Source organism: Streptomyces sp. GbtcB7 (assembly GCF_019091445.1).
GTDB classification, from domain to species: Bacteria; Actinomycetota; Actinomycetes; order Streptomycetales; family Streptomycetaceae; genus Streptomyces; species Streptomyces mirabilis.
On the sequence record NZ_JAGXJM010000042.1, the window covers coordinates 1 to 92,633 of the forward strand.

74 protein-coding genes, 1 tRNA gene and 1 pseudogene are annotated in these 92,633 nt (G+C 70.0%); 43 read left to right on the forward strand and 33 right to left on the reverse strand.

Annotation, left to right across the window (positions count from 1 at the left end):
• Positions 1–1,732, reverse strand: a 1,732-nt coding sequence (locus KVT44_RS45235) for a dolichyl-phosphate-mannose--protein mannosyltransferase (RefSeq protein WP_217573921.1), incomplete at its 3' end; no start/stop codon positions are given.
• 94 nt (positions 1,733–1,826) lie between these two features.
• On the opposite strand from KVT44_RS45235, the gene rsmI reads away from it, so the two are divergent.
• The 11 genes from rsmI (at position 1,827) to KVT44_RS45290 (ending at position 16,371) form a co-directional block, all read left to right on the forward strand.
• The gene (gene rsmI, locus KVT44_RS45240) at positions 1,827–2,684 is read left to right on the forward strand and encodes a 16S rRNA (cytidine(1402)-2'-O)-methyltransferase (RefSeq protein ID WP_067376264.1); all 858 of its coding nucleotides are present in this window, start codon (positions 1,827–1,829) and stop codon (positions 2,682–2,684) included.
• 200 nt (positions 2,685–2,884) lie between these two features.
• Complete coding sequence (locus tag KVT44_RS45245; RefSeq protein WP_217573923.1) at positions 2,885–3,304, forward strand: hypothetical protein; 420 nt, start codon at positions 2,885–2,887, stop codon at positions 3,302–3,304.
• A gap of 68 nt (positions 3,305–3,372) precedes the next feature.
• The gene (locus KVT44_RS45250; RefSeq protein ID WP_190171876.1) at positions 3,373–4,245 is read left to right on the forward strand and encodes a TatD family hydrolase; all 873 of its coding nucleotides are present in this window, start codon (positions 3,373–3,375) and stop codon (positions 4,243–4,245) included.
• Between the two features lie 331 nt (positions 4,246–4,576).
• A complete protein-coding gene (locus KVT44_RS45255) occupies positions 4,577–5,839 on the forward strand; it encodes a resuscitation-promoting factor (RefSeq protein ID WP_254650779.1) in 1,263 nt (420 codons plus the stop codon).
• A 125-nt stretch (positions 5,840–5,964) separates the two neighbouring features.
• On the forward strand, positions 5,965–6,894 hold the full coding sequence (gene rsmA / locus KVT44_RS45260; RefSeq protein WP_099925613.1) for a 16S rRNA (adenine(1518)-N(6)/adenine(1519)-N(6))-dimethyltransferase RsmA: 930 nt from the start codon (positions 5,965–5,967) through the stop codon (positions 6,892–6,894).
• A gap of 62 nt (positions 6,895–6,956) precedes the next feature.
• Entirely contained in the window at positions 6,957–7,844 is an 888-nt protein-coding gene (locus KVT44_RS45265; protein ID WP_217574005.1) for a 4-(cytidine 5'-diphospho)-2-C-methyl-D-erythritol kinase, read from the forward strand.
• A 121-nt stretch (positions 7,845–7,965) separates the two neighbouring features.
• Entirely contained in the window at positions 7,966–9,345 is a 1,380-nt protein-coding gene (locus KVT44_RS45270) for an acyltransferase (protein WP_217573925.1), read from the forward strand.
• Between the two features lie 232 nt (positions 9,346–9,577).
• Complete coding sequence (locus tag KVT44_RS45275) at positions 9,578–11,386, forward strand: ABC-F family ATP-binding cassette domain-containing protein (RefSeq protein ID WP_099922221.1); 1,809 nt, start codon at positions 9,578–9,580, stop codon at positions 11,384–11,386.
• Positions 11,387–11,624: 238 nt separating this feature from the next.
• Positions 11,625–13,520 (forward strand): PQQ-binding-like beta-propeller repeat protein, encoded by a 1,896-nt coding sequence (locus KVT44_RS45280; protein WP_217573927.1) that lies wholly within the window; start codon positions 11,625–11,627, stop codon positions 13,518–13,520.
• 91 nt (positions 13,521–13,611) lie between these two features.
• Positions 13,612–15,441, forward strand: a complete 1,830-nt coding sequence (locus KVT44_RS45285) for a PQQ-binding-like beta-propeller repeat protein (RefSeq protein WP_217573929.1) — start codon at positions 13,612–13,614, stop codon at positions 15,439–15,441.
• A gap of 225 nt (positions 15,442–15,666) precedes the next feature.
• On the forward strand, positions 15,667–16,371 hold the full coding sequence (locus tag KVT44_RS45290; RefSeq protein WP_217573931.1) for a response regulator transcription factor: 705 nt from the start codon (positions 15,667–15,669) through the stop codon (positions 16,369–16,371).
• Positions 16,372–16,420: 49 nt separating this feature from the next.
• Here the strand turns inward: KVT44_RS45290 and KVT44_RS45295 are convergent, their stop codons facing one another.
• The 5 genes from KVT44_RS45295 to KVT44_RS45315 form a co-directional block, all read right to left on the reverse strand.
• Positions 16,421–17,701 (reverse strand): ATP-binding protein, encoded by a 1,281-nt coding sequence (locus KVT44_RS45295; RefSeq protein WP_217573932.1) that lies wholly within the window; start codon positions 17,699–17,701, stop codon positions 16,421–16,423.
• A gap of 73 nt (positions 17,702–17,774) precedes the next feature.
• Positions 17,775–18,656 carry a helix-turn-helix transcriptional regulator gene (locus tag KVT44_RS45300; protein WP_217573934.1) on the reverse strand — a complete coding sequence of 294 codons (882 nt, stop codon included), beginning with the start codon at positions 18,654–18,656 and terminating at the stop codon, positions 17,775–17,777.
• Positions 18,657–18,732: 76 nt separating this feature from the next.
• Positions 18,733–19,494, reverse strand: coding sequence for an SDR family oxidoreductase (locus KVT44_RS45305; protein WP_217573936.1), 762 nt, complete (start codon positions 19,492–19,494; stop codon positions 18,733–18,735).
• 273 nt (positions 19,495–19,767) lie between these two features.
• Positions 19,768–20,079 carry a hypothetical protein gene (locus KVT44_RS45310; RefSeq protein ID WP_168492476.1) on the reverse strand — a complete coding sequence of 104 codons (312 nt, stop codon included), beginning with the start codon at positions 20,077–20,079 and terminating at the stop codon, positions 19,768–19,770.
• 20 nt (positions 20,080–20,099) lie between these two features.
• The gene (locus KVT44_RS45315; protein ID WP_180292973.1) at positions 20,100–21,779 is read right to left on the reverse strand and encodes a sodium:solute symporter family protein; all 1,680 of its coding nucleotides are present in this window, start codon (positions 21,777–21,779) and stop codon (positions 20,100–20,102) included.
• 153 nt (positions 21,780–21,932) lie between these two features.
• Here KVT44_RS45315 and galT point away from each other — a divergent pair, with 153 nt between their 5' ends.
• From galT to galK, 3 genes are read left to right on the forward strand one after another with little or no spacing between them, the layout of a single operon-like run.
• Positions 21,933–22,997 (forward strand): galactose-1-phosphate uridylyltransferase, encoded by a 1,065-nt coding sequence (gene galT, locus KVT44_RS45320; protein WP_217573938.1) that lies wholly within the window; start codon positions 21,933–21,935, stop codon positions 22,995–22,997.
• Positions 22,994–23,956, forward strand: a complete 963-nt coding sequence (galE, locus tag KVT44_RS45325; RefSeq protein WP_217573940.1) for a UDP-glucose 4-epimerase GalE — start codon at positions 22,994–22,996, stop codon at positions 23,954–23,956. The genes galT and galE overlap by 4 nt, the downstream gene beginning before the upstream one ends.
• A gap of 8 nt (positions 23,957–23,964) precedes the next feature.
• A complete protein-coding gene (gene galK / locus KVT44_RS45330; RefSeq protein WP_217573942.1) occupies positions 23,965–25,107 on the forward strand; it encodes a galactokinase in 1,143 nt (380 codons plus the stop codon).
• A gap of 67 nt (positions 25,108–25,174) precedes the next feature.
• Here galK and KVT44_RS45335 read toward each other — a convergent pair whose 3' ends face one another.
• Positions 25,175–25,630 carry an N-acetyltransferase gene (locus KVT44_RS45335; RefSeq protein WP_190171884.1) on the reverse strand — a complete coding sequence of 152 codons (456 nt, stop codon included), beginning with the start codon at positions 25,628–25,630 and terminating at the stop codon, positions 25,175–25,177.
• Positions 25,631–25,886: 256 nt separating this feature from the next.
• Here KVT44_RS45335 and KVT44_RS45340 point away from each other — a divergent pair, with 256 nt between their 5' ends.
• Positions 25,887–26,654 carry a response regulator transcription factor gene (locus KVT44_RS45340; RefSeq protein WP_054233027.1) on the forward strand — a complete coding sequence of 256 codons (768 nt, stop codon included), beginning with the start codon at positions 25,887–25,889 and terminating at the stop codon, positions 26,652–26,654.
• Here the strand turns inward: KVT44_RS45340 and tamR are convergent.
• A complete protein-coding gene (gene tamR, locus KVT44_RS45345) occupies positions 26,613–27,110 on the reverse strand; it encodes a MarR family transcriptional regulator TamR (RefSeq protein ID WP_054233026.1) in 498 nt (165 codons plus the stop codon). The genes KVT44_RS45340 and tamR overlap by 42 nt on opposite strands.
• An 89-nt stretch (positions 27,111–27,199) precedes the next feature.
• Here tamR and KVT44_RS45350 point away from each other — a divergent pair, with 89 nt between their 5' ends.
• Complete coding sequence (locus tag KVT44_RS45350; RefSeq protein WP_217573944.1) at positions 27,200–28,009, forward strand: trans-aconitate 2-methyltransferase; 810 nt, start codon at positions 27,200–27,202, stop codon at positions 28,007–28,009.
• A 4-nt stretch (positions 28,010–28,013) separates the two neighbouring features.
• On the forward strand, positions 28,014–28,421 hold the full coding sequence (locus KVT44_RS45355; protein WP_217573946.1) for a glyoxalase: 408 nt from the start codon (positions 28,014–28,016) through the stop codon (positions 28,419–28,421).
• Between the two features lie 173 nt (positions 28,422–28,594).
• Here KVT44_RS45355 and KVT44_RS45360 read toward each other — a convergent pair whose 3' ends face one another.
• The gene (locus KVT44_RS45360) at positions 28,595–29,275 is read right to left on the reverse strand and encodes a TetR/AcrR family transcriptional regulator (RefSeq protein ID WP_054233024.1); all 681 of its coding nucleotides are present in this window, start codon (positions 29,273–29,275) and stop codon (positions 28,595–28,597) included.
• The gene (locus tag KVT44_RS45365) at positions 29,272–30,282 is read right to left on the reverse strand and encodes a fatty acid desaturase (RefSeq protein ID WP_217573948.1); all 1,011 of its coding nucleotides are present in this window, start codon (positions 30,280–30,282) and stop codon (positions 29,272–29,274) included. The genes KVT44_RS45360 and KVT44_RS45365 overlap by 4 nt, the downstream gene beginning before the upstream one ends.
• A gap of 340 nt (positions 30,283–30,622) precedes the next feature.
• Here KVT44_RS45365 and ppc point away from each other — a divergent pair, with 340 nt between their 5' ends.
• Entirely contained in the window at positions 30,623–33,367 is a 2,745-nt protein-coding gene (ppc, locus tag KVT44_RS45370; RefSeq protein ID WP_060901804.1) for a phosphoenolpyruvate carboxylase, read from the forward strand.
• Between the two features lie 122 nt (positions 33,368–33,489).
• On the opposite strand, the gene KVT44_RS45375 is transcribed toward ppc, so the two are convergent.
• The 7 genes from KVT44_RS45375 to KVT44_RS45405 all read right to left on the reverse strand — a co-directional run bounded on the left by KVT44_RS45375 (position 33,490) and on the right by KVT44_RS45405 (position 39,207).
• Positions 33,490–33,999: a hypothetical protein gene (locus KVT44_RS45375; RefSeq protein WP_099922235.1), complete on the reverse strand. Its 510-nt coding sequence runs from the start codon at positions 33,997–33,999 to the stop codon at positions 33,490–33,492.
• A gap of 116 nt (positions 34,000–34,115) precedes the next feature.
• Positions 34,116–34,727 (reverse strand): aminoacyl-tRNA hydrolase, encoded by a 612-nt coding sequence (pth, locus tag KVT44_RS45380; protein WP_054233021.1) that lies wholly within the window; start codon positions 34,725–34,727, stop codon positions 34,116–34,118.
• Positions 34,728–34,808: 81 nt separating this feature from the next.
• On the reverse strand, positions 34,809–35,399 hold the full coding sequence (locus tag KVT44_RS45385) for a 50S ribosomal protein L25/general stress protein Ctc (RefSeq protein ID WP_217573950.1): 591 nt from the start codon (positions 35,397–35,399) through the stop codon (positions 34,809–34,811).
• Positions 35,400–35,562: 163 nt separating this feature from the next.
• Positions 35,563–36,537: a ribose-phosphate diphosphokinase gene (locus KVT44_RS45390; RefSeq protein WP_054233019.1), complete on the reverse strand. Its 975-nt coding sequence runs from the start codon at positions 36,535–36,537 to the stop codon at positions 35,563–35,565.
• A 149-nt stretch (positions 36,538–36,686) separates the two neighbouring features.
• Positions 36,687–38,135: a bifunctional UDP-N-acetylglucosamine diphosphorylase/glucosamine-1-phosphate N-acetyltransferase GlmU gene (gene glmU / locus KVT44_RS45395; protein ID WP_217573951.1), complete on the reverse strand. Its 1,449-nt coding sequence runs from the start codon at positions 38,133–38,135 to the stop codon at positions 36,687–36,689.
• A gap of 117 nt (positions 38,136–38,252) precedes the next feature.
• Positions 38,253–38,323 (reverse strand) — tRNA-Gln (locus tag KVT44_RS45400).
• Between the two features lie 11 nt (positions 38,324–38,334).
• Positions 38,335–39,207: a hypothetical protein gene (locus KVT44_RS45405; RefSeq protein WP_217573953.1), complete on the reverse strand. Its 873-nt coding sequence runs from the start codon at positions 39,205–39,207 to the stop codon at positions 38,335–38,337.
• Between the two features lie 167 nt (positions 39,208–39,374).
• Here KVT44_RS45405 and KVT44_RS45410 point away from each other — a divergent pair, with 167 nt between their 5' ends.
• Complete coding sequence (locus tag KVT44_RS45410; protein ID WP_099922239.1) at positions 39,375–40,682, forward strand: sensor histidine kinase; 1,308 nt, start codon at positions 39,375–39,377, stop codon at positions 40,680–40,682.
• Positions 40,683–40,896: 214 nt separating this feature from the next.
• Here the strand turns inward: KVT44_RS45410 and KVT44_RS45415 are convergent, their stop codons facing one another.
• On the reverse strand, positions 40,897–41,388 hold the full coding sequence (locus tag KVT44_RS45415) for an SUKH-3 domain-containing protein (protein WP_217573955.1): 492 nt from the start codon (positions 41,386–41,388) through the stop codon (positions 40,897–40,899).
• A gap of 82 nt (positions 41,389–41,470) precedes the next feature.
• Positions 41,471–41,980, reverse strand: coding sequence for a YwqJ-related putative deaminase (locus KVT44_RS45420; protein ID WP_099922241.1), 510 nt, complete (start codon positions 41,978–41,980; stop codon positions 41,471–41,473).
• A 228-nt stretch (positions 41,981–42,208) separates the two neighbouring features.
• Between KVT44_RS45420 and KVT44_RS45425 the strand changes: the two genes are divergently transcribed.
• The 3 genes from KVT44_RS45425 (at position 42,209) to KVT44_RS45435 (ending at position 47,067) form a co-directional block, all read left to right on the forward strand.
• Complete coding sequence (locus KVT44_RS45425) at positions 42,209–43,195, forward strand: SMI1/KNR4 family protein (RefSeq protein WP_075027292.1); 987 nt, start codon at positions 42,209–42,211, stop codon at positions 43,193–43,195.
• Positions 43,196–43,202: 7 nt separating this feature from the next.
• Complete coding sequence (locus KVT44_RS45430) at positions 43,203–45,992, forward strand: SUKH-4 family immunity protein (RefSeq protein ID WP_217573957.1); 2,790 nt, start codon at positions 43,203–43,205, stop codon at positions 45,990–45,992.
• Positions 45,993–46,179: 187 nt separating this feature from the next.
• Positions 46,180–47,067, forward strand: a complete 888-nt coding sequence (locus KVT44_RS45435; protein ID WP_217573959.1) for a DivIVA domain-containing protein — start codon at positions 46,180–46,182, stop codon at positions 47,065–47,067.
• Between the two features lie 9 nt (positions 47,068–47,076).
• Here KVT44_RS45435 and KVT44_RS45440 read toward each other — a convergent pair whose 3' ends face one another.
• The 3 genes from KVT44_RS45440 to KVT44_RS45450 form a co-directional block, all read right to left on the reverse strand.
• On the reverse strand, positions 47,077–48,687 hold the full coding sequence (locus KVT44_RS45440) for a cation acetate symporter (protein ID WP_099925616.1): 1,611 nt from the start codon (positions 48,685–48,687) through the stop codon (positions 47,077–47,079).
• A 32-nt stretch (positions 48,688–48,719) separates the two neighbouring features.
• Positions 48,720–49,229, reverse strand: coding sequence for a DUF485 domain-containing protein (locus KVT44_RS45445; protein ID WP_217573961.1), 510 nt, complete (start codon positions 49,227–49,229; stop codon positions 48,720–48,722).
• Between the two features lie 224 nt (positions 49,230–49,453).
• Complete coding sequence (locus KVT44_RS45450; RefSeq protein WP_308314292.1) at positions 49,454–50,947, reverse strand: MFS transporter; 1,494 nt, start codon at positions 50,945–50,947, stop codon at positions 49,454–49,456.
• A 409-nt stretch (positions 50,948–51,356) separates the two neighbouring features.
• Between KVT44_RS45450 and KVT44_RS45455 the strand changes: the two genes are divergently transcribed.
• Both KVT44_RS45455 and KVT44_RS45460 read left to right on the forward strand, forming a co-directional pair.
• Entirely contained in the window at positions 51,357–52,145 is a 789-nt protein-coding gene (locus KVT44_RS45455; RefSeq protein ID WP_099922246.1) for an ABC transporter ATP-binding protein, read from the forward strand.
• Positions 52,142–54,709, forward strand: a complete 2,568-nt coding sequence (locus tag KVT44_RS45460; protein WP_217573965.1) for an ABC transporter permease — start codon at positions 52,142–52,144, stop codon at positions 54,707–54,709. Before KVT44_RS45455 ends, KVT44_RS45460 begins: the two co-directional genes overlap by 4 nt.
• Before the next feature lie 109 nt (positions 54,710–54,818).
• On the opposite strand, the gene KVT44_RS45465 is transcribed toward KVT44_RS45460, so the two are convergent.
• Positions 54,819–56,267 carry a DUF2079 domain-containing protein gene (locus tag KVT44_RS45465; RefSeq protein WP_217573966.1) on the reverse strand — a complete coding sequence of 483 codons (1,449 nt, stop codon included), beginning with the start codon at positions 56,265–56,267 and terminating at the stop codon, positions 54,819–54,821.
• 355 nt (positions 56,268–56,622) lie between these two features.
• On the opposite strand from KVT44_RS45465, the gene mfd reads away from it, so the two are divergent.
• Positions 56,623–60,153 (forward strand): transcription-repair coupling factor, encoded by a 3,531-nt coding sequence (gene mfd, locus KVT44_RS45470; RefSeq protein ID WP_217573967.1) that lies wholly within the window; start codon positions 56,623–56,625, stop codon positions 60,151–60,153.
• Between the two features lie 10 nt (positions 60,154–60,163).
• Here the strand turns inward: mfd and KVT44_RS45475 are convergent, their stop codons facing one another.
• On the reverse strand, positions 60,164–60,760 hold the full coding sequence (locus KVT44_RS45475; RefSeq protein WP_217573968.1) for a TetR/AcrR family transcriptional regulator: 597 nt from the start codon (positions 60,758–60,760) through the stop codon (positions 60,164–60,166).
• A gap of 158 nt (positions 60,761–60,918) precedes the next feature.
• Between KVT44_RS45475 and KVT44_RS45480 the strand changes: the two genes are divergently transcribed.
• Positions 60,919–61,833, forward strand: a complete 915-nt coding sequence (locus KVT44_RS45480) for a hypothetical protein (RefSeq protein ID WP_217574007.1) — start codon at positions 60,919–60,921, stop codon at positions 61,831–61,833.
• Positions 61,834–62,013: 180 nt separating this feature from the next.
• On the opposite strand, the gene KVT44_RS45485 is transcribed toward KVT44_RS45480, so the two are convergent.
• Complete coding sequence (locus KVT44_RS45485) at positions 62,014–62,202, reverse strand: Rv0909 family putative TA system antitoxin (protein ID WP_075027300.1); 189 nt, start codon at positions 62,200–62,202, stop codon at positions 62,014–62,016.
• A gap of 163 nt (positions 62,203–62,365) precedes the next feature.
• Here KVT44_RS45485 and KVT44_RS45490 point away from each other — a divergent pair, with 163 nt between their 5' ends.
• The 4 genes from KVT44_RS45490 (at position 62,366) to KVT44_RS45505 (ending at position 76,037) form a co-directional block, all read left to right on the forward strand.
• Complete coding sequence (locus tag KVT44_RS45490) at positions 62,366–63,091, forward strand: HNH endonuclease family protein (RefSeq protein ID WP_217573969.1); 726 nt, start codon at positions 62,366–62,368, stop codon at positions 63,089–63,091.
• A gap of 315 nt (positions 63,092–63,406) precedes the next feature.
• Positions 63,407–74,359 carry a LamG-like jellyroll fold domain-containing protein gene (locus KVT44_RS45495; RefSeq protein WP_217573970.1) on the forward strand — a complete coding sequence of 3,651 codons (10,953 nt, stop codon included), beginning with the start codon at positions 63,407–63,409 and terminating at the stop codon, positions 74,357–74,359.
• 44 nt (positions 74,360–74,403) lie between these two features.
• On the forward strand, positions 74,404–74,916 hold the full coding sequence (locus KVT44_RS45500) for an SUKH-4 family immunity protein (protein WP_217573971.1): 513 nt from the start codon (positions 74,404–74,406) through the stop codon (positions 74,914–74,916).
• 872 nt (positions 74,917–75,788) lie between these two features.
• A complete protein-coding gene (locus KVT44_RS45505) occupies positions 75,789–76,037 on the forward strand; it encodes a hypothetical protein (protein WP_217573972.1) in 249 nt (82 codons plus the stop codon).
• A gap of 89 nt (positions 76,038–76,126) precedes the next feature.
• On the opposite strand, the pseudogene KVT44_RS59020 reads toward KVT44_RS45505, so the two are convergent.
• The 3 genes and pseudogenes from KVT44_RS59020 to KVT44_RS45515 all read right to left on the reverse strand — a co-directional run.
• A pseudogene (locus KVT44_RS59020) lies at positions 76,127–76,228 on the reverse strand (integrase); the annotation flags it as partial.
• 241 nt (positions 76,229–76,469) lie between these two features.
• Entirely contained in the window at positions 76,470–76,652 is a 183-nt protein-coding gene (locus tag KVT44_RS45510; protein ID WP_217573973.1) for a DUF397 domain-containing protein, read from the reverse strand.
• Positions 76,653–76,663: 11 nt separating this feature from the next.
• On the reverse strand, positions 76,664–77,518 hold the full coding sequence (locus tag KVT44_RS45515; RefSeq protein ID WP_217573975.1) for a helix-turn-helix transcriptional regulator: 855 nt from the start codon (positions 77,516–77,518) through the stop codon (positions 76,664–76,666).
• 260 nt (positions 77,519–77,778) lie between these two features.
• Between KVT44_RS45515 and KVT44_RS45520 the strand changes: the two genes are divergently transcribed.
• From KVT44_RS45520 to KVT44_RS45535, 4 genes are all read left to right on the forward strand, one after another.
• Entirely contained in the window at positions 77,779–78,261 is a 483-nt protein-coding gene (locus KVT44_RS45520; protein ID WP_217573977.1) for an ATP-binding protein, read from the forward strand.
• Positions 78,262–78,355: 94 nt separating this feature from the next.
• A complete protein-coding gene (locus KVT44_RS45525) occupies positions 78,356–79,075 on the forward strand; it encodes a hypothetical protein (RefSeq protein ID WP_217573978.1) in 720 nt (239 codons plus the stop codon).
• A gap of 268 nt (positions 79,076–79,343) precedes the next feature.
• The gene (locus tag KVT44_RS45530) at positions 79,344–79,892 is read left to right on the forward strand and encodes a hypothetical protein (protein WP_217573981.1); all 549 of its coding nucleotides are present in this window, start codon (positions 79,344–79,346) and stop codon (positions 79,890–79,892) included.
• 52 nt (positions 79,893–79,944) lie between these two features.
• The gene (locus KVT44_RS45535; RefSeq protein ID WP_217573983.1) at positions 79,945–80,319 is read left to right on the forward strand and encodes a hypothetical protein; all 375 of its coding nucleotides are present in this window, start codon (positions 79,945–79,947) and stop codon (positions 80,317–80,319) included.
• A gap of 96 nt (positions 80,320–80,415) precedes the next feature.
• On the opposite strand, the gene KVT44_RS45540 is transcribed toward KVT44_RS45535, so the two are convergent.
• Entirely contained in the window at positions 80,416–80,793 is a 378-nt protein-coding gene (locus KVT44_RS45540) for an SUKH-4 family immunity protein (protein WP_308314291.1), read from the reverse strand.
• Positions 80,794–80,973: 180 nt separating this feature from the next.
• On the opposite strand from KVT44_RS45540, the gene KVT44_RS45545 reads away from it, so the two are divergent.
• The gene (locus tag KVT44_RS45545; protein ID WP_217573985.1) at positions 80,974–81,543 is read left to right on the forward strand and encodes a DUF4240 domain-containing protein; all 570 of its coding nucleotides are present in this window, start codon (positions 80,974–80,976) and stop codon (positions 81,541–81,543) included.
• A 35-nt stretch (positions 81,544–81,578) separates the two neighbouring features.
• On the opposite strand, the gene KVT44_RS45550 is transcribed toward KVT44_RS45545, so the two are convergent.
• Positions 81,579–82,106, reverse strand: a complete 528-nt coding sequence (locus KVT44_RS45550; RefSeq protein WP_217573987.1) for a hypothetical protein — start codon at positions 82,104–82,106, stop codon at positions 81,579–81,581.
• A 479-nt stretch (positions 82,107–82,585) separates the two neighbouring features.
• Between KVT44_RS45550 and KVT44_RS45555 the strand changes: the two genes are divergently transcribed.
• Complete coding sequence (locus KVT44_RS45555; protein ID WP_217573989.1) at positions 82,586–83,095, forward strand: GNAT family N-acetyltransferase; 510 nt, start codon at positions 82,586–82,588, stop codon at positions 83,093–83,095.
• Positions 83,096–83,338: 243 nt separating this feature from the next.
• Here the strand turns inward: KVT44_RS45555 and KVT44_RS45560 are convergent, their stop codons facing one another.
• Entirely contained in the window at positions 83,339–83,782 is a 444-nt protein-coding gene (locus KVT44_RS45560; protein ID WP_190171913.1) for a hypothetical protein, read from the reverse strand.
• A gap of 271 nt (positions 83,783–84,053) precedes the next feature.
• On the opposite strand from KVT44_RS45560, the gene KVT44_RS45565 reads away from it, so the two are divergent.
• Positions 84,054–85,007: a hypothetical protein gene (locus KVT44_RS45565; RefSeq protein WP_217573991.1), complete on the forward strand. Its 954-nt coding sequence runs from the start codon at positions 84,054–84,056 to the stop codon at positions 85,005–85,007.
• 33 nt (positions 85,008–85,040) lie between these two features.
• A complete protein-coding gene (locus tag KVT44_RS45570) occupies positions 85,041–86,774 on the forward strand; it encodes an insulinase family protein (RefSeq protein WP_217573993.1) in 1,734 nt (577 codons plus the stop codon).
• Between the two features lie 81 nt (positions 86,775–86,855).
• Here KVT44_RS45570 and KVT44_RS45575 read toward each other — a convergent pair whose 3' ends face one another.
• Positions 86,856–87,230 (reverse strand): hypothetical protein, encoded by a 375-nt coding sequence (locus KVT44_RS45575; RefSeq protein ID WP_229889249.1) that lies wholly within the window; start codon positions 87,228–87,230, stop codon positions 86,856–86,858.
• Positions 87,231–87,343: 113 nt separating this feature from the next.
• Positions 87,344–88,060 (reverse strand): hypothetical protein, encoded by a 717-nt coding sequence (locus tag KVT44_RS45580; protein WP_217573995.1) that lies wholly within the window; start codon positions 88,058–88,060, stop codon positions 87,344–87,346.
• A 388-nt stretch (positions 88,061–88,448) separates the two neighbouring features.
• On the opposite strand from KVT44_RS45580, the gene KVT44_RS45585 reads away from it, so the two are divergent.
• From KVT44_RS45585 to KVT44_RS45605, 5 genes are all read left to right on the forward strand, one after another.
• Positions 88,449–89,276 (forward strand): glycoside hydrolase domain-containing protein, encoded by an 828-nt coding sequence (locus KVT44_RS45585; protein ID WP_217573997.1) that lies wholly within the window; start codon positions 88,449–88,451, stop codon positions 89,274–89,276.
• A 60-nt stretch (positions 89,277–89,336) separates the two neighbouring features.
• Positions 89,337–89,654: a hypothetical protein gene (locus tag KVT44_RS45590; RefSeq protein WP_060898765.1), complete on the forward strand. Its 318-nt coding sequence runs from the start codon at positions 89,337–89,339 to the stop codon at positions 89,652–89,654.
• Positions 89,655–89,764: 110 nt separating this feature from the next.
• Positions 89,765–90,406: a hypothetical protein gene (locus KVT44_RS45595; RefSeq protein ID WP_190171915.1), complete on the forward strand. Its 642-nt coding sequence runs from the start codon at positions 89,765–89,767 to the stop codon at positions 90,404–90,406.
• A gap of 260 nt (positions 90,407–90,666) precedes the next feature.
• Complete coding sequence (locus tag KVT44_RS45600) at positions 90,667–91,326, forward strand: SurA N-terminal domain-containing protein (protein ID WP_217573999.1); 660 nt, start codon at positions 90,667–90,669, stop codon at positions 91,324–91,326.
• Between the two features lie 169 nt (positions 91,327–91,495).
• Entirely contained in the window at positions 91,496–92,500 is a 1,005-nt protein-coding gene (locus tag KVT44_RS45605; protein WP_217574001.1) for a nucleoside triphosphate pyrophosphohydrolase, read from the forward strand.
• Positions 92,501–92,633 lie beyond the last annotated feature (133 nt).

Consider the following 92,633-nt stretch of genomic DNA (forward strand, 5'->3'; position numbering starts at 1 on the left):
AGGTGTCCAGCCACATCCGGGAGCGCCACTGGTCTATGGGGATCGCGGTGCCCGTGTACAGGGGCCAGAAGTAGATGAAGTTCCAGGCGATCAGGAGGACCAGGACGCCCGCGCTCGCCGCGCCGATGACGCGGCGGCGTTCCGTGGAGCCGGGTGGGCCGAGGATCGCGCCGATCATCATGGCGACCGCCAGGCACAGGAACGGGACGAAGATGATGGCGTAGAAGAAGAAGATCGTGCGCTCCTGGTACATGAACCAGGGGAGGTAGCCGGCCGCGATGCCGCAGGCGATCGCGCCCGCCCGCCAGTCGCGGCGGAACGCCCAGCGCCACAGGACGTAGACGATCGCGAAGCAGGCGGCCCACCACAGGAGGGGCGTGCCCAGGGCCAGGACCTCGCGGGCGCACTTGTCGCCCGCGTCCGCCGGGCAGCCGTCCTTGCCGGGCAGCGGGGACTCGTAGAAGTACGAGACCGGGCGGCCCAGGACGATCCAGCTCCACGGGTTCGACTGGTAGGTGTGCGGGGACGAGAGGCCGACGTGGAACTCGTACACCTCGTGCTCGTAGTGCCACAGGCTGCGCAGCCAGTCGGGCAGGAAGGTCCAGCTGCCGCCCTTGCCGTCGGTCGCGGCCCAGTTGCGGAAGTAGCCGCCCTTGCCGTTGGTGGGGGAGAGGATCCAGCCGGTCCAGGAGATGAAGTACGTGGCGATCGCCACGGGGACCGTCGCGAGGAACGTGATGCCCGTGTCGTGCTTGAGGGCCGCCGCATACGGGTGACGGGCGCCCGCGACCCGGCGTGCGCCGACGTCCCACAGGACCGCCATCAGGCAGAACGCGAAGAGGACGTACAGGCCGCTCCACTTCGTGCCGAGGGCCAGGCCCAGCATCAGACCGGCCGTCCAGCGCCAGGGGCGCCAGCCGAGGCGGGTGGACTCGGCGATGTGCGCGTCGGGGCGTACGAGGCCGTCCGGGTCCGTGGGCAGGGCGGCCGCCAGTCGGGCGCGCGACCGGTCGCGGTCCACGATCAGGCAGCCGAAGGCCGCCAGTACGAAGAACATCAGCACACCGTCGAGCAGCGAGGTGCGGCTCATCACGAAGTGCAGCCCGTCCACCGCCATCAGCGCGCCCGCGAGACAGCCCAGGAACGTCGAGCGGAACATCCGGCGCCCGATCCGGCACAGCAGCAACACCGACAGCGTGCCGAGCAGCGCCGTCATGAAACGCCAGCCGAACGGGTTGAAGCCGAACATCCATTCGCCGAGCCCGATGACGTACTTGCCGACCGGGGGATGCACCACATAGGCGGCGTCCGAGGGGATGCCGACGTGCCCGTTGTTCTGCAGGATCAGGTCATTGGCGTTCTTGTCCCAGTTGACCTCGTACCCGCGGTGGATCAGCGCCCAGGCGTCCTTGGCGTAGTACGTCTCGTCGAATATCACCGCCTTCGGGCTGCCCAGGTTCCAGAACCGCATCAGCCCCGCCATCAGGGTCACGAGCAGCGGGCCGCCCCAGCCCGACCAGCGCGTGATGCGCTCCGCGACCTCGTGGCGCAGCCCGAACGCAGCCCAGATCCGGGGACTGGGCTCGGCGTACGGCGGCACGAGCCGATCACGCACATCGCTTCTGGGTGGCGCGTTGTATCCGAAGCGGCGCAGCCGCTGCTGCCACGACGGCCGCCGTTCTTCGGCTGCCTGGCCCTGCCGGGTGTCCGTGGAGGACGCGGTACTGGTCACCGCGCCATCGTAGGGAACAGGTCTGTGGGAGTCCCGTGCACGGGCCTAATGGGTGGATGCGGCTGCCGCCGAATGCCCCTGCGAGGATGGAACCGTGACAGGAACCCTTGTTTTGGCCGGCACCCCCATCGGCGACGTGGCCGACGCCCCGCCCCGGCTCGCCCAGGAGCTGGCGGGCGCGGACGTCGTCGCCGCCGAGGACACCCGCAGGCTGCGCCGGCTGACCCAGGCGCTGGGCGTGCAGACCACCGGGCGCGTGGTGTCGTACTTCGAGGGGAACGAGGCCGCCCGCACGCCCGAACTCGTCGAGGCGCTGGTCGGCGGGGCGCGTGTGCTGCTGGTGACCGACGCCGGAATGCCGTCCGTCTCCGACCCCGGGTACCGGCTGGTCGCCGCGGCCGTCGAGAAGGACATCAAGGTCACCGCCGTACCCGGCCCGTCCGCCGTGCTCACCGCGCTCGCGCTGTCCGGGCTGCCCGTCGACCGGTTCTGCTTCGAGGGGTTCCTGCCGAGGAAGGCGGGCGAGCGGCTGTCCCGGCTGCGGGAGGTCGAGGGCGAGCGCCGCACGATGGTCTACTTCGAGGCCCCGCACCGCCTCGACGACACCCTCGCCGCGATGGCCGAGGTCTTCGGGGACGGACGGCGGGCCGCCGTCTGCCGCGAGCTGACCAAGACGTACGAGGAGGTCAAGCGCGGACCGCTGGGCGAGTTGGCGGCCTGGGCCGCCGAGGGCGTACGCGGGGAGATCACGGTGGTGGTCGAGGGCGCGCCGGAGAAGGGCGCCGAGGAACTGGACGCGGGCGAACTGGTGCGCAGGGTGCGGGTGCGGGAGGAGGCGGGAGAGCGCCGCAAGGAGGCCATCGCGGCGGTCGCGGCCGAGGCCGGAATTCCCAAGCGCGACGTCTTCGACGCGGTGGTCGCGGCAAAGAACGCGGCGCACAGCGCCCCATAGAAGAGCAAAGGGCCCGCACGGAAAGCAAAGCTCAGGCCGTGTCTCCGAGGCATTCCGACAAGGAAAGGCCAAAACGACTCCAATAGTCGACAGGCCTGATGCGTTCCCGCCCGGAGAAGCGTCCACTGGTTGAAGGGACGTACCCGTCCCTCGCCCCCGCCGACCGGGGGCGCTTGTCCAGCGGAACAGCAGGAGCTGGCATGAGTGAGATCGCAGGGCAGACCGGCAACCGCAGCGCGGCGACCGCCGTCGTCAACGAGTCGTATTCCTTCGCATGCATGCGATGCGGGCACGGCTGGGAGCAGTCGTTCGAGATAGAGCACCACCGCGACGCCGAGGGTGGCGAGTTCGTGATGTACGTGGCGGACGGCCATGTCGTGCCGTCGCCGCTGAGCCGGCCCTCCTGCCAGAACTGCGACGGACACGTGGTGCGCATCATGCGCGCCGGACAGGTGTCCTCCGTCCAGAACTCCATGCACCAGCACACGCACGGACCGGTGCCGGTCCACCCCGAGCAGGCCCACGACGAGGCCGTCGACCAGCCGGCCGTGCCCGGGGAACCCCACCACTGGCACCTCTCCGACCTGCTGCACCCCTTCCACCACCGCAAGGCGGGCTGATCGCGGGAGCGCGGTGACCTCGCCCGGGTGAGGTCCGGTCCGGCATGCCCCTTTCGTAGGATCGGGGCATGCCCTCCGACAAGACCGAAGCGCCACCGCTCCCCGAGCCGCTGCGCGTCCCCGTCGCCGACTCGCACACCCACCTCGACATGCAGTCCGGCACCGTCGAGGAAGGCCTCGCCAAGGCCGCCTCGGTCGGCGTGACCACGGTCGTCCAGGTCGGCTGCGACCTGAAGGGCTCCCGCTGGGCGGCCGAGACCGCCGCCGCGTACGAGGCCGTCCACGCCACCGTCGCCCTGCACCCCAACGAGGCGCCCCGTATCGTGCACGGCGACCCCGACGGCTGGTCCCGCCAGGGCGCACGGCAGCCCGGCGGCGACGGCGCCCTGGACGAGGCCCTCGCCGAGATCGACCGCCTCGCCGCCCTGCCCCAGGTCAAGGGCGTCGGCGAGACCGGGCTCGACTACTTCCGTACGGGCCCCGAAGGCAAGGCCGCCCAGGAGCGCTCCTTCCGCGCCCACATAGAGATCGCCAAGCGGCACGGAAAAGCCCTGGTCATTCACGACCGGGACGCGCACGCCGACGTGCTGCGCGTCCTGAAGGAGGAGGGCGCGCCCGAGCGGACCGTCTTCCACTGCTACTCCGGCGACGCGGTGATGGCCGAAATCTGCGCCCAGGCCGGGTACTACATGTCCTTCGCCGGAAACATGACCTTCAAGAACGCCCAGCCACTGCGCGACGCGCTGGCCGTGGCCCCTCTGGAGCTCGTCCTCGTCGAGACCGACGCGCCCTTCCTGACCCCCGCCCCGTACCGCGGACGGCCTAACGCGCCCTATCTCATTCCGGTCACGGTGCGCGCCATGGCGGCCGTGCGGGGCATCGACGAGGACACGCTGGCGACGGCGCTCTCGGCGAACACGGCGCGGGCCTTCGGCTACTGAGGGATAACGCTTCCGGCCATTTTTCGGGGTCACACCTCAGGGCAGTGTCGCGACACAGCGTAGCCGCGTTGCTTGGGAGAGTGACGGCCGCTCCGCTAGGTTCTGGTCGCCCGCCCGTCTCCCACCACCACCCTGAACGAGCCCTCCGGGCGCCCTCTTTACTCCACCGGACCCCCTGGAGCGTGTCGTCGTGAGCAACTCGCAGTACGAGACGTTTGGCCTGACTGGAACGTCGTTCGAGGACCGAGGAACTGGTGGGCAGCCGCCGTACGGTGCCGGAGGCCCGGGCGGCTACGTGGACACCTACCGGCCCGCCTACGAGGCACTGGCGATGTCCGAGGCGCCGACCGAGCCGATACTGCCCCGGCAGACGCAGACGTTGGTGCAGACGCAGACGCAGACGCAGACCAAGACGCAGGCGCTCGGGGATTCGGCGGAGGGGCCCCGGTCCGGCGGGCGGGCCGCTGCCCGGCGCGCGGCCCGGCGTCGGCGCACCGCCGAGCGTCCCGACCCGCTGCGGCTGCTGCCCCAGGCGCTGGTCGTCGCCTTCCTCGCCGGCGGCGCCTCCGCCTTCGTCGCCAGCGACAAGGCCATCGAGCTCAGTGTCGACGGGAAGGCGCGCACGCTGCACACCTTCGCCGACGACGTGACCGAACTGCTCGCCGAGGAGGGCGTGCGCGTCGGCGAGCACGACGTCGTCGCGCCCGCCCCCGGCACCGAGCTGACCAGTGGTGACGAGATCGCGGTCCACTACGGGCGGCCCGTGCGGCTCACCCTCGACGGGCAGCCGCACGAGGTGTGGACGACGGCGCACACGGTGGACGGGGCGCTCCAGCAGCTCGGGGTGCGCGCCGAGGGGGCGTACCTGTCGACCTCGCGCTCCCAGCGCATCGGCCGTCAGGGCCTCGCGCTCGACGTCCGCACCGAGCGGACGGTGACGATCATGGCGGACGGGCGGGCACGGACGATCCGGACGAACGCGGCGACCGTCGGCGAGGCCGTCGAGGAGGCCGGGATCACCCTCCACGGCGAGGACACGACGTCCGTCCCGTCAGGGAGCTTCCCCCGTGACGGACAGACGGTCAGCGTGATGCGGATCACCGGCACCCGGGAGGTCCGCGAGGAGGCGATCCCCTTCCGGACGACACGGACGAACGACCCCTCGCTGTTCCACGGCACCGAGGTCGTCGACCGGGCCGGGGAGCCCGGGACCCGGCGGGTCACCTACCTGCTGCGGACCGTCAACGGGGTCAGGCAGAAGCCGCGGAGGGTCGGGGACGAGGTGGTCCGGGAGCCGCGCGGACAGGTGGTGCGGGTCGGTACGAAGCCGCGGCCCGATTCCACGCAGGATGCGGACCATCTGAACTGGTCCGGGCTCGCGGCGTGCGAGTCCGGCGGCCACCCCGGCGCCGTGGACCCCTCGGGCACCTACGGCGGCCTGTACCAGTTCGACACCCACACCTGGCACACGCTCGGGGGGTCCGGGCGGCCCCAGGACGCGCCGGCCGCGGAGCAGACCCGCCGGGCGAAGAAGCTGTACGTCCGCCGGGGCACGAGCCCGTGGCCCCACTGCGGAGCCCACCTCCACGACTGACGGGCGCGCAGCGCCCCTTCAGGGGCGCGGGGAACTGCGCGATCAGCCCCCACTCACCCGCAGTCGAACAACGCACCCGGGGTCTGGGAAAACGGCTCGTGCCGTCGCACCCGTACGCTTGGGGCGTGAACAGCCCCACCCCCGACGCCCTCCTGGGCCCCGCCGACGTCCGCGAGCTCGCGGGTGCCCTCGGTGTGCGGCCCACCAAGCAGCGCGGCCAGAACTTCGTGATCGACGCCAACACCGTGCGCCGCATCGTGCGCACCGCCGGCGTGCGGGCCGACGACGTGGTCGTCGAGGTCGGCCCCGGCCTCGGCTCGCTGACCCTCGCGCTGCTGGACGCGGCCGACCGGGTCGTCGCCGTGGAGATCGACGACGTACTCGCGGGGGCGCTCCCGGCGACCATCGCCGCCCGTACGCCGGCCCGCGCCGACCGCTTCGCACTCGTGCACTCCGACGCCATGCACGTGAACGAGCTCCCCGGCCCCGCCCCCACCGCCCTCGTCGCGAACCTCCCGTACAACGTCGCCGTCCCCGTGCTGCTGCACATGCTCGACACCTTCCCGACCATCGAGCGCACGCTGGTGATGGTGCAGGCCGAGGTCGCCGACCGGCTCGCCGCCGACCCCGGCTCGAAGGTGTACGGCGTGCCGAGCGTCAAGGCCAACTGGTACGCCGACGTGAAGCGGGCCGGCTCCATCGGACGGAACGTCTTCTGGCCCGCGCCGAACGTCGACAGCGGCCTCGTGTCGCTCGTCAGGCGCGCCGAGCCCATCAGGACCACGGCTTCCAAGCGCGAGGTCTTCGCGGTCGTCGACGCCGCCTTCGCCCAGCGGCGCAAGACGCTGCGCGCCGCCCTCGCCGGGTGGGCCGGTTCCGCGGCCGCCGCCGAGGTCGCGCTCGTCGCCGCCGGGGTCTCACCGCAGGCCCGCGGGGAGTCGCTGACGGTGGAGGAGTTCGCCCGTATCGCCGAGAACAAGGCCGAGAACAAGGCCGAGGGCAAGGCTGAGAACGCCGAGAGCAAGGCCGAGAACAAGGAGAGCGCTCAGCCGTGACGGAGTCGAAGACCGAGCCCACGACGCACACGGGCACGGGCAGGGGCACGGGCACGGACGTCGTGACCGTACGTGTCCCCGCCAAGGTCAACGTCCAGCTCGCCGTCGGCGCCGCCCGCCCCGACGGCTTCCACGACCTGGCCAACGTCTTCCTCGCCGTAGGGCTGTACGACGAGGTCACCGTGACGCCGGCGGACGAGCTGCGGATCACCTGCGAGGGCCCGGACGCCGACCAGGTCCCCCTCGACGCCACGAACCTGGCGGCCCGCGCGGCCCTCGAACTCGCCCGCCGGTACGGCGTCGAACCGGGGGTCCACCTCCACATCGCCAAGGACATCCCCGTCGCGGGCGGCATGGCGGGCGGCAGCGCCGACGGCGCCGGCGCGCTGCTCGCCTGCGACGCCCTGTGGGGGACGAACGCCTCCCGCGAGGAACTCCTCGACATCTGCGCCGAGTTGGGCAGTGACGTGCCGTTCAGCCTGGTGGGCGGGGCGGCGCTGGGTGTCGGACGGGGCGAGCAGCTGCGGACGCTGGAGGTCGGCGGGACCTTCCACTGGGTCTTCGCGATCGCCGAGCGCGGGCTGTCGACCCCGGCGGTCTTCCGGGAGTTCGACCGGATGAACGAGGGCGTGCGGATCCCGGAGCCGGTCGCCTCGCAGGAGCTGCTCGACGCGCTGGCCAAGGGGGACGCCGGGGCCCTCGCCCGCGCCGTCTCCAACGACCTCCAGCCCGCCGCCCTCTCCCTCTTCCCGACCCTCGCCGACACGCTCGCCGCCGGGCGGAACGCCGGTGCGCTCGCGGCCCTGGTCTCCGGCTCGGGGCCGACCACGGCCTTCCTCGCGGCGGACGCCGCGTCCGCACGGGCGGTCGCCGACACGCTGCGCGCCTCCGGCACCTGCCGGACGGTACGGATCACCGACGGCCCCGCCCCCGGCGCGACGGTCGTCTGACCCGCACGGACACGTCACGGGCACCCGGTACTGAGAAGCACGTCACGGGCAGCGGTACTCAGAGGCGAATTGAGTACGGGCGCGCTGACGCCGTGGCGGCGGACGGCGCGACCGTACTCGTATGGCATCAAGCGCTCACGCCCTCGCCGCGGCCACACCCGCCTCGCGCGACAAGTACGTCGACCTGCTGCGGGTCGCCTCGCTCGGCACGGTGGTGCTCGGGCACTGGCTGATGGCCGCCGTGTCGGTGCGCGGCGACGGACGGGCCGAGGTCGGGAACCTGCTCGCCGTGGAGCCCCGCCTCCAACTGCTCACCTGGGCCCTCCAGGTCATGCCCGTCTTCTTCTTCGTCGGCGGCTTCTCGCACGCGCTGTCGTACCGCTCGCTGCGACGCAAGGCCGGGGAGCACGGGGAGCACGGGGAGAACGGAGGAGGGGCTCCCTACTCCGTGTTCCTGCGCGCCCGGTTGCAGCGGCTGCTGCGGCCGACCGTGGTGTTCATCGGCGTGTGGGGAGCGCTCGCGCTCGCTCTGCAACTCGCGGGCAGGCAGGGCGGGTTGCTGGACGTGTCGCTGCGACTCGTCGCCCAGCCGCTGTGGTTCATAGGGATCTATCTGGCGATGGTGGCCTTCACCCCGCCGCTGCTACGGCTGCACGAGCGGTACGGGTGGGGCGCGTTCGGCGGGCTCGTCGCCGCGGCCGGGCTCGTGGACGTGCTGCGGTTCGGGTTCGGGGTGCCGTACGTCGAGTTCCTGAACTTCGCCTTCGTCTGGCTCGCCGTCCACCAGCTCGGATTCCTGCGCGCGGACGGGAAGCTGCGACGCCCCTACCTCCTCGCGGGCGCCGGGCTCGCCGGGGCGGTGCTGCTGGTGGCGTACGGGCCGTATCCGCTGTCCATGGTGGGGATGCCCGGCGAGAAGATCTCCAACATGGCGCCGCCCACCTTCGCGCTGCTGTGCCACGGGCTGTGGCTGGTCGGCGGGGTGGAGTCGCTGCGGGGCCCCGTGCAGCGGTGGCTGCGCCGGCCACGGGTGTGGCGTGCGGTCGTCGCGGCCAACGGCGTGTCCATGACCGCCTTCCTGTGGCACCTCACCGCGATGCTCGGTGTGTACGGGGCGCTGCTGGCCCTCGGCGTACGGCTGCCGGAGCCCGCGACGGGGGTGTGGTGGGCCCAGGTGCCGGTGCGGGTGGTGGTGGCCGGTGTGGTGACGGCCCTGCTCGTCACCGTGTTCCGGAGGTTCGAACAGCCCTCTGCCGTGGTCCTGGGGGAGTCGGGGGTGTCGCCCGCGGGTGCGCGGCCGGCCGCCGCGCTCGGCGTGACCCTGTGCCTCTTCGGGGTGCTGGGGCTTTCCATGGTCGGGTTCGGCGGGTTGCTGGAAGGGCGTACGGCGGTACTGATCGCGGTCCGGGTGACGGCTCCGGTCGCCGTGGCGATGACGCTCGTGGGGTGGCTGCTGGTGGAGCGGGCGGGACGCGGTCGGCCTGCGGCCGCGGCCACGTAAATTTGCGGGGCGGTGCGTTGTCTGCAATATGCGGGGCGGTGCGTTGTCTGCGGGCCGGTGGGGGCTGGTCGCGCAGTTCCCCGCGCCCCTGGGGGCCGGGGCTGCGCCCCAGGCCCCCACCACCCGCAGCCGAGGGAGCCACCCGCAGCCGAAGCACCCACCCGTGTGGCTCGGGAGGTGAGGGAGCCGGACTACCCTTGAGGGTCGATCGTCCCCCTTGTTCAGGAGAGAAATGGCCGTCAACCTGGTCAATGTCGAGTCCGTCAGCAAGGTGTACGGCACCCGTGCCCTGCTCGACGGAGTCTCCCTCGGCGTCAGCGAGGGCGACCGGATCGGTGTGGTCGGGCGGAACGGCGACGGCAAGACCACCCTCATCCGCATGCTCGCCAAGCTGGAGGAGGCCGACACCGGCCGTGTCACGCACTCCGGCGGGCTGCATCTGGGAGTGCTGACCCAGCACGATTCCCTCGATCCCACCGCCACCGTCCGGCACGAGGTCATCCGGGACCTCGCCGACCACGAGTGGGCGGGCAACGCCAAGATCAGGGACGTCCTGACGGGACTGTTCGGCGGCCTTGACCTGCCGGGGTTCCCGCAGGGGCTCGACACGGTGATCGGCCCGCTCTCCGGCGGTGAGCGCCGCCGTATCGCGCTCGCCAAGCTGCTCATCGAGGAGCAGGACCTGATCATCCTCGACGAGCCCACCAACCACCTGGACGTGGAGGGCATCGCCTGGCTCGCCCAGCACCTGCGGGAGCGGCGGTCGGCGCTGGTGTGCGTGACCCACGACCGGTGGTTCCTCGACCAGGTCTGCACCCGTATGTGGGACGTGCAGAAGGGTGCGGTGTACGAGTACGAGGGCGGGTACTCCGACTACGTCTTCGCGCGCGCGGAGCGTGAGCGCATCGCCGCCACCGAGGAGGTCAAGCGGCAGAACCTGGTGCGCAAGGAGCTGGCCTGGCTGCGGCGCGGCGCCCCCGCCCGTACCTCCAAGCCGCGCTTCCGCGTCGAGGCCGCCAACGAGCTGATCGCGGACGTGCCGCCGCCCCGCGACAAGAGCGAACTGATGAAGTTCGCCAGCTCGCGCCTGGGCAAGACGGTCTTCGATCTCGAGGACGTGACGGTGCAGGCGGGCCCGAAGGTCCTGCTCAAGCACCTCACCTGGCAGCTCGGGCCCGGCGACCGGGTCGGGCTCGTGGGTGTGAACGGAGCCGGCAAGACCTCCCTTCTGCGCGCCATGGCCGAGGCCGCCCGCAGCGAGGGGGAGACGCAGCCCGTCGCCGGGCGGATCAGCACCGGCAAGACCGTCAAGCTCGCCTATCTGTCGCAGGAGGTCGCCGAGCTCGACCCGACCTGGCGGGTGCTGCAGGCCGTGCAGGCCGTCCGCGACCGGGTCGACCTGGGCACGGGGCGCGAGCTGACCGCGGGGCAGCTCTGTGAGACGTTCGGTTTCAACAAGGAGAAGCAGTGGACGCCCGTCGGGGACCTCAGCGGTGGTGAGCGGCGGCGGCTTCAGCTGCTGCGGCTGCTCATGGACGAGCCCAACGTCCTCTTCCTCGACGAGCCCACCAACGACCTCGACATCGAGACGCTGACCCAGCTGGAGGACCTGCTCGACGGCTGGCCCGGCTCGATGATCGTGATCTCCCACGACCGGTTCTTCATCGAGCGCACGACGGACAACGTGTTCGCGCTCCTCGGCGACGGCACCCTGCGGATGCTGCCGCGCGGGATCGACGAGTACCTGGAGCGGCGCAAGCGCATGGAGGAGGTCGCCGCGGCCGCCGTGCTCGCCGCCGCGCCCGCGCCGTCCGCCAGGGCCGCCTCCGCCGCCGACGCCCGCGCCGCGAAGAAGGAGCTGCAGAAGATCGAGCGTCAGCTCGACAAGATCTCCGAGAAGGAGAGCAAGCTCCACACCCAAATCGCCGACAACGCGACCGACTTCGAGAAGGTCGCCAAACTCGACGCCGAACTGCGTCAGTTGACCGGTGAGCGCGAGGAACTGGAGCTGCGCTGGCTGGAGCTCGCGGAGGACGCGTAAGCCCCTGGCAGGCGGCGCGCGCGTCCCGTGAAGGGGGCGTGAAGGCGCATAACGAGGGCATCACGGGCCGGTCCTCCCTTGGGAACAGGGGGAGTACCGGCCCCTGGTTCGAGGTCTCCAGAGTGATAGAAAGGTCCGTCTGAGAACAGTCTGAGAACCACCGGTGTGGCGCGAAATCGGCGCCGCCGACCGCGCCGCCGGTGGGGCGCCACATCAGTGAACTAGGGGGAACGCGCTGATGAGTCAGCCGCCGAGTGAGCCGCCGCAGGGTGGCTTCGGAGCACCGCAGGACCAGCCACCGACGCCGTCGACGCCACCGGTTCCACCGGCGGCACCGGCGCAGGGAGGGTTCGGCGCACCCCCCAACACGCCCCAGGGCACGCCCCCTCCGCCCGCCGGTCCGCCGGCGCCCGGTTACGGATATCCGCAGCAGCCCGGGCCCTACGCCCAGCCCGGCCCGTACGCACAGCCGCCGCAGCAGCCGGCGGGCCCGTACGCGCAGCCGCCGCAGCAGCCGGGGCCGTACGCCCAGCCCGGTCCGTACGCCCAGCCCGGTCCGTACGCGCAGCCCGGCCCGTACGGTCAGCAGCCCGCATACGGTCAGCAGCCCGGATACGGGTCCGGGTACGGCTATCCGGGCCAGGCGCAGTATCCCGGCGGCCCCGGCGGCCCGGGCACCCCTCCGCCTCCTCCCGGTGGTTCCAAGAGCCCCTTCAAGGGCCGACCGGCCATGGTCGTCGGCGCGGCCGTGGCCGCGCTGCTCGTCGTCGGCGGGACGGTCTGGGCCGTCAGTGGCGGGGGCGGCGACGACGGCAAGAAGCCGGTCGCCCAGGACAGCAAGGGCGGGAAGGCCTCCTCCTCCGCCGATCCGGTCAACCCCGGTGACGGCAGCGGCGACGGTGGCGGGGACCCGGAGGACCTCAACGCGGGCCGCCAGGCCGGTGAGGCGAAGGTGCTCTGGTACAAGCAGGCGCCCGACGCGCCCGGTTCCGGCGCCGACGCCCCCGGCCTGTGGATCACCGACAAGGCGGCGGTGAAGGCCGCGTACAAGCAGGTGTTCGCGTACAACGTCGGGGACGGCAAGCCCACTTGGGACCCGATCACGTTCCCGCAGCCGATCTGCGCGGTCACCCCGCAGCAGACGTCCGACGACAAGGTCGTCGTGGCGTACAAGAGCGGTGCCGGCGACAACGCCAAGTGCAACCAGCTCCAGCAGATAGACCTCGGCACCGGTGCCAAGGGCTGGAGCGGCAAGGTCGCCGACGGAGCGCTCTTCGACAGCACGCTCACCATCGAACTGTCGGTCACCGGCAAGACGCTGATGGTCGGTCGCTCGCAGTCCGGCACGGCGTACGACATCACCAGCGGCAAGAAGCTCTGGGACAAGACGAACTACGGCCAGGCCTGCTACCCGGCCGCGTTCGCGGGCGGCGCCAAGCTGCTGTCCGTCGCCTCCTGCGGTGCCGCCACCGACACCGAGCACGACGAGGTGCAGCAGCTGGACCCGGCCACCGGCAAGGCCAAGTGGACCACGAAGATCCCCAAGGGCTGGACGGTCGAGCGCACGTACTCCGTCGACCCCGTCGTCATCTACATGACCAACAAGGACCAGAAGAAGGTCAACGTCACCACGTTCAAGGACAACGGTGCCGTCCGTTCGCAGCTCAAGAGCAGCGACGCCTTCAGGCCCGAGTGCGGTTTCGCCATCCTCGACCGCGACCTGACGGGCTGTTTCGGCACCGCCGCCGACGCGAACACGCTCTATCTGCCGACCGAGGCGAAGAGCGGCGCCAACGAGATCGTCGCCTTCGACCTGTCGACCGGCAAGGAGAAGTGGCGCGTCAAGTCCCCGGCCGCCGAGTCGATGCTGCCCCTGAAGATGGACGGCACGCGGTTGATCGCGTACGTCGAGCCGTCGTACGACGCCGGTGGGCAGATCGTGTCGATCCCCACGACCGGAAGCAGTCACCAGCCCACCAAGCTGCTGCAGAACCCGCAGGGCACGGCGTCGGTCGAGAACGGCTTCTTCTCGAAGGCGGTCGACTACGTGGACGGGCGCTTCTACCTCTCCACCACCCGGCTGACGGGCAACGACCAGTCGAAGGAGAAGTTGATGCTGGCCTACGGCAAGTGACGCACGCTCACGCCACCTTCGCCCCGTTCGCCACCTTCTTCGTCTCCCGCATCTCCGTCCCCAACGCATCCGCATCCGAGGTAGACACGTCATGAGCCAGCCGCCGCCCCCACCACCGCCGAACCAGCCCCCACAGGGTGGCTTCGGCGCGCCGCAGGACCCTCCGCCGGGTGGGTTCGGTGCGCCCCAGGATCCTCCGCCGGGTGGCTTCGGAGCCCCCCAGGACCCTCCGCCGGGCGGGTTCGGTGCGCCGCAGGCTCCGCCGCCCGGTGGGTTCGGCGCCCCGCAGCCTCCGCAGGGTCCCGGTTACGGCTACCCGCAGCAGGCACCCCCGCCGGGGCCCCCGGCCCAGTCGGGCTACGGCTACCCCGGCCAGCAGCCCGCCCAGCCCCCGGGACCCCCGTACGGCTACGGCTATCCGCAGCAGCCGCCGACCTACCCGATGCAGCCCCAGGTTCCCCAGGGCGGCGGCCGGAAGCCGAACAGCCAGGTGGTCATCATCGTGGCGGCCGTCGCGGCCGTCGCGCTGATCATCGGCGGCGGGGTCTGGTACGCGAGCTCCGGCAAGGACGACAGCAAGAACAACTCCTCCGGTACGAGCGGCGGCACCGGAGGCAAGGGCGGCTCGGGCGGCGACAAGACCACCGGTTCCACCGGCAAGGAGAAGGTCCCCGCCAACACCGGTTCCAAGGTCCTCTTCCAGGTCCCCGCGCCCGCCGTGCCCGCCGAGAGCAGCGTGTCCACCGTCGGCTCCTGGCTCACCGACAAGGTGTACGCCAAGAGCGGCGACGCCGAGATCAACGGCTACGACCCCGACTCCGGCGCCAAGGTCTGGACGATCAAACTCCCCGGCCCGGTGTGCACGGCCAGCCGCCACACCACCGACTCCGGCCGGACCGCGATCGTCTACGAGCCCGCCATGCCGACCAAGGCGAAGCCTTCCCACGGCTGCAGCGAGGTCTCCGCCCTCGACCTCGCCGCGGGCAAGCTGCTGTGGACGAAGTCGGTCAAGTCCGGTGACCAGAAGATCAGCCTCAACAACGTCACCACCAGCGCGAACACCGTCGCCGTGGGCAGCACCAACGGTGGCGCCGCGTTCGACATCTCCACCGGCAAGGCGCTGTGGGCACCCAAGCCCACGGACAGCTGCTACGACGCCGGGTACGGCGGCGGCGACAAGCTGGTCGCGGTCCGCAAGTGCGGCGAGTACGGCAGTACGCGGCAGTTGCACATCCAGACCATCGACCCGACGTCCGGGAAGGTGATCTCGGAGTACAAGATGTCGCCCGGCATCGAGTACGCGAGCGTCGTGTCGACCAACCCGCTGGTGGTCGCCGCCGACGTCGGCGACTCCGCCGGTGACGGCAGCGGCATCTCGGACTTCTTCTCCATCGACAACAAGACCGGCCAGTTGCGCACCAGGATCTCCGCGCCGGGCAAGACCTACGCCGCCAAGTGCGACGGCATCACCAGGATCGAGAGCTGCGCGAAACTGGTGGTCGGCAACGACAGGCTCTACATCCCGACCGAGCAGCACGACGGCGGCCAGTCCGGCCGGATCAACGAGATCGTCGCCTTCGACCTGGGCACCGGCAAGCAGACCGGCCAGCGCGCGGACGCGGGCGACGGCTACGACATCTCCCCGCTGCGCATGGACGGCGGCAACCTCCTCGCGTACAAGCGTCCGCCCTACGACAAGGGCGGTCAGATCGTGAGCATCGACGGCACCTCCTTCAAGGAGACCAAGCTCCTGGAGAACCCGGCGACCCAGGCGGTCCGCGACGCGGAGACGAGCATGCTCCCGGACTACGCCGAGATCCTTTACAGCGAGGGTCACCTGTACATGTCCGCGGTCTACGCCCACAAGCCGTACAGCACCTCCGAGAAGGAGTACCTGGCGATCGCGTTCGGCACGCAGTAGGTCAACTTCTTTTGACCATGGCCCCGTCCCAGCTCAGGGACGGGGCCGTTCGCTTACCCCTCATCACTCCCGAATGCGAGGAATTTCGATATTCCGGGGCACTTCTCACCAGTAGGGGAAGCGCAACGTCGAACAAGCGTGTAGCTTCCGGGGGATGGAGAGCCGGGGGGCTCCTAATCCACGGGGAACCAGTGGGGATGCTTGGGGGGACTGGGGGGTTGCTCGATGGGAGTGCGGCTCATGGTGGTCGACGACCACCGACTGCTCGCCGAGGCGTTGGCCTCGGCGTTGAAACTGCGGGGGCACCGGGTGCTCGCCGCGGCGGCGCCCGCCGCGGGAGCGGCGGAGCTGGTGATCACCAGGGCACCGGAGGTGTGCCTGATCGGCACGGCGACACCCGCCGAGCCGGGAATCTTCGACCCGGTGATCAGGATCAAACGGGAGCGTCCGCAGGTGGCGGTCCTGGTTCTGGGTCCGGTCCCGAACCCGCGCGGCATCGCCGCCGCGTTCGCCGCGGGCGCGTCGGGCTACGTACGCCACGACGAGCGGATAGAGGGAGTCGAGCGCGCCATCATGAAGGCGAGGGCGGGTGAGGCGGCGGTCGCTCCCGCCCTGCTCCAGGGCGCCTTCAGCGAGCTGCTGAACCCCGCCGCCCAACCGGACGACGAGGGCGAGCGGCTCCTGCAGATGCTCACCCCACGCGAGGTGGAGGTCCTGGTGAGGGTCGCGGACGGGGAGGACACGAGGCTCATCGCGGCCGGTATGGGGATAGCCCCGTCGACCGCCAGGACCCATGTCCAGCGGGTGCTGATGAAGCTGGGGGTGGGGTCGCGGCTGGAGGCGGCCGCCCTGGCCGCGCGGACGGGGCTGCTGGACCGGGCGGGGCCGGTGCCGACGTCTCCCGGCGGCGCGGCGGAGGACGCCGGCTGAGACCGACGACGACGTCACGGGCGCCGATCGCGCTCGGGAGAACCCGGCATCACATGCGTATGTGGTGCTCGATGTCCTCTCTGAACTCGGTGAGCGCCTGTTCGGTGAGCGAGGGACGGGTGTCGGCGATGGCGGCGAGGTAGTCCTCGGTGTCGGCCGGGGTGCCCTGACGGTCGGTGATCTCGCGTTCGAAGGCGGCCTGGGCGCCCTTGCGGGCGGCGAACTCGATGTCGGCGGGGGTGAACATCTCGCTGGCCTCCACCAACCGGTGCAGCCCGACCCCGTCGGCGGCCCGGCCCAGGTAGCGCCGCCAGATCGCTTCCCGGGCCGCCGCGTCGGGGGGACCGACCGGGATGACGTAGTCGAACCGGCCGGGGCGCAGGAACGCCGGATCGAGGGAGCGGACGGAGTTGGTGGCGCAGATCAGCAGCCGGTCGTCGTGGTCGCGGAAGCCGGGGATCAGCTTGAGCAGTTCGTTGGTGACGCCGTGGCCGGGGTCGACGGCCACACCGGAGCGGACGCCGGCGATCTCCTCGACCTCGTCGATGAACAGGAGCACCGTCTCCAGCCCCGCCAACTCGTGGAACGTGTCCCGCAGCGAGGCGGCCAGGCCCCCGGCGGAGTCCGCGGCGAGCCGGGACGGGAAGAGCTCCACGAACGGCCACTCCAGCCGGGAGGCGACGGCTCTCGCGAAGCTGGTCTTGCCGGTGCCCGGCGGCCCGAAGAGGATGACCGCCTTCGGCGGCGCCACCCCGTACCGGTCGGCCAGTGCGGGTTCGGCCAGCGGCAGCACGATCCGCCGCTCGATGGTCTCCTTCTCCCGCTCCATCCCCGCGAGGGCGGCCCAGAGCCCGCCCGGCTGCACCCGCCCGCCCAGCTCCGCGAGCAGACCCGCGTCGCTCGCGCCGAGGTGCTCGACCTTCTCGTAGAAGACCAGTCCGTCCCGGGCCCGGTAGCCGGAGTTCTCCAGCGCCGCGGTTCCGGTGGCCCCGGGGGCGAGCAGCGCACCGATCCGACGGATCCCCTGCGTGCGAAGGCGCCGCTCCAGCTCGGCGATCAGGGCGCTGCCGATGCCCCGGCTGCGCCAGTTCCCAGCGAGCGCCACCAGCGTGATCCAGGCCCGCTCACCCTGGGCCTGCGCCACCGCCATGCCCACCAGGTCGTCGCCGACCACCGCGACCACCGCGGGGCCGCCGGCCCGGGCCACGGCCATGACCTCGGAGACGGGGAACACCGGAGGGGAGTCGTCCGTCTGCCGGTCCTGGTCCCAGATCTGGATGGCACGGTCCAGATCGTCGTCGCGGAAGTCCCGCAGTCGCCATGTCGGCATCATCGCCACCTCGCCGACTACTCATTCTCCGCGCGGTTCGAAACCCGGGCGACCGGACGGCCGTGGCCGCTCGTCAGTCGGCCGACCGATGAGCGCCGGTGGCCGTGGGGGCGGTCCAGGCGAGCAGCATGTGGAGGGCGTCGTGGGATGCGGTGTCCGGCTCGGCCGCGTACGTGATCAGGGCCTGGTCGGGGTCGTCGGCCGCGCGCAGGGTCTCGTAGGTCAGTTCCAGGTCGCCGACCACCGGGTGGTGGAACCCCTTGATGCCCGAGGTCCTGTCCTGCACCGGGTGCTCCGCCCACCAGCGGCGGAAGTCCTCGCTGCGCATCGACAGCTCCCCGATCAGCTGGGCCAGTCGCGGGTCGCCGGGGTGGTTCCGTCCTGCCAGCAGGTGGAGGTAGGCCACGTTCTCGCGGGCGCAGGCGGTCCAGTCGGTGTACAGCTCCCTGGACGCCGGGTCGAGGAAGGTGATCCGGGCGATGTTGCGCTCGGCCGGGTCCATGGCGGAGTAGTCGCCGAAGAGGGCACTCGCTGCCGGGTTCCAGGCCAGGATGTCCATGTTCCGGCCCATCACCATGGCCGGCACGTCCGTCAGCTCGTCCAGCAGCCGCTGGAGCATGGGCCGCACGCGCTGCTCGCGGGGCCGGTGCGGGCGCGCCGGACGGGCGGTGTGGCGGCGCGGTCGGGCCAGATGATGCAGGTGCCGGGTCTCGTCCTCGGTCAGCCGCAGCGCGCGGGCGAGGGCGTCGAGCACGGTGTCCGAGGGGTTGGGCACGCGGCCCTGTTCCATCCGGGTGTAGTAGTCGACGCTCACCCCGGCCAGTTCGGCGACCTCCTCGCGGCGCAGGCCCGCGACCCGGCGCGTGCCGCCGAAGTCGGGCAGGGCCACATCCTGCGGGTGCAGGCCCGCGCGGCGGGTGCGGAGGAAGTCGCTCAGGCTGGTCGCGGTGCTCATACGGCGATTGTGGCCGACCGGGGTGGTGTGCTGCCTGGCCCTGCTGGTGCCAGGCAGCACACCACCCCGGGAGATGTCAGGCCTGGCGGGTCGGCAGGACGATCGACTGGCGCAGGTTGACGTGCCGGGGACGGCTGACGGTGTACGCGACGAGGTCGGCGATGTCCTCGGCGGTGAGGGCGGGGACCACGGTGAACAGCCCGCCGAGCTGCTCGCGCAGTACCGGGTTGTCGATGTGCTCACCGAGCTCGGTGTCGGTCAGGCCCGGCTCGATCGTGCTGACCCGGACGTCGCGCGGGCCCAGCTCGGTGCGCAGCGCCGCGGACAGCTGGGTGAGGGCGGCCTTGGTGGCCCCGTACACGGCGTAGTCGGGGAAGACGACGTGGGAGGCGATGGAGGAGATGTTGACCAGGTCGGCGGTGTGGCCCTCGGCGGCGGCCGCGGTGAGGTCGGGCGTGAAGGCGCGGATGACGCGCAGGGCGCCGGTGAGGTTGGTGTCGATCATGCGGGTCCACTCGTCGATCCGGCCGTCGTCGAGGGGGTTGGGCAGCATCACACCGGCGTTGTTGACCACCAGGTCGACCCGTCCGTAGGCATCGTGGACGGCCTTGGCGGCGGCGTCGACGGAGACCTGGTCGGTGACGTCGGCCTTGACGGCGAGGGCCTGGCCGCCGGCGGCGGTGAGTTCGGCGGCCAGTGCGTCCAGCCGGTCGGTGCGCCGGGCGAGCAGGGCGACACGGGCGCCGCCCGCGGCGAGCAGGCGGGCGGTGGCCGCGCCCATGCCGCTGGCGGCTCCGGTGACGAGGGCGGTGCGGGCGGCGAGGGCGGGGTGGTTCATGAGTGCTCCTGGCTCTGCTGAGCGGACCCGGTCCCGCTGGACCGGCCCGCTGTGCTGACACGGATCACTCTGTGTGCGACCGGTGACGCCGAACCAGACTCTGCCGTTCCCCGGGAGAGCCAGTACCACCCGCTACGCCGGGGGCGTGGAGAGGGCTCCGGAGCGTATGCCGTCGAGGAGGTGGGTGAGGGTGCTGGGGGTCATCCCCGAAGGGCCCGCGTAGCCGTACGGGGCCGGAGTCCCCCGGCGCACTCCAGCCCCGCCCGACACCGGCTACTCCGACGGAGGCTCCTCCTCCGGCATCGGCACCGGCGGTGCCAGCGGCCGTAGCCACAGCCACAGCAGGAAGAACACGCCCAGGGCGAGCATGCCGAGGCCGGTCCAGAGGTTGATGTTGACGCCTTGGGCCTTGGCGAGTTCGGCGTCGGAGGCGGTCAGGCCCGCCAGGGTGACGATGACGCCGTAGACGACGAACAGGCCGCCGATGATGGTGCGGATGTCGAAGAGGCGGGTCGCGGTCGCGGACTGATGCTCCAGCTCCGTGACCTCGCGCTGGACATCGCGGTCCGAATAGTGGTCGGACATGGTTGCTCAGGCCTCCTGCGTCAGAACGAGAACGGGATGTAACAGACCGCCGCCAGGATCAGCGCGCCCCAGCCCAGCAGCGCCGGCCTGCGGTACCACGCGTCGTCGCCCACGGCCGGCGGCTCGGCCATGCCGGGGGAGACGGTGCCGTAGACCAGGCCCTGGAGGTCCTCCGCCGGTTTGGGGGCCGTGAAGAGGGAGACCGCGACCATCACCACCGCGCCGGCCACGAAGCCCGCGATCGCCGAGACGAAGTTGGCTCCCTGGTCGGAGGGGATGGCGATGATCCCCTGCTTGTAGATGACGAAGTAGTTGATCATCGCCGCCGTCGTACCTGCCAGGAGGCCCCAGAAACCCGACTTCGCCGACGCGCGCTTCCAGAACATGCCGACGATGAAGGCCACGAACATCGGCACGTTGAAGAAGGAGAAGAGCGCCTGGAGGTAGCTCATGATGTTGGAGAAGGACGAGGCCAGGAAGGCCGTGCCGATCGACGCCAGGACGCCGATCACCGTGATCAGGCGGCCGAAGCGGACGTAGTAGGAGTCTTCCCGGTCGGTCACGACGTACCTCCGCCAGATGTCCGACGTGAACACCGTGTTGAACGACGAGACGTTGGCCGCCATGCCCGCCATGAAGGCCGCCAGGAGCCCCGTCACCGCGATGCCCAGGACGCCGTTCGGCAGTAGCTCCTGCATCAGGTACGGGACCGCGTCGTTGTACTGCAGGTTCGAGCCGCTCGTGCCGATCCTGGGGACCAGGACGGCCGCCACCAGGCCCGGGATCATCACCAGGAAGACGATGAAGATCTTGGGGAACGCCGCGATGAGCGGGGTGCGCTGGGCCGCCGACAGGTTCTTCGCCGAGAGCGCGCGCTGCACCTCCGCGAAGTTCGTCGTCCAGTAGCCGAAGGAGAGGACGAAGCCGAGGCCGAGGACGATGGTCAGCCAGTTCGCGCCCAGCGGGTTCGCATGGCCGATGCCCGTACCGCCCCAGGCCGTGGTGAAGTCACTGCCGTGCGTCTTGTCGAGCGAGTGGGTCAGACCGTCCCAGCCGCCGACCCGCTTCAGGCCGAGCGCGGCGATCGGGATCAGGGCCGCGAGGATCACGAAGAACTGCAGCACCTCGTTGTAGATCGCCGAGGACAGGCCGCCGAGCGTGATGTACGCCAGTACGAAGAACCCCGCGATCACGATCGCCACCCACTGGGGCCAGCCGAGCAGCGCCTCGACCACGATCGCCAGTGAGTAGAGGTTGACGCCCGCGATCAGGATCGCCGCGCAGGCGAACAGGATCGAACTCAGCAGGTGTGCCGCTTTGTCGAAGCGCAGAAGCAGGAACTCCGGGACCGAGCGGACCTTCGAGCCGTAGTAGAAGGGCATCATCACCAGGCCCAGGAACACCATGGCGGGGATGGCGCCGATCCAGTACCAGTGCACGGTGTAGACGCCGTACTGCGCGCTGTTCGCGGCCATCCCCAGGATCTCGGTCGCGCCGAGGTTGGCGGAGATGAACGCGAGGCCGGTGATCCAGGCGGGCAGTGAACGCCCGGAGAGGAAGAAGTCGAGGCTGGTCTTGACCGAGGCCTTGGCGGCGAAACCGATGCCGAGCACGACGACGAAGTAGATGCCGAGGATCGTGTAGTCGAGCCCGTTCGTGGGGAGCCGGAGCCCTGCGGCGAGGTATGTGGGGGCATGCATGCCCGTATCCATGCCCCATGAGTCGCATGACGCTGCCCAAGCTTCACAGACACCCCCCAAACCCCCGCAGGCATTGACGTTCCTGTTGCTTTGTGGTTTGTTGTGTTCGGTTCTGTTTGATGGTTGGGTGTGGTGTGGATGAGGAGTCCAGCGGTGAAGAAGACCTCGACCCGGCTCGCCGACGGTCGTGAGCTGATCTACTACGACTCACGCGACGACAAGGTGCGCGACGCGGTGGACCGCCGCCCCCTGGAGCCCACCGTCACCAGCTCCCAGGTGCGCCGCGACCCGTTGCTCGGCGACTCGGTCGCGATCGCCTCGCACCGTCAGGGACGCACGTATCACCCCCCGGCGAACGAGTGCCCCCTGTGCCCCTCGCAGGGCGACCGGCTGAGCGAGATCCCGGACTCCTCGTACGACGTCGTCGTCTTCGAGAATCGTTTCCCCTCGCTCGCCGGCGACTCCGGGCGCTGCGAGGTCGTCTGCTTCACCTCCGACCACGACTTGTCCTTCGCCGACCTCACCGAGGAGCAGGCGGGGCTCGTCCTGGAGGCGTGGACGGACCGCACGGCGGAGCTGTCCCACCTCCCCTCCGTCGAACAGGTCTTCTGTTTCGAGAACCGCGGCGAGGAGATCGGCGTCACCCTCGGCCATCCGCACGGGCAGATCTACGGCTACCCGTTCACCACCCCGCGTACGGCCCTGATGCTGCGCTCGCTGGCCGCGCACAAGGAGGCCACCGGCGGCCAGAACCTCTTCGACGACGTCGTCGCACGTGAACTCGCCGAGGGCGACCGGATCGTCCTGGAGACCGAGCGGTGGGTCGCCTTCGTGCCGTACGCCGCGCACTGGCCCTACGAGGTCCACCTCTACCCCAAGCGGCGGGTGCCCGACCTGCTCGGGCTCGACGAGGAGACGCGCACAGAGTTCCCCCAGGTCTATCTGGAACTCTTGAGGCGCTTCGACCGGATCTTCGGTGAAGGGGAGCCTCCGACGCCGTACATCGCCGCCTGGCACCAGGCGCCGTTCGGCGCGCTGGCCGAGTTCGAGGGTGTGAACAGGGACGACTTCGCGCTTCACCTCGAGCTTTTCACCATTCGCCGCACTTCCGGCAAGCTGAAGTTCCTCGCGGGTTCCGAGTCCGGCATGAGCGTGTTCATCAACGACGTGCCGCCGGAAGCCGCGGCCCAGCGACTGCGAGAGGTAGCGAGTTCATGAGTGGGAAGTACCTGGTCACGGGTGGCGCGGGCTATGTCGGCAGCGTGGTCGCGCAGCATCTGATCGAGGCCGGTCACGAGGTGACGGTCCTCGACAACCTGTCGACGGGCTTCCGCGAGGGTGTCCCGGCAGGGGCTTCCTTCATCGAGGGCGACATCCGCGACGCTGGTAAGTGGCTGGACGCCTCGTACGACGCCGTGCTGCACTTCGCCGCGTTCTCGCAGGTCGGCGAGTCCGTCGTAAAGCCCGAGAAGTACTGGGACAACAACGTCGGCGGCACCATGGCGCTGCTCGCGGCGATGCGCGAGGCGGGCGTGCGCAAGCTGGTCTTCTCCTCCACGGCCGCCACGTACGGCGAGCCGGAGCAGACCCCGATCGTCGAGTCCGCGCCGACGAGGCCCACCAACCCCTACGGCGCCTCCAAGCTCGCCGTCGACCACATGATCACCGGCGAGGCGGCGGCCCACGGACTGGGCGCGGTGTCGCTGCGCTACTTCAACGTGGCCGGCGCGTACGGGGCGCAGGGCGAGCGCCACGACCCCGAGTCGCACCTCATCCCGCTCGTCCTCCAGGTCGCGCAGGGGCGGCGGGAGGCGATCTCCGTCTTCGGCGACGACTACCCGACGCCGGACGGCACCTGCGTCCGCGACTACATCCACGTGGCGGACCTGGCGGAGGCGCACCTGCTCGCCGTCGAGGCGGCCACCGCCGGTGAGCACCTCATCTGCAATCTCGGCAACGGCAACGGCTTCTCCGTCCGCGAGGTCATCGAGACCGTCCGCCAGGTCACGGGGCACCCGATCCCCGAGGTCATGGCCCCCCGCCGGGCCGGGGACCCGGCCGTGCTCGTCGCCTCGGCGGCGACCGCGCGCGAGCGGCTCGGCTGGAACCCGTCCCGCGCGGATCTCGCGGGGATCGTCGCGGACGCGTGGGCGTTCGCTCAGAACAAGGAGCGGTAGGTAATTCGGTGGGCGTTCGCGAGGGGTTCGAGGAGCTGTATGGGACCGCACCGGAAGGCGTCTGGGCTGCGCCGGGGCGGGTCAACCTGATCGGCGAGTACACGGACTTCAACGAGGGGTTCGTGATGCCGCTCGCCCTGCCGCACACAGCGGTGGCGGCGGTGTCGCGGCGCACGGACGGGGTGCTGCGGCTGCACTCCGCCGACATCGAGGGCCCGGTCGTCGAACTGCATGTCGACGAGCTGGCGCCGCTGACCAACACCAGCTGGGCCGCGTACCCGGCGGGCGTGGTGTGGGCGCTGCGCGAGGCGGGGCACGCGGTGACGGGCGCGGACGTGCACCTCGCCTCGACCGTGCCGACGGGGGCGGGCCTGTCCTCCTCCGCCGCTCTGGAGGTCGTGACGGCGCTCGCCCTCAATGACCTGTACGAACTCGGCCTCACCGGGCCCGAACTGGCCCGGCTCGCCCAGCGCGCCGAGAACGACTTCGTCGGCGTGCCCTGCGGGATCATGGACCAGACGGCGTCCGCGTGCTGCACCGAGGGGCACGCCCTGCACCTCGACTGCCGCGATCTGTCCATCCGGCAGGTCCCCTTCGATCTGGCCTCCCAGGGGCTGGAGTTGCTGGTCGTCGACACGCGGGTGAAGCACGCGCTGGGCGACGGGGCGTACGCCGAGCGGCGCGAAGGGTGCGAGGAGGGCGCGCGGCAGCTCGGGGTCTCGCATCTGCGGGATGTCGCGTACGAGGAGCTCGACGCGGCGCTCGCGCGCCTCTCGGACGAGCGCGTACGCCGATATGTCCGCCACGTCGTCTCCGACGACCACCGGGTGGAGCAGGTCATCGCGCTGCTGGACGCCGGGGATGTCCGGGCCATCGGTCCGGTCCTCACGGACGGGCACGCCTCGCTCCGGGACGACCTGCGGATCTCCTGCGAGGAACTGGACCTGGTGGTCGCCACGGCCAACGCCGCGGGGGCGCTGGGGGCGCGGATGACGGGGGGCGGCTTCGGCGGCTCGGCGATCGTGCTGGTGGAGTCGGCGGATGTGGACACGGTGACGAAGGCGGTGACCGAGGCGTTCGGCTCCGCCGGTCATACGGCTCCTCGGGTCTTCCCGGCGGTGCCTTCGGCTGGCGCCCGGCGCTTGAGCTGACGCTCGGGTGCGTTCTCTGCGGACCGTGGGGGGGCTGGGCGCGCAGTTCCCCGCGCCCCTAAAAGCCTCAGGGCAACGGCTTGGTCAGGGTGTATTCCGTGATCCCCGGCGGGTAGTCGGGGATCACGCACACCACCTCGTAGCCGTGTTTCTTGTAGAACTCGGGGGCCTGGAAGTCCCAGGTTTCCAGGCGGGAGTTGCGGCAGCCGCGCTCCTCGTGGGCGAGGCGCTCGGCCTCGGCGAGGAGTCGGCCGCCGAGGCCCGCGCCGCGGTGTGGCGCGTCCACCCAGAGGTATGTCACGTGCAGCCACGTCGTCCAGGTGTGTCCGACGAGCCCGCCCGCGAGCGCCCCGTCGGCGTCCAAGGCCCAGACGTGGAGCGGAAGTTCCCGTTCGGCAGGGGTGCCGCGCAGGGCGCGGAGGATCGGGGACGCCTGTGTGTTCGTGTCGCGCAGTCGCCGGCGGAGCAGATCACGCCGGTCTTTGTCGTCTCCTGTCTCCATACGAAACATACGGCTCACCATAAACGCGCCGGCCAATCAGTTCTGCAAATTGCCTTCCGCTGCCCGCCCCCGGTCGTACCCTGTGAACAGCGCCGGTGGGGGCCGGTGCTGATCAGGGGGCGAGACAGTCGGGTACGACGCCCGAAGTGGGGGTAGCAGTTCCAGCACGGCGGCGGCCGTGCGGCTGCGGCACCCCGTTTTCCGAGTTCGAGCGGGCTCGGGATCACTTCGGGTGTCGTACCTGCGCCGGTCCGTCCCCCGACCAGTGGGGGTATCAGTGGTTCGCATCCGTGTCCTGGTCGTCGACGACCACCGCATCTTCGCCGAGTCTCTCGCCGCCGCCCTGGCAGCCGAGCCCGACGTCGACGTGTCCGCCGCCGGCAGCGGCCCGGCCGCGCTGCGCTGCCTGGAGCGGGCGTCCGCGGAGGGCCGCAGATTCGACGTGCTGCTCGTCGACGCCGACCTGGGCGGCAATCTGCCCGGCGCCCGTCCTGCCGTACCGGTCCAGGAGGGCAACGAGGACGGGCTCGTCGACGGCATCTCGCTGGTCGCGGGCGTCCGTTCGGGGCAGCCGAGCGTGCGCATCGTCGTCCTCGCCGAGAAGGACGATCCGCGCCGCGCCGCCCTCGCACTGCAGGCCGGTGCCTCGGGGTGGGTCGCCAAGGACTGTTCCCTGTCGCGGCTGCTGACCGTCATACGGGGTGTGCTGCGCGACGAGACGCATCTGCCGCCCGCCCTGCTCACCGGCGTCCTGCGGGAGTTGACCGCCGCGCGCAAGCACCGCACCGAGAGCGAGCGGCTGGTCGAGTCGCTCACGCCGCGGGAGCGGGAAGTGCTGCGGTGCATGGTCGCGGGGCTGGGGCGGAAGGCCGTCGCGGAGAGGTTGTTCCTCTCCCCGCACACCGTCCGGACCCATATGCAGAACGTGCTGGGGAAGTTGGGCGTCCACTCGACGCTCGCCGCGGTCGCCCTCGCCCGCCGGGCCGGGGTCGGGCCCGTCGACCTAGCCGGGGATGTTGTCGAACGGGGCGGTCAGCTGGCGTAGCAGGGACGCGAGTTCACCGCGCTGCGCCTTGCTGAGTTCGGCCAGGATCGCGCGCTCCTGGTCGAGGAGTCCGGCGAGCGCCTGGTCGGCGCGGTCGCGTCCCTCGTCGGTGAGGCGCACGAGTACGCCCCGGCGGTCGCTCGGGTCCGGGAGGCGCTCCACCAGGCCCTTCTTCGTCAGCCGGTCGATGCGGTTGGTCATCGTGCCGGAGGTGACGAGCGTCTGCGTGAGCAGCTGGCCGGGGGAGAGCTGGTACGGGGAGCCCGCGCGCCGCAGTGCGGTCAGCACGTCGAACTCCCAGGGCTCCAGGCTGTGCTCGGAGAACGCCAGCCGTCGGGCGCGGTCCAGGTGCCGGGCGAGCCTGCTCACCCGGCTGAGTACCTCGAGCGGTTCCACGTCGAGGTCAGGGCGCTCCCGGCGCCATGCTGCGACCAGCCGATCGACCTCGTCCTCCATGACGATCAGTGTAGTGGTTGTGTCGACATGAAGTCTCTTGATATCAAGTCTCTTGACGTCGAGATATATGTGAGGGGAAAGTAGCGGACATGACCACTCCCACCTGGGACCCCGCCCAGTACCTGCGCCACGCCGGCCACCGCGCCCGCCCGTTCATCGACCTCCTCGCCCGGGTCCCCGACCTCCCCGGCACCCCGCCCCGCATCGCCGACCTCGGCTGCGGCCCCGGCAACGTGACCGTCCTCCTCGCCGACCGCTGGCCCACCGCGCGCATCACCGGGTACGACAACTCCCCCGAGATGCTCGCCAGGACGCAGCCGTACGCGGGCCCCACGGCCGGCGGCGGACGCCTCGACTTCGCCCACGCGGACGCGGCGACCTGGGCGCCTACGGAGACGTACGACCTGATCGTGTCGAACGCGGCGCTGCAGTGGGTGCCCGGGCATCTGGAGCGGTTCCGCGACTGGATCGTCGCGCTGGCGCCCGGCGGCACCTTCGCCTTCCAGGTCCCCGACAACATCGACGCGCCCCTGCACGCCCTGATGCGCGAGCTCGCCGCCTCCGCCCGCTGGAAGGACCGCCTCGAAGACGTCCTGCGACACGAGGACTCCGTCCACGAACCGCTGGTCTACCTGGACCGGCTGGCCCGCCTCGGCTGCGAGACGGACGTCTGGCAGACGACGTACGAGCAGATCCTGACCGGTGAGGATCCGGTACTGGACTGGGTGAAGGGCACAGGACTGCGCCCGGTGCTGACGGCCCTCGCCGACGACCCGGAGGCCCGCGGCGCCTTCGTCACCGAATACCGCGACCTGCTGCGCGACGCCTATCCGACGGCCCCGTACGGCACGGTGCTGCCCTTCCGCCGCCTGTTCGCCGTGGCGCACAAGGGAGCGTGAGCGAATGCTCGCCGCCGTCGACCACGTCCAGCTCGCGGCCCCGCCCGGCTCGGAGGACTTCCTGCGCGCGTACTACGTCGAGGTTCTCGGCATGACCGAGATCCCCAAACCGCCCGTCCTCGCCGCCCGCGGCGGCTGCTGGTTCCGGGCGGGGGCCGTGCAGCTGCACCTGGGGATCGAGAAGGACTTCCGGCCCGCGAAGAAGGCCCACCCCGGGCTGCGCGTCACCGGCATCGAGGAGTTCGCCGCCCGCCTGCGGGCCCGCCGGGCCGAGGTCACCTGGGACGACAACCTCCCCGGCCATCGCCGCTTCTACTCCGCGGACCCCGTCGGCAACCGACTGGAGTTCCTGGAGCCAGTCGGATCCGTGGAGCAGCCCGGGTCCCGTTCCCTGGAGCGGCTCGGGCCCTAGGCCCTGTCGTCAAATTCCCGTCTGCCCCGCGACGCCATGCACGTACTCTCGCCGCACCGGGCACAGACCCAAGTACATCCAGTACGAGGGCCTGTGCCCGGCACGCCGAGAGTACGCACCTGACGCCGCAGGGCCCGCCCTCCGGGCGGACGACGGGAATTTGACGACAGGACCTAGGACTTGCGATGCCCGATCAAACGCGGCTTCGGCTCCAGACCGTCCAGGCCGTGCCAGGCCAGGTTCACCAGATGGGCCGCCACCTCCGCCTTGCGGGGCTTGCGGACGTCCAGCCACCACTGACCCGTCAGAGCGACCATGCCGACCAGGGCCTGGGCGTAGAGGGGAGCCAGCTTCGGGTCGAAGCCGCGCAGCTTGAACTCGCGGCCCAGGATGTCCTCCACCTGGGTGGCGATGTCCGAGATCAGCGACGCGAAGGAACCCGTCGACTGGGGAATGGGCGAGTCGCGGACCAGGATCCGGAAGCCGTCCGTGTACTCCTCGATGTAGTCCAGAAGGGCGAACGCGGCCTGCTCGCACAGCTCGCGGGGGTGACCGGCGGTGAGGGAGCCGGTCACCATGTCCAGCAGACGGCGCATCTCGCGGTCCACCACCACCGCGTACAGCCCCTCCTTGCCGCCGAAGTGCTCGTAGACCACCGGTTTGGAGACGCCGGCCTTCGCCGCGATCTCCTCCACCGACGTCCCCTCGAAGCCCTTCGCCGCGAACAGGGTGCGACCGATCTCCAGCAGCTGCTGACGGCGCTCCGCACCGGTCATGCGGGTGCGGCGCGCACGCCGCGGCTTTTCACTGCTGCTCGGGGTGCTGCTGGAGTCGGTCGCCACACCGTCAATCATGCCGCTTCAGCGGTTTCCGTCTTGCCCCGGGAGGCCGACCCGTCCGTGTTGCGCTTCGAATCGATACGCGAGCGTGACGGCCAGCGCACGTCGTACGCCCAGCCGAGCTGCTCGCACCAGCGGATGATCCGCGCCGAGGAGTCGACCTGGCCGCGCTGTACACCGTGCCGCGCCGAGGTCGGGTCGGCGTGGTGCAGGTTGTGCCAGGACTCACCGCAGGAGAGCACGGCCAGCCACCACACGTTGCCCGAGCGGTCCCGTGACTTGAAGGGCCGCTTGCCCACCGCGTGACAGATCGAGTTGATCGACCAGGTGACGTGGTGCAGCAGCGCCACCCGGACGAGCGAACCCCAGAAGAAGCCGGTGAACGCGCCCCACCAGGACATCGTCGCCAGACCACCGATCAGCGGGGGGAGAGCGAGGGACAGCACCGTCCAGTAGATGAACTGGCGCGAGATCGCGCGGATCGCCGGGTCCTTGATCAGGTCCGGCGCGTACTTCTCCTGCGGGGTCCGCTCCTCGTCGAACATCCAGCCGATGTGCGCCCACCACAGGCCCTTCATCAGGGCCGGCACCGTCTCCCCGTAGCGCCACGGCGAGTGGGGGTCACCCTCGGCGTCGGAGAACTTGTGGTGCTTGCGATGGTCGGCGACCCAGCGGACCACAGGGCCCTCGACCGCCATCGAACCGGCGATCGCCAGCCCGATCCGCAGCGGGCGCTTCGCCTTGAAGGAGCCGTGCGTGAAATAGCGGTGGTAGCCGATCGTGACGCCGTGGCAACCCAGGTAGTAGAAGAAGACCAGCAGGCCGATGTCCAGCCAGCTCACCCCCCGGCCCCAGGCCAGCGGCACCGCTGCCACAAGGGCTACGAACGGAACAGCGATGAAGAGAAGCAGCGTGATCTGTTCGAGTGACCCCTTCCGCTCACCACCCAGCGTGGCGGCGGGGAGCGAGGCGTCGTCGGGCGACCGCGGGGCGTCGTCGATCACGTCGGAACTCGTGGGCATGAGCATCCCCTGTGGGGTTCGAGGGCGGGGGAAGTGGCCGGTTACGGGATCTCAGAGTCCTCCTGCCAGCTGACGGGAGGCCCTACGCATCCGTAACTTACGGCGTCGTAAGTATGGCAGCGCGCAGCCTGGCGGCAAGAGCCCAACAGCCTGCGCGTCCGCATGGACACCTATCCTTGGATTCGGTCGGACAGCGCGGTCCGTTCTGTTTTCTTCCCGGATGCCACGTCCCTAAGCGGCACCCCGCCGCGCGGTCACCATCCGGGTTCCCTCCCTGACGAGCTTCAGACGAGCTTCCACACTCTTCAGCCGAGCTTCCACACTGCAAGGAGCCGCACCTGTGAGCAGTGCCGACGACCAGACCACGACGACCAGCAGCGAGCTGCGCGCCGACATCCGCCGCCTGGGCGACCTGCTCGGTGAGACCCTCGTCCGTCAGGAGGGCCCCGAGCTCCTGGAACTGGTCGAGAAGGTCCGCCGCCTGACCCGCGAGGACGGCGAGGCAGCCGCCGAGCTGCTGCGCGGCACCGAGCTGGAGACCGCGGCCAAGCTGGTCCGCGCCTTCTCCACGTACTTCCATCTGGCGAATGTCACCGAGCAGGTGCACCGCGGCCGCGAGCTGCGCGCCAAGCGGGCCGCCGAGGGCGGACTCCTCGCCCGAACGGCGGACCGGCTCAAGGACGCCGACCCCGAACACCTGAAGCAGACCGTCAAGAACCTGAATGTCCGCCCGGTCTTCACCGCCCACCCGACGGAAGCCGCCCGCCGTTCGGTCCTCAACAAGCTGCGCCGTATCGCCGCACTCCTCGAGACCCCCGTCATCGAGGCCGACCGCCGCCGCTACGACACCCGGCTGGCCGAGAACATCGACCTGGTGTGGCAGACGGACGAGCTGCGCGTGGTCCGCCCGGAGCCCGCGGACGAGGCCCGCAACGCCATCTACTACCTGGACGAGCTGCACGCCGGCGCGGTGGGCGACGTCCTGGAGGATCTCACCGCGGAGCTGGAGCGCGTCGGTGTGCGGCTCCCGGACGACACCCGGCCGCTCACCTTCGGCACCTGGATCGGCGGCGACCGCGACGGCAACCCGAACGTCACTCCGGCCGTCACCTGGGACGTCCTGATCCTCCAGCACGAACACGGCATCAACGACGCCCTGGACGTCATCGACGAACTCCGCGGCTTCCTCTCCAACTCCATCCGCTACACCGGCGCCACCGAGGAACTCCTCGAATCCCTCCAGAGCGACCTGGAGCGCCTCCCCGAGATCAGCCCCCGCTACAAGCGCCTCAACGCCGAGGAGCCCTACCGGCTCAAGGCCACCTGCATCCGGCAGAAGCTGGAGAACACCAAGCAGCGCCTCGCCACGGGCACCCCGCACGACGAGGGCCGCGACTACCTCGGCACCGGCGAACTCCTGCGCGACCTCACCCTCATCCAGACCTCGCTGCGCGAGCACCGCGGCGCGCTGTTCGCCGACGGCCGGATGAACCGCACCATCCGCACCCTGGCCGCCTTCGGCCTCCAGCTCGCCACCATGGACGTACGCGAGCACGCCGACGCCCACCACCACGCCCTCGGCCAGCTGTTCGACCGCCTCGGCGAGGAATCCTGGCGCTACGTCGACATGCCCCGCGACTACCGCGCCAAGCTCCTCGCCAAGGAACTCCGCTCCCGTCGCCCGCTCGCCCCGACCCCCGCGCCCCTCGACGCCGCCGGTGAGAAGACCCTCGGCGTCTTCGGGACGGTCAAGAAGGCCCTGGAGATCTTCGGGCCCGAGGTCATCGAGTCGTACATCATCTCGATGTGCCAGGGCGCCGACGACGTGTTCGCCGCGGCCGTACTCGCGCGGGAGGCCGGCCTGCTCGACCTGCACGCCGGCTGGGCCAAGATCGGCATCGTCCCGCTCCTGGAGACGACGGACGAGCTGAAGGCCGCCGACACGATCCTCGAGGACATGCTCTCCGACCCCTCCTACCGCCGCCTCGTGGCGCTGCGCGGGGACGTCCAGGAGGTCATGCTCGGCTACTCCGACTCCTCGAAGTTCGGCGGCATCACGACCTCCCAGTGGGAGATCCACCGTGCCCAGCGCCGCCTGCGCGACGTCGCCCACCGCTACGGCGTACGCCTGCGTCTCTTCCACGGCCGCGGCGGCACCGTCGGCCGCGGTGGCGGCCCCTCCCACGACGCGATCCTCGCGCAGCCCTGGGGCACGCTGGAGGGCGAGATCAAGGTGACCGAGCAGGGCGAGGTCATCTCCGACAAGTACCTCGTGCCCTCGCTCGCCCGCGAGAACCTGGAACTGACGGTCGCAGCCACCCTCCAGGCCTCCGCCCTGCACACTGCCCCCCGTCAGTCCGACGAGGCGCTGGCCCGCTGGGACGCGGCCATGGACGTCGTCTCGGACGCCGCCCACAACGCCTACCGACGACTCGTCGAGGACCCGGACCTCCCGGCGTACTTCTTCGCCGCCACCCCCGTCGACCAGCTCGCCGACCTGCACCTCGGCTCGCGGCCCTCCCGCCGCCCCGACAGCGGCGCCGGTCTCGACGGCCTGAGGGCCATCCCCTGGGTCTTCGGCTGGACCCAGTCACGGCAGATCGTGCCCGGCTGGTTCGGCGTCGGCTCCGGCCTCAAGGCCCTGCGCGAGGCAGGCCTGCGGCAGGAGGGGGACACCGTGCTCGACGAGATGCACGAGCAGTGGCACTTCTTCCAGAACTTCCTCTCCAACGTCGAGATGACCCTCGCGAAGACCGACCTGCGGATCGCCCGCCACTACGTCGACACCCTCGTCCCCGACGACCTCAAGCACGTCTTCGCCACCATCGAGGCCGAACACGAGCTGACCGTCCGCGAGGTACTGCGCGTCACCGGCGGCAAGGAGCTCCTGGACACCAACCCGGTCCTCCAGCAGACCTTCTCCATCCGCGACGCCTACCTGGACCCGATCTCCTACCTCCAGGTCGCGCTCCTCAAGCGCCAGCGCGACGAGGCCGCGGCCGGCGCCGAGCCGGACCCGCTGCTCTCGCGCGCGCTGCTCCTGACGGTCAACGGTGTGGCGGCCGGACTGCGCAACACCGGCTGAGGCCTGCGGGACTCACACCAAAGGGGTGCCCCGCGTCCGTACGACCGCGGGGCACCCCTCGTTTCAAGCACCCCTGATTTCAAGCACCCGTCAGTTCAAGCACCCGTCACTTCCAGACCAGGTCACAGAACCAGGAACGTGGCCGTCAGCTGCGCGATGCCCGCCCCCGCCAGCACCCACGCCGCCCGCCGCAGTCGCAGGCCGCCGGCCACCACCACCGAGGCGAGCAACAGAGCGCCACCCAGCGGGACCCAGGCGTAGAGAACGCCCGCTGGACCACTACGGACGACATCACTGCTGCCGGGTTTCACGGTCACCGTGTACGTCCGGCCCTTGCGCACCGCGACCGCCTCGTCGATGGTGACGTGCGCCCGCGCCCGCGACCCCGTCGAGGTCGGCGCGTACGTCCCCGTACAGACATCGCCGGAGCACTCGGTCACGGTCATCGTCCCCTGCTCCCGGCCCTTGCTCAGCATCACGTGCTGAGCCGTGCCCCAGGAACCCCAGACGCCCGCGATCAGGATCAGCGCCGCGACCGTACCCATCGCCGCGAGCCGCCCGAACCGCAGCGCCGGATGTGCGCTCCGACGGGAGCCTCGATGTGCGGCGACGGCAGGCATGGCCGGGATCATTGGCCATGGCCGCGCACCCGGTCAACTCCGGTCGGTTCCGCCGGGCGACAAGTCGGCAGTTGTACGCGTACATCGACCGCCCCGGAGATCCCCGGGGAACCGCCCTGGAGAACCGCTCAGGAGTTGTACGTGCCCTGCGCCCGCTCCAGCCCCTCGATGACGAGGCACTCCACGGCGTCCGAGGCCCGGTCCACGAAGTAGTCGAGTTCCTTGCGCTCCGCCGAGGAGAAGTCCTTCAGGACGAAGTCGGCGACCTGCATCCGCCCCGGAGGCCGCCCGATGCCGAACCGCACCCGGTGGTAGTCGGAGCCCATCGCCTTCGTCATCGACTTCAGCCCGTTGTGGCCGTTGTCGCCACCGCCGAACTTCAGGCGCAGGACGCCGTAGTCGATGTCCAGCTCGTCATGGATCGCGACGATGTTCGCCGTCGGCACCTTGTAGAAGTCCCGCAGCGCGGTCACCGGGCCGCCGGACAGGTTCATGTACGACATCGGCTTGGCCAGGATCACCCGGCGGTTCGCCGGGCCCGGCGGGCCGATGCGCCCCTCGATCACCTGCGCCTGTGCCTTGCCGGCCCGCTTGAACCTGCCGCCGATCCGCTCCGCCAGCAGATCGGCGACCATGAAGCCCACGTTGTGCCGGTTCATGGCGTACTCGGGGCCCGGGTTGCCGAGGCCCACGATCAGCCAGGGGGCGCCCGCATCGGTCGTCACGTCGGTGTCTCCCATGTGTCCTTGATACGCGGCAGCCGCCGCTCCTGAGGGGAGCGGCGGCTGACACAGATGAAGATTCCGGGGGAATCAGGCCGATCAGGCTTCGGCGGCCTCGGTGCCCGCGGCCTCGCCCTCGGTGGGCTCCTCCGCCTGGGCGGACAGGACCTGCAGGACGACCGCGTCCTCGTCGATCGCCAGCGTGGTGCCCTTGGGCAGCGGGATGTCCTTGGCGTGGATGGAGGCACCGGCCTCCAGGCCCGCGATGGAGACGGTGACCGACTCCGGGATGTGGGTGGCCTCGGCCTCGACCGTGAGGGTGTTCAGCACGTGCTCGAGCAGGAAGCTGCCCGGGGCGAGCTCGCCCTCGGTCTGCACGAAGACCTCGACGGTGACCTTCTCGCCGCGCTTCACGAGGAGCAGGTCGACGTGCTCGAGGAAGCCCTTGATGGCGTCGCGCTGGACGGCCTTCGGGATCGCCAGCTGGGTCTTGCCCTCGATGTCCAGGGAGAGCAGGACGTTCGGGGTGCGCAGGGCGAGCAGCAGCTCGTGGCCCGGCAGCGTGATGTGGACGGGCTCGGCACCGTGGCCGTAGACCACGGCGGGAACCTTGCTGTCACGGCGGATGCGGCGGGCGGCGCCCTTGCCGAACTCGGTACGGGTCTCGGCGGCGAGCTTGACCTCGGACATGTGCACTCCTCGTAGAAATCTGGGGAAGGTGGTCACCCGGCCAAACAATCGGCCTGCTACGAAGAGCGCGTCGATAACGGACCGCCGCACAAAAAAGTGCGGCCTCCCTCGCCGAGCAACTTGGGCAGTCTACTCGGCAGGGAGGCCACACCCAAAAGGATCTTTACTGCTCCTCGAACAGGCTCGTCACCGAGCCGTCCTCGAAGACCTCACGGACCGCGTTGGCGATCGTCGGCGCGATCGACAGGACCGTGATCTTGTCGAGCTCCAGCTCGCCCGGGGTCGGCAGGGTGTCCGTGAAGATGAACTCGCTGACCTTGGAGTTCTTCAGACGGTCGGCCGCCGGGCCGGAGAGCACACCGTGCGTGGCCGTGACGATGACGTCCTCCGCGCCGTGCGCGAAGAGGGCGTCGGCGGCGGCGCAGATCGTGCCACCGGTGTCGATCATGTCGTCGACGAGGACACAGACGCGGCCCTTCACGTCACCGACGACCTCGTGGACGGTGACCTGGTTGGCGACGTCCTTGTCGCGGCGCTTGTGCACGATCGCCAGCGGGGCGTCCAGGCGGTCGCACCAGCGGTCGGCGACGCGCACTCGGCCGGCGTCCGGGGAGACGACGGTGAGCTTCGACTTGTCGACCTTCGCCCCCACGTAGTCCGCCAGGATCGGCAGCGCGAAGAGGTGGTCGACCGGGCCGTCGAAGAAGCCCTGGATCTGGTCGGTGTGCAGGTCGACCGTGAGGATCCGGTCGGCGCCCGCCGTCTTCATCAGATCGGCGATCAGACGCGCCGAGATCGGTTCACGTCCACGGTGCTTCTTGTCCTGCCGCGCGTAACCGTAGAAGGGCACGATCACGGTGATGCTCCGCGCGGAGGCCCGCTTCAGAGCGTCGATCATGATCAACTGCTCCATGATCCACTTGTTGATGGGAGCCGTGTGGCTCTGCATCAGGAAGCAGTCGGCGCCGCGCGCGGACTCCTGGTAGCGGACGTAGATCTCACCGTTGGCGAAGTCGAAGGCCTTCGTCGGGACAACCCCGACACCCAGCTTATGGGCGACCTCCTCGGCAAGCTCGGGGTGGGCGCGGCCGGAGAAGAACATCATCTTCTTCTCGCCGGTCGTCTTGAACCCGGTCACAGCACTGTCTCCTCAGAGGTGTCTCAGCTGGGGCGTGAGGAGTCTTCTCAACCGGAGTGCGAGAAGCCTTCTCAGCTGGGGGTACGGGTGCGCATTTATGCGGGTGTGCACTTATCACGGTACGCCGTGTCGGACGCACCTGTTTCCGGTCAGGCTTCGCCTTCCGGCTCCCGGGAGGCCGCCTCCGCCGCCTTCGCGGCCGCGCTTCCGGGACGCTTGCGGGCCACCCAACCCTCGATATTCCGCTGCTGGCCACGGGCCACGGCCAGCGAACCGGGTGGTACGTCCTTGGTGATCACGGAGCCCGCCGCGGTGTACGCGCCGTCCCCGACCGTGACAGGAGCCACAAACATGTTGTCCGAACCGGTACGGCAGTGGGAGCCCACGGTGGTGTGGTGCTTCTCCTGCCCGTCGTAGTTCACGAAGACGCTCGCCGCGCCGATGTTCGAGTACTCACCGATCGTCGCGTCGCCCACGTAGGACAGGTGCGGGATCTTGGTGCCCTCGCCGATCGTGGCGTTCTTCGTCTCCACGTACGTGCCGATCTTGGACTTCAGACCGAGGCGCGTGCCCGGACGGAGGTACGCGAACGGGCCCACGCTCGCCTGCGGCCCGACCTCGGCGCTGTCGGCGACGGTGTTGTCGACGCGGGCCCCCGCGCCCACCGTGGTGTCCTTGAGGCGGGAGTTGGGGCCGACCTCGGCGCCCTCGGCGAGGTGTGTGGCGCCCTGGAGCTGGGTGCCCGGGTGGACGATCGCGTCCTGCTCGAAGGTGACGGTCACGTCGATCCAGGTCGAGGCGGGGTCGACGACGGTCACTCCGGCGAGCATGGCCTCGGTGAGCAGGCGGTCGTTGAGGATGCGGCGGGCCTCGGCGAGCTGGACGCGGTTGTTGATACCGGCGATCTCGCGGTGGTCGCCGGCGACGGCCGCCCCGACCCGGTGCCCGGCCTCGCGCAGGATCCCGAGGACGTCGGTCAGGTACTCCTCACCCTGGCTGTTGTCCGTCCGCACCTTCCCGAGCGCGTCCGCGAGGAGCTGCCCGTCGAAGGCGAAGACCCCGGAGTTGATCTCACGGATCGCGCGCTGCGACTCGTTCGCGTCCTTGTGCTCGACGATCGCGGTGACCGCGCCGCTGGCGCCGTCCCGCACGATGCGGCCGTAGCCGGTGGCGTCGGGGACCTCGGCGGTGAGCACCGTGACGGCGTTGCCGTCGGAGGTGTGGGTGGCGGCGAGCTGCCGCAGGGTCTCACCGCTGAGCAGCGGGGTGTCGCCGCAGACCACGACGACCGTGCCGTCGACGACGCCGCCCAGCTCTTCCAGGCCCATCCGTACGGCGTGGCCGGTGCCGTTCTGTTCGGCCTGTACGGCCGTCCGTACGCCGGGGTCGATCTCGGCGAGGTGCGCGGTGACCTTCTCGCGGGCGTGGCCCACCACGACGACCAGGTTCTCGGGCTCCAACGCGCGCGCGGCCGCGAGCACATGGCCGACCAGGGAGCGGCCGCACAGTTCGTGCAGGACCTTGGGTGTGGCCGACTTCATACGGGTGCCCTCACCCGCTGCGAGAACGACGACGGCTGCCGGAGGATTGACGCTCACGGATATGCCCTTCGGCTTCGGATGGCTGGGGTGTGGACATCCGCAGGATACCGGGGCGTTTCAGGGGGGACATGAGAGCGGGCCCTGACGGTGCTGTCAGGGCCCGCTCGATGGGGGCTCCCGGGGAAGGAATCGAACCCTCATTCAATGGACCAAAACCATTTGTCCTGCCATTAGACGACCCGGGATAGTTCGCGCGCTATGTCCGATTCGGCTCATCGGCTTCGCGTGCGGACAACACTATGCCGTACCACCAGCCCTCGATGCGACGGTACAAGTCGGCGCTCTGGCGAACTTTGATGGTCAGGCAGCCACGGTAGGAGGCGCCCACGTTTTTGCGGACGGTCTTGGGGTTGTGCTTCTTGATCGTCGTCTTGTTGAAGGCGGAGCGGTCGGCGCCGACGAGGTTGGCCCAATACTGTTCGGCGCCCGCTACGTCGGCGGTTTCGTGGATCATGACGCAGTAGCGCACGCGATCGCGCTCAACTCCGAGCAGGTCGAGCCATCGGAGGAAAGTCTCGATCATTCCCGGGTCGCTGTTGACGAAGGTGACGTTCTCGCGACGGTCGTACGGCTTGTCTTTGCTGCCCTCGGCCCAGTACATGCCGACGCCCACCAGGAACAGCTCGCGGTCGGACAAGGTGCCGATCTCCGCGGCCGCGGCCGCCTTTGTCTTCTGCCGTTCCTCGTCCCGTACTGCCAGCTCGTGTTCCCACCGCTTCCGCGACGCCAGCTTCGCCTGGTCCGACGGATCCCGTCGCTCCGGCTTCGGGAGATCCCGTACCCAAAGCGAGATCGAGCTCTTCGAGCAACCCAGCTCGACCTGGATCTGGTCGTAGGTCCAGCCCTGGAGTCGTAGCTCGCGGGCCTTGTCGCGGAGGTCGTCCTTCGCGTTCGGGCGCTTGGTCCACTCCGGGGGCGGCTCGCCCTCCAGGAGTCGGTTGAGGATGTCGTTGTTGTCGACGTGGAGGCGGTCGCGGATCTGGCGGCGGCTCAGTCCCGCCCGGCGCAGCGCGATCGCTCGTTCGCGCAAGGTCTCGAAATCCGCGTACTTGTTCTGTGGATGTGCCATGGGCATACCGTCCGGGCGGAATGTGATCTTCCGTGGGCGAACGGTGAGTGAATCAGCAGTTCGAGGGATATTGGTGGGTTTCGCTTCTGTTCGATTGCGGGGTGTGGTGTAGGCCAGGAGGTGAAAGTCACCGGAAATGGGGCGGGGTGCGAACGTAGGCTGGAGGCATGACCACGACGGGGGAAGAGCACACCGCGGCCGGTACCGGGCCGTGGTGGTGGGTCAGATGGCGTAGTGCCGTGTTGGACGCGAGCCTCGCGTCGGCGTCGGCGGTGGAGTGTGCGATCGAGGGGATTCCGTTCGCGCGCGACGCGGGCCTGCCGGTTCCGGTGGGCGTGGGGTTCGGGCTGGTCGCCGGCTCCGTGCTGCTGTTGCGGCGGCGCTGGCCGATCGCGGTCGTGCTGGTGTCGATCGCCATCACGCCGGCCCAGATGGGGTTCCTGATGGGACTCGTCGGGCTGTACACGCTCGCCGCGTCCGAGCTGCCGCGCCGGATCATCGGGGCGCTCGCGGGGATGTCCTTCGCGGGGATGCTGATCGTCACGTTCGTGCGGGCGCACCAGGGCATGGTGCGTGGGGACGTGACGATGGGGGACTGGTTCGTTCCGTTCGTCTCCATCACGACCGCGATCGGGATGACCGCGCCGCCCGTCCTGCTCGGGCTGTACGTGGGGGCGCGGCGGCGGCTGATGGAGAGCCTGCGGGAGCGGGCGGACTCGTTGGAGCGGGAGTTGCAGCTGCTCGCCGAGCGGGCCGAGGAGCGGGCGGAGTGGGCGCGCAACGAGGAGCGGACACGGATCGCGCGGGAGATGCACGACGTGGTGGCGCACCGGGTGTCGTTGATGGTGGTGCACGCGGCGGCGCTGCAGGCCGTGGCGCGGAAGGATCCCGAGAAGGCCGTGAAGAACGCCGCGCTGGTGGGGGACATGGGGCGGCAGGCGTTGACGGAGTTGCGCGAGATGTTGGGTGTGCTGCGTACGGGGGACGGGTTGTCGTCCGTGCGGGTGCGGGCGGTGCCGTTGGCGGCTGTGGGGGTGGCGGCCGCGGCCGCGGCCTCGCGGGCGGTCGATGACGGGGCCGAGGGGCCGAGTCTTGCCGAGCTGGACGAGTTGGTCGGGCAGTCGGCGGCTGCGGGGATGGTGGTGGATCTCTCGGTGGAGGGTGACACCCGGGGGTACGCGGCGGAGGTCGAGCAGACGGCGTACCGGGTGGTTCAGGAGGCTCTGACCAACGTGCACAAGCATGCGGCGGGGGCGAAGACGCATGTTCGGCTCGCTCATCGGGACGCGGAGATCGCGATGCAGGTCGAGAACGAGTGTCCGCCGGAGCCGGGGTCGGCGTCGGCCATGCATCTGCCCAGTGGTGGTAACGGCCTGGTGGGTATGAAGGAGCGGGTTGCCGCGCTGGGGGGAGTGTTCGTGTCCGGGCCGACGGATTCGGGTGGGTTCCGGGTGTCGGCGGTGATCCCGGCGTAGGCCCTTCGGGGGGCGCGGTCGTTGGCTGCGGGTGGGTGGGGGCTTGGCGCGCAGTTCCCCGCGCCCCTGAGGGGCGGGGCTGCGCCCCGGCCCCCTGCATCGGGCTGAACGGCCTCGCCCGCAGACGCCGGATGAGCTGGAGGCTTTTAGGGGCGCGGGGAACTGCGCGACCAGCCCCCACCGGCCCGCGGCGGAAGAACCCTCCCCGGGGCGGTCACGCGGTCAGGCGGACGGGGGCGATGCCGGACAGGAGGGTGCTGAGGGCGGTGTCGATCTCGGGGCCCAGGTACCAGTCGCCGGTGTGGTCGAGTGCGTAGACGCGGCCCTCGGAGTCGATGGCGAGCAGGGCGCGGGAGTCGGACTCCTCGCCGAGGGGGCAGACCTCGGTGTCCAGGGCGCGGCCGAGGTCGCCGAGGGTGCGGGCCATGTGGAGGCCGTGCAGGGGGTCGAAGTGGAGCGCGGTCAGCGCCAGCTGGCGGCCGGGCCCGGAGGGCTTCACGCGCAGTCCGCCGAATTCCGCCCACGCCTCCACCGCCGCGGGGAACACGGCGTGCCGGTGTCCCGCGGACGACTCGTGGCTCCGCAGCGCGTCGGCCCAGTACTCGGCCTGCTTTATGTCCCAGCGCCCGGGTTGCCACCCCGCGGAGCGCAGCGCGGCGTCCACGGGTACGGGGAAGCGTGTGGTAGAGGAGCGGTCGGCGTGCATCTGCCCTTCGTTCGTCGAGGGTCGGGACATCGGCGCGCTGGCGGGTGCGCCGTCGTACGTACGGGTGCGGGGATGGGGGAGTTCAGGAGCCGCCGGTCGTCGCGGTCGGGTCGACGACGCGGACGCCGAAGTGGTCGCTGAGCGCCGTGCAGGCGCGGCAGGGCGCGGCGAAGCTGCCGTGCAGCGGGTCGCCGTCCTCGCGGATCCGGCGTGCGGTGAGTTTGGCCTGTTTGAGGGCTTTGCGTGCCTCGCCGTTGGTCATCGGCTTGCGGGCGGCGCGTTTGCTGCGGGTGGCGTCGACGGTGGCGAGGTGTCGGGAGATGAGGATCGCCTCGGCGCAGCGGCCGGTGAAGCGGTCGCGTTGCGCGCTGGTGAGGGTGTCGAGGAAGTCCTGGACCAGCGGGTGAAGGGCGGGCGGCTGGTCGCCGCGGGCGGCGGTGCCGGTGAGGGTTTCGCCGCGTACGGAGAGGGCGGCGGCGACGGTGGGAAGTATGCCGTCGCGGCGGTGCAGGAGGGTGGGTGCGTGGGCCGCGTCGGTACTGCTCCAGCCGACGCGTGGGTCCCCGGACGTGCCCGTATGTGTCGCGTTCATGATCGTTCTTCCCTCCCGTGCATCCCCCGATGCGGCTACAGACTGCCAAATGGCGTGGCGGGTGCGGTAGCTGGGGCGCGCGACACGCCCGGGCTTCGTCATACCGTCACGGCGGGGTGACGGCAGGTCACGGAACCGGAGGCCCGGTGACCGGTGTCTTCCAACCGCATAGGCTGTCGATATCCGCGATCCACAAAGCTATTGAGAACGCCGCAGGGGGCAACCGCCATGACGACAGGTCGGCTCGGGCAGCAAGCCGCGCCGCCGAACGCGGCCTACGCCGGGCAGGTCGTGCATTTCCCGGATCCGGTCCGGGCCGCTCGCCACCCCAGGGGTGTGCGGGTCGACGCGCACGGCTACCCCGACTTCTCGCCGTACGCGCGTGCCGCCGCGGAGATCGCCGAACCCCCGGAGGGTTTCGGCGTGGACGAACTGCGGTTGACGGACTACGTGTCGGCGAACGCCGCGCTCGCCACCGCGGGGCACGACCTGTGGGACACGATTCCGCCCGTGGCCACTCCGCATGGTTGGACCTGGCACCACGTGCGGGGCACGCGGCGCCTGGAGCTCGTCCCCGTGGAGGTCAAGGCGCTGTTGCGGCATCACGGCGGCATCGCCACGGCGGCCGTCGATCACGGCAAGCGGGGGACGCGTCCGTTGCAGGACACGCGGCCCGCGCACTTCGGGCTGCCGAAGTCGTCGGTCGCGGTGAGCGAGCAGCAGGTGCTCGGGGTCGAGGAGGATCTCGGCTATCGGCTGCCGGGTGCCTATCGGTCCTTCCTGAAGGCCGCGGGCGGGTGCGCGCCGGTCGGTGCCGCGCTCGACGCGGAGCTGGGTCTGCTGGTGGACCAGCCGTTCTTCACGGTGCGCGAGGAAGCCGCCGTGAACGACCTCGTCTACATCAACAAGTGCCTGCGCGACCATCTGACCAAGGACTATCTGTGCGTCGGATTCGTGCAGGGTGGCCTGCTCGCCGTCAAGGTGAAGGGTGACGCGATCGGGTCGGTCTGGTTCTGCGCGTACGACGATGCCCGCGACCAGGACGCCTGGCCGCCGGCCGAGCGTGTGCAGCGGCTGTTGCTGCCCTGCGGCGCCGACTTCGACCAGTTCCTGTCCCGACTCGCGGGCAATCCACCGGAGTTGGAGACGGTGGCGAACCTGATGGTGGACGGTGGCTTCGCGCGCGCCGTTCCCGTCTCTTCCCTGGGGGAGTGAACGTCCGATGGTGACCTTCGCGCAGGCGCAGGAGCGCGCGGAAGAGTGGATCAACGGCGAGGTGCCCGGGTACCAGCACCGCGAGGTGCGGGTGCGGGAGTTCGAACTCGGGTTCGTGGTGTGGGCCGAGGACCGCGTCGACGGTCCGCGTTCCGACGGGGGCGCGCAGCGGCTCGTCATCGCGCGGGACAGCGGGGAGGCGACGCTCTGGCCCGGGCTGCCGGTCGGTGAGGTGATCCGCCGGTACGAGGAGGAGTACGGGGTGCCGCAGGCGTCCCCGGAAGCGGCCCCGGCGCCTCCGGCCCGGGTCGATCTGAACCAGACGTCATTCTTGCTGAGCCCTCCGGAGTGGTTGCAGGAGGCGGCGGACAAGCTGGGCATTCCGGATCGGCGGGCGGGTGCGACGGCCGGCGGTGCCAATGGTGCGGGTACCGGGGCCGGCCTCGGTGCGGGTTCCCACGCGGGTTCCCATGCCAACGGGGCTTCCGCGGCCGGTGGTTCGACGGCGCCCTCTCCCTCTTCTCCTCCCTCTCCTTCTTCTCCTTCGGACGCGCCGCCGCCGTGGCCCGCCGCCGCGGCCGGTGACGAGCGGGACGCGGGTCCGCGGGATGCCGTGGGGGCGCCGGGCGTGCCCGCTTCGGCGACTCCGTGGGCGGGGACGGACACCGCCGGGGACGGGGGCGAGGACCGTTCCGTGCCGCTGCCGGCGACCGTGTTCGCGCCGCCGCTGACCGACGTCGACGACAAGGCGGGTCCGGGTGCGCCGCCCGGTGTGACCCCGGACGCCAAGACGGCTCTGATGTCCGGCGGCAGTCAACTCCCGCGCACGGCGCAGGCGCCCGCGGTCGACGACCGCACGGCCCCGCCGGCGTACGGCTACCCACAGGCAGGCCCGGGTGCGCCGGGCACGCCGCCTCCGGGTGCGCCGGTTCCGGGTGTTCCGGCTCCTGGTGTTCCGCAGGGCACGCCTCCTTCTGGACCGCCGGCCGCGTACGGCTACCCGCAGGGGCCCGGTGGTGCTCCCGGGACGCCTCCTCCTCCCCCTCCGCCTCCCGGCGGTCCGCAGGGCACGCCCCCGCCCGGTGCGCCCGGGTACGGGTACCCGCAGGGGCAGGCTCCCGTCGCGCCGCCGCGGCCGTTGCCGCCGAACGCCGGTGACATCGCCGACGCCGCGACCAGCAAGGCGCAGGCGCCGCCGAGGGGCGCGCGAGGTGGTGGCGTGAGCGCGCCGCCTCCGCCGAGCGCCCCGGGCGTACCGGGTGTGAGGCCGGGGAGCGCCCCTCCGCCTCCGCCCCCGCCGCCGTCGTCCGGGCCCGGTGCTCCGGGCACCCCGGCGGGCGGGTACGTACCGACGCAGCTCGTCTCGCAGCTCGGCCCGAACGGGCCCGGAGTTCCTGGTGCGCCTGCCGCGCCCGGCGCTCCGCAGCCTCCGGGTGGTACGCCTCCCGGGGGTGTCCATCACGCCGCGACCATGCTGGCGGGTCCGCCCGCGGGTGCTCCCGGCGCGCCCCACCCTCCGGGTACGCCCGGTGCACCTGGTGCGCCTGGTGCACCGCAGCCGCCGGGCACCCCGCCCCCGGGCGGTGTCCATCACGCCGCCACCATGCTGGCTGGTCCTCCGGCTGGTCCTCCGGTTGCCGGTCCCGGTGTACCGCCGCCCCCGCAGGCTCCCGGCATGCCTCCGGGCGCGCCGCAGCCGATGCCGGGACAACCCATGCCCGGACAGCCGATGCCGGGACAGCCGATGCCCGGTCAGCCCGTGCCCGGTCAGCCCATGCCCCCGGGGCAGCAGCCTCCGGCGTACGGCTACCCGCAGGCCGGTCAGCCGACCGTCGGGCCGGGGTATCAGGCCGTACTGCGCTACCGCGCGCAGGACGGTTCCGAGCAGCAGTTGATCCGACGCTCGGCGCCGGGGACCCCGCACCCCGAGTGGCAGATCCTGCACGAGCTGCGCGCGATGAACGTGCCGCCGCAGCAAGTCCTGGAGCTGCACACGGAGTTGGAGTCGTGCGAGCTGCCGGGCGCGTACTGCGCGCGGATGATCCGGGAGAGCTGGCCGCAGGCGCGGATCACCAGCATCGCGCCGTACGGCACGGATCACGCGAGCCGTCAGCAGGGTATGCACCAGCTCCTCGCGCACCAGGGCGAGTTGCACCAGGTGGCGGACGGTCCCGCGCGTCCGGCGCCGGTGCGGGCGCCGATTCCGCCGGTGCAGCCCGCACCGCCGGTCCCGCCGGAGGCGATCGGGCAGGAGCTGGCGGCGGCGTTCGGGCCTGGTCTGTTCCGGTTCGACCAGGCCGCGGTGTCGCGGCAGGGTGTGCCGAACATCGTGGCGCACACGCTGGTGGTGGCCGGACTGCCGGTCGACATGGGCCCGTTCTTCTGGGCGCAGGCGCAGCCCGGCCGTCCGGTGCCGACGCTCGCCGAGCTGGCGCAGGAGCGTGGGGTGCAGCCGGCCGCGGACGCGGGCTCGTACCTCGTCATGGGCAGTGACTTCGGCAAGGCGATCTGTGTCCAGTACGGCACCGCGAACATCGTGGCCGTGCCGGTGGAGGCGGGTCCGGGCGGTGCCTCGGTGCCGCCGCAGTTCGTGAACACGGGGCTGCCCGAGTTCGCGCGCTGTCTGGCTCTGCTCGGCCGGATGTGGCGGCTGCGGTTCGGGCTCAACCAGGAGCAGGCGGGCCGCTGGACCGTCGACTTCCAGGCGCAGCTCGCCTCGCTCGACCCGGCGGCGCTCGGCTCGCCGGAGAGCTGGTGGTCGGTGCTGCTGGAGCAGATGTGGGACGGCTTGCTGTGATGCGGCGCTGAGCGTCCGTCAGGGAGCCGAAAGGGTTGGACCCGGTCGTATGACCGGGTCCAACCCTTTTTTTACGCGACTGACCGCTACGAATGCGCGGAGTGTCGCGTTATGAACACTTACGCCTGATCCACCAAGATATGCGCCAAATCGTGTAGTACGTCGCACAGTAGAGAGGGGCCCAGGGATGAGCAGCGCATCGGTGTCGCCGCACGGCTTCGTGGCCGTACGGGGGCGCGGTTACCGTCCCGAGCAGGTCGACGCGTACTTCGCTGCGCTCTCGCGGGTCCGCGACACCGCCTGGGAACGGGCCGCCCGGCTGACCGTCCTGGCCAAGGAGATGGACGCGGAGGCCGGGCGGCTGCGGGAGATCGTGGCGCGGCTGGCCCCGCAGACGTACGAGACGCTCGGCGAGCGCGCCTGCCGGATTCGCGAGCTAGGCGAGGAGGAGGCCGCGGCGGTGCGCGAGAACGCGCGGAGCGCGGCCCGGCTGGCCGTCGAGGAGGCCGAGGCGGAGGGGCGGCGGATGCGTGAGGCGGCGCAGGCGTACGCCGACGAGCTGCGCGGCGAGGCCGAGGAGCGCGCCCGGCACCGTCTCCTCGCCGCCCGCGCCGAGGCCGACGAGATGCGGATCGCCGCTCGTCGCGCGGTCAAGGAGGGCCGGGGGGAGGCGCTGGCGGCGCTGCGCGAGGTGCGGCAGCGCACCGAAGGCCTCCTCGCCGAGCAGGAGAAGGAGCGCGCCGAGCGCTGGGAGGAGGCGGAGCGCGCGGCGGTGGAGCGGGCGGCCGCGCTCGACGCGCACCACGTGGAGCGGGGGGTGCGCGCCGAGGCCGCGTTGGCCGAGGCCGAGCGTGCGTTGGCCGAGGCCGAGGAATTCGCTCGGCGCGGGCAGGAGGACGCGACGGCGCGGGCTGCTGAGGTGGTGGCCGAGGCTCGTGTTCGTGAGGAGCGGATCGTTCGGGAGACGGAGCGGGTGCTGCGTGAGCACGGGGAGCGGTGGGACGACGTACGGACGCAGATGGATCAGGTGCGTACGAGTCTCATGACGCTGACTGGGCGGGCACCGGTGGAGTAGCGCCGGCCCTTACGGCGTTCTCCGTACCGCCCCCGCCAGGATCCACCCCTCCACCGCCTCGTACTGTCTGCGCTGTTCCTCCGCCTTGCGGCGCCCGGAGATCACCGTCCCCAGCCACCCGTAGGCGAAGCCCAGGGGAATGGACACGAGGCCGGTGGTGGTGAAGGGGAACCAGTTGAAGTCGGCCTCGGGGAAGGCCGAAGTGGGGGAGCCGGAGACCAGGTTGGTGCCGGTCATGAGGATCAGGACGGTCAGCGTTCCGCCGATGAGGGTGCACAGGAGGCCCGTGCGGGTGTAGCGGCGCCAGAAGAGGCCGTAGACCAGCGCGGGCGCTATGGCCGAGGCGCCCAGGCAGAACGACAGCGTGACCAGGGGTTGCAGGCTGCGGTGCTGGACGAAGGTGGCGAGCAGGATCGCCGGTGCGCCGACCGCGAGCGCGGAGACCCGGGCGAGGGTCATCTCGCGGCGCGGGGACAGCTCCCGGATCCGCCCGGCGAACACGTCGTGGGCGAGGGAGTTGGCGCAGGCGAGGATCATCCCGGCGACCGAGGCGAGGAGCGTGAGGAAGATCGCCGTCGTCACGGTCGTGAAGAGGAGGGTCTCGGCCGTCGACACGTCCGGTCCGAACGCGGCCCTGGATCCCAGCAGGTACGCCGTGTTGCCCTGCGGGTCGGCGCCCGCGATCACGGACCGTCCGATCAGCGCCGTGGCCCCGAACCCGACGACCGTGATGACCAGCACGAAGACGGCCACGCAGGGCACCGCCCAGGACATCGAGCGGCGGACCTGACGGGCGCTGCCCGCGGTGTACATGCGCATGGTGATGTGCGGCAGGCATGCGCCGCCGAGGACGACGGTCAGCTCCGAACTGATCATGTCGATACGGGGGCTGGGTCCGCCCGCGAACTGCAGGCCGGAGTGCAGGAAGGCGGTTCCGACGCCGCTGTTGCGGGCGGCGGTGTCGAACAGGGCCCCGGGGTCCCAGCCGAAGCGCTGCAGGATGAGGGCGGAGACCACGGTGCCCGAGCCGAGCAGCATCACGATCTTCAGGATCTGGATGAGGGCGGTGCCCTTCATGCCGCCGATCGCCGCGTAGCTGATCATCAGTGTGCCGAGGCCGATGATGCAGCCGGTCTTGAGGGAGTCGCTGGAGAAACCGAGGATGAAGGCCAGCAGGTCGCCCGCGCCGGCGAGTTGGACCAGCATCAGCGGCAGCAGGGCGACGAGGGTCGCGGCGCACGCCGTGATGCGTACCGCGCGCCCCGGCATCCGTCGTGCGAGCGCGTCGCCCATGGTGAACCTGCCCGCGTTGCGCAGTGGTTCGGCCAGCAGGAACATCAGCAGCATCAGCGACAGGGCGGTGCTGAGGGCGAGGACGACACCGTCGTACCCGGCGAGGGCGATGACGCCGCCGGTGCCGAGGACGGTCGCGGCGGAGATGTAGTCCCCGGCGATGGCGAGGCCGTTGCGCATCGGCGACAGGGAGCCGTAGCCCGTGTAGAACTCGTCGAGATCGTCGCGGTCCGGTCCGGTCATCACGCACAGCAGCAGCGTGATCGTGGCGACGGCCGTGAACGCCACCAGTGACATGGCCCGCGCGGAACTGCTGAACCCGACCATGCTCGTCAGGGCGGTCACCTCGGACACCTGGCTCATCGGGCCGCCTCCCGCTTCGCGTCCAGCTGGGTCTGCCGGCGGATCCGGTCCGCGATCGGGTCGACTCGCCGGCGCGCGGTGTACTCGTACAGCCCGATCGCCAGGCAGGTCACCGGCACCTGGAGCAGGCCGAGCAGCAGTCCGGTCGGCAGTCCGCCGGAGACTTCGCTCGCCATCAGCCCCGGCGCGAACGCCGACAGGATGAGGAAGAGGGTGAAGTAGCCGAGCGCGGTGAGTGTCGCGACCCGCCGTTGCCGGCGGTAGGCGCCGCGCAGGACGCGGATGTCGCTGTGCCGGCCGAGCGCGGGGTGACGCGGTTGTCGCTTTCTCTCGGGCTCGGGTGGCTGGGGCTGCGGTTGCCAGGGATAGGTGAGGTGCGCGGGCGACGTGTGGTGGGGGAACGGGTGCGGGGACGGGTGTGGGGACGAGTGCGGCGGTGGGTGGAGCGGGTCGTACGGCGGCTGGTGCCGCCTCTGGTGCTCGGGGGACGAGAACGCGTCTTGCATCCCGTGATCTCCTTGCGTGGCTCGGGCCCGGTGCGGACCGCAGGGAGTTGGGGGGTGGGCGAGGCACGCACGCTACTCGCAGGTAGCCGGTATGCGGGAGGCTTTCACCAAACTGAGCGGTCGGTATGCGCTTACTTCGATGACCCGGGGTGTTACCCGTGTTTACACCGGGAGTTCACCGACAGTTCCACTCCGGCCCGGCCGCCCAGAGCGGCCGGCTCTCCTCAGTCCCCGGGATTCTTGATGACCGGAAAGCGCCGCGGTGCCACGAACAGCAGGACCAGGAAGGCGAGTGCGGCGGCGCCCGCCGCGCCGAGGTAGACGGCGTGGACCGCGTCGGCGACCGCGTGGCGCACATGTTCGGCGGGCGCGCCCGAGTCCAGCGCCCGCGTCACCGCGTCCAGGTCCCCGGCGCCGCCGAGCCGTGCGGCCAGCACCCCGTTGGCGATCGCGCCGAACAGGGTCGCGCCGATGGTCTGGCCGGTCTGGCGGCAGAAGAGGACCGACGCCGTCGTCGTGCCGCGCTCCTCCCAGCCGACCGTCGACTGGACGCCGATGATCAGGGGGAGTTGGAAGAGGCCCAGGGCGCCGCCCAGCAGGAGCATCAGCAGGGCCGGCTGCCAGGGCTCGCCGGGGTAGGGCAGGAAGGGGAAGGCGAGCAGGATCAGGGTCGCGGTGCCGATGCCGAGCATCGCGGTGTTGCGGAAGCCGATCCGCCCGTAGACGTGCTGGCTGAGCGCCGCCGACACCGGCCAGCTCAACGTCCACACGGAGAGCACGAATCCGGCGGCGACGGGCGCCAGACCGAGGACCGCCTGCGCGTACGTGGGCAGGAACACCGTGGGGGCGACCATGAGCAACCCCAGTGCGCCGAGCGCCAGGTTGACGGCCGCGATCGTGCGGCGCCGCCACACCCAGCCGGGGATGATCGGCTCCGCCGCCCGGCGCTCGATCACGACCACGACACCGATCAGCGCGAGTCCCGTACCGAACAGGGCGAGCGACGGGGCCGACAGCCAGTCCCAGGCGACCCCGCCCTGCACCAGCGCGGTGAGCAGCACACCGCCGCAGGCGAAGACGGCCAGCGCGCCCGCCCAGTCGATCCGGGGGCGGCGGCCGGAGGACTCCCGTACCGGCTCGTGCAGATGGCGGACGATCAACCACAGCGCCAGCGCGCCGATCGGCAGGTTGATGAGGAAGATCCAGCGCCAGTCGGCGTACGCGGCGAGAACCCCGCCGAGGGAGGGGCCCGCGATCGCCGAGGTCGCCCACACCGTGGACAGCTTGGCCTGGATCTTGGGGCGCTCCTTGAGCGGGTAGAGGTCCGCGGCGAGCGTCTGCACCGTGCCCTGCAACGCGCCGCCGCCCAGGCCCTGCACGATCCGGAAGGCGATGAGCGCGGCCATGTTCCAGGCGGTGGCGCACAGCAGCGAGCCGAGGAGGAAGACGGCGGCGCCCGCGACGAGGACCGGCTTGCGGCCGAAGGTGTCGGACAGCTTCCCGTACACCGGCAGGGTGACCGTCACCGCGAGCAGATAGCCCGAGAACAGCCAGGAGAAGACGGAGAAGCCGCCGAGGTCGCCGACGATCTGCGGTACGGCCGTGGAGACGATGGTGGAGTCGAGCGCGGCCAGCGCCATGGAGAGCATCAGGGCGGCGACGACGGCACCCCTGCGGCTGCGCGAGGCCGCCGGCTGCTCCGTCGCCGCGGCCCGTATTCCGGTGTCCCCCTGGCCCACTGAAGCGCCTCCCCTGATCGGTTCCCCCTGCAACTATCCGCCGTCCCCCACCATCTCACTTGACCTTCACGTAGCGGGAGGGTGGACGCTGACTGGGACCGAGGGTGGAGGCAACCCCGAGAGGGACTCCACCGAAGGGTGGACTGCCCCTAGGGGTCTCTCCCCACCAGGGGTCGGGGGGCGTTCGTACCGGCGGAGGACGAGACGGGGCGGAGCCGTCCTTAACCTGGCTTTATGCCGCTGAGGGCGGTGAGCCGAACCCGCGGGGGTGGGGTTTTCCCCCGTAGAAGACTGCGCTGGGCACCAGCGCGCCGGACCACCCCCCGCCACCAGACTTACCGACGTAGCGAAGAGCACTTCATCCGCTGACCGACATAGGAGATACACCGTGACATCGGCTGTGACCATTCCCAGGCACGGGGGCACTGGAGGGCGTACGGCCGTTGCCGCACGGGCGCGGCAGGTCGTCAAGGCGTACGGGTCCGGGGAGACCCGGGTCGTCGCCCTGGACCAGGTCGACGTGGACATCGCGCGGGGGCAGTTCACCGCGATCATGGGCCCCTCGGGGTCCGGCAAGTCCACGCTGATGCACTGCCTCGCCGGACTCGACACCGTGACGAGTGGCCAGATCCACCTCGACGAGACCGAGATCACCGGGCTCAAGGACAAGAAGCTCACGCAGCTGCGCCGGGACCGGATCGGGTTCATCTTCCAGGCGTTCAACCTGCTGCCGACGCTGAACGCGATAGAGAACATCACGCTGCCGATGGACATCGCGGGCCGCAAGCCGGACAAGGGCTGGCTCGACCAGGTCGTGGAGACCGTCGGGCTCGCCGACCGGCTCAAGCACCGGCCCAGCCAGCTCTCCGGCGGACAGCAGCAGCGCGTCGCGGTGGCGCGGGCACTCGCCGCGCGGCCCGAGATCATCTTCGGGGACGAGCCGACCGGAAACCTCGACTCCCGGGCGGGCGCCGAGGTGCTGGGCTTCCTGCGCCGCTCGGTGGACGAGCTCGGCCAGACCATCGTGATCGTGACGCACGACCCGGTGGCGGCCTCGTACTCGGACCGCGTGCTGTACCTCGCCGACGGCCGGATCGTCGACGAGATGTACCAGCCGACGGCCGATCAGGTCCTCGACCGCATGAAGGACTTCGACGCGCGGGGGCGTACGTCATGACCGTCCTGAAGACCTCGATGCGCAACTTCTTCGCGCACAAGGGGCGGATGGCGCTGTCGGCGGTCGCGGTGCTGCTGTCCGTGGCCTTCGTCTGCGGCACGCTGGTGTTCACCGACACCATGAACACGACGTTCGACAAGCTGTTCGCCGCCACCTCCTCCGACGTGACCGTCTCGCCGAAGACGGCCAAGAGCGACAGCACCCCGCAGAACGGCAGGCCCGACTCGCTGCCCGCCTCGGTCCTGGAGCGGGCCAAGAAGGCGGAGGGCGTCAAGTACGCCGAGGGCGCCGTCAGTTCGATGAACGTGACTGTCGTCAACAGCGCCAACAAGAACATGGGGTCGAGCACCGGGGCCCCGACGATCGCCGGCAACTGGACGCGCAACGACCTGCGTTCGATGGAGATCACCTCCGGTCACGCCCCGCGCGGGCCGACCGAGACGATGGTCGACGCCGACACCGCCGACAAGCACCACCTCAAGCTCGGCGACGAACTGCGCACCATCGCCGTCACCGGTGACTTCAAGGCCCGGATCGTCGGCATCGCCACCTTCAAGGTGACCAACCCCGGTGCCGCCGTCGTCTACTTCGACACCGCCACCGCCCAGCGCGAACTGCTCGGCACCACCGGCCGGTTCACCGACATCAACCTCTCCGCCGCCACCGGTGTCACCAACGACACGCTCAAGCAGAACGTCATCTCCTCCATCGGCGCCGGCGCGTACAAGGTGCAGACACAGAAGGAGTACGCCGACGAGAACCGCTCCGGCGTCGGCTCCTTCATGGACGTCATCAAGTACGCCATGCTCGGCTTCGCCGGGATCGCGTTCCTGGTCGGCATCTTCCTGATCATCAACACCTTCTCCATGCTGGTCGCCCAGCGCACCCGCGAGATCGGCCTGATGCGGGCGATCGGCTCGTCCCGCAAGCAGGTCAACCGGTCCGTCCTGGTCGAGGCGACCCTGCTCGGCGTCTTCGGCTCGATCCTCGGCGTCGGCGCGGGCGTCGGCCTCGCGGTCGGCCTGATGAAACTCATGTCGGCGGCGGGCATGGACCTGTCCACCCGCGATCTGACGGTCAAGGCGACGACCCCGGTCATCGGACTCGTGCTCGGTGTCGTGGTCACCGTCCTCGCCGCCTATCTGCCCGCCCGCCGGGCCGGCAAGGTCTCCCCGATGGCCGCGCTGCGCGACGCCGGTACACCGGCGGACGGCAAGGCCGGTCTCGTCCGCGGCATCATCGGCCTGGTCCTCACCGGCGCCGGAACCTTCGCGCTCTTCACGGCGGCGGGCGCCGACAAGGCGAGCGACGGTTCACTGGTGCTGGGCGCGGGAGTCGTCCTGACCCTGATCGGGTTCGTCATCATCGGCCCGCTGCTCGCCGGCGGTGTCGTCCGGGTGATCAGCGCGGTGCTGCTGCGCTTCTTCGGCCCCGTCGGACGGATGGCGGAGCGCAACGCGCTGCGCAACCCGCGCCGCACCGGAGCCACCGGCGCGGCCCTGATGATCGGCCTCGCCCTGGTCGCCTGCCTGTCGGTCGTCGGCTCGTCCATGGTCGCCTCCGCGACCGACGAACTCGACAAGTCGGTCGGCACCGACTTCATCATCCAGGGCAACCAGCGGATCGTCCCGCAGGCGGCGAAGGCCATCGAGACGACACCCGGTCTGGAACACGTCACGCACTACCGGGACATCGAGGCCAGGATCGTCGCCCCCGACGGCTTCTCGGACAGCGACGGCGTCACGGCCGCCGACCCCACCTACGCGCAGGACCTGCACCGCAAGACGACGGCCGGTGAACTGACCGCCGCCTACGGCAAGGACTCCATGTCCGTCGGCTCGGAGTTCGCCACCAAACACCACGTCAAGCTCGGCGACACCCTGACCGTCGCCTTCAAGGGCGGCAGCACGGCGAAGCTCAAGGTCGCCGCGATCACCGACGACGACGTGGTCATCGACCAGGGCGCGCGGTACCTCAGCACCGAGACCATGCGGAAGTACCTCCCGGCCAACCGGATCCCGCCGGACCAGATCATGTTCGCCAGCGCCAAGAACGGCCAGGAGAAGCAGGCGTACGCGGCCCTGAAGAAGTCCATGGAGCAGTACCCGCAGTACCAGGTCCGCGACCAGACCGACTACAAGCAGGAGCTCAAGGACCAGATCGGCCAGCTCCTGAACATGGTCTACGGCCTGCTCGCCCTCGCGATCGTCGTCGCCGTCCTCGGCGTGATCAACACCCTCGCCCTGTCGGTGGTGGAGCGGACGCGCGAGATCGGCCTGATGCGCGCCATCGGGATGTCCCGCCGCCAACTGCGCCGCATGATCCGCCTGGAGTCGGTCGTCATCGCCCTCTTCGGCGCGCTGCTCGGCCTCGGCCTGGGCATGGGCTGGGGTGCCACCGCCCAGAAGCTCCTCGCCCTGGAGGGCCTGAAGGTCCTGGAGATCCCCTGGCCGACCATCATCGGGGTCTTCATCGGCTCGGCGTTCGTGGGCCTGTTCGCCGCCCTGATCCCGGCGTTCCGGGCGGGCCGGATGAACGTACTGAACGCCATCGCCACCGACTAGCCGGCAGCAACAGCCGCCGCGAAGCCACCGTATACGGGGGTTACGGGGGACGGGCCCGGCCCAGGAGGACATCACCTCCTGGGCCGGGCCCGCGGTCGTACGCGGTGCCTCAGGTCCGCCGCTCCAGGAGTACGTAGCCGTAGGCGGCGCCCACGACGTCGTACGCGGCGTGGGGGTGCAGACGGCCGGCGTACGCCTGGACGTCCTGGATCGCGTGGTCGGAGTCGTCGAGGGCGATGAAGTCCGGGTTGACGCCACCGGTGTCGCCCGTCCAGAAGACCCGGCAGCGCGCGACGAGCCGACTGCTCGGGCCGACGTTCGCCTCGACGCTCGCCCCGTCCGGGACACGCGCCAGCAGCCGTTCTACGGCACTCACGCGCGCGGGCTTGCGATACGCGGCGGACTCGCCCAGCGCGGACAGCGGGAGCGAGGTCGTCAGCGCGAGCGCGGCCGCGACGACGGCCGTGGGCAGGTGCAGCGCATACGAGCGCAGCCACGGGCGCGGGCTCCAGCGGGCCCGGGAGAGCGCGTCGGCGAGGGCGAGGGAGAGGACCGGCATCAGGACGGCGCTGTAGTGCCAGTCCGTGCCCCAGTAGTGCGGGTCGGAGGAGAGGAAGCGCCAGCCCAGGGTCGGCAGGGCGACCAGGAGGAGCGGGGAGCGCAGGGCCAGCAGACCGGTGGTGGGGATCAGCAGCCAGGCGAGGGTGCGGAGTTTGGTGCCCAGGCCGTCGAGGGGATCACCGCCGGCCTTGTTCCAGTAGGTGTAGGTGTCCGCGGTGCTGAAGGCCGGGATCACCACCGTGAAGGTGAGCACCGCGGTCAGTACTCCGAGGACGGCGACCCCGAGCGCGCACAGGGCCGTACGCGGAGCGGGCTTCCGGGCCCGCACGGCCACGACCAGGGCGATCGCGGCCAGGGTGAGCCCGAGGTCCTCCTTGACGAGGACCAACGGGAACGCCCACAGCAGGGCCGCGCGCCACCGTCGCCCCAGGACCGCTTCCAGGGCGAAGGCGATCAGCGGGACGGCGAAACAGATCTCGTGGAAGTCGAAGTCGACGGCGCGCTGGATCCCCCACGACAGCCCGTACGCGAGACCCAGCGCGAGTCCCCGGGAGCGGCCGAGGAGCCGGGCGGCGGCACGGGTGACCGGGACCGCGGACAGGGCCAGCAGCGCGGCCTGGGCGACGAGGAGGGTGACCGGGGTGGGGAAGAGACGGTAGGCGGGCGCGAGGAGGGCGGTGACCGGGCTGAAGTGGTCGCCGAGAAGGTTGCTGCCCGGGCCCCTGAGATCGGCGACGGGGGCGCGAAGGTGGGCGTAGGCGCGGACGGCCTGCTCGAAGATGCCGAGGTCCCAGGAACGGGTCGCCAGATGCCGCCAGCGGCAGACCGACAGGGTCGCGTACGCGGTGAAGAGCAGGACCGCCAGGAGCTGGGGGTCGCGGGGGCGCCGGTCACGGGCGGGGACTGCCGTGACCGGCGGGGGTATGGGGGCGCTGTCGGTTCTTGGGGCGCTGTCGGTGTCGGTGGCGGTGTCGGCGGGGGTCGGGTTCGAGCTCATGCGGCTCCCGGTACGTGATCACGTGTCACGGGGTATACGCCGGGGACGAGGGATGTGGTTGACGGTTGGGGGTGGGGTGTGGTGCGGGTCACTTCCAGTGGGGTGGGGAGGGGGCTGGGTAGTTTGGCTGCGGGGCGGTGGGGGCTGGGCGCGCCCCGCGGCGGAGCCGCATATAGACACAGCCCCGCGCCCCTGAGGGCGGGGCCGCGCCCCGATTCTCTGCCCTGCCCTGCCCGGACCCGTCCACCTCTTGCGTCTCACAGGGAGCGCGGCGCCGTCGTAGGCTGGACAACCCCGGCCCGTCGAGACGTGTCGGGCGGTTCGCGTTGCCCTCTCTCCGGGATGGAAGCCCTTCATGAGCCTGCACGGTCTGCTCGACGCCGTCGTCAAGGACGCCGCCCTCGCGGAAGCGGTGAAGGCCGCCACCGACGGCAACCGGATGCACATCGACCTGGTCGGCCCGCCCGCCGCCCGCCCCTTCGCGGTGGCGGCCCTGGCCCGCGACGCCGGCCGCCCCGTCCTGGCCGTGACGGCGACGGGACGCGAGGCCGAGGACCTGGCCGCGGCGCTCAGGTCCCTCCTCCCGCCCGACACCGTCGCGGAGTACCCCTCGTGGGAGACGCTCCCGCACGAGCGGCTGTCCCCCCGCTCGGACACCGTCGGCCGCCGTCTCGCCGTGCTGCGCCGCCTGGCGCACCCGCGCCCCGACGACCCCGAGACCGGCCCGGTGTCGGTCGTCGTCGCCCCGGTACGCTCGGTGCTGCAACCGCAGGTCAAGGGCCTGGGAGACCTGGAGCCGGTCGCGCTGCGGACGGGCCAGAGCGCCGACCTGGGCGGGATCGTCGAGGCGCTCGCGGCAGCCGCGTACTCCCGGGTCGAGCTCGTCGAGAAGCGCGGCGAGTTCGCCGTACGCGGCGGCATCCTGGACGTCTTCCCGCCCACCGAGGAGCACCCCCTGAGGGTGGAGTTCTGGGGCGACGACGTCGAGGAGATCCGTTACTTCAAGGTCGCCGACCAGCGCTCACTCGAGGTCGCCGACCACGGACTGTGGGCGCCGCCCTGCCGCGAGCTGCTCCTGACGGACGAGGTGCGGGAGCGGGCGGCCCGGCTCGCCGAGGAACACCCCGAGCTGGGCGAACTGCTCGGCAAGATCGCCGAGGGCATCGCCGTGGAAGGCATGGAGTCACTGGCTCCGGTCCTCGTCGACGACATGGAACTGCTGCTCGACGTCCTGCCCAAGGGCTCGATGGCCGTCGTCTGCGACCCGGAGCGGGTGCGGACGCGGGCCGCGGACCTGGTGGCGACCTCGCAGGAGTTCCTGCAGGCGTCCTGGGCGGCGACGGCCGGGGGCGGCGAGGCCCCCATCGACGTCGGCGCGGCCTCCTTGTGGGCCATCGCGGACGTCCGCGACCGGGCCCGCGAGCTGGACATGATGTGGTGGTCGGTGTCGCCGTTCGCGGCCGACGAGGAACTGGACGCGGACACCCTCAAGCTCGGCATGCACGCCCCCGAGACCTACCGCGGCGACACGGCCAGGGCGCTCGCCGACACCAAGGGCTGGCTCGCGGACAGCTGGCGCACGGTGTACGTCACCGAGGCGCACGGCCCCGCCGCCCGTACCGTCGAGGTCCTCGGCGGCGAGGGCATCGCGGCCCGCCTCGACGCGGAGCTGACCGAGCTGACGCCCGCCGTGGTGCAGGTCGCCTGCGGTTCGATCGACTACGGCTTCGTGGACCCGGCGCTCAAGCTCGCCGTCCTCACGGAGACCGACCTCTCCGGCCAGAAGGCGGCCGGCAAGGACGGCGCGCGCATGCCGGCCCGCCGCCGCAAGACGATCGATCCCCTCACGCTCGAAGCGGGCGACTACATCGTGCACGAGCAGCACGGTGTCGGCCGCTACATCGAGATGGTGCAGCGGACCGTCCAGGGCGCGACTCGCGAATACCTGGTGGTGGAGTACGCCCCGGCCAAGCGCGGCCAGCCCGGCGACCGCCTCTACATCCCCACCGACCAGCTGGAACAGATCACCAAGTACGTCGGCGGCGAGGCCCCCACCCTGCACCGCCTGGGCGGCGCCGACTGGACGAAGACCAAGGCGCGCGCCAAGAAGGCGGTCAAGGAGATCGCGGCGGACCTGATCAAGCTGTACAGCGCGCGCATGGCGGCCCCCGGCCATGCCTTCGGATCCGACACCCCTTGGCAGCGCGAACTCGAGGACGCCTTCCCGTACGCGGAGACCCCCGACCAGCTCACGACCATCGCCGAGGTCAAGGAGGACATGGAGAAGACGGTCCCGATGGACCGCCTGGTCTGCGGCGACGTCGGCTACGGCAAGACGGAGATCGCGGTCCGCGCGGCCTTCAAGGCGGTGCAGGACGGCAAACAGGTCGCGGTCCTGGTGCCGACGACGCTGCTGGTGCAGCAGCACTTCGGGACCTTCTCCGAGCGCTACTCGCAGTTCCCGGTGAACGTCCGCGCCCTGTCCCGCTTCCAGACCGACACGGAGGCGAAGTCCGTCCTGGAGGGCCTGCGGGACGGCGCGGTGGACGTCGTCATCGGCACCCACCGGCTGTTCTCCGCCGAGACCAAGTTCAAGGACCTGGGCCTGGTCATCGTCGACGAGGAGCAGCGCTTCGGCGTCGAGCACAAGGAGCAGCTGAAGAAGCTGCGCGCCAACGTGGACGTCCTGACGATGTCCGCCACCCCCATTCCCCGTACGCTCGAAATGGCGGTGACGGGCATCCGGGAGATGTCCACGATCACCACCCCGCCGGAGGAGCGGCACCCGGTGCTGACCTTCGTCGGCCCGTACGAGGAGAAGCAGATCGGCGCGGCCGTCCGCCGTGAACTGCTGCGCGAGGGCCAGGTCTTCTACATCCACAACCGGGTCGAGTCGATCGACCGGGCGGCGGCGCGGCTGCGTGAGATCATCCCCGAGGCGCGTATCGCGACGGCGCACGGCCAGATGGGCGAGCAGGCTCTGGAGCAGGTGGTCGTCGACTTCTGGGAGAAGCGGTTCGACGTGCTCGTGTCGACCACGATCGTCGAATCCGGCATCGACATCTCCAACGCCAACACGCTGATCGTGGAGCGCGGCGACAACTTCGGCCTCTCGCAGCTGCACCAGCTGCGCGGCCGGGTGGGCCGAGGCCGTGAGCGCGGCTACGCCTACTTCCTGTACCCGCCGGAGAAGCCCCTGACGGAGACCGCGCACGAGCGGCTCGCGACCATCGCCCAGCACACGGAGATGGGCGCGGGCATGTACGTGGCGATGAAGGACCTGGAGATCCGCGGCGCGGGCAATCTGCTCGGCGGCGAGCAGTCGGGTCACATCGCGGGCGTCGGCTTCGACCTGTACGTCCGTATGGTCGGCGAGGCGGTCGCGGACTACCGGGCCTCCCTGGAAGGCGGAGTCGAGGAGGAGCCGCCCCTGGAGGTCAAGATCGAGCTGCCGGTCGACGCGCACGTCCCGCACGACTACGCGCCGGGTGAGCGGCTGCGTCTGCAGGCCTACCGCGCCATCGCCTCCGCCAACACGGAGGAGGACGTCAAGGCCGTACGCGAGGAACTCACCGACCGCTACGGCAAGCTGCCCGAGCCGGTGGAGAACCTGCTGCTCGTCGCGGGCCTGCGGATGCTCGCGCGGGCGTGCGGTGTCGGCGAGGTCGTGCTTCAGGGCAACAACATCCGCTTCGCACCGGCGGAGTTGCGAGAGTCCCAGGAACTGCGCCTCAAGCGGCTCTACCCGGGCACGGTCATCAAGCCGGCCGCCCACCAGCTCCTGGTGCCCCGCCCGAAGACGGCGAAGGTGGGCGGGAAGCCGTTGGTCGGGCGGGAGTTGTTGGGGTGGACCGGGGAGTTCCTGGCGACGATTCTCGGGTCGTAGAGGGCGAACCTCAGGCTTGCGCCGACGGTGGCTGGAACAGCATTCCCGTCAGGGTGCGGAAGACCTCCTCGGGGTCCTGGTCGCCGACCGCGGCGTCCAGGTTGTGGCCGAGGAGCAGCGTGGCGAAGCCGTGGGCCAGGGACCAGGCGGCGACTCCGGCGAGGCGGGGGTCGGTGCCGGGTTCCGGCACCCGGTCGGAGACGGCCCGGCGCAGGCGGTCCGCGGTCAGGGCGCGGGCCGTGGTCAGCTCCAGGTCGTTCTCGCGCAGCAGCTCCGGCGTGAACATCACCTGGAAGTGCGCCGGGTGCTCACGCGCGAAACGTACGTAGTGGACGCCCGCGTCCCGTAGGTCCGTGGCCTCGGTGAGCGCGGCCGACAGCAGCGCGTGGCCCTCGGCCGCGATCGCCGTGAGCAGGCCGGTGCGGTCCTTGAAGTGGTGGGCCGGAGCCGCGTGCGAGACGCCTGCCCGGCGGGCCAGGTCGCGCAGACTCAGCGCGGACGGGCCTTCGGCGGCGATGACGTCGAGCGCGGCGCTCAGGATCGCGCGACGCAGATCGCCGTGGTGATAGGGGCGTTCGGGAGTGGTCTTCGCGGTCTCCATGGTCATCAGCGTACGCGGAATCTAGGCATTGACAAGTTCGGCGGGTTCGGGCAATCTTGTCAGTGTCAAGTTGTCGCATGGGTGGGAACGGGACGAGGGGGTTCGTCATGTCGGAGCACGGTAGTGAGGTGGCCGGGATGGTTCAGGGGGACGGGGCTGTCGGTATGGAGACCGGGATCAGGACAGGGGTGGGGACCGGGATCGAGTTCGGGATCGAGCTCGGCGAGGTGCGTCGGCTGTGGCATCTGCTGGAGCCTCTGCACGCGGTGCTCTACTACGCGCCGGAGGTCTTCGAGGAGTCGGCCGCGCTCGGGTACGCCGGGTCGGCGGAGGACCGCTGGCCGACCTACTTCCCCTTCCGTGCCGCGCCGTTGGGGGCGGTCGGGAGTGAACGCGTGTCGTCCGCCTTCTACAGCTTCAGCCCGCGCATGGTCGCCGCGCACATGGACTCCGCGTGGGACACCGCGAGCCCCGCGGATGTGCTGAAGGCGAGGGAGCGGGGCATGGACCGGGCGTACCGCGCGATATTCGGCGACCGCGCGGCGAGCCCCGAACTCGTCGAGGCCGCAGGGCTGTTGCGCCGTGCCGCCGAGGCCGCGAACACCGCGGGTCGGCCCATGGCCGCGGCCAACGCGGAGCCGGCGTGGCCGGCCGCCCCGCACCTCCAGTTGTGGCATGCGGCGACGATCCTGCGCGAGCACCGGGGCGACGGTCACCTCGCGGCGCTGCTCGTCGCCGGGCTCGACCCCGTCGAAGCGCTCGTGTCCTTCGCGGCGATCGGTGCGGCCTCCGTCGAGCGCTTCGAGAGCCGTGGCTGGAGCCCGCAGGAGTGGAGCGCCGCCCGTGAACGCCTCGCCGCGCGCGGCCTCGTGACCGAATCCGGTACCGCCACACCCGCGGGCCGCGAACTCCGTGCCGAGGTCGAACGCCACACGGACGAACTGGCCGCCGCCCCCTGGCTCGCCCTCACCCCGGCCGAGCGGAGCCGACTGACCGAGCTGCTCGGCGAGTTCTGGGTCGCGGTGCTGGGTTCGGGACTGCTGCCTTCGGAGTCCACGTTGGGGATCGGGAAGGTGTGAGGGGGAGGGCGTGAGGGAGGGCACGGGGGCGAGAGTGTGCGGGCGTGAGAGCGTGCGTCGCCGGGCGGCGCAAGTGAAGCCGCCCGCGGGAGTGGGGCTTCGCGGACGGCCTCGGTGTCACGGTCGATCGGTGGGTGTGTCGTGCCTCGCGCGTCTCCGCGACTACGGCTGATCGGGCGTCTACGGCTGATCGGGCCGGTCGGTCGGTTCGCGGTCCATGCCCATCGCGCCCTCGATCTTCTGCTGGGCGTCGTCGACCTGGTCCGTGTACTTGTTGCCCGTCTTCTCGTTGATCTCCCGTTCCCCGGCGTCGGACATGTCCTTGCGCTTGGACTTCGCCTGATCCTTGAATCTGTCGAAGATGCCCATGCAGGAACTCCTTCCGGAGGTGTGTCACCACCGACGATACGCCCGGCGTGCACCTATTGCCCGTTGGAGGAGGGTATGGGCTGGGCATGCCCGCCGCTACCGTGGGCACCAGGGAAACGCGCCCTGTGCAGGGCGGACCCGGGGAACAAAGGGGAGGGGCGTCGTGGTGCGTCTGAGGGGTGGGGCGGCGGCTGCCGCAGTGGTGCTGTTCGTCGTCGGCGCGGGGATCAGCGGCTGCAAGAAGGAGACCACGGGCTCCGCCGGCCCGCAGGGCACGGTGGCCGGCGGCGCCGCGCTCACCGCCGTGGACTCGCTGACCGTCAAGGGGCGCGCCCCCAAGACGGGCTACAGCAGGGCGAGGTTCGGCACGGCCTGGGCCGACACGGACTCCAACAAGTGCGACACCCGCGACGACATCCTCAAGCGGGACCTGAAGAACGTGAAGTTCACCGGTGGCACCTGCAAGGTGGTCTCCGGGGCGCTCGAACCCGACCCGTACTCCGGCAAGGAAGTGACGTACAAGCGCGGCCGCAGCCTGGTGGACATAGACCACCTCGTCGCACTCTCGGACGCCTGGCAGAAGGGCGCCAAGTACTGGGACGCGAGCAAGCGGATAGCGCTGGCCAACGACCCGCTCAACCTGCTGTCCGTCGACGCGAGCACCAACCGCAGCAAGGGCGACGGCGACACCGCGACCTGGCTCCCGCCCAACAAGGGGTACCGCTGCACGTATGTGGCCGCGCAGGTGGCCGTGAAGAAGAAGTACGGGTTGTGGGTCACCGGCGGGGAGAAGGCCGCGATGAAGAAGGTGCTCTCCGAGTGCCCCGGCCAGAAGCTCCCCTCGGGCGGCAACCCGACCCAGGCGCCGAAGCGGTTCAGCGCGAACTGACGCTGTTTCATGTCGGCCGACACAAGGGCGAGATGACGAGAATCCATCAAGAAAGTGAGGAACCCGCAAAGAAGTTCACAAGAAGCAAAGGGGCGAGTCCAAACAAGTCGACTTGGTTCAGCAAGAGCCGGTCAAGCTAAGGCCAAGAACCTTCCTCGGGCCTGTCCACGGCATGTTCACAACAGTCAAGATCAGCGGGTTTCTGTGCTTCTCCTGCGCGTTTCCCCTGTCTGATCTCTCCTGACTGTTGGAGTCGAAGCCGTGCGCATTCGGCCTGCCCGCCGTTCCCGCCAGCCCCGCCGTCCCGTCAGCCGTATGCACCGCATCCGGCGGCAGGTGGCCATGGTCGCCCTGACGGCGCTCGCACTGATGCTGACGACCCAGCAGGCGGTGGCCGACGGCCGCGAGTTGGGCCATGTGTCCCTCTCGATGCCGAGTCTGTCCTCCGTGGTGGCCTGGTTCCAGGACCCGCACTGGGGCCGGATCCCGCACCAGCAGTCGGGCACCGCGGCCGGACACGCCCACCACGTCTCCGCGAAGACGACCGACGCCAAGCGCGGCGTGGGCAGGGCGCCGGGCAAGGGCAAGGGCGAGCTCGCCGCCTACCAGCCGCACAAGCCCGCCGTTCAGCAGGGCAAGAGCCGCGGCGGCGGCACCTACAACCCCAAGACCAGCAAGCGCAACGCGGCCAAGTCCTCGCGCACCGACACCGTCTACGACAACGCCGACGGCAGCACCACTCGCCGAATATCCCCGACGCCCGTCAACTATCAGGTGGGGAAGGGGAGATGGGCGCCGATCGATGTGGACGTGAGAGCGGGTCCGGACGGTCGCTGGCACGAGAAGGCCAACTCCGTCGGCGTCGACTTCGGCGCCAAGGCCAGTGACTCCGGCCTCGTCTCCTTCGCCACCGACAGCGCCCACTCCGTCGCATACGGACTCAAGGGCGCGGCCTCCGTCAAGGGCGCGGTGGACGGCTCGCGCGTCACGTACGAGAACGTCCTGACGGACACCGACCTCCAGGTCGCCCCCACCGCGACCGGCGTCAAGGACGCGGTCGTCCTGCGTTCCGCGGACGCGGGGAACAGCTGGACCTTCCCCCTGGACCTCAAGGGCCTCACGCCCGTCCAGACCAAGAGTGGGTCGATCGACCTGCGTGACTCCACCGGCAAGACCGTCGAGCGCGTCCCCTCGTCGTACGCCTACGACTCGAAGGTGAACCCGCGCTCCGGGGACCCGGCCACCACCCACGACGTCAGCACCGAGCTCGTCCACGACAAGGACGGCTACGCGCTGAAGGTGACCCTCGACGACAGCTGGCTGCACGATGCGCGCCGCGTCTTCCCGGTCACCGTCGACCCGCAGGTCACGGACGGCTGGACCACCACCTACGCCGAGTCCGGCGCCGCGGGCGACCACTCCTACGAGCAGACCGTCAAGGTCGGCTCCTACGACTCCGGCACCCACTCCGCGGTCAGCTACGTCAACCACTGGGACACCGCCTGGGACGGCAGCGGCGTCACCGTCTCCTCCGCGTCCCTGCACCTCTTCGACACCTGGGCCTCCACCTGCACCGCCGAGCGTTTCGACGTCGCGCTGGTGACGAAGGCCTGGACCCCGGAGGGCGTCACCAGCTACCCGGGGCCGACGTACGGCTCCTCGATCGGCAACGCGACGCCGAGCGTGCCCAACGCCTGCGCCAACACCGGCGCCGACCGCACCGTCGGCGACAACGTGACCGTCTCCCTGTCCACGTCCGCCATCCAGGGCTGGATGAGCGGCACCACCGCCGACTACGGCCTGGCGATCTACGCGTCGACCACCGACGCCCTGCACTGGAAGCAGTTCGGCTCCTTCAACGACCCCGGGCTCGGCCCGTACATCGTGGTCACCTACACGGGCAACACGGCGCCGCAGCTGTACGAGCAGTTCCCCGCCGACAACGCGGTCGTGGGCACCACCACCCCCGAGCTGACCGCCTGGGCGGGCGGCGCCAACTCCAGCGGCAGCGCCGGCCAGTACGTCTTCAAGGTCTACGACGCGACCAACACCCAGGTCGCCACGTCCGGTCTGATCTCCACCGGCGACTGGACGGTCCCGGCGGGCAAACTGGCCTGGGGCAAGAACTACACGTGGACCGTTCAGGCGTACGACTCGACGACGGCCCTTTATTCCACGGCGGATCCGTACGCGCTCTCGGTCCAAGTGCCGCAACCCGTGATCACCTCGGGTCTGTCGCAGAACAGCAGCGACCACGGCTTCGACGCGTCGATCGGCAACTACACCACCTCCGACACCGACGCCTCGATCTCCACCGTCGGCCCCTCGCTGGACGTGGAGCGCGACTACAACTCCCGCGACCCGCGCTGGACCGGCGCGTTCGGGTCCGGCTGGTCGAGCATCTTCGACGCGCGGGCGACCGAGCAGTACACGGCGTCGGGCGCGGTCTCCAGTGTCAACGTCACCTACCCGGACGGTTCGCAGGTCGGGTACGGCAAGAACAGCGACGGCACGTTCGCCCCGGGCAACGGGCGGTTCGCCACCTTCACCACGGTCACGGGCGGCGGCTACAAGCTGACCGACAAGGACGACACGGTCTACACGTTCACCCAGTCCCTGGGGTCGGGCGCCTACGGTCTGCTCTCCGTGACGGACGCCAACGGGCGGTCCATCACCTTCACCTGGACCAGCGGCCACATCACGAAGATGACGTCCGCTGTCTCCTCGCGCTCCCTCAACCTGACCTGGTCCACGCCGACCGGCGCGCTGGCCGCGCACGTCGCGACCGTCGTCACCGACCCGGTCACCGCGGGGGACTCCTCCACCGCGCAGACCTGGACGTACGGCTACACCGGCGACCAGCTCACCAAGGTGTGCTCGCCGCTGTCGTCGACCAAGTGCACGACGTACGGCTACACGAGCGGCTCGCAGTACCAGAACGCCTCGCTCGACCTCGACCCGCACGCCATGTGGCCGCTGTCGGAGGCCTCAGGCGCGACGACCGCCAAGGACGCCGTCCTCGCAGGCGAGGGCACCGACAACGCGACCTACGAGAACGTGACGACGGGCCAGAGCGGTGGCCCGCTCACCGGCTCCTCCTCCACCGTCGCCACCTTCAACGGCACCTCCTCCGACGTCTCGCTGCCGAAGAACACCGGCAACGACACCGACTCCGGCGCGCTCTCGCTCTGGTTCAAGACCTCCGCGGGCCCCGGCGTCCTGTACTCGTACGCCTCCCAGCCCATCGGCTCCGGACAGGCCGCGGGCTTCTACACCCCCTCGATCTACGTCGGCACCGACGGCAAGCTGAACGCCGAGTTCTGGTACAGCGGCGGCATCAACCCGATCGTCACGACCGCGTCGGTCGCCGACGGCAGGTGGCACCACGTGGTGCTGTCGGCCGCGGGCAACTCGCAGACGCTGTACGTCGACAACGCGAAGATCGGCTCGCGCACCGGCACCGTCTCCATCCAGAGCGCGGTCGCCTTCGGCAAGAACCAGTCCTTCAACTACCTCGGCACCGGCTTCCTCGGCGGCAACTGGCCCGACGAGCCGCACCAGAGCTCCAGCGAGAAGACCGGCTACGCCACCTACTTCAACGGCTCGGTCGCGGACGCCGCCTGGTACGGCCGCCCGCTGGTCGCCGCCGACGTCAACGCCCTCTACCAGTACGGCACCCACGCGGCGAGCCTGCTGACCTCCATCACCCGGCCGTCCGGCAAGACGTACGCGGCGATGCAGTACGACCCGGGCACCACCACCCTCACCCAGCTCACCGACGAGAACGGCGGCGTCTGGAAGCTCGGGGCGCCCACGGTCACCGGCTCCAGCCAGACCTACCGGGGCGCGGTCCTCGGCGCGGCGCCCGCGGGCTACTTCCGTCTCGGCGAGGCGGCCGGCGCGACCACCGCGGTCGACGAGGTGCGCGGCGGCAACGGCACGTACAGCGCGGTGACGCTCGGCGCGACGGGACCGTTCAGCGATCAGAAGGCCGCGACGTTCGACGGCAGCACCTCGTCCATGGCGCTGCCCAGCGGCATCCTGCCCGGCGCGGGCGCCGAGTCGGTCAGTATGTGGTTCAAGACCTCCATGGCGAACGGCGTGCTGCTCGGCGCGTCCAAGGACCCGCTGAGCTCAGGCACCACCACCGGCAACTACACGCCCGTCCTCTATGTCGGCAGCAGCGGAAAGCTGTACGGCGAGTTCTACTTCTCCGGCGGATCCACCAAACCCATCGGCTCCGCCGCCGCGGTGACCGACGGCAAGTGGCACCACGTCGTGCTGTCGACGGCATCCGACAGCCAGGCGCTGTACCTCGACGACGCGCTGGTGGCCTCGCAGACCGGCACGGCCGCGATGAGCGTCCAGACCAACCAGTACGTCGGCGCGGGCTTCATCGGCGGCAACTGGCCCGACGAGTCGCACACCAGCACCACCAGCAACACCGGTTACGCCACCTACTTCAAGGGTTCCATCGCCGAGGTCGCCGTCTACCGCTCCCAGCTGGCCGCGGCGGACGTGGCCCAGCAGTGGGAGGCCGCGAAGAACTCCACCGGTCTGCTCCCGGTGGAGACGGTCAAGGTGACCTCGCCGGCGAACGCCACGCTCACCTACACCTACGACGTCGACAACGGCAACCGGGCGCTGACCGAGACCGACGGCCTCGGCAACAAGACGAGCTTCGGCTACGACTCCGCCGGTTTCGAGCACACGGTCACCGACCCCAACGGCTCGATGAACATCACCGGTCACGACGTGCGCGGCAACATCGTCTCCTCGACCGCCTGCCAGGACGAGTCCGCGAACAAGTGCTCGACCGAGTACTACACGTACTACCCGGACGACACCACGGCCCAGCTGACGACGACCGACCCGCGCAACGACCAGCTGCTGACCGAGCGCGACGGCCGTTCGGCTTCGGCGACCGACAACACCTACCTGACCTCGTACGTGTACGACGCGCAGGGCAACCAGACCGGTATCACCGGCCCGGCCGTCCCCGGATTCCCCAAGGGCCGCACCACCACGACCGTCTACAGCGACGGCACCAGCACCTACCCGTCCGCCGACGGCGGAGTGGTGCCCAAGGGCCTGCCGGTGAAGACGATCAGCCCCGGCGGCGCGGTCAACCAGGTGGCGTACTTCAAGAACGGCGACGTCGCCTCGACCACCGACGCCATCGGTCTGGCGACGACCTACACCTATGACGGCCTCGGCCAGGTCCTCAGCCAGAACGTCGTCTCGGACACCTACCCGAACGGTCTGACCACCTCGTACAAGTACGACCTGAACGGCCAGGTCACCGAGGAGCACGACCCGCAGCTCACCGACCGCGTCACCGGCGCCACCCACGCCGCCGTCTCCTCGACCGTCTACGACGAGGACGGCAACGTCACCTCGCAGACCGTCGCCGACGCGAGCGGCGGCGACACCGCGCGCACCGAGACGCAGACCTACGACGCCTACGACCACCTGCTGACCGAGTCGGACGCCAACGCGGTCGCGGGTGCGAGCAACGGCAACACGACCACGTACACCTACGACAACCAGGGCAACAAGACCAAGGAAGTCACCTCGGCGGGCAACGAGACCCGCTACACGTACGACGACAACGGCAACCTGCTCACGCAGGCCCTGATGTACACCGGTGACCCGGTCAACCCGGGGACCGCGACCCTGCTCACGGAGTCCTCGCGCGCCTACGACCCGGCCGGCCGCCTCCAGTCGGTGACCGACGCGATGGGCAACGCCACCTCGTACACCTACCTGGACGACGGTCTGACCGCCGCGGTGAAGCGGACCAGCTCCGACGGCACGAAGAGCTACGTCCTGGAGTCGGACACCTACGACGCCGCCGGGAACCTGCTCACCTCGACCTCCGACAACGGCGAGACCGTCACCAACTACAAGGTCGACGCGGCCTCCCGCACCACCTCCACCACGGTCGACCCGACCGGCGTGGACCGCGTCTCCACGGTCTCGTACACCCCGGACGACCAGGTCGCGAGCGAGAACGACCACGACGCCACGGGCTACGACCGCACCACCACCAGCACGTACGACGCCATGGGCAACGTGCTCAGCGAGACGCTGTACGGGGACGCCTCCGGGCACCCGGCCGGCTGGTGGAAGCTCAACCAGGACTCCGGCACCAACATCACCGACTCCTCCGGCACCGGCAACACCGCCACCGCCGGATCGGGCGTGACCTGGTCGGACAGCGCGGCGAAGTTCGCGGGCACCACCACCGGCACCGGCAACGTCATCGACACCACCGGCCCGGCCCTGGACACCACCGCCTCCTACACGGTCTCCGCCTGGGTCAACCTCAGCGACACCTCCACCTACCGCACCTTCGTCGCGCAGGGCGGCACCAACCGGGCCTCCTTCTACCTGCAGTACTCGAAGGCCGACAACGCGTACCGCTTCCACGCGGCCAACGCCGACGTGGCCTCCCCGACCGCGTTCTACGACGCCACCGCCACCGCGGCACCCACGCTGAACACCTGGACGCACCTGGTCGGCGTCTTCGACTCGACGACCGGCTCGATGAAGCTGTACGTCAACGGCGCCCAGGCGGGCTCGGGTACCAACACCGCGCCCTGGACGGGCACCGGACCGCTCTCCATCGGCGGCACCGAGAAGGCGGACGGCACGACGAGCGACGTCGTCGCCGGTTCGGTCGGTGACGTGCAGGTCTACCAGCGGGCCCTGTCCGCGACCGACGTCACCTCGCTCTACGGCAAGGGCCGCACGGGCGGCACGGTCGGCTCCTCCACCGAGCAGACCACCAAGTACACCTACGACAAGCGGGGCCTGCCGACGTCCACGACGGACGCCGAGCAGAACACCACGACGTACGCCTACGACGAGGCCGGCAACCTCGCGGTCTCCACCGCGCCCGCCGTCCAGTCCGAGCCGGACGGCACCACGGCGGCGACCGTCCACCCCGTCACCACCAGCGGCTTCAACACCTTCGGCGAGGGCGTCGAGGAGGAGGACCCGAACGGCCTGGTGACGACCACGGCGTACGACGCCAACGGCAACAAGGTCTCCGAGGCGCTCCCCTCGTACACCCCCGCGGGCGCCTCGACGCCCAACGCGGGCACCACGGTCTGGAAGTACGACAGCGAGGGCAACCAGACCGACGAGATCAGCCCGAGCGGCAAGACCACCTCGTACCTCTACGACCAGATGGGCAACCTCGCCCAGATCACGGCGCCCGACGGCACCAAGACGCACGCGCTGTACGACACCGACGGCGAGCAGCTGTCGGCGACGGACGCGGCGGGCGCGCAGACCCAGGCGACCTACGACTTCATGGGCCGCCAGCTGACCTCGACGACGATGGAGCGCTACCCGTCGACGAGGACGCTGACGACGACGAACTCGTACGCGGTCACGACCGGCAACCCGTACGGCGCCCACACCGCGTCGACGACCACGCCGGGCGGTGTCACGAACACATACGCCTACAACCGGGCCGGTGACATCACCTCGGTCACGGACGGCGCGGGCAACACGACCCGCTACGGCTACGACTTCGAGGGCAACACGACGAAGACGACGCTGGCGGACGGCACCTGGACCGAGACGGACTACAACGCCTCGGACGACCCGACGGCGACGCGCGAGTTCGACGCGAGCGGCACCAAGCTGTCGGAGACCTCGCAGCAGTACGACGGTGTGGGCAACATGGTCGCGTCCACGGACGCCAACCAGCACACCACGCGCTGGACGTACGACGCGTCGGGCGCGATCACGCAGCAGGTCGAGCCGGTGGACGCCTCGACGTCGATCACCACGACCTTCGGCTACGACGCGGCGGGCAACCGCACGCGCTTCACCGACGGCCGCGGCAACTCCTGGCGCTACACGTACACGCCGTGGGGCCAGCAGGAGAAGGTGGTCGAGCCCACGACCGACAAGTACACCTCGGCCGCCGACTCGACGACGACCTTCGCCTACGACGCGGACGGTCAGCTGACGACGGCCACTCTTCCGGGTGGCGTCACGACGTCGATGACGTACGACGTCAACGGCCAGCTGAAGACGATGTCCGGCGCGGGCGCCGACGCGGAGACGGCGAAGCGCAGCTTCAACTACGACGCGGACGGCCGGGTCCTGTCGGCGGACACGGACGAGGCGGGCATCGCGGGCGCGGTGGACCACCAGGCCGCCACGCACGACGCGTTCACCTACGACGACAGGGGTGACGTCCTCACGGCCTCGGGCTCGGCAGGCTCCTCCAACTTCACGTACAACAACGACGCGTCGATGCTGACGCGGACGGACGCGGCGGGCACGACGTCGTACGGCTACGACACGGCGGGCCGTCTGTCGTCCCTGAACGACGCGGCGACAGGCACCCAACTCACCTACACCTACGACCAGTTGAACGATCTGAAAACGGTCAAGTACGGCTCGACGGGCCAGACCCGCACGTTCGGCTACAACAGCTCGCACGAGCTGACGAGCGACGTCCTGGTCCAGGGCGCGTCGACGCTGGCGAGCTTCTCGTACGGCTACGACAACAACGGCAACCTGACGTCGAAGGCGACGACGGGTGTGTCCGGCGCCTCGTCGAACACGTACACGTACGACTGGTCGGACCGCCTGACGTCGTGGAACAACGGTTCGACGACGAAGAGTTACGCGTACGACGCCTCGGGCAACCGCATCCGCAACGGCTCGGATGTCTACACCTACGACGCCCGTGACGAGCTGACCTCGGACGGCACCCACACCTACGACTACTCCGCGCGCGGCACGATGACGCAGGAGTCGCAGACGTCGGGTTCGGTGGCGTACAAGACGGACGCGTTCGGCAGCCAGATCGCGGCCGGCACGCAGTCCTACACGCTGGACGCCCTGGGCCGGAACATCACGGACACGGACACGACGGCGCAGTCCACGCGCACGTTCGCCTACTCCGGCGCGGACAACACGATCGCGTCGGACGGCGACAACACGTACACGTACGATCCGTCGGGCGGCGTGATCGGCGTCAAGCCGTCGGGCGGCAGCGGGGTGCTGGCCCTGACGGACCTGCACAGCGACGTGGTGGGCACGTTCACGTCGGGCGCCACCTCGCTGACGGGTTCGGCGTCGTACGACCCGCTGGGCAAGGTGGTCTCGCCGACGAACACGGTGACGGGCCACCTGGGCTTCCAGTCCGGCTGGACGGAACCAGGAACCGGCGACGTCGGCACGGCCTCACGCTGGTACAGCCCGGACACGGGCCAGTTCCTCAACAAGGACAGCATCTCGCTCAACGCGGTGCCGAACTCGGTGGCGGCGAACCCGTTCGCCTACGTCGACGACAACCCGATGGCGGGCACGGACGAGTCGGGCAACTGCTCCTGGTACGACGTGGTGTGCGGTGCGAAGAAGGTCGCGCACAAGGTCAAGCACACCGTCTCCCACGTGGCGCACAAGGTCTACCACGCGGCCAAGCACGTGGCCCGCAAGGTCGTCCACGCGGTGAAGCACGCGGCGCACAAGATCGTCCACCATGTGCGGGACGTGTACCACGCGACGGTGCGGGTGGTGCGGCGCGTGTACCACTACGCGGCGCGGCACGTCAGACGCGTCTATCACGCGGCCGTCCATGCGGTGCATACGGCGTATCACAAGGCCTCACGCGTGGTGCACCGCGTGGTCCACGCGGTGAAGAAGGCGGCACACAAGATCGCGAGCCACGTGAAGAAGGCCGCGAAGGCGGTCGCCCATGTCGCCCGGACCGCGTACCACGCGACGGTCAAGGCGGCGAAGGCGACGGCGACGTACGTCAAGCACCACGCGGCTGCGATCACGTCGTTCGTGGTGTCGACGGCGGTGTTCGCGGGCTGCGAGGCGTTCACGGCCGGCCTGGGCACGATCGGCTGTGCCGCTGCCGCGGGCGCGGCGGGCTCCCTGGTCGAACAGGGCTTCAAGTGCGCCGAGAACGGTGGCGGCGACTGCAGCGCGGGAGCGTTCGGCGAGTCCGCACTCGAGGGCGCGGTCTCCGGCGCGGTCGGCGGTGCGCTCGGCAGCCTCGGCGGCAAGATCCTGGCGAAGGTGGCGCCCAAGGCGATGAAGGTCGTGGGCGGGCTGTTCGGCAAGGGGGCGACCGAGGCCGGGGATTCCGCGGCGGCGGATGCCACGGACGAGGCGGCTTCGGCGGCGGAGTCTGAAGGGGCGGGGACGCGGAGTCAGTCTCAGTCCAAGTGCCACAGTTTCACTGGTGCCACACCCGTGCTCATGGCGGACGGCACCGCCAAAGCAATTGACCATGTGCGAGTGGGCGACACAATCGCCAACTCGGTGCCGGGTGTTGCGGGTACGGAGGCTCACAAGGTCACCGCGGTGATCGTGACGCGCACCGACCACGACTTCGTCGACCTCACCATCAAGAAGACGACCGAGTCGGCGGCGAAGCAGACAGCGAAGGGCGGGGCGAAGTCCCTGGGCCGGAAGGTGGCCCACAAGGCGGCGTTCGGCCTGGCGGCCTCGGCGGCGGTGCTCGGCGTGCTGGCGGCGAACCACGGCCACGGTCATGAGTCAGCGTCGGCCCCGGTGGCGGCGGTCAGCACGGTTTCGACTCAGGACACCAAGGCCGTTGTCGGTACGGAGGCCGAGCAGAGCGCGCATCTGACGACGACGTTCCACCACCCGTTCTACGACGAGACCCAGTCGGCGTTCGTCGAGGCCAAGGAGTTGAAGGCCGGCGACGTCCTCCAGACCCCGACCGGCACCGCCGAGGTTGCCGGCGTCCGCCTTTACCACGCGAACACCACCACCTATGACCTCACCATCGGCACCCTCCACACCTACTATGTGGAGGCCGGGGACACCCCCGTCCTGGTCCACAACTGCAGCAACCTGGGTACCCAGGTTGACTACACGGACACCGAAAACCCTTTGGTCAAGGCAGTCCATGACCGACGCGTCCTGGAGCGTGACAAGACGACCAAGAACTACGCGTCGGCTCTTTTGAAGGACGGGAGAATCATCACCGGCAGGGCGATGGGCAAAGGTCGAGCCGGAATACATGCGGAAGAAGACGTGATCAACCAGGCGGGAGGAGTCGATAACATTTCCGAGATCTATTCAGAGCGCGCCCCGTGTGCGAACAAGTGTGATCCCCTTCTGCGGGACACGGATGTCGTAGTCTCACATTCCTTCCCGTGGAACGACCCGGACCCAGGCCTGCAGAAGGCGATACGAAGTCAAACAAACGCTGACCTTAAGAAGGCGGTTGCGGACATGTTTGCCTCGCGGCCATAGCGATAATTTCGGACCGAATCAGCGGTAGGACGGAAATTCATCCCATGCCCGAACAGCTACCTGAGTTGCCCAGGCCCGAGTTCACCATGATCCGCATCGGATCCTCGTCAGAGGTACCCGCGAGTATCGCAAGAGAACTCCTTGAGTCGGGGATTCCCGGCGGTCTGATCGGGTACGAGTACCGTCCTTTGGCAGAGGCCGTTTTCCTTGGTGAAATCCGACAGGGTGGATTGGTGTCCATCGCGACGAGTGGACTGCTGGGAAGGATCTGTATCGTTGTCGCAACGGGTGAGATTGTCCATATTCCTAAGGTTGAGTCGACGATGGCCACCCACGTCAACAGGGATCTCGACTCGTTCACGCGATGCGTCGCTGGGGTGATCGATCGTTTTCCTTTCTATGAGGAAGATGAAGAGCAAGAGGTATTTGAGGAGGTAGCGGACGAGGTTCGTGAAATCATCGTCACTATCGATGACACTGCGATGGTGCACAACGGGTTCTGGGACGGAATCTGCGAAGACGTGGCGATGGGGGACTATTCAAACTGGGATGACTGAAATCGAAAGTTCCGTTTCAGGTCGGCGATTCGGATGGAGGCAGTCGACTCACTTTGTTCGGCTCGTATTGGAGGAGTTCTGTCGAACGGGCAGTGAGAAAGGTCGCATTGCATTCAATGGGTCCAAGGCGAATTGAACGGGCAGCGACTGGGTGAAGAGCCCGTCGTGGACTTCGTCGACACTTCCGACGTGACGGATCCGTGGGCGTGAGGTAAAGCACAAGCCGCGAAGTAGAGGCACCGTAGTGATCAGGGATGAGGTTCGCGAGTTCGTCCGACTTGGCCCGCTCACTTCCGAGGCGGACAACTCGGAGGACGATGATGAGGCGTTCGATGAGATGGAACGGGCGCTTCATGCGATTGAGAAGCCTGTCACCGACGAAGAGGCTCAACTTCTGTTGGGGTGCTTCGGGGATGACAACTGTTTTGGATTGGCTTGGACGCTGCTGCACTTGGTGGAATCGGCCCCGTTGCCAGTGGTGACCTCTGAGCCACCCGAGGGATCGAATGAGTGGATCATCAGATTGTGGACGCGTTACAGGAATAGTGTGACGGATTAGTTCTACCGATCGCCATTTTTTGGCTCAAGACTCCAGCAGCCTCACTGGGTATTCGAGGTGAATCTGTGAGTAAGTCTGACGCGGCAACCGCCAAGCGTGTCACCTCTGATTGGGGTGCGACTCTCCCAAGGTTTTCGGAATGGCCACCCTTGCGATTGCTCCGATGTATCGGTCCAGTCGTTCAGGGTGTGACTCTGGACCGTACAACGGCAGGGGGCGGATACTTTCCCACTGTGCATATCCATGCGCTGGTGCGGGGATTCCCGGTTATTTCGTTGACGCTTGGTCAGCGAATGGTCACCTCCCGCCGGCGGTGCGGGAACTCGAAGACGGGGTACTCGTTGCCGCCGTGGCCGGAGAACCGTCGCTGGTCGAGTTCGGTCTTCGATCGGCGCGTCAGATGGTGGACGTGTGGCCCAAGTCCCGGCTACCACTGGACTGGAAGGGAAGCAGCATCTGGCTCACCGGCTTGGAAGAGCGAATCGCCGATCCCTCTGTCCTGTCGGGTGTCGTTGAGCAGCAGATCTCCTTTCATAAACTCGTGAAGGATCCGACGGTTTAGCACTTCGGGGCGATGTAGGCAGTGAGTGGGGCCTCAGCAGCGTTTGACGGCAACGCCAGCGGACGCTGGGGCGCCACTGTTGGGTTCGCCTTGATGGTGATGAGCTGGACGCCCTGTTCCAGGAGCGGGGTGGCGCGGGTGTGACGGAGGCCGTGGAAGCGGATTCGTCGGGTGGCTGCCTGGTCGAGCAGTTCTTGAGGTCCCTGGCGGAGGCCGCGTGATCAGTCGCTGACGTTAACGGTCGCGCACCCCTCGATACCGAGATCGGTCAACACGGCCCGGAGTCGTTCCGCCACCGGGCCGAGGGCCAGGTCGGCCCCGATCTCCAGGTCGAGATAGCAGCGCCCCGTGCCGTTGCCCGCACCCGTTATCTCGCCGTCGGAGCCGAACGCGGCCTTCGCGCCGAGGCGGTGGACCGTACTGGCCGAGGTGCTAGCGGCGCCTTGGCCGCAGGACGGCTATCAGGGTGGCGAGTTGGCGTGGGCCGGTGGTGAGGATGGTGTCCGGTTCGTCGCTTTCTCGGAGGAGGATCGTTCCGTCGGGGGTGGTCGTCACGTACACGCAGGCGGAGGCCTCCTGGCTGTAGGTGGACTTCTGCCAGTGCAGTTCGGGCATGGAGGGCTCCTTCAGATGTCTTGGGCGAGTTGGGCGACGAAGTCGCGGGACTTGGCCGGGGTAAGTGCGGCTTGCTGCATGCGGTCCAGGACCAGGTGGTAGCGCTCCAGTTGGGCGGGCGAGTCGATGAGTTCGGCGCCGTGGTCGGTGTCCAACTGGACGGTGTCGAGTTGGTGGACCGGGCCGTGGAGGTAGTCGACGCCCTGGCCGGAGGTGTGGAACGGGCCGTTGTCGAAGGGGACGACGACGAGGGTGATGTGGTCCAGTTCGCTCATCTCGTTGAGGTGGTGGAGCTGGGCCCTGATCGTGGTGCGGTCGCCGAAGCGCATGCGCAGGGCGGCTTCGTGGATGACCGCGGTGTACGGCGGGGGCTGCTCGCGGTGCAGGATCGCCTGGCGTTTGATGCGGTGCGAGACGCGGTGCTCGATCTCGTGGGGTTTCAGGGCGGGCACGGTGTGGCCGAACAGGGCGCGGGCGTGGTCCGTGGTCTGCAGCAGGCCGGGGATGTTGATGACGTGGGCCACGCGGAGCGCGGTGGAGTGATGCTCGACCTCGGTGAGGTCCAGCAGCCGCGGTGAGAGGATCTCGCGGTACTCCTCCCACCAGCCGCGCCGACGCTCGCCGGTCATCGCTGCCAGGGCGTCGATCAGTGGTTCGTCGGTGCAGTTGTAGTGGCGGGCCAGGGTGCGTACGCGATCGGCGCTGACCCCGTAGCGGCCGGCCTCGATGTTGCTCACGCGAGACTGCGTGGCGCCCAGCAGAGTGGCGGCCTGCGTCGCGGACAGGTCCGCGCGCTCGCGCAGCCTCCGCAGTTCGACACCCAGCCGCCGACGGCGGGCGGTGGGCAGAGGGCTCGGCTGCGGCATGAGCGGCGACTTCCCGTTCGTACGTATGGCGCGTGGGTCACCCACACGAAGGCAATATGGGCTGCAGTCCCCTTGATTCATGGAATGCATTCCATGAATCAGTCTACGGTGAGTCTCAAGCCGCTCAACTGGCCCCGCCGGTAAGCCGGAAGCGCACCGCGCTACACACGACACCCAAGTTCGTCTGTACCCATGCGACATGCCACCGCCCGGCCGGACCCATCGAGCGAACCCAAGTTCCCCCACCGCAGGAGGCGTTCATGGTCACCGTATCCCCGCAGAAGTCCGATGCGTCCGCATCTTGGGCGTACGCCCTTCAGTTGCCGCACGATCCGCTCGCCCCGCGCATCGCCCGAGTCACCCTCAGAGCCGTACTCGCCGGACACGGCATGCCCCAATTCACCGACACCGCCGAGCTGCTGACCTCGGAACTCGTCACGAACGCCTACCGGCACTCCACCGGGCCCGCCACCCTCCGCCTCCGGGCCCTGGGAAGCGCTCGCCTCCGCGTGAGTGTCTGGGACGCCGACCCCCACATCCCGCCTCCCTTCGACAAGGGCTCCGGTCCGCTCCACCCCGTCCCCGCCGAGGCGGACGGCGGGCGCGGACTGTTTCTCGTATGCCATTACGCGGACGCATGGGGTGGCTACCCGCTCGGCGACGACCTCTTCGTGCGGGGCGGAAAGCTGTTGTGGTGCGAGCTCGGTTTGCCCGCGGCCGATTGCGGGGCGGCCGTCGCGTGATCGGGCCGCGTCCGGTCCAGGCAGCGAAGAGGGTCGTGCTCTGTCGGGGAGAGGGCGGGCGGCATGCTCATGTGGTCCCGAGTACGCTCCGGCCATGACCGATGCCGTGCACATCCCGGAGTATCTGGAGGACTGTGAGCTGGTCGCGGGCGAGGATCTCGCGCACGATCCCGCCTTCTGGCTCGCCCATGTCCTGCTGACGATGGGTGATCCGGGAGAGAAGTCGGAACGGTACGGGGTGGAGGCGTCGGCCTACGAGGAGATGGTGGATCGTCTCGGGGACCCCGAACAGCCCTGGCCTGTCCTCCGTGTTCCCTTCGACGGTGGACATACGGCCTATGCCGTGTACGCCAACTTCGAAGACATGAACAACGTCGACTACTTCGTCCGACACCCCGCCTGGGGGCGGCTCGGCTTCCTCGGGGACTGCGGCGCCGACGAGGCAGGCCCCGGGCTGTCTTGGGTCGAACTCACCACTCTCGCCGCGAGCACGCAGGACGGCGACGAAGGTCTGTCCGATGCCTCGCAGCGCCTCCTGCTCCTGCTTCCGATGCTCGGTGACGCCGATATGCCCAGTGAGGCACCTGCCGTCGTGTCGCGGGCACTGGCCCACTGCGGGATACGTGCTGACGCGGCCGACGAATTGGCCGCCGCCCTGCTGCCCGACCATGCCGACGGCCCCCGGTGGATCGTGACAGGTGACAGTCCGATCGCCGTGTGCTCGTCGCCGTACAGCCCCCGGCATGTGCCGATTGCGCTTGGTATCTCCACTGACCAGGCCCAGGCTCTGGCCGACTCCCTCAGTGGCCCCTGACCGAAGGTGTCTCCCTTAAGAACTCCGAACAGAATGATCAGCGCTCGCTCTCCCGGGAGACTGGCCTGCCGAGGAGGTGTGCATGATGAGTCGGCACGTGCACACGGCCCAGGGGATATGACATGACCGAGCGCGGTCCGGTGGACCTGATTCGCCTTGCTGATGGAGAGAACAGCATGGTCGTTCGGGTGGCGCAATCGCCCGAGCGATCCTCACCCTGGAGAGGCAACGCTGAAAGGGCGCAGTGAACGGTGACAAGGAGGCCTCTGTGACGGTCCCGGTGGTGAGCGGGGAGCCCAGGTCGGACTGGGGTGTCTGGGGTCGGGAGATGCAGAAGCTGGCGGAGGTCTTCGAGTCCGGCTTCGAGCGCGTTCATGGCTTCAGTCCCGGTGAGCACGAGGTGGAACTCGTCTCACCCGAGGACGGGGCCGAGGCAGTCAGAGGCTTGGCGGAGATCGGAGTGGAGGGCGACCTCCTTGCCTTCTACGCCGAACTCGGCACGGTGGCGCTTCCAGACCTCGGGAACGGAATCTGGATCGACGACGCGGCTTCGGTGGCCGAAGGGATCACCGCTGGCTACCGTCCTACCAAGGTGGACGGAGCGCTGAAGGATTCGGTCGTTGTCTTCGCGACGGACGGAGGGGGCGCGATGTTCGCGGTGAGTGCGACGAGCGGTCGCGTATATCGCCTGTCCTTTGGCTCGCTCGCCGGTTCCGTCTACGAAGTTGGTGACGTGGGCTGGTCCGTCGTCGGCGAGGATCTGTGGACGTTCCTGGACCGGCTGCGGAACGATCTAATGGAAGCGGTCCGTACTTGAGGGTTGCCGTGTGAGCAGGTTGACGTCCGCTCGGCTTATGGAAGGCGACTGAATGGCCGATGTCGTGACCGTCGAGGTGTGGAACCCCTCGTACCAGCACTCGAAGATCGATCTCTCAGCCCTCCCGGAGGTGTACAGGTCGATTCCGGAGAGTGCGTCCATCGGACTGACTCTGGCCGATACAGAGGACGACTGCGTCATCGTGACCGTGGAGCCGGAGTTCTCCACCGTCACGATGCTCAGGGGCCGGACGTTCTACAACTTGCAGATCTCCGACGACTCCGGCGAGACCGTGATTCTGGTCGGCGATGGGGAGATCACCTGGCCAAAGGGGTGTCTCTTGCCCCGGCCGATGGGCGTCCGGGTCCTCCTGGAGGCTGAGGACCGGGAAGCGGTGTGGGCTCGGTACACGTGGGTCGAACAGTGAGCATCGCTGTGTCCGTCGTCGTCCGTCTGGTGGCCGGACTGATTGCGGCAGTAGACGGATGACGGGGGATGGTCGAGGGAGTGAGCGTGGGTATGCCTACCAGAGCCACCGGTCGAGGAACTCCGCCCAGATGCAGCCGAGGTATCCGTCGAAGGCGGACGGGTCGATCTCCTTCATCTCGGCGGCCAGTCGGCCGAGTTCGGCCAGTGCCTCTCCTTCCCGTTCGTCGGCGTCGTTGAGAACCTCGGATTGACTCAGGTGCCGGCCGTAATGGTGGAGGCACTGGAGCCACAGGTCGATGGAGGAGTTGGCGAACCAGGCTTCGCCGTCGGGCAGGACGTAGTGGACGATGCCGGTGACGGGCTCCGCGCCGAACGCCCAGAGCAGGTCCGGGACCAGGTCCCCCTGATGGTTCTTGGTCAGTCGGTACAGCCGCCTGCCGTCACGAGCACGACCGCTCCTGGAGGTCGCCACTCAGCGGGAGCGGGCCGCGCTGGACTGACGGAGGCGCGGCGGAGTCCGCCGTTCTTCGCGCCCTCGGCCTCACGCCGGTCCAGCACGACTCGCTTGCTCGAGCGCTTGGGGCCGGCTTGGCACGGTGAAGAGGCCGGCCTCAGGACCGATTGTCAGACTGCCGTGGCACAGTGCGCGGGCATGAACATCGACACCTTCTGGGACGTCATCGAATCCGCCCGGTCCGCGGCAGCCGAGGCGGGCAAGCCCTTCGACGAGGTTCTCGTCGGCCAACTCGCGACGAGGCCGCCGCGGGAGATCCTGGAGTACGCGGAACGCTTCGATGAACTGCATGGCGCTCTGTACCGCTGGGACGTGTGGGCGGCGGCCTACCTCATCGGGGGCGGCTGCTCCGATGACAGCTTCATGGACTTCCGCGCCGGTGTGATGGCGCTGGGCCGGGAGTGGTACCAGCGTGTGGCTGCCGACCCCGACAGTCTCGCCGCGCACCCTGTCGTGCGGCAGTCTGCGAACGCCGGGGACTCCTCTGAGGTTCTGTTCTATGAGGACGTGAACTATGCGTCTGCCAGGGCGTTCGAGCAGATGACTGGCGATGTGGACGCCTTCTACGCGGCTTGGCACGACTTCCGGGGAACTGAAGCCAGGAGCGAAGACACCGTCGACATGGGTGAGGATTTCGACTTCGACGACAGCGATGAGATGCGCCGCAGGCTGCCTTGCCTGTCTCCACTGTTCCTGGGGCGAGGTTAGGAGAAGGGGCCCTGAAAGGGGTCCGCCGGGGGTTCTCAGTCGAGAGTGGCCGCGGCCGACTCGTACTGCGCGGCCTGCTTCGGAGTGAGGTAGTGGGAGACGCGTACGAGTACCGAGCCGTGGACGTAGTCGTACTCGGCCAGGGCCGGGAGGGACTTGGTCACGCCGCGGATGTACGCCGCGCGCGCCTTGGCGTCCGCCGGGTTGGCGAACGCCTCGATGGCGCCGCCGCGTTCGACGTCGCCGGGGTCCGCGCCGGTGACCTGGACGGCTGGTACCCAGCTGTCCGAGAACGTGACTTTCGACGTGTATTCGTTGGGGCGGCCGAGCAGGTGGTTCGGGTCGTTCTCGGCGGTCACGGTGCCGGTGAGGTTCGCCGTGGGCACCGTCGTGGACATCTTCTGGAACGCGGCGCGGGCGGTGAGTGGTTTGCCCGCGAGCGTGCCGGACCTGGCGGGTTCGTGGGCGTCGGTCGTGGAGTTCGAGGGGGAGTCGCCGCCGCCGCACGCGGTCAGGGAGAGCAGGAGGGCGACGGCGGACGTGGTTGTGAAGGTTCGGTGCATGCCGGAGATGCTGACGTTCACGGAGGCGTGGTGGACCCGTGTAGCGGAGCTGTGACGCGGTGTTCCCTTGTGGCGTGCCGTGTTCGAGCGTTTCTGTGACGCCGGCTACGGAGTCGCTTCCAGGGTCGCCGACCGGGACGCGAAGACGTTGCGCTCGTAGAAACGGATGGCCTCGGCGTTGCCCCAGCACATCGCCGCCGCGGTCGGCGACTAAGGAGCGGCCGGTTCGGGTCCGTCATGCCGGACGCGAAACGCTGCGGTCCGTGCTTGCGAGGCCAGTCGATGTCGATGCTCGGATCCCGGGTACCGGCGTCCTCGGCGAACACCGCGCTGCCGCACGCGACAAGCCCCTCGATGTCGACTTGTTCGGCCCTGCGGACGACCGCCTCGTGCTGTCGATCACTCATGGGCCGGCATCCAGGGGCGGAGGCTGCCGCGGGGAAAGGGTCTCGACCGGTTCCCTCGGCGACAATGCGTCAATGCGCCGCATCCGAGCAGTCCACATCGACGAACTGCCCCTCCTTCAGGACATCGAGCGCGCCGCCGGGCGGTGTTTCGCCGACATCGGCATGCCGGAGATCGCCGACGACGAGCCCCTTCCGCTCGCCGACCTCGCCCACTATCAGCGGGTTGACCTGGCCTGGGTCGCGGTCGACGAGGCCGACAGGCCGGTGGCGTACCTCATCGCGGAACACGTCGACGGCAACCTGCACATCGAGCAGGTGTCGGTGCACCCGGACAGCGCGCGGCGCGGCATCGGGCGTTCGCTGCTGGACCATGTCGGCCACCGGGCCGGGGCAGAGGGGATACCCGCTCTGACCCTGACCACCTTCGCCGACGTCCCCTGGAACGCGCCCTACTACGTCCGCTGCGGCTTCCAGTTCCTGGATGACAGCGCGCTTGGTCCCGGGCTCCAGGACATCCGCCGACGCGAGGCCGCCCACGGTCTGGAGCGCTGGCCGCGGGTCTGCATGCGCCGGCGTCTGTGACCTCCGGGTTCGTTACGCCTCCGCGGCGGACAGTTCTTCCGCGTTGGCGGCCGTGAGGGCCCATCGGGTGCCTCCAGAATGCGCGGCTCTGGGTGTCGCCCAGGCCGATCTCGGTGTACTCCGCCCAGTCCTGCGCGGTCTCGCCTCCGATGGTGGCGAGCGCCGTCGCCTCCGGTATCAGAATGGGGTCGGTTCAGTCCCCCGGGTGAGCACACCTCAGGTCCACGCGATACGTGGTCGAGGTCAGCGCGTCACCGGCAAAGCCGTCGCGAATCGGTGGCCGTCGGCGCGGGTCTGGACCGGGAAGTCGACCTTGAGGGCGCCCTCCTGGCCCTCGACGGTCAGGTGGGTGACCACCTTGAGGCCCAGGAAGGTCTTCTTGGGCGCGCTCGCGGTGACGTACGGGCGCGGGAGGTTCATCAGCAACTTGCCCGGCTTGCCGCCGCGGTTGCCGTCGAAGAACAGGATCCGCTGGTTCGTCAGGACGAGGTACATCGGACGCGGGGTGACCGTCGCCATCACCGTTCCCGCGCTGAGTACGCCGACCACCGCCGCGGTGAGGGCCTGCTTGCGCACCGAGACCGTTCCGATGCCGGCCAGGCTCGTGAGTTCGACCTGTTCGCCCTGGAGCAGCAAGGGGGCCGAGATCTCCAGCAGTTGTCTGGCGCGACGGGCGTTGAGTGCCACGGGTGGGGCTCCTGGTGAGGGTGGGGTGACTGCGACTGCGACGGTGAGGTGACAGCGGCGGTGACGGGGACAGCATGGATTGTTCCAAGCCGGCGGAAAGGCGGAAGGTCACCTCACACAAGGCGAACTCAAGTTCGAGTCATGACCCGGTCAAGACCGGTCATCGAAGGGTCAAGCCGGCGCCCGTATGCGCTGTTTGGGCAGTCTGTGCCCACAGCCTCCCCATACCTGACCTGAAACCGTCTCCAACCCGCCACTTACCATCCGCTCCATGTCGACCGACGCGTCCCTCCCACCCCCCGACTTCGAACTCGCCTCCGCCTTCCCCGAGGTCGGCTGGCTGCGGCAGGCCACCGCCGCGCGGGACTGGGCGGGAATCAGGCGGTACGCCGACGGGCTGCCGCAGGGCACCGACCGGGCGTTCCTCGTCCGGGTCGTCGCCGAGGTGCCCGGCGTCGAGCACTTCCTGCGGGAACTCGTCGCTGCCGCCCCCGACGACGTACTGGCCCTCACGACGCTCGGGACCCGCGAGATCGAGATCGGCTGGGAGATCCGGAGCAGCGCGCGCGCCGAGCACGTCAGCCGGGAACAGTTCCGGCAGCTGCACGAGCACCTGCGGCAGGCCGAGCAACTGCTCATCCGGGCCACCGCCCTCGACCCGTCCCACGACGCGGCCTGGGCCGCGCGCCTGACCACGGCCATGGGGCTGCAGCTCGGGCAGAACGAGGCGCGGCGGAGGTACGACCGACTGGCCGCGTACCACCCGCACCACTTGACCGGGCAGGCCCGGCTGCTCCAGCAGCTGTGTCCCAAGTGGAGCGGGAGCTGGGAGGCGGCACACGGGTTCGCCCGCGAGTGCCTGCTCAACTCGCCCGAAGGGTCGCTCAGTGGTGGTCTGGTGGCGGAGGCGCACCTGGAGCGCTGGCTCGATCTGCCGTCCGCGGGGAGTGAGCGGACCGACTATCTGCGCCAGGCCCACGTCCACGCCGAACTCGTCGAGGCCGCCGAACGGTCCGTCCTGCACCCGTACTACCGACCCACGTACGGGTGGGTCACCATCCAGGGCGTCTTCGCCGCGCTCTTCTCGCTGATCGGCGACACCGCACGCGCCGCCGCGCACTTCCGCGCCCTGGGCAACCTGGCCTCCGAGTACCCGTGGAGTTACCTCGGCAAGCCCGCGGACGCGTACGTCAAACACCGTTCCGCCGCCCTCGGAAGAGGCTGAGCGGATGCCGAACAAGACAGGCAGAGGCAGACGATGAGCCAGGGCATCCATCACACCGAGGTCGACGGCATACCCACCCTCTTCGCGTACGCCACCGGGCCGATGCGTGCCGGACTGGTCTTCCGCGTCGGCGTCGCCGACGAGACGCTCGCCGGGGCCGGGATCACGCACCTGGTGGAGCACCTGGCGCTGCACCGCCAGGGCCTGGCCGACTACCACTTCAACGGCGCGACCAAGGCCGCGTTCACACACTTCCACGTGGAGGGCGCCGAGCACGAGATCGTCGCCTACCTCGACGGCGTGTGCACCTCCCTCCTCGATCTGCCCATGGAGCGGCTGGAGACCGAGAAGGAGATCCTGCGCACCGAGGAGGCGAGCCGGGAGCCCGGACAACTGCCGCTGTGGCGGTACGGGGCCCAGGGGTACGGGCTGGTCAGCTATCCGGAGTGGGGCGTACGGGGGGTGCGGCCGGACGACGTACGGGAATGGGCCGGGAGCTGGTTCACCCGGGACAACGCCGTGCTGTGGATCGCGGGGGAGCGGCTGCCGGCCGGGCTCTCGCTCAAACTACCCGCCGGTCAGCGGCGCCCGATGCCCGCCGTCACCTCAGCCCTTCCCGCCGCCCCCGCCTACTTCTCCGACGGCAAGGGCGGCGTCCTGCTCGACGCCGTCGTCACCGACACCACCGCCGCCCGGCTCTACGCAGGTGTCCTGGAACGCGAACTCTCCCGCTCCCTGCGCCAGGAGGGCGGCTACTCCTACACGGCGGCCGGCGACTACACCTCCCGCCGGGACGGCTTCGCGACCGTCACCGCCTTCGCGGACGCCCTGCCCGCCAAGCAGGACGCGGTCCTCGGCGGGTTCGTCGACGTGCTCGCGGGCCTCCAGGTCGGCCGGATCGCGCAGGCCGACCTGGAGGCCGTACGCGGGCGCAGCGACGCCACGCTGACCGCGCCCGACGCGGCCGTACGGCGGCTGCCGGGCGCGGCGGAGGAACTGCTCGCCCACCGTCCGCCGCGCGGGCTCGACGAACTGCGCGCCGAGCTGTGGGCGATGACACCGCGGCATGTGCACGCGGTGGCGCTGGAGGCCGCGGGGACGGCGTTGCTGCAGGCTCCCTCGGGGCACCGGGCCGACTGGGCCGGGTACACGGCGGCCCCGACCACGTCGTCGTACGCCGTCACGGGCACGCGGTTCGAGGCCGTGCGCAAGGACGGGCCGGCCATGGTCGTCGGGGGCGAGGGGGTCAGTCTGACGGCGGGTGGCGAGGCGGCCACCGTGCTCTATCGCGCGTGCGCCGCCCTGCTCAGCTGGCCCGACGGCGGGCGCCGGCTCATCGGCACCGACGGGCTGTCCGTGGAGGTGGAGCCGGGGGAGTACGGGATCGACGCGCACACCATGGCGACCATCGACGCGGCGGTGCACCCGAGTGCGGTGGTGCAGTTGCCGCCCCGGCAGCGGCAACAGCAGCAGCGGCGGCAGGGGGGTGCCGCTTCGGCGGGGCAGGCCGGAGGATCCGGTGCGGTTCAGCAGGTTCAGCGGAAGGCGTCGGCGCGGCGTACCGGCGGGCAGACGGCGATGCTCGTCATCTTCGGGCTCCTCGCGGGACTCTGGTCCCTCCTGGCCCTCTCGTACACCGTCTTCGGCGCCTCGGACCCGGAGACCAGCACCGGGGAATGGGCCGGTCTCACCGTCTTCCTCTGGGCCGTCGGGGCGCTGCTGGCCTGGCCGGCCGTCAGGGTCGTGCGAAGCACCCGGCGGGGGTGAGCCGCCGGGTGTCTTGAGCGCGGATGAGGGTTTCCGGGTGACCTCAGCGCAGAGGTGGCCTCAGCGCAGATACGGGTGATCTCAGCGCAGATACGGGTTGCCCGGCGCCGGGCCCGGCACGGGCCCGGGTGTCCGCCCCGCGTTCGCCGTGGCGTACTTCGGCGTGCGCTTGTCGAACAGCGCGAACAGCAGCAGCCACACCGCCATCGCCAGAGTGACGACGGCGACCGCGCCGAGGACGGGATCGCCCGCGTCCGACTGAACGGTCGCCCACGGCAGCGTCACCAGCTCGTACAGCAGGAACGAGGCGAAGGCGCCCCAGTCCGAGCCCCTGCCGCGGCGGATCGCGGCGTACAGGAACGGCACCCACACCAGCAGACCCAGTGACGCGATCACCAGGACCGACCACGCGATCCGCTGGGCCCAGCCGGCTTCCAGGCGCTTGTCCACGCTCATGCCCATGCCCCTCACACCCCCCGAGCACCCACGAGCGCCCTACGAGCCCCCCCCGAGAGGTTTCTCGGGTCCCGAGAAACCTCTCGGGGGGCGTCATGTTCCCATCTGGCGGGTCACACGCGCTGGTGTTCGCCCTTCAGGGACGTCACGATCCGGGTCGCCAGCTTCTTCGCCGTGGCGGCGCCGTTGTCGTGCCCGTCCGTGGACATGACGCTGACGACGTCGGTGCCCGCGCGCACGGCGATCAGGGTCGTGCCGTTCTGCCAGGCGCTGTCGGTCAGGGTGATGGTGTACGCGGCGTCGCCCAGGCCGGGCGTGGTGGCGCCGGTGACCTTCACCTTGGTGTGCGTGTCGGAGTCGGTGAAGGTCGCGCACGTGGTGGCGATCTTCTTCAGGTCCGTCAGCACGGTCGTCGAGGTCGTGCCGCGGTAGGTGTCGACCTCCTGGGCGATGTCCTCGGAAGTGTTCTTGCTGACGTAGTCGTTCTGGGCGAAGGACACCCCCGAGTCGCCGGTGATCGCTATCCAGCTGGTGCCGCCCAGCAGGGAGCAGTCCGGCTTCGGAGCGGGGGAGGAACTCGGGGCGGAGTACGTGGTGCCGGAGTCCCGCGCACCGCTGGGGTCGACCGCGAAACCGGTGGCGAAGAAGGACGCGGGCGCCAGCGCCTTCTTGAGCTGCGCGCCTGTCAGCAGACCGGCGTTGGGGTCCTTGGCCTGCTTCGTCTTGGCGGACGAGGGCTGGACGGTGGTTCCGGAGGAGCAGGCCGCCAGGGCCAGCGGGAGCACGGCTGCGGCGAGCAGCGCCTTGGCCGCGCGGGAGGGGTGACGCATCGGGATGCCTGAGTCCTTCTTTGAGAAGTGGTGCTGTCGAGCCGAGCGGACTCTATGGGTGCACAGGCCGTACACAGGCATCGGGGTGCCAAAGATCGGTAAAAGAGGGGGTCGATCGGTCCGGGGTTCCATGGACTCCCCATGTTTTGCCGTGGCTTGAGGGATTCTTGTGGCGATTGAGGTGCAGGGTTTCCCGATCAAGGGGGTGGCGTCGGTTACGGTGCGATCCGCCCCGCGCGCCGGGGGCCGGTCACCCTCGCTCGTCGGTGAGCCGGGATGGGCGCCGACGGGGCTCAATTGTCTTGAAGTGTCTTGATTCGATCTATATGACCGCATGTCCTGCGCGTTCCGCGCGCCGTGACGTGCGCGTGTCATGAATGGGGTGGGGATGTCCAGCCATCGGATGTCTAAGAAGGGCCGTTACATCGCTTGGGCGACGGCAGGCGCGGCCGTGGTCGCCGGGGCCGGGATCGCGGCGCAGACGTCGATGGCGGCGACCACCTGGCCCGCCCAGCGGACATTCACGGGCCGGGCCTTCGACACCTGCGCCGCACCCTCGCTGACGGCGATGAAGGCCTGGCACACCGGCTTCTACGGAGCGGCCGCCGTCTACATCGGCGGCAAGAACCGCGGCTGCAGCCAGCCCAACCTCACCGCGTCCTGGGTGAAGTCGGTCAGCACGCTGGGCTGGAAGCTCATCCCGCTGTACGTCGGCGCCCAGCCGTCCTGCCAGACCGGCTCCAACCCGGAGAAGCTCACCGCCACCAACGCCGCCTCGCTCGGCGCCACCGACGCCGCGGACGCGGTGGCCAAGGCGTCCGTGCTGGGCATGAAGGCGGGCAGCCCGATCTACCTGGACATGGAGTCGTACGACATCACGAACGCGGCGTGCAACAAGGCCACGCTGACGTACGTACGCGCCTTCGACAAGGCGCTGCACGCCAAGACGTACCGGACCGGCTTCTACGGCTTCACCAGCTCCAGCGCCAAGGCCATCGCGACCGCGACCGACAAGACGGACCTGCCGGGCAACCTCTGGTACGCGCTGTGGGACAAGGTCAACACGACGACCTCGGACTGGCCGTGGGGCTCCACCCAGTTCACCAGCCACAGCCGCGCCCACCAGTACATGGTCAACAGCAAGGAGACCATCGGCGGTTACACGATCACCGTGGACCGCGACGCCTGGGACGCGCCGGTCGCCATCACCGGCTGACATCCGCACTCGTCCGGAGAACACCGCACGATCCGCAGAACACCCCAAGAGGAGCAGGGCATGAGGGTCGAAAGGCTGCCGGCGGTCGTCGGACCGTCCGCCGTCCGTGCCGGGCTGGCGGCGCTTCCCGTCGTCAGCCTGGGGCTGTTGTGTCCTGTTCCGTCCCTCGTGATCGCCCTGCGGCGGGGCACCCGTGCGGACTGGGCGGTCTTCGGGGGGTTCTGCGCGGTGCTGGTGGCGTGGGTCATGCAGCTCTCGCTCACCCCCGAGACCACCCACGGCCTCGAGTTCGCGGACGACGTGCTCCTGATCCTGGCGTCGATGGTCGGCGCGGCGGTGCACGCCTGGACGGTCTGGCCCCGGCGCGTCGGGTACTAGCGGCACACCGGCCGGACCGGCCGCACGAGCCGCATCGGCCGCACGGGCCGCACGAAAGCACGAAAGCACGGAAGCGCGGAAGAGCGAAGAAGCGGAAGTACGGGAACCACGTGGTCAAGCGGGTCAGGCAGGTGCCGCAGGCGCAGCGCGCGAAGGCGGCGCGCGACGCCACGCAGGAGTCGAGGCTCGCCGCCGGTGTGCGGGCGGTACTCCAGTGGCCGCGTGTACTGGGCGGCCGGGGGGTCGCGATGGTGGCGGGTGCCGTGATCGTCGCGGTCGCGGTCGCCGTCACCGGGTACTTCCTCTCCCGTACCGACACGAAGCGACAGGTGCCCGACACCCGGGCCCGCCACTACAAGGACGTCGACGCCTGCCTGCTGACCGGCAAGGACGGGATCACGGCCGGGACCACCGCGGCCGAGGTCTGGCAGGGCATGCAGGACGCGTCCCTCAAGACGCACGCGCGCGTGAGCTACGTCCCGGTGACCGGTGAGCAGTCCGCGGCCAACGCGCGGCCCTACCTCAACGGCCTGCTCCAGCGGTCCTGCGACGTGGTCGTCGCGACCGGAAAACCCGAGGTCACGGCGGCCACGCAGACCGCCCCGCAGTACCAGAAGGTCGACTTCGTGCTGGTGGGGGACGCCGGAGCCGACTCCACGAGCGCCAAGAACATCACCGTGACGCGCGTCGGCGACGGACTGCGCGCCGAGGTCGCCGGGGTCGTCGAGCACGAGGTCGAGGCGCGCGGTTAGCCGGGGCCGGTACGACAGGACGCGATCGGCCGTACGCCCCGACGTGGCCGGTCGTGCGACCGGACTTGATCGGTCGCACGAGCCGATGTGAACGGTCGTACGAGCGGACGGTGGCCGTCCCACTCGTCACGGCGGCCGCGCCGGTATCTGAAGTCTCCGCGAATCGTTGGTCGAATGGCTGGCCGAGAGCCGGGCCACTGCCTACCATCGATCACCGCAAGACTTTGTGCACCGTCGCACAATCTCCTCGGGAGGTTTCCTTGCACCGCCGCCGTCGCACCGCGCTCGTCCTTTCCGCCGCGATCGTCGCAGCGGCCCCCCTTCTCACGGCGTGCGGTGGCGAGGCGCACCCAGGCGCCGCGGCCGTCGTCGGTGGCCGGCGGATCACGGTCGCGCAGTTGGAGAGCCGGGTGAACGAGGTGCGCTCGGCACAGCGGGCCGCCGTCAAGGACGAGGCCCAGTACGAGCAGGCCATCGCCAAGACCGGCAGCCTCACCCGCGACACCCTGCACACCATGGTCCTCGACCAGGTTCTCGACCAGGCCGCCAAGGACGCGGGCGTGAACGTCACCCGCGCGGATACCCAGCAGATGCGGGCGACGCTGGAGGGCCAGGCGGGCGGTGCGAAGGCGCTGGAGACGGCCTGGCTGCAGCAGTACGGGGTGGTGCCCCAGCGTCTCGACGACAACCTCCGTACCGAGATCGAGGCCCAGAAGCTCGCCGCCGCGCTCGGTGCCGACATGAACACCACCGACGGCAAGGCCACGTTCTGGAAGGCCATGTCCGACGCGTCCAAGAAGCTCAACGTCGACCTGAACCCGCGCTACGGCGCCTGGGACGTCCAGAAGAGCAGCCGCGTCGATGTGAAGACGCCGTGGCTGCGGGAGGTCACGTCGACGGGGACGCAGCAGACGGCGTAGTAGGTCAGCAGGCCAGTGGGTCAGCAGGCCAGTAGGTCAGTAGGTCAGTAGGTCAGTGAGAGTCCGGTAGGTCATAGGCCAACGCCAGGTTCTGGGCTGGGGATGGGGCTGTGGATAAACGGGTCGGTCCCCTCCCGGCCTGTGGATAACTCCTGGGGGCGTCGGTGGCGTGGGTTACGTTCGTGGGGTGAACGCAACCAGCTCCGACGTCACCGCCCAGGTTCCCGACCCCGGCCGTATCGTCCTGCTCACCACCAGCCACCGCGTCGCCCCCGGGCTGCTGTCCTGGCCCGCCTGGCAGGTGCTGCGCGCCGCCGACCAGGTGGTGTGCGCGGACGGCGCGCATCCGCAGCTGCCGTATCTGCGTGAGGCGGGCATCAGCGTCGACGAGGCTTCCCCCGATGCCCAGGACCTGGTGGACGCCTGCGCCGGTGGCCGCACGGTGGTCGTCGTCGCCACCGGGGAGGGCGAGCCGCGCCTCACCGACGGCCTGGCCCGCCTCGCCGGCTCCGGCCGCATACAGATGCCCGACCTGGAGCTGCTCCCGGCCTCGTACGACCTGCCGGGCGCCCGCCTCCTCGACCTCGTCCAGGTCATGGACCGCATCCGCGTCGAGTGCCCGTGGTCGTCCCAGCAGACCCACAAGGGCCTCGCGAAGTACGGGATCGAGGAGGCGTACGAGCTCGTCGAGGCGATCGAGGAGGGCGACCGGGACGAGCTCAGGGAAGAGCTCGGCGACGTGCTGCTCCAGGTCGTCTTCCACGCCAGGATCGCGGAGGAGGACGCCGAGGCTCCCTTCTCCATCGACGACGTGGCCGGCGGCATCGTCGCCAAGTTGATCCACCGCCACCCGCACGTGTTCGGCGACGAGACGGCCACGACCCCCGAGGAGGTCAAGGAGCACTGGCTGCGCACCAAGGCCGAGGAGAAGCGGCGGACGTCCGTGACGGAGGGGATACCGCTGGGCCAGCCGGGCCTGGCCCTCGCGGCGAAGCTGGCATCGCGCGTGCGCACGGCGGGACTTGAGGTCGAACTCCCCCGAGGCGAAGGCGTCGGCTACGAACTGCTGGCCATCGCCGCCCACGCGGAGGCCGGGGGAGTGGACCCGGAGGCGGCCCTGCGCGCGGCGGCGCGGGCCTACCGGGACGCGATCCGGGCGACGGAGACGGGCTGAGGAAGCGGGAACGGGGTGGGAGGGGGAGGGAGGGGAGCCACATCCGGGCAAACGCACTTGCACCCGAGCGGGGGGGCGGACCGGGGGGCCCCCCCCCTCCCCCCCCGGCGCGCCCCCCCGCCCCCCCCCCCCC

Bases quoted from the DNA above. Each gene is read 5' to 3' on its own strand.
- tamR (WP_054233026.1), bottom strand. From the start codon at position 27,110: ATGGAGGACGAGGTCGATCGGCTGGTCGCAGCATGGCGCCGGGAGCGC.
- KVT44_RS45485 (WP_075027300.1), bottom strand. From the start codon at position 62,202: ATGGGCATCTTCGACAGATTCAAGGATCAGGCGAAGTCCAAGCGCAAG.
- KVT44_RS45270 (WP_217573925.1), top strand. From the start codon at position 7,966: ATGGCATCAAGCGCTCACGCCCTCGCCGCGGCCACACCCGCCTCGCGC.
- KVT44_RS45405 (WP_217573953.1), bottom strand. From the start codon at position 39,207: ATGGCACATCCACAGAACAAGTACGCGGATTTCGAGACCTTGCGCGAA.
- KVT44_RS45335 (WP_190171884.1), bottom strand. From the start codon at position 25,630: ATGGTGAGCCGTATGTTTCGTATGGAGACAGGAGACGACAAAGACCGG.
- galE (WP_217573940.1), top strand. From the start codon at position 22,994: ATGAGTGGGAAGTACCTGGTCACGGGTGGCGCGGGCTATGTCGGCAGC.
- KVT44_RS45545 (WP_217573985.1), top strand. From the start codon at position 80,974: ATGAACATCGACACCTTCTGGGACGTCATCGAATCCGCCCGGTCCGCG.
- KVT44_RS45275 (WP_099922221.1), top strand. From the start codon at position 9,578: ATGGCCGTCAACCTGGTCAATGTCGAGTCCGTCAGCAAGGTGTACGGC.
- KVT44_RS45385 (WP_217573950.1), bottom strand. From the start codon at position 35,399: ATGTCCGAGGTCAAGCTCGCCGCCGAGACCCGTACCGAGTTCGGCAAG.
- KVT44_RS45305 (WP_217573936.1), bottom strand. From the start codon at position 19,494: ATGAACCACCCCGCCCTCGCCGCCCGCACCGCCCTCGTCACCGGAGCC.
- KVT44_RS45500 (WP_217573971.1), top strand. From the start codon at position 74,404: ATGCCCGAACAGCTACCTGAGTTGCCCAGGCCCGAGTTCACCATGATC.
- KVT44_RS45255 (WP_254650779.1), top strand. From the start codon at position 4,577: ATGTCCGAGGCGCCGACCGAGCCGATACTGCCCCGGCAGACGCAGACG.
- KVT44_RS45460 (WP_217573965.1), top strand. From the start codon at position 52,142: ATGACCGTCCTGAAGACCTCGATGCGCAACTTCTTCGCGCACAAGGGG.
- pth (WP_054233021.1), bottom strand. From the start codon at position 34,727: ATGGGAGACACCGACGTGACGACCGATGCGGGCGCCCCCTGGCTGATC.
- KVT44_RS45410 (WP_099922239.1), top strand. From the start codon at position 39,375: ATGACCACGACGGGGGAAGAGCACACCGCGGCCGGTACCGGGCCGTGG.
- mfd (WP_217573967.1), top strand. From the start codon at position 56,623: ATGAGCCTGCACGGTCTGCTCGACGCCGTCGTCAAGGACGCCGCCCTC.
- KVT44_RS45355 (WP_217573946.1), top strand. From the start codon at position 28,014: ATGCTCGCCGCCGTCGACCACGTCCAGCTCGCGGCCCCGCCCGGCTCG.
- KVT44_RS45250 (WP_190171876.1), top strand. From the start codon at position 3,373: ATGCCCTCCGACAAGACCGAAGCGCCACCGCTCCCCGAGCCGCTGCGC.
- KVT44_RS45585 (WP_217573997.1), top strand. From the start codon at position 88,449: ATGTCCAGCCATCGGATGTCTAAGAAGGGCCGTTACATCGCTTGGGCG.
- KVT44_RS45290 (WP_217573931.1), top strand. From the start codon at position 15,667: ATGGGAGTGCGGCTCATGGTGGTCGACGACCACCGACTGCTCGCCGAG.
- KVT44_RS45525 (WP_217573978.1), top strand. From the start codon at position 78,356: ATGACCGATGCCGTGCACATCCCGGAGTATCTGGAGGACTGTGAGCTG.
- KVT44_RS45510 (WP_217573973.1), bottom strand. From the start codon at position 76,652: ATGCCCGAACTGCACTGGCAGAAGTCCACCTACAGCCAGGAGGCCTCC.
- KVT44_RS45465 (WP_217573966.1), bottom strand. From the start codon at position 56,267: ATGAGCTCGAACCCGACCCCCGCCGACACCGCCACCGACACCGACAGC.
- KVT44_RS45300 (WP_217573934.1), bottom strand. From the start codon at position 18,656: ATGAGCACCGCGACCAGCCTGAGCGACTTCCTCCGCACCCGCCGCGCG.
- KVT44_RS45350 (WP_217573944.1), top strand. From the start codon at position 27,200: ATGACCACTCCCACCTGGGACCCCGCCCAGTACCTGCGCCACGCCGGC.
- KVT44_RS45415 (WP_217573955.1), bottom strand. From the start codon at position 41,388: ATGCACGCCGACCGCTCCTCTACCACACGCTTCCCCGTACCCGTGGAC.
- KVT44_RS45295 (WP_217573932.1), bottom strand. From the start codon at position 17,701: ATGCCGACATGGCGACTGCGGGACTTCCGCGACGACGATCTGGACCGT.
- KVT44_RS45580 (WP_217573995.1), bottom strand. From the start codon at position 88,060: ATGCGTCACCCCTCCCGCGCGGCCAAGGCGCTGCTCGCCGCAGCCGTG.
- KVT44_RS45420 (WP_099922241.1), bottom strand. From the start codon at position 41,980: ATGAACGCGACACATACGGGCACGTCCGGGGACCCACGCGTCGGCTGG.
- KVT44_RS45365 (WP_217573948.1), bottom strand. From the start codon at position 30,282: ATGCCCACGAGTTCCGACGTGATCGACGACGCCCCGCGGTCGCCCGAC.
- KVT44_RS45285 (WP_217573929.1), top strand. From the start codon at position 13,612: ATGAGCCAGCCGCCGCCCCCACCACCGCCGAACCAGCCCCCACAGGGT.
- KVT44_RS45515 (WP_217573975.1), bottom strand. From the start codon at position 77,518: ATGCCGCAGCCGAGCCCTCTGCCCACCGCCCGCCGTCGGCGGCTGGGT.
- KVT44_RS45475 (WP_217573968.1), bottom strand. From the start codon at position 60,760: ATGACCATGGAGACCGCGAAGACCACTCCCGAACGCCCCTATCACCAC.
- KVT44_RS45375 (WP_099922235.1), bottom strand. From the start codon at position 33,999: ATGATCCCGGCCATGCCTGCCGTCGCCGCACATCGAGGCTCCCGTCGG.
- KVT44_RS45445 (WP_217573961.1), bottom strand. From the start codon at position 49,229: ATGCAAGACGCGTTCTCGTCCCCCGAGCACCAGAGGCGGCACCAGCCG.
- KVT44_RS45570 (WP_217573993.1), top strand. From the start codon at position 85,041: ATGAGCCAGGGCATCCATCACACCGAGGTCGACGGCATACCCACCCTC.
- KVT44_RS45565 (WP_217573991.1), top strand. From the start codon at position 84,054: ATGTCGACCGACGCGTCCCTCCCACCCCCCGACTTCGAACTCGCCTCC.
- KVT44_RS45520 (WP_217573977.1), top strand. From the start codon at position 77,779: ATGGTCACCGTATCCCCGCAGAAGTCCGATGCGTCCGCATCTTGGGCG.
- KVT44_RS45280 (WP_217573927.1), top strand. From the start codon at position 11,625: ATGAGTCAGCCGCCGAGTGAGCCGCCGCAGGGTGGCTTCGGAGCACCG.
- KVT44_RS45245 (WP_217573923.1), top strand. From the start codon at position 2,885: ATGAGTGAGATCGCAGGGCAGACCGGCAACCGCAGCGCGGCGACCGCC.
- KVT44_RS45425 (WP_075027292.1), top strand. From the start codon at position 42,209: ATGACGACAGGTCGGCTCGGGCAGCAAGCCGCGCCGCCGAACGCGGCC.
- KVT44_RS45315 (WP_180292973.1), bottom strand. From the start codon at position 21,779: ATGCATGCCCCCACATACCTCGCCGCAGGGCTCCGGCTCCCCACGAAC.
- KVT44_RS45430 (WP_217573957.1), top strand. From the start codon at position 43,203: ATGGTGACCTTCGCGCAGGCGCAGGAGCGCGCGGAAGAGTGGATCAAC.
- KVT44_RS45440 (WP_099925616.1), bottom strand. From the start codon at position 48,687: ATGGTCGGGTTCAGCAGTTCCGCGCGGGCCATGTCACTGGTGGCGTTC.
- KVT44_RS45435 (WP_217573959.1), top strand. From the start codon at position 46,180: ATGAGCAGCGCATCGGTGTCGCCGCACGGCTTCGTGGCCGTACGGGGG.
- KVT44_RS45360 (WP_054233024.1), bottom strand. From the start codon at position 29,275: ATGATTGACGGTGTGGCGACCGACTCCAGCAGCACCCCGAGCAGCAGT.
- KVT44_RS45550 (WP_217573987.1), bottom strand. From the start codon at position 82,106: ATGCACCGAACCTTCACAACCACGTCCGCCGTCGCCCTCCTGCTCTCC.
- KVT44_RS45535 (WP_217573983.1), top strand. From the start codon at position 79,945: ATGGCCGATGTCGTGACCGTCGAGGTGTGGAACCCCTCGTACCAGCAC.
- KVT44_RS45590 (WP_060898765.1), top strand. From the start codon at position 89,337: ATGAGGGTCGAAAGGCTGCCGGCGGTCGTCGGACCGTCCGCCGTCCGT.
- KVT44_RS45555 (WP_217573989.1), top strand. From the start codon at position 82,586: ATGCGCCGCATCCGAGCAGTCCACATCGACGAACTGCCCCTCCTTCAG.
- KVT44_RS45310 (WP_168492476.1), bottom strand. From the start codon at position 20,079: ATGTCCGACCACTATTCGGACCGCGATGTCCAGCGCGAGGTCACGGAG.
- KVT44_RS45495 (WP_217573970.1), top strand. From the start codon at position 63,407: ATGCACCGCATCCGGCGGCAGGTGGCCATGGTCGCCCTGACGGCGCTC.
- KVT44_RS45480 (WP_217574007.1), top strand. From the start codon at position 60,919: ATGGAGACCGGGATCAGGACAGGGGTGGGGACCGGGATCGAGTTCGGG.
- KVT44_RS45575 (WP_229889249.1), bottom strand. From the start codon at position 87,230: ATGAGCGTGGACAAGCGCCTGGAAGCCGGCTGGGCCCAGCGGATCGCG.